The following is a 114,001-nucleotide window of genomic DNA, read 5'->3' as shown; positions in this document are numbered from 1 at the left end:
CGACGCGCAGCCGTTCCTCGACCTGCTCTCATCAACCTACGGTTACAACCAGCGTTGGTTCATTCAAGAACGCTTGCCGGCAAGCCCGCTGCGTCACCCGTAATTTAGGGTTGCCCACAGGCGTTGCCAAGTTTTCAACAATAGAAAATCCCCGACCAATTGGCCGGGGATTTTCTATTGCATGAGCAAAATTAGTGAGTGCTCGGAGCCTGCTCAACTTCTGAGCGGTCGCCTGACCATAGGGTGTGGAAGGTTCCATCCATGTCGACTCGCTTGTAGGTGTGTGCACCGAAGAAGTCGCGCTGACCCTGAACCAAGGCTGCTGACAATCGAGGTGAACGAAGACCGTCGTAGTAAGAAAGAGACGAAGCAAATGCAGGAATTGGAATACCTGCAAGAGAAGCCTTTGAAACCACGGTGCGCCACGATGAAACTGACTCGGCAACTGCCTGCTTGAAGTATGGGTCGAAGATTAGCGACTGTAGGTCTGCGTTCTTGCCATAAGCCTCAGCAATGCGGTTCAAGAACTGGGCACGGATAATGCAACCGCCGCGCCAGATCTTTGAAACTGCACCTAGGTCGATGTTCCAGTTGTATTCCTTTGCACCGGCGCGGATTGCGTCGAAGCCCTGTGCGTAAGCAACCAGCTTCGAAGCGTAAAGCGCACGGCGAACGTCTTCAACGAATGCAGCCTTGTCAGCGACGGTCCAAGCGGTAGCGTCAGCTGGCAGGCCGTCAACAGCTGCGCGCTGTGCTGCCTGTGATGAAAGTGAACGAGCGAATACAGCCTCTGCGATGCCTGAAACCGGGGTTCCAAGGTTTAGCGCGGTCTGAACGGTCCAAACGCCGGTGCCCTTTGAGCCAGCCTGGTCAAGAATTACGTCAACCAGTGGCTTGCCAGTCTTGGCGTCTACCTGCTTTAGAACTTCAGCGGTGATTTCGATCAGGAATGACTCAAGGTCGCCCTTGTTCCACTCGGTGAAGATTTCAGCAATCTCAGCTGGGCTGTATGCGCCAGCCTGGCGAAGAATGTCATATGCCTCGGCGATTAGCTGCATGTCGGCGTATTCAATGCCGTTGTGGATCATCTTTACGAAGTGACCCGCACCGTCGGTGCCAACGTGGGTAACGCAAGGCTCACCTTCGGCAACAGCCGCGATTGAAGCAAGGATAGGGCCAAGAGTCTTATAAGCCTCTGCTGAACCACCAGGCATGATTGAAGGGCCCTTTAGTGCACCCTCCTCACCACCTGAGATGCCGGCGCCAACAAAGTTGATTCCCTTTGCAGAAACATCTTTTTCGCGACGAAGAGTGTCGGTGAACAAGGCGTTACCACCGTCAACGATGATGTCGCCTGGCTCGAAGCGCTCAACCAACTGTGAAATAACAGCGTCGGTGCCCTTGCCAGCCTGAACCATGATGATTGCAGTGCGTGGCTTGGCTAGTGAAGCCACAAAGTCATCGATGGTCTCAGAAGCGATGAAGCCAGCCTCTGGGTGCTCGTTGATTAGAAGTTCAGTGCGCTCGAAAGAGCGGTTGTAGACGGCAACGGTGTTGCCCTCACGGCTGGCAAGGTTGCGAGCCAAGTTTGAACCCATAACTGCGAGTCCAACGACTCCGATGTTTGCCTTTGCGGTCATAATTCTGTTCCTAATGGTTGATTTTGCGCGCTCGATGGCACGCCGAAAAATAGAGCGAACCTACCTCAACAATATCAAAGAATGCCGGCAGATTCTCGAGCCTTGTCGGCATATCTCTTGACATGCCAAGAGTGGGTCATTACGTGAGCAACTGAGGCCGCTTGGCCACAGGCTCGGGCAGCAAATTTTGCCGACTCAGATGTTGTTTCGCGAGCAGCGGCGTGGGCGGCAAAAGCTGCATCTCGAACTTTGCCAACTTCAAGCTCGCCGCGCATCCAGAGTTTGAGTGCATCCAAGGCTTTTCTCGGACGATCATCATCGGGTTCTGCGCGTTCAAATACCTTCAGAACCGATTGGGCCTCAAAAAGAGATTCCTCGGCAGCGAGCAGGTGTTCAGCATCCATGATTATTTTTGGGTCTTTCGGTGAACAATTTCGATCAAGATTGTGGCCACCGAGCCAACGATGGCGGTAGGCAGAAGTTGGTCGAGGTTTAGCGGGGCAAACCCGAAGAAATCCATGACAAATGGAATTGTGAATACTGCAACAAAAATCAACAGGGCGCCGATAAAAATCAGCAAGCGCCAGCCGCGCATAGGTCGGGCAAGTGCGGCAAGTACAGCTAGGCCGGCTATCGACAAAAGTAGTGCTGTTGAAGTTTGCGACTGAGCTTGATTCCACGCAGTGGAAGTGCGCGAGTAAACATCGAGGCCAATTACCGCTAGGGCAACGATGAGTCCAGACGGAATGCAGAACCAGAGTGAGCGCTTTAAAAAGCCCGGGGTGTAACGCTGATTGGTGCTTAGCAGTGCCAGCGCGAATGATGGAAGGCCGATTGTGAAGCCGTCAACAGCAGAGAGCTGCCGAGGAAGGAACGGAAAGGGGCTAAGCATGATTCCAACGGCAATTGCCAAAGCCATAGCCCAAACCGTTTTGGTTAGGAAAAGCCGCGAAACTCGCTCGACGTTCGCGATTACTTTGCGACCTTCAGATACCAATCCGGGAATCGATGCAAATTTGCTATCTAACAAAATCAAATTCGATACCGCTTTGGTAGCTGCAGAACCGGTTCCCATTGCGATTCCCAGGTCGGCATCTTTTAATGCCAGGGCATCGTTGACACCGTCACCCATCATGGCAACCGAGTGGCCGGCGCTTTGAAGGGCGTGAACCATCTCGCGTTTTTGGTCGGGTGTAACTCTGCCGAAAACCAAATGTGAATCAAGAATGGCAGCTAGCTCGGCTTGGTTGGTTGGCAACTCGCGTGCGTCAAAACCATCACCCTCAAAAACCAAACCAGCTTCTCGTGCCACAGCAGCAACCGTTTTTGGGTTGTCGCCAGAAATAACTCGCACCCCAACTTGTTGGGCGGCAAAGTAGGCCAAGGTTTCGTGCGCATCACTGCGAATTTTCTCTTTGAAAGTAATGATGGCCGTCGGAGTGCGATGTGCAGGAATGGCCTCTTCTGTTGGGATCTCGCTACTAGAGATGAGTAGCAGTGTTCGCTTGCCTGCTTCAGCCTCGGCTGCTGCCAATTTCAATGCAGTAGCGTGACTGGGGTCGTTGGCATCTAGAACAAATTCGGGCGCACCCAAGATCCACGATTTATTCTCGGCAAAGGTGAAAGAACTCCACTTTCGTTCCGATGAGAACGGCACCGAAGCAACCTCGTGCAGTGACTGATCTGCCACAAAATGGTCAGCCAAGGCTCTCGAAGTTGAGTTGGCGTCAGGGTGTGCGCCAAAGAAGGCGAGGGCACTCTGCCAAACTTCTGAGATTGATGAATCAAGCGCTTTAGCTTGGTCAAATACGATTTCGCCCTCGGTGAGGGTTCCGGTCTTGTCAAAGCAGACCACATCGACCCGAGCCAAACCCTCAACTGCCGGCAGTTCTTGAAGCAACACGTTTTGCTTGCTCAGCCTCAATGCCGAAACCATAAAACTGATGCTGGTGATCAACACCAATCCCTGCGGAATCATGCTGATGATGCTGGCAGTTGCTCGAACAGTTGCTTCGAGCCATTGGCCGCTCGCGATGGCTGCATCCCAGCCGCCAACTGACTGAAGCTGGCCGTTGAGAGTGATTGCCATTATTGGCACCAGGGCCCAACTGATCCACTTGATGACTTTGTTTAGAGCGTTTCTAAGTTCAGATTTGACCAGTGAGAATCGGCGGGCTTCAAGGGTCAGTCGGCTCGAGTAAGTATCGGCTCCAACACTGGTCGCAACGGCAAGTGCTCGCCCTGCAATTACCACCGAACCAGAAAGCAGAGAGTCACCGACATTTTTAGCGACCGGTTCTGCCTCACCAGTCAGAAGTGATTCATCGATTTCAAGATTTTCGGCCTCCACGAGGGTGGCATCCGTGGCAATTTGATCACCGGCTCTGAGTTCTAAGAGATCATCTAAAACCACGTCGTCGATGTGCAATTGAACAATTTCACCATCGCGGCGAACTCGAGCGAACGGTTGGTTAAGAATCGCCAGACGGTCGAGAGTCTTCTTTGATTTGAATTCTTGAATAACCCCGATGAGCACATTTGAGATCACGGCAAAACCGAAAAGAGCGTCTTTCCACTGACCTAAGAACAACAGAACCAAGAATGCTCCGCCAACAATTGCGTTGAACAGCGTGAGCAAGTTGGCTCGCAAAATGCTGAGAACACTTCGGCTTGATTCATTTTGCTGGCGATTGGTTTGGCCAGCGTTTATTCGCGCTTGAACCTCAGCTTGGCTAAGGCCTAGAGGAATGCTCGACATGTAATAAGGCTAGTTGCTCGGCGTAAAAGAAAACTGGCCACCCAAAAGGATGGCCAGCTCCCAGATGCTTACTTAGTCGCCGGGCCGAACTGGTTTTCGCCAGGCTGGCTGTCGGTTACGTACTGCACCAAAAGGATGATTCCACCAATAATCGGAACCAACATGAACAGCAACCAGGTGCCTGGCTTGCCCACATCGTGCAGGCGACGCACGGCAATTGCTAGCGATGGAAGCAAAATTGCGATGGTCCAGATTGTGTAAAGCGGCCCGTAGGTCATGTGTTCAAAGTCAGTGCCGATGGCAGACAAAGGAATGCTCACCAAGACTACGAATAGTGTTGCGAACCAGTACTCGCTACGACGTGCGCGACCGTTGAAGTTTGCGTAGTTCTTAAAGAACGATTTGATTGCGTCTCCGAAAGACATAATTTTCCCCCCGTATTTGAGATGTGACCAATTTGGCCAATTTGACTCTAACAATCGAAAGCGAACTTTTGGTGCAGATTATGCCTCGGTGCTTTGCAAAGCTCGGGAATGCCAGAATTAGAAAGTTGTTATAACTGACAACCCCTCTTATTTTGAAAGTTCTTAATGTCTGAACTGCTCTACCGCCTTGGCCAATTCTCTGCTCGTCGCGCCTGGGTGGTTATTGCATCCTGGTTCATCATTTTGGGCTTAAGCGTTGGTGCGGCGCTTACCGCTGGCGGAACTTTTTCATCTGCCATGACCATTGACGGAACTCCTGCGCAGCAAACAATCGACAAGCTGCAAAAGTCGTTCCCGTCAGCTAGCCGCGGCATGGGGCAGGTCATTTTTCATAAAACCGACGGAACCAAATTTACGGCGGCTGAACTCACTCTTATCGCTGATGCCCTAAACGAGGCAAAGTCACTGCCTGGCGTGAGCGATGTGCTGAATCCGTTCACGACTCAAGATATGCTCGATGAAAAACGTGAGCAGGCGGCAACTGCGCCAGCCGAAATTCAAAAGGCTAGAGCAGATATTGCCAAGGGTGAAGCTGACCTGATTTCTGGTCAGGCAAAACTTGACGACGGCGCTAAGCAAATTAGCCAGGGCTGGGCAGAACTAAACGATGCAAAGGCTCAGATCAAGTCTGCAAAGGCTGAACTCGCTGATGGTCAAACTGCCTTGGATGAAGGCGCTGCGCAATTAGCAGCTGCCGAAGAAAACGAACCTCAGCTGTTGGCTGCTCAGCCATATGCCGAACAAGCTTTGGCTAGCGCAATTTTGTTTGGCGATTCAACCGCAATCGCCCAGGCGCAGTCAGCGTTAGATCAGATCAACTCGGGGCTGGCCGCCATTGCAGCCGCGCGTGCCGAACTAGCCGCTGGCCAAGCTCGTCTAGACGCTGGTTGGGCTGAGGTTCGCGCTGGTGAAAGCAAAATTGAGTCGGGCCGATTGGCGCTCATCGCTGCAGAAGCCGAGCTTGAGGCTGGTCAAGACAGACTTAATGCTGGCGCATCCAAGCTAGCTGATGGCAAAGAAAAGCTTGCCGCTGCTGAAAAACTGCTCGAACCAGCAAATCAGCTGATTGCGGCTACCAGCGAATTCAGAGTGGTTTCGACAGATGGTCAAACCGCCATTGCAACCGTGCTGTTTGACAAGCCGATGTCTGAAGTCGACCCAGCGCAGCGAACAGCAGTTGTAAACGCCTTGCTGGCGGTTCAAACAGAGTCACTTGCCGCCGAAGTTTCTCAAGAGATGCTTCGCTCAATCGACGGCCTGCTTGGTGTCGGCGAAGTAGTTGGTCTAGTGATTGCTGCAGTTGTCTTGTTCATTATGTTGGGCACACTGGTTGGTTCTGGCTTGCCAGTGCTATCAGCCCTTATGGGAGTTGGAATTTCAGCGACCATCACGTTAGCTCTTGCGGCAGTAGTTGAATTCACCTCAACCACACCACTGCTCGGCGTGATGCTTGGTCTGGCAGTTGGCATTGACTATTCGCTATTCATCTTGAACCGTCACCGCCGGCAGTTGAAGCTAGGTATGAAACTGAGCGACTCAATTGCCCTGGCAAATGGAACCTCAGGAAACTCGGTCACATTCGCTGGTTTGACCGTGATTATTGCCCTTGCCGCGCTGAATCTAACCGGAATCGGTTTCTTGGGTCTAATGGGAACCATGGGAGCCATGGCGATCGCAATCTCGGTAATCATGGCGGTCACTTTCACCCCGGCGCTGATGGCAAAACTCGGTATGCGTTTGCTCAACAAGCGTGAGCGCAAGGCACTTGCATCCATGGATGAACACGTCGAGCCTGAGCGAATCAGCACCAAGCCGGTGTTCGCAACACGACACCCTTGGGTAACGGTCTTGGCAACTATTGCGCTGCTTGGCATCATTGCGATTCCAACCGCAAGCTTGCGACTTGGTTTGCCAGATGGTTCTTCAGAGCCACTAGATTCTGCTGGCTATAAGTCATACATGTTGACCAAGAACGCTTTTGGTGAAGGTGTAAACGGCAGCCTAATTGTGGTGGTTCAGCGTGAAACCGCCATCGCTGAATCTGAGGAATTGAATTTTCAGGCAGCTGCCGCGACAGAAATTATGAAGGTAGAGAATGTCGTTGCCGCGGTTCCTTCAGGATTCTCTGATGACCGAACCATGGCGCTTTTTCAGGTGATTCCGGCTGAGGGTCCGAACGCAGTCTCGACCCCCGAAGTTGTTTATGACGTTCGCGATTTGAACGCAAAGTTTGAATCTGAGTTGAACTCGACTATCGAGGTAACCGGCATTGCCGCGGTAAATATCGATGTGTCTCAGAAACTGGGCGAGGCATTGCCGCTTTATCTCGGTACCGTTCTTGGGCTCTCGTTGCTGTTGATGATTCTGGTGTTCAGGTCGATTGCTGTGCCTGTTATCGCGACTGTCGGTTTTCTGCTGACCGTTTTTGCGACACTCGGCGCGACCGTTGCGGTGTTCCAGTGGGGTTGGCTATCAGCGCTCTTTGACATCCATGATCCAGCACCGATTTTGAGCTTCTTGCCGACAATCCTGATTGGTATTTTGTTTGGCTTAGCAATGGACTACCAGCTGTTCCTTGCCTCGGGTATGCGAGAGGCATTCGTTCATGGCAAGTCGGCCAAGGATGCAATAAATCACGGCATTCACCTGAGTCGAGCCGTAGTCGTTGCTGCTGCAATCATCATGGTTGCGGTATTCGGAGGCTTCATCTTTAGCCACACCACCATGATTCGACCAATGGGCTTTGGTCTTGCAGCCGGTGTGCTCGTTGATGCATTCGTGGTTCGCCTCATGTTGGTGCCTGCGGTGTTGACTTTGCTCGGCGATAAGGCGTGGTGGCTGCCAAAGTGGCTTGACCGATTGCTGCCCGATGTTGATGTCGAAGGAGCGAAGCTAGAGCGCTCGCACGGTCACTAAACTCTCTTTCGAGGGGTTACTAAATGACTGTTAAGAATTCACGATTTCAACCGCGATCTATTTTTCTCGGATTCGCACTGAGTGAGGGCGTTACCTGGGCGCTCTTGATTTCAGGTTTGATCATCAAAGCAACTATCGGTGCGCCACAGCAGCTTTTGACAGTTGTCGGCGGAATCCATGGAGCAGTCTTTCTCGGCTACGCGGTCACAGCATCGGTGGTTGGCGTGAATCAACGCTGGGGTATTTTGCGCACTGTCACTGCCGTGGCGTTGGCTATTGTTCCTTTTGCAACCGTGCCGTTCGAGCGTCACCTCGACCGTGATGGTTTCTTGCTTGGATCATGGCGAACCGAGGCAAACGATGACCCACGCGATTCAAACTGGTTTGACCGCTTGTTTCGCTGGTTTATCGCCCGCCCGACAATTTTGATTGGTTCGATGATTTTTGTAGTAATCGCTATTTTTGGTGCACTGCTCTTGATTGGCCCGCCTGGCGGTTGGCCAAAAGCCGAATAATAAAAAGTGCCGAGCGAAATCGCCCGGCACTTTTTATTTGCTTACAGAACTAGTTGGTGCGACGCTTGCGACTGAAGGCGATGAAACCGCCAACTGAGATCAAGAATGCGGCAGCAGCAAATGGCGCTACGTCGAGCTCAACGCCGGTGTCGGCAAGTTCTTCAAGGTCTACGTGACCCTTCACGAGACCATCGGTTGGTCCCCACATCTCAAAGGTCATGGTCGAAGGGTATCCCCAGTCGGCTGCCCACTGTGCGGCGCTAAATGATTCCCAGGTGAGTAGAACGAGCGTGTAGTGGCCTGCTGCAAGGTCGGCTGTGAAGTAAGGCTGGTGGCCTTCCATCCAAGCTCCGCCTGATAGCTGCTCGACAAATTCCTCATTGTCATAGCCCAGTTGATCGTTGAGGTCGTCGTTGCAACCTACAACGCCGGCGTCAGGAGTCGCTGGGTCGAAGTTTGAATAAACCGCCAGGAATCCATCGCTGAGTGGGTGGTAGGCCCCTAGTGGCATATAGACGCCCTCGGGGTCTGCTGAAATACCTCGGAAGGTATAGGTTCCGTCGGTCAAGATGGTGATGTCCATTGTCGAGTACACGTGCTTTGCAGCATTCCCAGACATAAGGCCACACTGCTCGTCGCCACCAAGCCAGTGGTCGCCACTGTCGCCATCTGGGGCGCCAACGGTGAGCTCCTCTGGTGCAGCAGGAATCGTAATTCGGTCTTCAAGCAATAGCTCGCCAGCTGGCACTGATTCTGGTTTTACCGGGAACACGTCGAATTCAAATCCGTTTGCTCCAGTTGAAGACTTCAGGTTGAAGTGATCACCCAAGCTGAAGGTTTCACTGGCGCCGGTTGCGCCGTTTGCGATCGGGTTTAGGTCGTTGTCAAACTCTGTCCAAGTGGCACAGTTGGTTAGGTTTAGCGTCACTGTGTCGCTCGGTGCTGAATAGAACGCAGTGTAGGTATCTTCTAGTTCATCGCAGTCGATGTTGTAGGTGTTGGTTGCAGCATTTGCAGCTAACGGTGTTGCAAGCACGGTGAATGAGATGGCTGCCAACGCGGTAAACGCCGCACGGCGAATGTTGAGCGTCAAGAGACCCCCTGTTGTCTTATTGATTTAGAACAAAAGTCTAGATCGAAAGTGCCAAATGTTCGCAATCGCGAAACAAAATTTCACCGACCAGCCCATCAAATAGCATTGAAGCACCATGCAAACCCTGTCGATAAATTACCCAGCTGACCTACCGGTCAGTGAGCGCAGGGATGAAATCATGGCGGCCATCCGTGATCACCAGGTTGTGATTATTGCTGGAGCCACTGGCTCGGGTAAAACCACGCAGATTCCTAAAATGTGTCTTGAGCTGGGTCGCGAAAGCATCGCCCACACCCAGCCTCGTCGAATTGCTGCAAGGGCTGTGGCCGAGCGCATTGCCGAAGAGCTCAAAGTTGATCTAGGTGGCTTAGTTGGCTACCAGGTTAGATTCACTGACAAGGTGAGCGCTGAAACCAAGGTCAAGGTAATGACCGACGGCATTCTGCTAAATGCGATGCAGCGTAATCGTCAGCTAAGTCAATACGACACAATCATCATCGATGAAGCTCACGAGCGAAGCCTGAATATCGACTTTTTGCTGGGCTACCTGAAGCAACTTTTGCCGAAGCGGCCTGACCTAAAGGTGATTGTTACCTCGGCGACCATCGACCCCGAGTCATTCAGCAAGCACTTCAACGATGCTCCGATTATTGAAGTCTCGGGCCGAACTTTTCCGATTGAAGTTCGCTATCTAGCCACCGATCGCGACTTGAACGACGATTCAGACCCCGATGTTGAAACAACAGCCTCTGACTATATCGACGGGCTTATCCGTGCTCTAAAAGAATTGCAGAACGAGCCCGAGGGTGACACTCTGGTCTTTCTTTCTGGCGAGTCTGAGATCAAGGATGCCCAGGAGGCCATCGAAGGTCGAATCACAGCCGGCACTTTTGCCAAGGGTATGGAGGTTCTGCCGCTCTATGGTCGACTAAGCGCAGCTGACCAGCATCGAGTCTTTGAGAAAAGCAAGATGGTGGGGTTGCGACGCCGAGTGATTCTGGCAACCAACGTTGCTGAGACTAGCCTCACGATTCCCAACATCAAATACGTGATTGATGCTGGAACGGCGCGCATTTCTCGCTATAGCCCCAAAGCCAAAGTGCAGAGGCTTCCGATTGAGGCAATTTCTAAGGCAAGCGCCAATCAACGTGCTGGCCGTGCTGGTCGAACTAGCCCGGGTGTAGTAATTCGCCTTTACTCAGAAGAAGATTTTGAAAGTCGACCAGACTTCACCGACCCAGAAATTTTGCGTACTAACTTGGCCTCGGTGATCTTGCAGGCGGCAAGCCTTGGCCTAGGCGACATTACCGAGTTTCCGTTTCTTCAAGCGCCAGATGCCCGCGGCGTAAAAGACGGGCTGGGGCTTTTGGCCGAGCTCGGTGCAATTAACAGCGCCAAGGATAAATCAGTGCGGCTCACTGCCATCGGAAAGAATCTAGCCCGACTGCCGATGGAACCCAGGTTTGCTCGAATGTTGATTGAGTCTAAAAACCATGGATTGGTTCGCGAAGTTATGGTGATTGTTGCTGGGCTCACCATTCAAGACCCACGCGAGCGACCATTAGAAAAACGCGTTCAGGCCGACGCCGCGCATGCCAGATTCGTTGACCCCTCCAGTGATTTCTTGAGCCTGCTAAACCTATGGAACTACATTGAGCAACAGCAAGCCAAGCTTTCATCCTCGGCATTTAGAAGGCTTTGCAAGGGCGAGTATCTCAACTATTTGCGCATTCGAGAGTGGCAAGACCTGGTTCGCCAGCTCAAATCGATTGCCAAACCGCTAGACCTTCAAGTGGGGTCAGCCAAAATCGACCCAGACGGCATTCACAAGAGTCTGCTGTCTGGCTTGCTAAGTCAGATAGGCCTTCGCCAACTGAGCGAGAAAAAGGGCGCCGACTTGGTCAAGGGCGGTGCGGTAAACAAGTCAGCCAAAACTTCGAATGAATATCTCGGTTCAAACGGCAAAAAGTTTGTGATTTTTCCGGGTTCGAGCCTGGCTAAAAAACCACCGGCAGCAATCATGAGTGCCGAGTTGGTTGAAACCAGTCGACTTTTCGCAAGGATGAATGCGACCATTGATCCGGCCTGGGCCGAGTCGCTCGCCGGAGATTTGTGCAAGCGCAGTTTTAGTGAACCGCACTGGGAAAAATCGCAGGGGTCAGTGGTCGCTTACGAGCGGGTAATGCTTTTTGGAGTACCGATTGTGGTTTCGCGCCGCATGCAGTACTCGCGCATCGACCCCGCGCTCTGCCGCGAACTTTTCATTCGGCATGCTTTGGTACAGGGGGAGTGGGATTCAAAACAGGCCTTCGACCGCGATAATCGCGCCCTAATGAAACAGCTTGAAGCCGAGGCTGACCGTGCCCGAAAGCCTCAGCATTCACCAGATGAAGACGATGCCTTCAGGTTCTATAACTCACGCGTGCCTGCCGAGATTTTTTCAACCCGCAATTTTGAAGGCTGGTGGCGCAAAGCCAAGCACGAAACACCTCAGCTTTTGACCATGACTCGAGAAGATCTGCTTGGCGAGCAGGTGCTGATCGAAAACGAGCACGATCACCCAACTGATTGGCAGCACAACGGCCAACAGTTAAATCTTCAATATCGATTTGATCCGGGTGCCATGGATGATGGCGCCTCGGTTGACGTGCCGTTGCCACTGCTGGCTGCCCTCAGTGCCGACCCATTTGAATGGCTTGTGCCCGGCATGCGCCTCGAGTTGGTGACCGAGCTAATTAGAAGCCTCCCGAAGGTGATTCGAAAGCATGTGGTGCCTGCCGCAGACTGGGCGCAAAAGGCCTTGAATGTTCTGCCGACAGAGCCCAATGGAAATCTTCTGACGGCCTTAGCTAAGGTTCTTCAGCAGTTGAGTGGAACAAAAATCAGCGCTGAAGATTTCGATTTTGCCAAGCTGCCCAATTCACTGCGCATGACCTACCGGGTGCTCGACGCCTCGGGTAAAACTCTTGGCCTCGGTTTAGATCTAGTCGAATTACAAAAGAAATTCCGTGACAGCAATCGCGGTGCCTTGGCAAAGGTGGCCCAGCGTGAACGGTCTTCGGTTGAGCGCGATGGCCTTACATCCTGGGATTTTGATTCGCTTGAACGATCTATCGAGAGTGAGCACGGCGGAAATAAAGTCAGGGCCTTTCCAGCCTTGGTGGCCAACCCGACCAAATCTGGCCAACCTGCCTTGGTTAGCATCCAGCTGTTTTCTACTGAAGCTGAGCAGCGACGGCATCATCGCTTCGGCGTCATCGCGCTCGTCAAAGCCGCAGTAGCAAACCCTGCCAAGTATGTTGAATCTCACCTGTCGCAAAACGAAAAGCTGGCAATCGCTGGTTTGCCATACCCGAGTTTCTCGGCCTTTGTCGACGATGTAATCACAGCAACCGCAGACCAGCAGCTGCAAAAAATTGAGGCGAGCGGGCTGATCTTCAACCGCAAAGATTTTGAGGCGGTTCGAGATGCGGTTTCGGCAGTGATTGTCGAGACTTGCTTCGAGGTTTCAGCAACCGTAACTAAGGTTGCGGTCGCCGCTCGTGATGCAAATAAGGCCATCGGTGAGATTAAGTCTTTTGATTTTCTTTCGGTTCTCTCTGCTGAGAAGGCGCACATTTCTGAGTTGATTACCCCAAACTTTGTGAGTCAGATGGGGCTCGAGAGGTTGCCGAGACTCGAGGTCTATCTGCGAGCTATTCAGCAGCGGCTTGAAAAACTTGTCGAGAACTCAGTTCGCGATAGGTTGTCGGTTGCTGAATATGACCAGGCATTTGGTTTATTTGCCTTTGCTGGTGGGCAATTGCCCCTGCCTGAGGGTGCCGATTCAAAGTTGGTTGCGGCGCGATGGTTGCTCGAAGAGCTTAGGGTTAGCCTGTTCGCTCAATCGCTGGGTGCTGCCGAGGCTGTCTCGGTGCAACGCATTAAAAAAGCCTTAGGCTAGCGGAATAAAGCAATCAAATGAATGGTTTTCAAACCCTATGACCAAGCTCAAAAAGCGACAATCCGCCACCCTCGCGCTGCTATCTGCGCTTGGCCCATTTCAGTTTGATACCTACCTGCCGGCCCTTCCGGCACTCATGATCTTCATGGCTACCAACGATGTGATGGTTCAACTCACCATTACCGCCAGTCTGCTTGGCATGGCAGCCGGTCAGCTTTTTGTCGGGCCCATCACCGACGCAATGGGTCGCCGAAAGCCGCTTTTGGTTGCACTATCGGTCTTCATCGCCTCGGCATTTTCATGCCTAATGTCAACCGACATCTCTTGGATGATTGGCTCTAGATTTATCCTCGGATTCTCAGCCGCCGCCGGCTTTGTAATTGTCAATGCCTACATCCGTGACGTTGCCATTGGTGATGGTGCTGCAAAACTATATTCAACCCAGGCTGCGATCTCGAGTCTTGCTCCGGTTGTTGCACCGCTGGTTGGTGGGCAGTTATTGCTCATTGGCGACTGGCACATTGTCTTTTTGTTCCTGGTCTTCATGGGCGGATTCGTAATGGCATTTGTGCTGCTTTTTTTGCCTGAGACCCTGCCGGTAGAAAACCGAAGTCAACTCAGTTTCAAATCAACCTTTGGATCATGGAAGTTCATTCTTCGCGATTCAAGGTTCGTAGTTTTTGCCTTGGTGGCTGGTCTACTATTCGGCTCAATCGCGGTATTTATCTCAGGTGCGCCGTTTGCGCTTGAAGGCGAACCGTTTCACCTGACCCCAACTCAATACACATTCGCTTTTGCTTCGACCACCATCGTCATGTTTGCCGCTAACTCAATCAACCGTGCCCTGCTGCACAAGTTTGCCGCCATCACACTGCTTCGATATGGCTTGGTGCAGGCATCGTTCACCGCCCTGCTGATGATCGGCGCGATTGTCTTCAGCTATCACTCGCTGGTCTTGACGCTGATTGCATTTGCGCTATCGGTTTCAGTTATGGGCTTCACTCAGGCAAACATCATGGGTCTGGCAATGCAAAAGCATGGTGAGCGCGCGGGTGTTGCGGCTGGCATCATCGGTTTCTCGACCTCGCTATTTGGAGCGCTGGCTGCGCCGCTGACCAGCATGATTTTTGGCTTGGATGTCGTTGGCGTCACCCTGTTTATGTCAATTCTCTTCATCGTCGCCGCATTGCTGGGGTTCTTCGGACTGCGCAAAGAAAAAGCACCCAAGCACTAATCCAAAACGAGGAGTACACTCGCAAGTACTTTCGATAGGGGCAGGCTATGTCAAAGAAAATTCGTTGCGAGGCTGAACAAATCAGCCGTATTCGCGTCTACAACCTGGTGGCCGGTTTGGCTCACCTTGGCCAGGCGATTGCCATGCTAGTCATCATCGCTGCGCTGAATGCTCAAGCAGAGTTTCCGGTCACTGCTGATTACATGGCTGGCCCTCCGGGTTCACCGATTCCACCCGAGCGAGTGGAGCTCTTCACCGTAAACATGGGCTACGGACTGGTTGGATTCTTGGCGCTAAGCGCACTATTTCACTTCGCAGTTTTGACGCCATATTTCGGTCGCCGATACGCTAACGGTTTGAGTCAGAATCACAACTACTTCAGATGGGCTGAGTACTCGCTCAGCGCTTCGATCATGATTTTCTTGATTGCTCAGCTCACCGGCATCACAGATGTAAATGCACTTTTCGCAATCTTTGCCCTCAACGCTGCAATGATTCTTTTCGGTGCGCTGCAGGAGAAATACGAGTCGCCGGGAACCAAACGACTTCTGCCATTCATTTTTGGCTCAATGGTCGGAATCGTGCCATGGATCAGCGTTTTCTTGATGGTGCTTCAACCTAAATCTGAAAACGACCAACAGGTGCCCGGCTTTGTGGTGGGCATCATGGTTTCGATTTTTGTGGCCTTCAACACTTTTGCCGTCAACCAGTGGTTGCAGTATCGCAAAGTCGGAAAGTGGGCGAGCTATCTTCAAGGCGAGCGTTCATACATCACCCTGAGTTTGGTTGCGAAAACCGGTTTGGTTTGGCAAGTCTTCTCAGGAGTGCTTGCGCCGCTTCTAACTAACTAATTGCGAGTTTGATTCGCTCGGCGATTAGCTTTTCAACCGCCGGGGTCATCTTTGCGACCGCATAAGAGGTTGGCCAGAAGTCGCCGTCATCCAAGTTGGCAGTGTCACTGAAACCTAGAGTGCTGTAGCGGGCCTTGAACTTGCCAGCGTCTTGAAAGAAGAAAATGGTTTTTCCTTCGCGAGCGTAGGCCGGCATGCCGTACCAAGTTTTGGCATCTAGTTCTGGTGCAACTTTCTTAACCAAGGCATGGATGCTCTCGGCAATCGCGCGGTCGGCCGGAGCCATTTTTGAAATTTTGTCGACCACTTCAGCTTCGTCAGCTGCACGAAGGTCTTCACCTTTTTGGCGCTTTGCCTCGAGTTTTGCTTCGCGGGCGCGCTCTTTCATGGCCTCTCGCTCTTCAGCAGTGAAGTTAGTTGTCTTTTCAGCCATGGGGTGTCCTTTGCTTTAAGTCTTGTCAAAATCATAATTTGCCAGAGCCCCAGCAGATTGCCGATAGCCTGCTCTAATGAGTGATTTAAATGAAGTCGGCGAACGCGATAACTGGCGTTGCTGGCTGTGCGATGCAGCGGTTGACCCAGACTCTTCGGTGAATTCAGATCTTGGCCCAAGTGTCGACAGCTATGCGGCTGCCAAGGCCAAAAAAGGCTCGCCGGTAGTCGAGCGTTTGGCGCACCGAGCCTGCAACACCATGCGCGGCAAAATTGCTCCGGTCGTGCCTTGGTCTCCTGAACTTTTTGTTGCCGATCCAGCCCCGATTTTCGAGGCCGTGGAGCGCCTTTCGCGCAAAGGTGGCCGCGAAGTTGTAGGGCGCTGCCCAGGCGCTGATGACGCAGAGGCTGCATCCGTGTGGTTGCTAGATAGACTCTCTAGATTTGCCCCGGATGTTCGCTTCAGCACCCAAATTAATCCGGGCGGCGGTCAATATATGTTGGTCTTGAAGGCCGACTGACACAAAGCTTCTACACCCGGGAATAACCCCAAAAGCCGGCAAGTTTGGCTTATAAACCGTCTCAAACGACCAACTTAGGATTCAAATGTCAGAACCAGCAAAGTGCCCGTTTCCGGGAGTATCAGCAAACCAGGCGTCAGGAACCAGTGCCAATAACTGGTGGCCAAATCAGCTAACCGTCGATCCGCTTCTAACTCACTCAGAGAAGAGTGACCCAATGGGTGCCGAGTTCGACTATGCGGCCGAGTTCGAAACTATTGACCTGGCTCAGTTGAAGGCTGAAATTGTTGACTTGATGAAAGAATCCAAGGATTGGTGGCCGGCTGACTATGGCCACTATGGCCCATTCTTCATTCGCATGGCCTGGCACAGCGCCGGCACCTACCGCGTATCTGACGGTCGAGGCGGAGCAGGTCAGGGCCTACAGCGTTTCGCTCCATTGAACAGCTGGCCTGACAACGTAAATCTCGACAAGGCTCGTCGTTTGCTTTGGCCACTCAAGAAAAAGTATGGCAAGAAGATTTCTTGGGCCGACCTCATGATTTTGGCCGGAAACGTCGCTCTTGAAGACATGGGTCTAAAGACCTTTGGCTTTGCTGGTGGTCGCGCCGATGTTTGGGAGCCAGACAACACCTACTGGGGCAGTGAAACCGAATGGCTAGCAAACCAGCGTTACTCGGGCGAGCGTGACCTAGAGAACCCATTGGCCGCAGTTCAGATGGGTTTGATCTATGTAAACCCAGAGGGTCCAGATGGCAATCCAGATATCCTTGCTTCTGCAAAAGACATTCGCGAAACCTTCAAGCGCATGGCGATGAATGACGAAGAAACCGTTGCTCTGATTGCCGGTGGTCACACCTTTGGTAAGGCTCATGGCGCCGCTAACCCTGACGAGCACGTTGGCGCTGAGCCTGAGGGTGCTGCGCTTGAGCAAATGGGGCTCGGATGGGCTAACTCATTCGGCTCGGGTAATGGCGAGAGCACAATTTCTAGCGGTCTAGAAGGTGCTTGGACACCGACCCCAATCAACTGGGACAACTCATATTTCGAAACTCTATTTGGCTACGAATGGGTGCAGAGCAAGAGCCCTGCCGGCGCTATTCAATGGGTTCCGGCTGATGGTCAGGCAAGCGATGCTGTTCCAGACGCACACGATGCAACCAAGAAACATGCGCCGATCATGTTCACTTCTGACTTGGCTTTGCGATTCGACCCAGCTTATGAAGTCATCTCGCGCAAGTTCGCTGAAGACCAGGCTGCCTTTGCAGATGCATTCGCTCGCGCTTGGTTCAAGCTGACCCACCGTGACATGGGCCCTAAAGCTCGCTACCGTGGCTCAGAGGTTCCGGCTGAAGATTTGGTTTGGCAAGACCCAGTTCCGGCAGCAATACTGCCGGCTCTTAGCTCGGCCGACGCCGCCAAGTTGAAGGCAGCGATTCTTGAGTCGGGTTTGACCGTTTCACAGTTGGTATCGACTGCTTGGGCCTCAGCCTCAAGTTTTAGAAACACCGACAAGCGCGGTGGAGCCAATGGCGCACGCATTCGCCTAGAGCCGCAGCGCAGCTGGTTGGTGAACAGCCCTGACCAGTTAGAGGTTGTTCTCAACAAACTTGATGAAATCAGAGCCTCTGCCGATGTAGCTATTTCGACCGCCGACCTAATTGTGTTTGCGGGTTCGGTTGCAGTTGAAAAGGCTGCTGCCAACGCCGGCATCAAGACCTCGGTGCCATTTGTTGGCGGCAGAACTGATGCAACCCAAGAGCAGACTGACATTGAGTCGTTCAACTACCTAAAGCCTCTGGTTGATGTTTTCAGAAACTACGCCAGCAAGGGTCACGGGCCAATCGCTGACCGCTTCGTAGTTGAACGCGCAGCGCTATTGGGGCTTACCCCGGTGGAATTGACCGTCTTGGTTGGCGGTTTGCGCGTATTGGGTGCAAACACCAACGGTTCGAAGGTCGGCGTATTCACCGACAAAGTTGAGACGCTCTCAAACGACTTCTTTGTAAACCTCTTGGATGAAGACCACACTTGGCACGCACAATCTGAGGCAAACGAATTGTTTGATGCTCGTGATCGTGCCACCGGAGCAGTGAAGTTCACCGGCTCTCGCGCCGACCTAGTGTTTGGTTCAAACTCAGTTCTGCGCGCGTTGGCTGAGGTTTATGCCAGCGATGACGCCGGCGAGAAGTTTGTTGCAGACTTCATCGCAGCTTGGGTGAAGGTTATGAACGCAGACCGCTTCGACCTGAACTAGGTCAAACTTCAAAAAATGGAGGTCGCTTTGGCGGCCTCCATTTTTTTGTGAAAGCAATTATTTGCTGATGCGCCCAAAACCGAGTGCATAGAAAAGTGGTAGCACCGAGCCCCCGATTAGCCAGTAACTGAGGGTTTGATCCTGCCCGTTGATGAACAGGCCGCTGCCCATCAGCGTGGCAAAAATCAACCCTGCAGTAAGTCGACGAACACTCGAGTCGAGCACTCGCATCCGTGTTTCAAGTTCTGGGTTTCGAACCACAAGTTCGCCGCGATTTGCTCTGTTTGCTAGGTTGTCGAGAGTCTGCGGAAGCCTCGAGATTGTGGTCGCAAATTTGAGGAGGTCAGCGCCCAAGCGTTTAAGCGTGCTGGCGCCTGCGCCATTAAGCAGGCTGCGCGCAAACGGATCAAGGGCATCCCACATGTTGAAGTTTCGGTTGAGCGCGCTTGTGACTCCCGAAATCAGCGACAGCGCCCGAATCAAGAAGAGAAAATCATTTGGCAGTTGAAACGGCAAAGTGCGAATCAGCTCGCTGAATCTGAGTGCAAACTCTTTGAGTTCACGAGGGTCTGTCTGAATAAGTTCGCCAACAGCGACGCCACCGAACCGTTCGAAAAGTTCAGTAACAGCTTTTTCTAGAATGACTCGGTCGGCCGAAGGTAGCAGCACGCCAAGCTTTTCGCAGGCGTCAACCCAAGCGCGAGCATCTCGCGAAGCCACGGCAAAAAGAAAGCTCTGAAGGTCTGCGCGAAGCTTCTCGCTAACCTGCCCCATCATTCCGAAATCTATGAACGTGAGTGCAAAATCTACCTTCGAATCGGCAGGCTTTGGTGTGACAAAAATATTGCCCGGATGCGGGTCTGCGTGAAAAAAGCCGGTCACAAAGAACTGCTCGAAAGTTACTCTGGCCAGCTCTGCTGCTACGGCATTCGGATCGATTCCCGATTCGATGAGCGCCTCGATGTCTGAAATCTTGATTGAACTCACATCAGTAAGAGTTAGAACTCTGCGGGCGCTTCGTTCCCAAATGATTTCGGGAGTTGAAACTCGCTCGTCGCCAGCGAAATCTGCCGCAAATTGCTCAAGGTTGGCCGCTTCGTGCAGGTAATCAATTTCTTCAAGTGTGGTTGTGGCAAATTCTTCAACCAAAGCCGGGGCGTCTGTTCGTTTTGAAACGAGTTTCACTTTTGAAAGCCAAACTCCGATTTTTCGGAGAGCCCTGAGGTCTACTTCTACAATCTCTTCGATTCCGGGGCGCAGCACTTTGATGATTACAGAACTGTGGCCAAGGTCCTTGGCTAATCCAGGTGAGAGAGTTGCTCGGTATGCCTGACCGAGCGATGCAGCGGCAATTGGGTTCTGGTCGATGGATTCAAAGGCTGTGCTTACCGAAAGCCCAAGTTCCTCTTCAATTTGCTCAACAATTTTTTCAAAAGGCTCAGGTGCGACCTCATCTTGCAAACCGACCAGCTCATCGGTTACCTCTGCGGGTAAAACATCGAGTCGCGCAGATAGAAATTGACCCACCTTGACCATTAGGCCGCCAAGATCTGCAGCCAGCGCGTGAAATTTTCTGGCGAGTTTTTTGAGTCTTCGCCCCCGCCCCCGTGCCCCGAGTTTTGCCAGACCTATTTGAGGCAAGAAAAGCTCAAACCACCAGGTTTGCGCCAGAGCGAGTGAGGCGAATCGAAGAATACTTCGATATCGCGACTTTAGTTGTTTATTGCGTTTTGCAATTTTGTCGCTAGCAGGGCTCAACGCTTTACTTCTCTGCAAGAATCACGTGCAGGCGGTGACGGGCTTCTTCAAGAATCTCGGCGGCTTTCTTCTTCTGGTCTGAAGATGCGGTTTGGGCTATGTCGATGAGAACTGGGCCCAACTTTGATGCGGCAGAAATAAATGATGCATTGCAGGTTAGATCTGCCTTTGCGCCCATTGACTCAGTCTCGGTTGGAGGATTTTCCAGAGCAGCTGCCAGTGCCTTTTTTCCTGCTTTGGTGATTGCATAGGTTTTTCTGTCGCCATCGACCTGGGCCGTAACCAGCTTTGACTCAACAAGTTCATTCAGGGTTGAGTGAATCACGGCAGAACTTGGTGCCCACGAGCCAGCATTTGCAACGCCAATCGCAGCGCTGATCTGCATTGCGTTCTTAGTTTCGTGCTCAACGGTTGATAGTACTGCAGCTTTGATCGCATCTGAGTCTGGGGTTCTAGCGGCGCTTGGGTTTCTAAAGTCGCTGAAGCCACTGCGAACCGCAGCAATCACGTCACTTGCAATCGAGTTGAGATCAAAGTTTTTAGATGAAGTGCTCAATGTGTTCCTCCGATGACGGCCTATGCCTGCAAAGAAGTCAATCGGCAGAGCGGGTAAATCATTCCTAAGTGCCCAACAGCGACACCAACAACTTCAATACAGGTAGCAACAGAGCCTCCCTGAGGATCGCTAGTGGCTTTAGGCTCGAACCACTATGAAGAATGTGACTCTAAATAACGGTGTTGAAATGCCGATTCTAGGCTTTGGAGTTTTTCAAATTGCCGACCAAAAAGAATGTGAAGCCTCGGTTATCTCAGCCATTGAGACAGGTTATCGCTCTATTGACACCGCCGCCTCTTACATGAATGAACAGGCTGTCGGCTCTGCCATCAAGGCTGCTGGTGTTGCCCGAGAAGAACTCTTCATCACCACCAAACTTTGGATTCAAGATGCCAGTGAGCAGGGCGCGCTTCGTGCGTTCGAGAAGTCAATCGAGAAGCTTGGCGTTGACTACCTTGATCTGTACCTGATTCACCAGCCTTTTGGTGACGTTTACGGCGCCTGGCGGGCCATGGAGAAACTTTATAAAGAGGGGCGAATCCGTGCCATCGGGGTTTCAAACTTTTACCCTGACCGCTTGGTCGATTTCATCGTGCACAACGAAATTATTCCGGCTGTCAACCAGATTGAGACCCACCCGTTTTTTCAACGTGCCGATTACCAAATGCTAATGGCCGATCGTGGTGTGCAAATCGAGTCGTGGGCTCCTTTTGCAGAGGGTCGCAACGACCTATTCACCAACGAGCTGTTGACCGGAATTGCTGAAAAGCACGGCAAGTCGGTTGCTCAGGTGGTTTTGCGTTGGTTGGTTCAACGTGATGTCGTGGTTATTCCAAAATCTGTCAGACCCGATCGCATGGCCGAAAACTTAGATGTATTCAACTTTGAGCTAACTCTCGAAGATATGGCTGCAATCACAGCTTTGGACGGAGGCGAAAGCCTATTTTTCGACCACCGCACACCAGAATCAGCCGAGTGGTTGGGCACCCGCACCTTGGAGCTTTAGTTCTTCTACCAAATGTGTTTTTGTTTTCGGCACGTTAGGTTATTCCCATGGGGAAAAAATTTGAAGCGTGGTCAACAATCCGTGAAATTCTTGCGCGAGAAACAGAGTTTCGTCGGAGTGATACAAGCGAATTTGCACAACCTATTGAAGAGCCTTCGTCAGGAAAATTGAAAAACTCGAAAATCGGAAAAATGTATTTTCGAGTGACTTCCAAAATCGATGCACTAAGAATTGGAAAATTCCGATATGGGTGGATCATCAGGAGATCAGCTGGCTTTTTGCTCCTAATTGGCGGTTTTAGTTTGATGAACAACTTTATTGCCACGTTCGGCGAAACCCAGTTTGAGTACGCACTTACTCAGGAACAAAAGGACCAAGGGTACGAATACGTGTGTGTGTCACGAAAGTGCTCAAATACTGAAGACATCGCCTACCGTTTTTTTAATGAAGAAGAGGCAGCACTGGCTCCAAGGTGCGACAACGGAGTGACGTGTTCAGACATCAAGGTGATCCCCCTTAATGAAAGTTGCCCTGCGATAACCGTCAAAATTAACTACTTTGAAACGGACTCTTGGTTTGCAACACCTTCGGATAGCGTCACAAAGAAATTTGAGAATGTTGCCTCAGGTCTTTACTTGCTAGGTCATGAGTATGACTTGCGACTAGAAACGTCGACCACAAAGGCCAATTACGAAAGCATCGAAGATGCTTATTGCACCTACTAGCCTTTAGCCTCGTCGGTATTCATCCAGATCAGGTTCCATAGGTGCCCATCAAGGTCTTCGAAACCCCAGCTGAACATAAATCCGAGGACTTCTGGTTCGTTCACGGCACGTGCGCCAAGTTTGATGGCTTTGCCGGTGATCTCCATAACCTGCTTCTGAGAGTCGCAGCCAAAGCTCAGAATCACTTCGCTTGATTTTGAATCTGCGATTGGTTTGTCGATCAGGCTCAGGTACTTTTTGTGTTCGCCGAGCATCACATAAATTGATTCACTCAACACCATGCAGCAAGTCTGGTCATCTGAGAAATCAGGATTGAATTTGAAACCCAAAGCGGTGAAAAAGTCGATTGACCGGTTCACGTTTTCCACTGGAAGAGTGATGAAGACTGAATTAAACATGCATTCAGTGTAGGCATCGGATGCCCGTCTGCAATTGCTTGGTGCGCAAAATTGAAATGCAAAAGCCCCAACCAGTTTTCTTTACTTGGCAGGGGCTTCGGTCTAGGCGTCAACATTACCGACACCGCTATTTGACCTCGCGGAGAATATGGGATTCGAACCCATGAGGGCTTGCACCCAACACGCTTTCCAAGCGTGCGCCATAGGCCACTAGGCGAATTCTCCTGGATATTGCTTTGTTGCTCGTGGATGAGTTTATCGACACCAGTGGTGGCTTCACTCAGCACGTCGGCAGATTGCGATAACGTCGCAATCCTTGAAACCGCCGCGCTCGGAGTTCTCTAGGCGAATTCTCCTGGATGTTGCTTTATTGCTCGTGGACGAGTTTAGTCGCTCCTCAGAATCCCAGCACATTCAGATGAACTTTCACCAACGAGCCAGCCTTGAGATTATTCTTTTTGCGTACCTCTGCTTTTAGCGGCAAATCAAATAGCCCAGATTTTGAATCTGGAAAAATCGAAGTGCGCCAAACTGTGCTGCCGATGGTGGCCTCTACCTTGAGGGAACCCCATCCATTAGTCAGGCCTTCAGAAATCTCCTTGATTTCATCCGAGAGTTCTTTCGGCACACTCACTAGATAAATGCTCGGATTATTCACCCAGCGGTGCATAGTGCCAGAAAATTCGATGTCCATTTGAGTGAGGTAGGCACAGCATCCGTGGTTATTTTTTGCCAGAACCCGGCAGAGGCTTGGTTGCGCCGCTGATGGCAGCTGTGACCAACATCATCGCCAGTGGAATTCCAAATGCAACATAAATGCCCATTGCTTCACCTAGTGCGCCAAGTGCTGGCCCAATCGTGATGCCAGACAAATAGACGATGCTGATGATCATGTTGATGCGTGCTGAAGCCATCGCAGGCTCATCGCCCATTGCAGCGACCGACATAGGGAACCCGACTGCCATGCCAAGGCCCCACAGCACCAAGCCGAGGTATGGCATGTTGATGATGTCGCCACCCATGAAAACCAGGATGCCCGCTGCGGTGAAAATTGCCGACCAGAGAATAGACAGGTGGCGTCCGATTCGGTCAACCACAACGCCGCCCAGCAGGCGACCCAGCGTGATGACGATCCAGAAAATGCCGAAGGCAAATGCAGCCTCGGCTCCGGTGAAACCGGCTTGCGTAAGTGCAATCGGAACCCAGGTTCCGGCAGAGCCTTCAGCCATGATGAATGAGAAGCCGATAACCGCAATTAGCAGGCTGCGCTTTTCGAACCAAACCTTGATTGAGTTTTCTCGGTTTATTTTCTTGGCAGCGGCTGTGACAACAACGCGCTCGTGCTTCGAGAATGTGAACCCGGCCAAAATCGAAAGAACGCCGATAAACACGCCAACCATCGCAAACGATGCCTCGAGCGAAACTCCGCTATTGATCAACCAGCCCGCCAGCGTTGCACCGAGCAACATACCAACACCAAATGAGCCATGGATGACCGGAAATATTGAGCGCTTGGATGCGTTGTCGACCGCAGAACCCTCGATGTTTCCGACGAAGTCGCTTATTGCCATCGGGAGGCCAACCAGGAACAGCATCGCTGATGACATCAAAACATCACCGGCTGCAACCGCGGGGCCAAGAGCAATAAAAGCTATACCAGCCAGAGAGTAAGTAGCGGCGTTAATGATTCGTGAACCGAACCGATTCACTAGCCAGCTAGAAAAAAGAATGCCAGCCAAGCCACCGGCGGGGTAGAGCATGCTTAGCATGCCCATTTCGGCGGTGTTGAGGTGCAATGCATCTTGAACTTCAGGGCCGCGGCTCACAAAAGTTGAATACAAAAGTGCACGGGTGAAAAAGATTGCAGAGGTACCTGCAAACCACAAGCCAATTCGTCGTTGTTTGGTCATTTGCTAAGGCTAACAAACCCATTCGACCGATTGGTATGCCGGGCTTGATTGGCAATTTACTGGCGGCTATAGAAACGCTAAACTGTTCAAGGACTCCCCGTGCGGCGTCACCTCGGCCAACTCCCCCAGGATCGAAAGATAGCAAGGGTAACTGGGCTCTGATGGGTGTGCGGGGAGTCTTTTTTATTCGAGCAAGTTGTCAGTTAGGAAGGCTAGTCTTAACAAGTGGTTACCGCTCTTTATCGTCGTTATCGACCTGAATCATTCGCCGAACTAATCGGGCAATCTCAGGTGACTGCTCCGCTGATGACCGCTCTAAGAACAGACCGAGTCAATCACGCCTATCTCTTTTCTGGCCCTCGCGGCTGTGGCAAAACCACCTCGGCCCGAATTTTGGCCCGCTGTTTGAACTGTGCTGAAGGCCCGACTGACACGCCATGCGGCAAGTGCCCGAGCTGTGTTGAGCTTTCACGTGATGGTGCCGGATCACTAGATGTTGTCGAAATCGACGCCGCTTCACATAACGGTGTTGACGATGCCCGCGACCTCAGAGAGCGTGCAATTTTTGCACCAGCTCGCGACCGCTTCAAGATTTTCATCCTTGACGAGGCCCATATGGTTACCCCGCAGGGCTTTAACGCTTTGCTCAAGATTGTTGAAGAGCCACCTGCCCACGTTAAGTTCATTTTTGCCACCACTGAACCTGACAAAGTTATTGGCACTATCCGTTCACGCACCCACCACTATCCGTTCCGTTTGGTGCCACCAGCGCAGATGCTTGAATACCTTGAGCAACTATGTGTTTCAGAGGGCGTTGACGTAGCACCGGGTGTTCTTTCGCTGGTTGTTAAATCGGGTGGCGGTTCAGTTCGTGACTCATTGTCATTGCTCGACCAATTGATTGCTGGTTCTGAAGGCGAAGCTGGCGCGAAACCGAAAGTTGAATACGAGCGCGCTGCTGCACTTTTGGGCTTCACCCACTCATCTCTTCTCGACGAAGTTGTTGATGCGTTTGCAGCTAAGAACAGCGCGGATGTCTTCGCGGCCGTTGACAAAGTAATTCAGACCGGTCAAGACCCTCGACGTTTTGTTGAAGACTTGCTCGAGCACCTTCGCGACCTGATTGTGATTCTTTCGGTGGGCGACGGTGCCAAAGCAGTTCTTCGCGGAATCGCTGACGACGAATTCGACAAAATGGGCACTCAGGCTGCACGCTTTGGAATCTCTGAGTTGACTTACGCAGCTGAGACTGTGAACCATGCACTAACCGAAATGTCTGGTGCAACTTCGCCAAAGCTGCACCTAGAACTTATGTGTGCCAAGGTTTTGGTGCCTTCGAGCGACCAAACCGAAGTTGGTTCACTAGCTCGCATTGAACGCCTCGAACGAAGAATCGGAATGGGTGGGGCAGCACCTGCAACAGCCCCGACTGTTCCTGCCAGTTCGCCTGCTGCTGCACCCGTTGCCAATGCACCGGCACCCGCTGCGGCATCCGAAGTGCCAGCGCAGCCAGTTGCCACAGAATCTCCTGCAGCCCAACCAGCTGCTTTTGGTGCTGTGACCACAGCTCAGTTCCGTGACTCATGGCCAAACATTTTGACCAAGGTGAATAAGGCATCTAAAGCAGCCTGGATGGTTGCCTTTGCCCTTACCGTGGTCGACTTCAGCGATGACGTTTTGACTCTCTTGTTCCAGAGCCAAAAAGATCTTGACTCGTTCAAGAACTCAAGCGGAGCAAGCGACACCTTGCGTTCAGCAATCCTCGATGTCTTGGGAGTTCAGGTTAAGTTCCGTGCACAGATTGCAGAGCAGGCCGCTGCACCTGCTCCTGCTGCAGAACCTGCGCCAGTTGTGAAAGAGGCGCCAGTGGTTCGCAAGATTGATCAACTTGCGCCACCAGCAGAAGCCACCGAGCCAGAGTCAGCTGAAGCCCCGGCCGAAGAGCCAGTGAAATCGCGCAATTCTTCGCTGGTTGATGAGTCAGCTCGCTATGGCGAATCGTTATTGCGCGAGATGCTCGGCGCTGAGCCAATCATCGATAAAAACGGCGGCAAATAATGTACGAAGGTGTAGTTCAAGAACTCATCGACGAGCTTGGCCGTTTGCCTGGAGTTGGCCCAAAGTCAGCCCAGCGAATTGCCTTCTATTTACTGCAGGCTGAAGACGACCAGCCACAAAAATTGGCCCAGGTTTTGCTCGAGGTTAAAGAGCGAGTGCGTTTTTGCGAAATTTGTGGCAACGTAACCGAAGAAACTCAGTGCAACATTTGCCGCGATGCTCGCCGAAATCGCACCACCATCTGTGTGGTTGAAGAATCCAAAGATGTGCAGGCAATCGAGCGCACCCGTGAGTTCCGGGGGCTTTATCACGTGCTCGGGGGAGCGATTAGTCCGATTGAAGGTATCGGCCCTGACCAGTTGCGCATCAAAGAATTGATGTCAAGGTTGAGCGACACCGCTATTCAAGAGATCATCATTGCGACCGACCCAAACCTTGAGGGTGAGGCAACGGCAACCTACCTAACTCGAATGCTCAGCCCACTCGGAATCACAATTTCTAGATTGGCTTCAGGTTTGCCAGTTGGCGGCGACCTCGAATATGCAGATGAAGTAACTCTTGGGCGTGCCTTCGAAGGTCGAAGAACCGTCAACTAGTTCGCACAGGCTCAATGAGCTGACGCTCATTTCGGGTAGAAGAACCGTCAGTTAAATTCACCAAACCAATCGCTGATTTTTTCTTTTCAGCGGTCCGCAAGTCCGCTAGAATTGGGACTTCGTGGCGTATTTCGCTTCACTTCACCCCCTAAATTCAGGAGACCAATTTTGGCCCTTATCGTGCAGAAGTTTGGCGGTTCATCTGTTGGAGATGCCGACAAGATTAAGCATGTTGCAGCACGCGTTATTGAAACCCAAAAAGCTGGCAACCAGGTTGTAGTTGTTGTTTCAGCGATGGGTGACACCACCGACGAGCTGCTCGATCTAGCCAATTCGGTTTCAGCCGACCCACACGAGAGCCCACGTGAGCTCGACATGCTGCTTACCTCTGGTGAGCGCATCTCGATGGCCTTGCTGGCAATCGCAATCAACTCGTTGGGTGGCAAATCACAATCTTTCACCGGTTCGCAGGCTGGTATTGCCACCGATGCTGTTCACGGTAACGCCCGCATTGCTGGGGTAACACCAGAGCGCATCCGTGCCTCAGTCGAAGCCGGAAACATCGCTATCGTCGCTGGTTTTCAGGGCTTCAACCCAGAAACTCGCGACATCACCACTCTTGGTCGCGGTGGCTCAGACACCACTGCTGTTGCTCTAGCCGCTGGCCTCAAAGCCGATGTTTGTGAAATTTATTCAGACGTCGATGGCGTTTACACCTCAGACCCACGCGTGGTTAAGGGTGCTAAAAAACTCGATGCAATCGACATCGAATCAATGCTTGAGCTAGCAGCAGCTGGCGCAAAGATCCTCCACATCCGTGCGGTTGAATTTGCTCGTCGTCACAACGTTGACCTTCGAGTTCGCTCAACATTCAGCACCGACCCGGGAACAATCGTTTACTCACAAAAAGCAGGAGAAGCCATGGAAGAGTCAGTCGTATCAGGTGTAGCAATCGACAAGGGCCAGACCAAGATTATGGTTATCGGCATTCCAGATGTTCCAGGCAAGGCAGCAGAGCTTTTCAAGATTGTCGCTGACGCTGGCGCGAACATCGACATGATTGTTCAGAACACTCCGACTGGCTCAGACGTTACCGACGCAGTTAGCGATATCGGTTTCACCCTGCCAAAGTCTGACACCAAGAAGGTCGCAGCAGCACTTGAGGCCGCCAAGGCTGACCTAGGTTTTCGCGTGGTCGAGGTTGACGAAGAAATCGGCAAACTTTCAGTAGTTGGTGCGGGCATGCGCACCCACTCTGGCGTTTCAGCAACCTTGTTCGCTGCTCTGGCCAAGGCTGGAATCAACATCGAGATGATTTCGACTTCTGAGATTCGCATCTCGGTCATCACCAGCGACGACCAGGTTGACGACGCTGCTCGTGCGGTTCACACCGCATTCGGCCTCGACAGCGAAATCGAAGCTGTTGTCTACGCCGGCACTGGCCGCTAATTCACCCAGCTAAATCACAAACTTTCAAACATCCAAGTCAGGAGACCAACATGGCTAAGCCAAATCTCGCTCTCGTAGGTGCAACCGGTGCAGTAGGTACCGTAATGATCGGCATCATCAACAGCCGCCCAAACATTTGGGGCGAAATTCGTTTGATCGCAAGTGCCCGCTCAGCTGGCAAGAAGATCACCGTGCACGGCGAAGAGCTAACCGTTGTTGCTCTTTCTCCTGAGGCTTTCGACGGCATCGACATCGCTATGTTCGACGTGCCTGACGAGGTTTCTGAGGTTTGGGCTCCGATTGCTGCAGAACGCGGCGCGGTTGCAGTCGACAACTCGGGTGCATTCCGCATGGATGCTGACGTGCCATTGGTAGTTCCTGAGGTAAACCCAGAGCAGGCTAAGAACCGCCCTCGCGGAATCATCTCGAACCCAAACTGCACCACTTTGACCATGATGGCTGCGATGGGTGCGCTTCACGAAAAGTGGACCTTGAAAGAACTAGTTGTTTCTAGCTACCAGGCTGTTTCTGGTGCTGGCGCTGCCGGCATCGAAGAGCTTGCTGCTGAGACCGCGATTGTTGGCAAGGATGCAACTCTTGGTACCAACACCGGTGACGTAAAGGCTGCCCTTGCTGCTGCAGGTAACGACCTTTCAAACTCACCGTGGGCTCACCCAATCGCACTAAACGTGATTCCTTTTGCCGGATCACTGAAGGCTGGCGGCCACACCTCAGAAGAGCTAAAGGTTCGCGACGAGTCACGCAAGATTCTAGGCATCAGCGACCTAAAGGTTGCTGCAAGCTGTGTTCGTGTGCCAGTTCAGGTTGCTCACTCGCTAACTGTTCACGCCACCTTTGCAAACCCACTCACCGCAGATGAAGTTCGCGAAGTTCTAAACGCACAGCCAACCGTTGAGGTAGTTGACGACCCAGCCAACCACCAGTACCCAACCCCAGCAATGGTTGTTGGTCAAGACCCAACCTTCGTTGGCCGCATTCGTCAGTCTCTCGACTTTCCGAACAGCGTTGAACTATTTGTGGTTGGCGACAACCTTCGCAAGGGTGCAGCATTGAACACTTATGAAATCGCCGAGCTTGTAGCTCGCGAGTTCTAATAAATTCTTGTTACGCCTCACTGTGTCGAGCCTGCCTAGCGGCTTGCTAGTCGATAATCTGTGAACATGTCACGCATTGCTGCATTGTTTATCGGCCTTGGCCTAGTCCTCTCGGTCGCAGGTTGCGCTGCCCCAGGTGTTGCTCAACCTACTGGTGAACCAACCGGCGCTGTGACGCCAACTCCTAATCAGTCACTCGTGCCTAGCCCGGCTCCCGTTGACGTAATCGCCGTTGACCCAGTCACCTATGACGATGGTTTTGGTGACTATGTGTTCAAGGTCGGCGATGGCCCAACCGCTTGCTCAATCAGCACAATGAGTAACTTTGTTCTGTGTGAGCAGAACGAGGCTGCCGCTGTTTACCAGCCCGTGCCGGTTCCAGATACCTGTGAATACAGCTATGGATATCAGGTTCGTCTATGGGGAGCACAACCAGAGACCGGCGAGATCGCAGAATTTGCATGCTCTGGCGGCCCATATGCAGATGCTGCCAACGCTCAAATTCTTGCCACGGGGCAAAGCATTAGCGTTGCTGGCTTCACCTGTTTTGTTGAAAACATCACCGCCAGATGCGAGAACTCGACCGGCCAGTGGATCGCACTAGGCCCAGAAGTTTGGTCACTAAACAACTAGTGGCGTCAGCATGAAAATCAAGTTTCCGTCGCGTCGAGCTGATGGTCGCCCGAAGGTAAGCATCCGTGTAGTTGTCGGTGCTGGCCTAGTGCTTGCCGGAATAGCAACGGCCGCATGGGGTTATTGGGGAACCTCGGCCCAAGACAACATTCTTGCTGGTGAACAGCAGCAGACCGCACAAACTTATGTTCAGCCATCGGCCACTGCAAAGGCAGAGCAAAAGTTTGTTGACCCAGATGATGCAAACACACTTGCCGATATTTTTGGCCGAATCTACATTCCTCGCATCGATGAAAAGTATGTGCGACTTGTTGCCGAAGGCACCCGCTGGCACCCGGTTTTGAACGAAATCGGAATCGGTCACTACACCAAGACTCAAATGCCAGGCGAGGTTGGCAATTTTGCGGTTGCTGCACACCGTGGTGGCTTCGGTGGCGCGTTTAGAGACATTCACCGCATTAAGGCTGGCGATCACGTTTATGTCGAGACTTCTGAAGCTTGGTATGACTACGAATATCGTCAAACCGTAATCGTAAAACCCGAACAAATCCATGTGATCAATAAGGTTCCGGTAGGCATGGATGGCGCTCACGAGGGCGGCAAATACATGACTTTGACCAGTTGTGAACCTATTTATGTCAACACTGAGCGCATCATCGTTTGGCTCGAGCTTGTTGACACCCGCTCAAAAAACGAGGGTCCGTTCAAAGAGATTAGCTGGGCCAAGTAGCCAGCTGCCTATGTCTTAGGCCGCGACTAGTGTTAGCAGTCTGACTTCAGGCCGACAGGCAAATCGCACCGGAGCAAAAATCGAGTGGCCTAGGCCAGCAACCACATTCAAAATCAGTGACTTGCCGTTGAAAGTCCAGGCGCTCAATCCCTTAGCATTACGTGCCGGTAGGTCGCAGTTCGTGACTATGGCTCCGTATCCTGGGATACAAACCTGCCCGCCATGAGTGTGCCCAGCGAAAAGCAGTTTTACATCCTGGTTGGCCATAGCCTCAATAACTCGCATGTAGGGAGCATGGCTCACCCCAATCAACAGCTGGGCATCAGCAACCTTCTTGCGCTGGTCATCGAGTGCGACCAGGTCGTCGAGTTCGTCATGGGCGTCGTCAACACCCAAGAATCCGAGTTTCACGCCATTGATCGTTAGGGCACCCTCATGGTTGTTGAGGTTCTTCCAGCCAGCGGCCTGAAAAGATCCGACCAGTCTTGCAGTGTCTAGAGCCGGGCCTTCGCTTCTTTCAGATGGCTTGGCCAGGTAACCCAGCGGGTTTCGCAAAACTGGGGCGTAGTAATCATTCGAGCCGTTGACAAAAACACCCGGAACCTCGAGCAGTGGTTTTAGTGCCGATAGCACAGGGGCGATTGCCTTCAAGTGGCCCAGATTGTCGCCAGTATTGACCACGAGGTCTGGCTTTAGGTCACCAAGCGAACGAACGAATCGCTGTTTTCGTTTTTGCCAAGGCGCCATGTGAATATCGCCAATGTGCAATACCCGGATGTCTGGGCTGCCTGCCGGAAGCACTGCGATTGTCTCGCGACGAATCGAATAAAGGTGCCGTTCAATAGCAATGCCCCAGATGGCCGCACAAAGAGCGAGGCCACCTAGGGCAAGCAAAATTTCCATGCGTTTTAGTTATTTGGTGGGCCGAGGCTAATTATCAGCAGAATTGCACCATTCTTTACGGCGGCACTTCCGCCGGCTGGGTTGGTGCCAACAACTAGTCCGGCGGCAATCGTGGTTGAGTGCACAAAGTACTGAGTTTGTGAAGGCTGCGGTTCAGCAACTGAGGCAAATCCGGCAGCCAATAGGGTTGCTCGCGCGCTAGCTACATCCATGCCGGCAACGCGAGGAACAACCGAACGGTCACCCGAGCTCACATAGATCTTGATCTGGCTTCCGCGTGGAACGGTAACGCCAGCCGCAGGGATTGTGCGAACCACGGTTCCAGCAGGTAGAGCCGAACTGATTTGAGCTTCGATGATCTTTGCGTTCAGGTCTGAGGCATTAATCAGCTCTTCAGCAGCAGTTGGGTCTTGGCCCTTGGTGTCAGGAATCACGATTTCTGTAGCAGCAATCATGCTCGCCGGTGGAGACTGAAGAGCCTCGCCTGGGTAGAGCTTGTTGATGGTCTGCATTGTGGTTCGCCAAATGTCGTGACGCACGGTGTTGGCGGCTTTGCCATTTAGGCGAATTGAACTCAACGACTTGTTTCCTGAAACGTTTCCAACCCAGGTAGCGGTTCCAACCTTCGATGAGAAACCAGTCATCCAGGTGTGAACACCTGAGTCAGTGGTTCCGGTTTTACCGGCGAGTGGAGTGCCATCGCCGGTTCCTGAGGCACCACCGGTACCGCCAGAGATTACTCGTTGCATGGCGTAGGTCATACCCGCTGCAACTTCTGGGCTCACTGCCTGCTGGCAGCTGGTGGTCGGAATCTTGAGCTCTGCGCCTGTTGCGCGAACAATCACTTTGTCGATGCCAACTGGTGAGCAATACATGCCCTTGTTGGCGATGCCGGCCATAGCCGCTGCCATTGCAAGGGGGGCAACTTCGTTAACACCGATCACCGATGATGGCACATACTGAAGTTCAGTGCCGTCAGCGCGGTGAACACCGAAGCGCATCGCGGTGTCACGAATGTCACAGAGGTCTAGTTGGCTGGCCATGTCGACGTAGGCGGTGTTTACCGACATAGACGTCGCAGCGACCACGGTGAGGTCTTCTGGCTCTTTCACGATGTTGTTGGGCTTCCAGGTGCCGCCAACGCCACCACAGCGGGCTGAGAAGTCTCCGGGGCCCCATTCCTTCACTCGGCCATCAACGTGGTCAAGCAATTTGTAGCCTGCGGTCAACCAGGTAGCAAGAGTGAAGACCTTGTAAGTCGAACCAGTCTGAAAGCCCGATGAGCCTCCGTAGTCTTTGTCAGTTGCATAGTTGACCGAGGTGTGGCCAATTTCTTCGCTCTGGGTCTGGTCAAAGATTCGGTTCTCGGCCATAGCCAAAATTCGACCGGTACCAGCTTCAACCGAGACGGTCGCTGAACCAATCTTGTTCGGGTTGTCAGAAGGCGCCCACTTCATGGTTGCCTTGTGAGCCGCAGCCTGAGCATCGATGTCTAGGGTGGTGTAGATCTGAAGGCCACCGCGGCGAAGCAAGTTCTCGCGGTCTTCAGGAGTTGAGCCAAATTCTGGGTTGTTTCGAACAGTCCAAACCACATAGTCGCAGAAGAAAGCGGTGGTCTGGTTTGCCTCACAGCCGCTCGGTGTGTGAGTTAGGTTGACGGTAATTGGGGTTGCCTTAGCCTCGTCAGCCTGTTTCTGAGTGATGTAACCCTCAGAGCGCATGTTGTCGATTACGTAGTCACGACGACCCTTAGCGCGCGGAAGGTTGCTTTCTTCATCTGGCTTGTAGTCGTTCGGTGACTTCAGCATGCCGGCCAAAAGTGCAGCCTGTGGAATGTCTAGATCTTTGGCGCTAACACCGAAGTAGTAGTTTGAAGCAGCTTCGATTCCGTTGATCTGGTTACCAAAGAATGAAAGGTTCAAATAACCAGCAAGGATGTCTTTTTTGTTGCTCTCACCCTCGAGGGCAATTGCCATGCGAATTTCGCGAAACTTGCGAATGATTCCTTGGATGCCACCAGATGCGGTTGCATCGGCAATTGCCTGCTTGTCGCCGGCCAGGTTGGCAGCCTCAACCAAAGAGTTCTTCACGTACTGCATGGTGATGGTCGAACCACCAGGGCCGTTTCCGAGGCTTACGGCGCTAGTTGCTGTCGCGCGAAGGAACGAGATCCAGTCGACACCACCGTGCTCAAAAAAACGAGGGTCTTCGGTAGCCACAACAGCGTTGCGGATGTTCACCGACATGTCATCGTAAGGAACCGAGATTCGGTTCTCGTGATAGAAAGTGGCAACCTCAACCGGCTTGCCATCCTTGTTCGCAAAAAGCGTTGAAGCTTGTGAGCCGTTGACAGGCTTGATGTAGGCAGGAAGCCCTTCAAAAATGGCTAGACCGGTGTTGGCGGCGACGCCACCGAGAAGACCAGCGGGGGCCAAAGCTGCTACCGCTAAAACACCGGCTAGAGCTGAAAGGCCGATGAATTTTGCGACACCAGTCTTGAAAGTTTCGGGCTTGTTCTTTGAACCAGACATAAACTCAAGGTTACCTGACAACACCTGAGAGGAACCTGTAAATGTTGAAGTGGGAGTACATTACAACCCCGTTGCTACTGCACAAAGAGACCGCGATTTTGAATACCTGGGGCTCTGAAGGATGGGAGCTCGTGCAGATTATGGACAACAAAATGGGCGGTAACGTAGCCTTTTTCAAGCGTCCAATCAAGGAGTAATCACGATGTCAAAAATTGAAGCCCGTTTGATCGAACTCGGCTACCCGCTGCCAGCTGTGGCAATGCCGGTCGCTGCTTATATCCCTTCGGTTGTCACAGGTAATCTTTGTTTCACCTCAGGCCAGTTGCCGTTCGTTGATGGCAAGCTTCCAGCAAGCGGCAAGGTTGGCGAAACTGCTGGTCTAGTTAGCCCGGCTGATGCCAAAGATTTGGCTCGTCAATGCGCCTTGAACGCGCTCGCAGCATTGAAACTTTCAATTGGCGACCTCGACCGCGTAAAGCGAATCGTCAAGGTTGTTGGTTTCGTAGCATCGGTTCCCGAATTCACTGGTCAGCCAGGCGTAATCAATGGAGCGAGCGAATTCTTGGGCGAGGTGTTTGGCGATGCCGGCATCCACGCTCGATCAGCAGTCGGTGTTCCGGTATTGCCTCTTGATTCAGCAGTTGAGGTTGAGCTCATCGCTGAATTCGAGTGAATTTCAAGCTTTAAAAGCGAACCCCCAGCACAGAGAGAGCGTGCTGGGGGTTCGACATTTATTTTAGGGGCTAGTCGCTAGCTCCACCGGCGATTTTTCCGCTGATGATGTCCATCACCGAAGTGTCAGCCAGGGTTGTTACATCTCCTACCGGGCGGTCTTCTGCAACGTCTCGCAGCAGTCGACGCATGATTTTGCCCGAACGAGTCTTTGGCAATTCGCTAACCACCATGATGGTGCGCGGTCTCGCGATAGGGCCAATTTCTTTGGTTACGTGATCGCGCAAAATCTTGCTCACGTCGGCATCTGAGCCAGCGTTTTCGAGTTGGTTGCGACGAAGAATCACAAAGGCAACTACTGCCTGACCGGTGGTTTCATCCTTGGCGCCAACCACTGCGGCTTCGGCCACGTAGGGGTGCGAGACCAAAGCTGATTCAATTTCAGCGGTCGAGAGTCGGTGGCCAGAAACGTTCATCACATCGTCTACGCGACCAAGAAGCCAAACATTGCCCTCTTCGTCAAATTTTGCGCCGTCACCAGCAAAATAAATGTTCTTGAACTTTGACCAATAGGTCTCTTTGTAGCGGTCAGGGTCGCCCCAGATTCCGCGCAGCATCGAAGGCCAAGGCTCGGTGATGGTCAATAGACCTGGCTCTTCGCGCCCGAGCACATTGCCCCCATCATCCAAGATTTTCATCTCAATGCCCGGCAAAGCGATTTGCGCTGAACCCGGCTTCAGGGTTGTAATTCCAGGTAGCGGCGAAATCATGATTGCGCCAGTCTCGGTTTGCCACCAGGTATCAACAATTGGGGCGTGGCCGCCGCCGATGATGTTGCGGTACCACATCCATGCCTCTGGGTTGATTGGTTCACCAACCGAACCTAGAACTCGGATACTCGACAAATCGTATTCTTTAGGAATTTGACTACCGAGCTTCATGAAACTGCGAATAGCCGTTGGTGCGGTGTAAAGAATCGAAACGCCGTATTTCTGAACGATGCTCCACCAGCGGCCCCAATCAGGGGTCTCGGGGGTTCCTTCGTAAATAACTTGCGATGCACCATTTGCTAGCGGCCCATAGGCAACATAGCTGTGGCCGGTGATCCAGCCGATGTCGGCGGTGCACCAGTAGACGTCGGTGTCTGCATGAAGGTCAAAGACATTCTTGTGAGTGTAGGCAACCTGGGTTAGGTAGCCACCGGTGGTGTGAAGAATGCCCTTCGGTTTGCCGGTGGTGCCCGAGGTGTAAAGAATGAAGAGCGGGTGCTCAGCGTTGAACCCCTGGGCTGCATGGTCGTTGCTTGCCGAAGCTAGCGCGGTGCCCCAGTCAATGTCGCGGCCTTCAACCCAGCCAACTTCTTGGCCGGTTCGTTTGACTACCAAGACATTCTTCACGGATGGGCATTTGCCTCCATCCAGGGCCATGTCAACGGCTGGCTTGAGAGCGCTAGCGCGGCCCTTGCGGTAACCACCATCTGCGGTAATCACCAGAGTGGCTTGGGCGTCTTCGATGCGGGTGTGCAGAGATTCTGCTGAGAAGCCACCAAAAATCACCGAGTGAACAGCACCGATGCGGGCAACTGCCTGCATGGCAACAATTGCTTCAGGGATCATCGGCATGTAAATCGCGACTCGGTCGCCAGGCTTCACTCCGAGGCCAATCAGAACGTTTGCGGCTCGCTTGACCTCATCAGTCAACTCGGCATAGGTGATTTCGCGGTTGTCGCCAGGTTCGCCCTCGAAAAACAGCGCGACTCGGTCGCCGTTGCCTGCTTCGACGTGACGATCAAGGCAGTTGTAAGAAATATTTATTTCACCGTCGTGAAACCAACGTGCGAATGGAGGGTTGGTCCAGTCGAGGGTTTGGGTGAAGGGTTTGTGCCAGTGAAGCTGATTTGCTTGGTCGGCCCAGAAGCCTAGGCGGTCTGCCTTTGCCTGTTCGTAAATCGCTGGTTGTGCAATTGCATTCTTTGAAAATTCAGCGGTTGGTGCAAAGTGGCGGTTCTCTTGGTGCAGTGGTTCAATCCATGAATCGGCAGACATCTTTGTCCTTCGTTTGCGAATAACTTGTCGCAATCTTGCCATAAAAAAATGATTTTCTAGTTTCGGGGAATAAATATTCGTAAAACCGCATTATTATTTCTTTGTTAGCACTTGTTGTTAACCTGCGATACCGATTCCCCCAATCTGGTATCGCCTGGCCCCAGGCTCTCCCCCCAGAGCTTGGGGCCCCCTAATTTAACAGGGCTTTTGAGCCCGAGGTTCTCCACAGATTTGAACCAGCTGAGCACGGATGTTTGTTGCTCGAAGATGCTTTGAGCATGATTTCTAACACTTTGGGAACAAAAATCGCTGGTCTGGTCAGTGAGTCGGGTGTTAGCGATGTATTGATAAATGGCTATTCGCAGGTGTGGGCCCAAATTGGTGATGGCTCACTGCGCCCGCTCGATAGCCCATTTGAATCTGAGGCTGAAATTGCCGAGATCGCTCAGGGTTTGATTTCAGCTGGCGGCCGAAGGCTCGATCAATCGAATCCATTCGCCGATGTCGCGATCGGCGGCTTTAGGGTGCATGTAGCGCTGGCATCTGGGTGTTCGCGAAAAACCTACATTTCGATCCGCAGTCACAATGGCCGCCTCTTTGGTTTGGCTCAGCTCGCAGGGTTGGGCATGTTTGACCAACTGGGTTGTCACGATGCTGCGCTGAGTTTTTTGCAGGGCGTGGTTCGCCGGCGTGAAAATTTCTTGATATCTGGGCCAACGGGCGGCGGCAAAACTTCGCTGCTGAGGGCAATGCTGGCAGAGTGCTCGAGTGACCGAGTCATAGCTGTCGAAGACGTTGCCGAGTTGGCAATTGAATCGCCTACTTTTGTTGCATTGCAAACCCGTGAACCAAATATTGAGGGCAAGGGTGAAATCGGGCTAGGGCGACTGGTTCGCGAGGCGCTGCGAATGCGCCCTGATCGACTTGCTGTTGGCGAGATTCGAGGGGCCGAGCTGATGGTGATTCTTCAGGCATTGAATACTGGGCATCGAGGGGCCGGGGCAACCATCCATGCAAATTCAATCGAGTCAACGGTTACACGGCTAGAGATGATTGCCTTCGCCGAAGGTATGTCCGCACAGCAATTGGCCAATGCGGCCAGTGCCGCGTTCAACTGGGTTCTTTATGTAGAAGGTAAGAAACTTGTCGCTGTCGGGCGGCTTTGTCTGTCTGGTTCCGGCCTCCAAGTGCAACCGGTGTCAATTGATTAGCGGCCTTATACAGTCAGAAACGCATGATGCCAAGCCTGATTTGGTTGAGTTGCTAATGCAACTTTCTGGCCTGTTATCAGCTGGAATCTCGTCGCAAAATGCCATGGGTTACCTTCAGGCAAAGTTTGATGAACTAACCGCAGAGCAATCGGCCAAGTTTTATGGAGTCTGGAATCTGGCAAACCGGCTTGGCGGTTCAGTGCTGTCAGCAATCGAGCGACAGATTCAGATTCTCAAGCAGGCGAACTTGCACCAGCGCGAGATTGAGCTGGCACTTTCTGCCCCAAGAGCTACGGCCAAGCTTGTAATGGGTCTACCCGTTCTAGCGCTATTGCTTGCGCAGTTTTCAGGCTTAAGCCCGCTGCCATCAATATTTCAATCGCCCATTGGCTTCATAGCATTCGCACTCGGGATTGCACTCATGCTTATCGGCCGCATCTGGTCTGATTCCATGGTCAACAAAGCGCAGCCCAACAAAAGTGACCCTGCTGCAGGTTTCGACGAACTTGTAATTGCTTTGGATGCCGGCCTAAACACCAATCAGGCAATAACCGAAGTCGGATTCGATCGATCTCAGATTGCTGAAGTGCTCAATATTTCAGTGGCTACTGGCGCTTCGCTGGCCAGTCTCCTGGTTTCTGAGGCGACAAGGTTGCGCCAAGCCAACTGGCATGAAGATTCGACCAAGATCAGCAAATTGTCAGTGAATCTCATGATTCCTCTAGGGCTCACCAGTCTGCCGGCATTCGTGCTGATTGCCTTGGTGCCGGTAGCCATCGGGTTGATGGCTAATTAGCCCACTAAAAACAGAGATAAATAAAGGAGCACAGGTGAATAGTGTCAAAAGTATGAAATTGGGTGGAAAGCTGCGTAATTGGTTCGCAGACGAAACCGGAGCGGCGACCGCAGAATATGCGATTGCAACCATGGCCGCTGTTGGTTTTGCAGGACTACTGGTGGTAATTATGCGCAGCGATGAGGTTCGAACAATCCTGTTTGATCTGGTTAGAAGCGCACTAAGCTTCGCTAATCCAAATGATGCGCCAGCAGGCTAGTCAAAACAACGAACTTGGTTCGATAACCGCTGAGTTTGCACTGACATTGCCAGCGATAGCCCTGGTGCTGTCAATCACGTTGGGTGCAACTTCTCTGCAGTTGCAGCGGTTAGAACTAATTTCGCTGGCTGCAAGCACATCAAGGGCTCTGGCGCGCGGCGAGAAGGTCGAATTCGTAGAGACGCTGAAAAGCCAATTTGGTTCGGGGTTCGATATCGCTTCGGATGTTTCAGAAGACCTAATTTGTGCCAAGGCATCGAAGACAGCAACCCTGGGTTCGTTGCCGGGGTTCAGCTTTGTTCTGGCTGAGAGAGAGTGCTCGAGAAAGCCTGGTCTATGAAGGCTGAATCTGGCTCAGGAACAATTCTCGCCATTGCGCTCATGACAGCTTCACTCGGTGTGTTCGCGCTGACACAATCGATTGTTCTCGCCGAAATAGAGCATCATCGACTGAATGTGCGAGTCGAGGCAATTGCGCTCGCCGCAGCAGATTCACTTCGAGGGTTGACTACTGGATATCCGTGTGAAGTTGCGGGCAAGATGGCTAAACGCTTCGAGATAAGCCTCGATAAGTGCCGAGTTGAGGCCTTTGAAGTTGAGGTTGAGTCTCATAAAGAGGTGCTGGGCATCCGGCTTATTTCGAAAGCTCGGGCAGGTGCTAGCGCTCTATAGAAACTTGCGCATCTTTACTGACTCAGATCCATAGCCCTCGACCGGGCCGTAAAGAGTCTCGAAACCACGTGACTCCCAGAAAGGCTTGGCGTCTTGCACGGCTACCAGGGTGAGGCTTTGAGCATCCATGGCCTCAGCTTTTTCAAAAAGATGCTGAACGATGTGTGAGCCAATGCCTCGTCCGCGGTGCGAAGAATCAACTGAAACATCGTGAACATAAAGTGTGTCAATGATTGGAGAGTGATCGGCAAGATCAAAATTTAGCGGGATGTTCTCAGAAGCACCCCAAGGAAAAGCCAAGGCGTAGCCAACCAACTTGCCATCTTCATAAGCACCGATAGAAGTGCCGGGTGAGTACTCAATTTTCGAAAGGATAGTTTCTTCAGACTCTTGGTAGCGAGGCTCGTAGGCGGATTCTTGAATGCGAAGAATTTCGCTCATCGCCTCTGCTTCAAGCGGCTTGAAAACTATGGTCATTAGCCCTTTGTCAATCGTTTGTATTCTTTGCGGTACTCACCGCGGTGTGCAATTGGGTACCAGTCTGGGTGAAGCTTCAGAAACTCTCGAACAGCCGGGCGCTCTGAAGTCTCCATCGCAAAGTAGATCCAAGACTCAAGCATATCTTTAGGTAGAAGGTCGCGCTGTTGACAGGTGTTGTCAATCACGTTCATCGCGATGTCGATGATGGCGTGAACTTTGGCGCCTTCTTCGGTGGTGGCCTTTGGCAGCTTTTTGTCTCCATATAGGTATGGTCTGGCAAAGTGGTTTTCAATCAAAAGCTTGTCGACACCCACCTGCATGGCAACGATGGCTTGGTATGACTGCGATTTCATTGAACGGCTCAGAGCACGACTCTGCCAAATAAGAAAGCCGATTGTAATTGCGGTCAATACTGCACCGAATGCCTGGGATACTTGCGAAATTTGTCCCCAGTCGATGTCTGGCGCATCCGCCGAGTTTGCCGTTGCGGTTTGAACGATGTTGATAGTTGAATAAAACATTTCTAGCCCCCTAATGCTTGATAAGTTCCACCTTACTCAGCCATCATCCATGCACAAATAACATTTTCGAATATGGCTAAACTTGGCGACTGTCGTATTGTCGAGTTTGCAGTATTGATTTTCACCTTTATAAAGAGGAGCACCCTTTGGCAGGTAGCCGCAAGTTAGTAATCGTTGAGTCGCCAGCAAAAGCGAAGACGATTTCTAAATTTCTGGGCAACGACTACGAGGTCTTGGCCTCGGTTGGTCACATCCGTGACTTGGTTGACCCAAAGAACTTGCCTGCCGAAAAAAAGAAGGGTTCGCTGGCTAAATTTTCAATCGACATTGAAAACGACTTTGAGCCGTACTACGCGATTTCACCTGGTAAAAACAAAACTGTCACAGATTTGAAAAAGGCCCTGGTGGGCGCTGAGGAGCTCTATCTCGCTACCGATGAGGACCGCGAGGGTGAGGCCATCGCATGGCATCTTCTGCAGGTTTTGAAGCCAAAGGTTCCGGTCAAGCGCATGGTGTTCCACGAGATCACCAAAGATGCAATTCAAGGGGCGCTTGAACACACTCGCGCTGTTGATGACAACCTGGTTCAGGCACAAGAGACTCGTCGAGTTGTCGACCGACTTTATGGCTATGAGGTTTCGCCAGTTCTTTGGCGCAAGATCAACCGCGGTCTAAGTGCTGGTCGTGTGCAGTCGCCGGCGATGCGCTTGGTTGTTGAGCGCGAGCGTGAGCGAATGGCATTTGTCTCGGCTTCTTATTGCGACGTTGAGGCGTTGCTCGACCCACAAGCTTCTGGTGAACCACAGTTCACTGCCAAACTTCAGAGCATCGGCGGCAAGCGAATCGCCACCGGTCAGAGCTTCAACGACTTGGGTCAACTAACTGCCGATGTAATTTTGCTGGGCCAGGCTGAGGCAGATGAGCTCGCAGTGGCCGTCAGGTCATCCGAGGCAAAAATCACTGTCACATCGGTTGAATCAAAGCCAAGCACTCGTCGCCCGGCAGCGCCATTCACGACCTCAACGCTGCAGCAAGAGGCCTCTCGCAAATTGCGCATGTCGGCAAAACAGACCATGGATACAGCCCAGGGTCTCTACCAAGACGGTCACATTACTTATATGCGTACCGACTCGCCAACACTTTCGACTCAGGCCATCAATGCTGCTCGGGCCCAGGCGAAAGAAATGTTTGGTGCAAATTTTGTTCCCGAAAAGCCACGCGTTTATCAGGGTAAATCAAAGAACGCTCAAGAAGCCCACGAAGCGATTCGCCCCTCTGGTGAGACCTTCAAGCACCCGTCAGAGTTAGCCCGAGTGCTTAGCGGTCGCGCGCTAGATCTTTATGACCTCATCTGGAAGCGCACTGTTGCCTCGCAGATGGAAGACGCAAAGGTTTCTACCACCACCGCAAAAATCGCTGTAACTCCCGGTGTAAATGGCAAAGATGCTGAATTCACAGCATCAGGCACCGTAGTGACCTTCCGCGGATTCATGGCTGCCTACGAAGAAAGCCACGATGAATCACGCAACACCGATGAGTCAGACGAGCGTGAATCGAAGCTACCTAACCTGACAGTTGGTCAAGTTTTGAAGGCCGTCGAGGTAACGGCAAAAGATCACCAGACCAGCCCACCGCCTCGCTACACCGAGGCATCACTGGTCAAGGCTCTAGAAGAAGATGGCATCGGCCGCCCTTCGACCTACGCCGCCATCATGTCGACCATCATCAACAAGGGCTATGTTTCAAAACGCGGCCAAGCGTTGGTTCCAGAATGGATCGCCTTCACCGTCACCAGGTTTCTTGAAGAAAACTTCGGCAACCTTATTGACTATGCCTTCACCGCTCAGATGGAGGAAGACCTTGACCGCATTGCCTCTGGCGAACTAGACCGCAGCACCTGGCTCAAGAAGTTCTACTTTGGCGGCGAAGGCACAGAGGGCTTGCGCCCAACAGTAGAGAACCTGGGTGACAGCGATCCTCGTGCGATCAACTCGATTGCCATCGGCGAAGGCATCACCCTGCGCACCGGTAAATATGGCCCATACATCGAGGTAATGGGTTCACCAGACGACGAGGGCGCCGACGAAAATGGCCGCCGCATTGTCAACATTCCCGAAGGCCTGGCTCCCGATGAATTGACTCCGGTCAAGGCTCAAGAGTTGATTGATGCACCGGTTATTACCGACCGCGTGATGGGCGTTGACCCTTCAACCGGCTTCAATATCTTGTTCAAGGATGGCCGTTACGGCCCATATGTCACCTTGGATGACGAACACGCCGCGAAGCCAAAGACAGCTTCACTGTTTAAATCGATGAGCCCTGAGACCTTGACTCTTGAAGACGCAATTTCGTTGCTATCTTTACCTCGAGTTATTGGCGTCGACCCAGAAACCGGCGTTGATATCACCGCTCAAAACGGCAAGTTCGGCCCTTACTTGAGCAAAGCGAAAGACTCTCGTTCGCTAACCAGCGAAGACCAGCTATTCAGCCTTGATCTGGCAGGTGCGCTAGAGATTTTTGCCCAGCCAAAATATGGAGGCCGTCGCACTGCAGCGACCCCACTAAAGGAATTCGGCGAAGACCCTGCTTCAGGCTTGCCGGTGGTCGCAAAGACTGGTCAGTTCGGTCTTTATGTAACCGATGGTGCCGTGAACGCCACAGTTCCTAAAGATGAAAATCTTGAAGAGATGTCAGCCGACCAGGCGTTTGAGCTTTTGGCTATTCGACGTGAAAAGTTGGGCCTTGAGCCGGGCGAAGCGCCTGCGAAAGCTGGAAAGCCAAAGAAGAAGATCGCCAGCAAGACCAAAGTTGTCAAAGCCGGAACTCGAAAGAAGAAGTAATGGCTGGGCTGTTCATTTCGTTTGAGGGAATCGACGGGGTTGGAAAATCTACCCAAGCCGATTTGCTCGAACAGTATCTGGTTGAAAAGGGTCGCAACGTTCAGCGCACCTTAGAGCCGGGCGGAACTGATTTAGGCCAAGAGATTCGCCACATGCTGCTGCACCGAAAGGGTGAAGTTTCAGCCCGAGCAGAGGCACTTTTATATGCAGCCGATCGAGCCCAGCACGTGGCTACCAAAGTTAGACCTGCTCTTGAAGCGGGCACCGATGTAATTACCGACCGTTACTTAGATTCATCGGTTGCCTATCAAGGCGCTGGTCGCGAATTGGCCGCTGATGAAATTCGAAGAATCTCGCTGTTTGCGGTTGAAGGCTTGTTGCCAGATCTAACGGTTTTGCTTGACCTCGATGCCGCTTCTGCGCGAGCACGAAGAAAAACTACAGGTGTGGCACCAGATCGACTCGAAAGAGAAAAGGTCGAATTTTTTGAAGCGGTTCGCCAAGGGTTTTTAGCACTTGCATCTGCCGAGCCAGAACGGTTCTTTGTCGTAGATGCTAGCCAAACTGTTGAACAGATGCAGGCGCAAATTCGCGCTCGCATCGAATCACTGTTGGGTTGACCATGACAAATCTTGAGACGTTCGCGCCGGTTTGGGCAGACCTGCTTGGTCAACCCGAGGCTGTTAGCCAGTTATCCATGGCTGTTGCGCACAAAGAAGCTGGCGTTCATCACGCATGGCTAATGACCGGCCCACCTGGCTCGGGTCGCTCGAATCTGGCTCACGCTTTTGCGACAGCGTTGCTGTGCTCTGAAAACGGCTGCGGAACCTGCAAGAGCTGCACAATGGCCGCCGCTGGCAGTCACCCAGACATCTCGGTTCTCTCAACTGAGCGTGTGCAAATTTCAATTGAAGAAGTTCGTGAGTTAGTCGCTAACTCGCAATTTGGTGGCAGCCTGGGCAAATTGCGAATCATGATCATTGAAGACGCAGACCGCATGCAAGAGCGTTCTTCAAACGTTCTCTTGAAGGCCCTAGAAGAGCCGCCAGCCGGAACCATCTGGTTGCTGTGTGCTCCATCAGAGGCTGACATGCTGCCGACCATTCGCTCGCGAGTTCGCCGCGTGGGGCTGAAGGTGCCTGCCACTGAAGAAGTGGCCCGTTTACTAATGCAGCGAGATGGCATTGACGAGAAGCTTGCCCTTCAGGTGGCCGCCGAATCACAGAGCCACATCGGAATGGCTAGACGACTTGCCACTAGCCCAGAAGCTCGCAGCCGACGCACCGAAACTTTGAAAATCGCACTAAACATCACCGGCGTTGGTTCAGCGATTTCAGCAGCAGAACGCTGGTTAGATATCGCCAAGAAAGATGCCGAGGCGCTATCAACCGAACGCGATGAAGAAGAAAAGGCTGCCATGATGCGTTCGCTCGGTCTTCAGCCGGGCGATGCAATTCCGAATAATCTCAAGGCTGACCTGCGCACCTTGGATGAAGGTCAAAAGCGCCGTGCCACTCGAAGCGTGCGAGACGGGCTAGACCGCATTCTGGTTGATTTGCTTGCCCTGTTCCGTGACATTTTGACTGTGCAATTGCAGGCAAATAGTCCACTCGTAAACGCCGAACAAGCCGCAGCAATCGCAGACATCGCATCCAACAGCACTCCGGCCGAAACTCTTGCCAAGCTCGATGCAATCGCCAAATCCCGTCACCGAATCGCGGCCAACGTTCGTGATCTCATGGTTCTAGAATCGCTGGCTGTGCAATTGCGTCGAAAGGCCAAATAGTGCCCCTCAAGTATTTTCGGTCAGTCGCTACGGTTGCAGCGACCCTAGTTCTCGCTATGGTTTTCAGTTCTTGTGCGCAGCCAGACCCAAAGGTTTCGCCATCGGTTGCTGAGTCTGTCTCAGCTGAACTCGCGCCCTTTTATGAGCAAGAAGTCACCTGGAAATCATGTGGTGGCACCAAGACCTATTGCGGCACGATTGAGGTTCCGGCCGACTGGAATAATCCTGGTGAAAGTTCATTCAAGTTGGCAGTGGCCTACCACCAAGCCGACAAGGTGAAGCCACTGGGCTCAGTTATTTTCAATCCGGGCGGCCCGGGTGCTTCGGGTTATTCGTGGATCACCGATTCGATTGATCAACTTGGCACAGATCAGTTGCGCGCAAATTTCAACATCGTTGGCTTTGACCCAAGAGGGGTTGGCCTCAGCGAACCACACGTGACTTGCCTCGGTGCGAAAGCCACCGATGGGCTGCTTTACGGAGACACCGGATTCGAACTTGGTTCAGCGCAAGACATAGCTGCAACTCGAGCACAAACCAAAGTGTTCAGTGATGCCTGTCTAGAGAACACGGGGCCGGGGCTAGGGTTGCTCGACACCGTTTCTGCTGCCCACGACATGGATGTGATCCGTGCAGTTTTTGGTGATTCACAAATGAATTACCTCGGTTTTTCTTATGGCACATTCTTGGGCACGACCTATGCCGAGCTCTACCCCGAAAAAGTTGGCCGCATGGTTCTCGACGGCGCCATCAACCCGAACATTAGTGAGTCAGATTCAAGCCTGAATCAACTTGTGGGTTTTGACCAGGCTTTTAGAAACTTTGTCAATGACTGTGTCACAAGCGCCGACTGCCCTTTCAAGGGCACCTCAAGCCAGGCAGTCAAAGAGGTAAAGACACTCCTCAAAAAAGTTGAAAGCAACCCGGTGAATACCGACACTGGTCGCGAATTAACAATTTGGGGTTTGATCACAGGCATGATCATGCCGCTCTACAGCGAGGATTACTGGCCTTATCTGAGCCAGGCCTTCAGCGAATTGAAGCAAGGTGACGGCAGCACTTTCATGCTGCTTGCCGATGTTTATAACGACCGCTTAGATAACGGCACCTATGCCTCAAACACCATGGAAGCCCACCGGGCTATTTCATGCCTTGATGGCCGAGAGTCGGCTGATGAATCAGCAATGGCAGCTCAGAACAAAAGGGCGCTGTCTGCTAGTGCCGTTTTCGGAAGGTACTGGCAATTCGGCGGCCTTGGGTGTGAGCAATGGCCTTTCCCGGTAGCAAAACGCCCAGCAAACTATGACGCCGCAGGCTCGGCCCCCATTTTGGTAATCGGCACCACCGGCGACCCGGCAACCCCATATGAAGAAGCGGTTTCGCTGGCCAACGAGATTTTAGAAAATGGTCACTTAGTTACCTATAACGGCGAGGGGCACACTGCCTATGGGCGCAGCAATCAGTGCATAGCTGACGCTGTTGACAATTACTTCATCAAAAATGTTGTGCCAAGCGAAGATCCGAATTGCTGAAATATAACGAATTGATTACCTCCCAAAAAGTGCTAAAAAACTTTTCCAATTTTGGATAGGCTCACGGTAAGAGTGCCCCAGCACCCTGCAGTTCGGCAACGTCGCCGAACTGGACTTTTTGAACATGGGAGTTCAATTGAGTTCAACAGAGAACGAAAGGGTATGGGCCGAAACGCAGGCCAGCCCTGAATTCCAAGAACTGAAGCGAAAGTTTAGAGGGTTTGCTTTTCCTCTGACCGCGGCTTTCTTGGTTTGGTATTTCCTCTACGTAATCCTGACCGCATTCGCTCGTGAATGGGTCGCCCAGCCGGTTATCGGCAACATCAACATCGCCTTTGTTTTGGGTACTTTGCAGTTCGTCTCTACATTCCTGATCATGTGGCTTTATGAGCGTCACTCATCCAAGAATCTTGACGGCCGTTCAGAAGCCCTTCGCGACAAGGTTGACAGGGAGTTGGCTAAGTAATGAATTCAACAACACTGAGCGCAATTCTGTTTGTCGCCTTCGTAGCATTTACTTTGGTGCTGGTCTTTAGAGCCGGCCGCAGCAACAAAAAGTCTTCAGACTTTTATGACGGTGGCGGCAGCTTCTCTGGTTTTCAGAATGGCCTTGCAATCGCCGGTGACTACATGTCGGCAGCATCGTTCTTGGGTATCGCCGGAACCATCGCGCTTTTTGGCTATGACGGCTTTCTATACTCCATCGGTTTCTTGGTCGCTTGGTTGGTTGCGCTGCTTCTAGTAGCTGAACCGCTTCGCAACTCGGGCCGATTCACCATGGGTGACGTGCTTGCGTTCCGCATGAAGCAGCGACCAGTTCGTGGTGCCGCTGCAACCTCCACCCTGGTAGTTTCAATCTTCTACCTGATGGCACAGATGGTTGGTGCAGGTGCGCTGGTTTCACTATTGCTAGGCATCAGCGACCCAGCAGCTAAAAACTGGATCATCGGTGGCGTTGGTATCTTGATGATCATCTACGTAACCGTGGGTGGCATGAAGGGCACAACCTACGTGCAGATCGTCAAAGCATTCTTGCTGATGATCGGTGCCATTCTGCTTACCGTGATGGTGCTTTGGAAGTTTGGTTTCAACATTTCAGACCTACTTGGTGCCGCACGCGATTCATCGGGCAAAGAGCACTTCTTAGAGCCAGGTTTGAAGTTTGGTAAAGACATAGTTGATGCCACTACCGGTGCAATTGACCCTGTGAAGACCCTGATCAGCAAGCTTGACCTAATCTCACTGGGTATGGCTCTGGTTCTTGGAACCGCAGGTTTGCCACACATCTTGATTCGCTTCTACACCGTGCCAACTGCCAAGGCTGCTCGAAAGTCAGTGAACTGGGCAATCGGTAACATCGGTGCTTTCTACCTAATGACCATCGCTCTAGGTTTTGGTGCAGCTGCTTTGGTTAGCCGAACCACATTGTTCCGTGGATACAAGGTTGATGCCGATGGTTGTCTAATGGATGCCAAGGGTGTTGCAATTGCCGACGGCGACGTAGCTTGTACGACTCTTGACCACGTCAAGGATCTATCTGCAGGCGCCAAGGCGTTGCTGGTTCCGGTTGACCCATCAGGAAACGTTGCTGCACCTCAGTTGGCACAGTTCCTTGGTGGTGGCGAGGGCACAACCGGTGGAGCAGTCATGCTTGCAGTAATCGGTGCAATCGCGTTCGCGACCATCCTTGCTGTTGTTGCTGGTCTAACCTTGGCTAGCTCTTCATCGTTCGCACACGACTTGTATGCAAACGTGATCAAGCGTGGAACCGCCTCACCTGAGCAAGAAGTTCGTGTTGCCAAGATTTCAGCAATTGTTATTGGTGGCATCTCGATCGTGCTTGCGATTGGTGCACAGGGACTCAACGTAGCGTTCTTGGTTGCCATCGCGTTTGCGATTGCAGCTTCGGGCAACCTACCAGCAGTGCTCTACTCGCTGTTCTGGAAGAAGTTCAACACCCGCGGTGCCGTCTGGTCTATCTATGGTGGTCTAGCTTCAGCAGTTACGCTGCTGATCTTCTCTCCAAACGTTTCGGGTCTGGCTACCAGCCTTATTCCTTACGTCGAGGGTGGAGTTCGCTTTGACTTCTTCCCATTGGCTAACCCTGGTTTGGTGTCGATTCCACTCGGATTCCTATTCGGATTCCTCGGAACCATCACCTCGAACGAACGCAACACTGCAAAATATGCAGAGCTTGAGGTTCGATCAATGACCGGCGCTGCTATTGGCAAGGCTGTTCAGCACTAGTTTCAAAGCAGAAAGCCCTCGGCCGATTGGTCGGGGGCTTTCTGCTTGCTGGTTAGTCTTAACGCATGCCCAATAATGCACTCCAAGAGGCGCTTTCAAAGCGTTTTCGTCGCTTGCTCTCAGGTGACCCAGATGGAGTTCCGCCTTGGCTCGATGTAATTGCAGCCGGAGACGAACCCGGGCTCTACTTGCCTACCGATGCCCCATGGATTGTTCATGCTGACTTCGGAACGCTGGTCGGCGGCATCCGTGCTTTGTTGATGCAGGCACTTCATCCGGGCTCGCTAACGGGAGTGGCCAATCACTCTAGATATGAACAAGATGCACTTGGCCGCCTTGCTGGAACCATTCGCTGGCTCACAGTCACCACCTTTGGTTCGCATAATGCGGTTGCCGGTGAATCATCTCGAGTCAACCGACTTCACGAGCGGGTCAAGGGCGAATACCTAACTGGTCAGGGCGAAGCCAGGGCTTATCGCGCAGCTGACCCAGACCTTTTGCTTTGGGTGCACATTGCATTCACCGAATCGTTTCTAACCTGTCATCAGATGTATGCCTGGCGTGAAATTCCTGCCGGCCAAGCGCCCACTGGTGCCGACAACTACATCGCCCAGTGGGCAAAGTCAGTGATTCCTCTTGGTCTAGATACAGCACCCATGAATGCCCAAGAACTCAATGCGGCAATTGAAAAATTCAACTCAGATGGCCTGCTTCGCGCTGACGAAACCACTTTGAATGTTGTCAAGTTCATCAAGAATCCGCCACTCCCTGCGGCGGCCAAGCTGGTTTACAGACTGTTGTTTGACGCTGCTGTGCTGTCGCTGCCTGCGGAATTTAGATCGATGCTCGGCCTCAAGGCAAAACCCCGCTGGTTGATTCAGCCGACCACCAGGGGAGTGCTTCGATTCATTCGCCTTGCCATTGGCCCAGAAAGCCCTATTGAAGATGGCGCGATTGCCAGGCTTGAACGCATCGGCATTCTTGCCCAGCGGTAAGATTTTCTAGTTGCCAATTCGGCAACGTGCCGCCTTAGCTCAGTTGGTAGAGCAGCTCCCTCGTAAAGAGCAGGTCTGGGGTTCAATTCCCCAAGGTGGCTCTCGTTCCGGCTCGACGGCTTGCGAAAACTATTTTCCGTTGATTCGAATCTTAGATTTGCGCAGTTCAGCTCGCCCCACAAGGCCAGCCCAAATCAATCCGCCGGTAACCACAAAACCGGCAATGACGCCAAGCCAAGCTAAGCCAGTAGCCGCGGCCACTGTTCCCAGAATTGATCCAACCGTGGTCGAGGTCAACTGAATGTAGAAGAACTGGGCAAGCGCACGCACCGCATGAGTGGTTCGGTCTGATGCCTTCTCGATGCGCTCGAGAATTTCTTGATTGGTCTGGTCACTCATGATGGCTCCTTTGTTAGAACCATATTGCCCTTGCCCGTCAACAAACCCAAGCACCCCGACACGGATGAATTACAGTTAACCAGTCAGATAACAGGTGGGGTATGGCCAAGAAATCCAAGGTAGTTCAGCAAAAGCGAGGTCTTCACCCCGCTCAGTTGATCAGTTTGGGCTATCTGGCAGCCGTGATTGTCGGAACCATTCTGCTGTTGCTCCCTGTCTCTAAAAAAGGTGAAGGCGGCGCAACCTTTATCGATGCCCTCTTCACAACAGTCTCAGCAGTCTGCGTTACCGGATTGTCTACAGTCGATGTTGCCAATTACTGGACCCCTCTCGGGCACCTGGTCATCCTTGGCTTGATTGCCATCGGTGGTTTCGGAATCATGACCTTTGCAACTTTGGTTGGGGTTTTGTTTGCCGACAAAATCAGTCTGCGCAGCCGGTTGAACACAGCATCTGAAGCTCGTCTCGGTGGGCTAAGCAACGTTAGAAGCGTGCTTCGAAAAATCTTTACCGTTGTTTTCTTGGTGGAATCTTCGGTTGCCCTGTTTATCGCGGTTCACCTCATGCTCGCCAAGGGTTACTCGATTGGCGATGCGCTTTGGCACGGGTTCTTTCACGCCATTTCGGCATTCAACAACGCGGGCTTTGCGCTGTATTCAGACAACTTGATTTCATTCGACGACGACCCATTTGTGTTGATGCCAATCAACTTGGCCATCATCCTGGGTGGTTTGGGTTTTCCGGTCATTTTTGAAATTGGCCGCCGTATCGTTTCTGCCATCAAAGAGCGCGAGTTTCGCTACGTGCACTTTGCCCACCACTGGTCTTTGCACACCAGAATTGTGGTTTGGGCGACAGCCGTACTAATTTTCGGCGGCTGGGTATATCTCGGTGCAATCGAGTGGAATAACCCTGGCACCTTGGGCCCGATGAGCTTTGGCGAAAAACTGCTCAACTCATTCACACTTTCGATCATGCCTCGAACCGCTGGCTTCAATTCCGTTGATATGGCTGCGCTCCACCCAAGCTCGCTTTTGGGCATGGATGTAATGATGTTCATTGGTGCCGGAAGCGCCGGAACCGGTGGTGGCATTAAAGTCACAACCGCAGCTGTTCTGATTTTTATTGTTTGGGCAGAAATTCGCGGTGAAACAGCAGTCAACGTTGGCCAACGTCGCTTGCCGCGCTCAATTCAACGTGAAGCACTGACCATCATTAGCCTCGCGTTCACCGCAGTTATCGTGGCCACCATCATCATTCGTCTAATTACCGACTTCACACTTGACCAGGTTATTTTCGAAGTTATCTCGGCCTTCGCAACCGTTGGCTTGAGCACAGGAATCACCGCAGCGCTGGGTGTTCCATCTCAGGTAATCCTCATTATTTTGATGTTCCTAGGCAGAATTGGACCGATGGCGATTGCAATCGCTTTGGCCAAAAAGCAATCCACCAAGCATTACGAATACGCTCAAGAAAGGCCGATCATTGGCTAAGAAACTGAACCTTCGCAATCCAAACAAAGCTTCAAACATCGCAGTTATTGGTTTGGGCCGATTTGGCACATCCTTGGCGCTGGAATTGGTGAAATCAGGCTGCGAAGTCTTGGGAATCGATTCTGACGATCGCTTGGTGCAGGCCTCAGCCGCTGGCCTAACACACGTGGTGAAGGCTGATTCGACTAACGAAGAGACGCTGCGCGAGCTTGGCATTGATGAATTCGATGCAGCTGTGGTTGCCATCGGCAGCGATCTCGAGGCAAGCATTTTGACTGCTTCGCTATTGCTGCAGTTGGGTGTCAAGCAGGTGTGGGTAAAAGCCACATCGAGTGCCCACGGCCGAATTCTTGAGCAGCTCGGCGTTCACCACGTGGTGTTCCCCGAGGCCGACATGGGCCGACGGGTTGCGCACATGGTTGCCGGTGAGTCTCTCGACTACATCGAGATTGCACCTGAATTTGTCATGGTGAAAATCTCGGCACCAACATCATTTGATGGTCAGACCTTGGCCAAACTTGAGCTTCGCAAACGCTACGGTGTCACCGTTGTTGCAACCGGTCATGGTGATCAAGACTTCAAAAACGCGACGCCTGAGACAATCATTCACAAGGGTGACCACTTGTTGCTAGCCGGGCCTACCGACATGATTCGAGCTTTCGGCCAACTAAGTTAGTTGTTTGAATAACGCATGATGCGAGTGGGCACGAGAGCCCACAAAATTGCAGCCATGTCGATAAATTCTTGGATGACTGCAGCTTCGGTAGCACCAATAAAACCAAAGGCTGCACCAAACATGCTGAGCATCGCGAGGCTCATTCCAATGCCGGCTGCTTGAAGCGCTCGGGCTCTGGTTCCCTTAGCAATCGAAATCGCGATGGCCAGGTGTTTGATTGAATCTTCGACAATCACCACATCGGCAGCCTCGCTGGCCGCGGTTGCCCCTCGAGCTCCCATAGCAACGCCAACAGTTGCCGCAGCCAGTGCCGGAGCATCGTTTATTCCGTCGCCAACTGCAATCACTGTTCCCTTGGCTGAACGCATTTCATCCGTGAGAATCTGAAGTTTTTGCTCTGGCTTGCAATCGGCAAAAACCTGATCGACACCAACCTCGAGCCCAACGCTGTCTGCTGTTCTTTTGCGATCACCTGAAACGAGCAGCACTCGCCTCACTCCGAGTTCGCGCAGAGCACGCACCATGCCCTTTGCTTCATCGCGCAACGGGTCATCTAGGCCAATCACGCCGGCCAAAGATCCATCGATGGTTATAGCAACCAGCAAAGCGCTGTCTAGGTGTGCCCACTCGGGTAGTTCACCTTCGGGCTGCCCAACCTTGACTTGTCTTTCGCCCACCAGGCCACTGAGCCCGACACCGTGGTTTTCTACAACTTCGGTAGCTTGCTTCAACACCAGCCCTCGGCGCTTGGCTTCAGTCACCAATGCGTTGGCCACCACGTGCGGGCTTGACTGGTCGAGAGAGGCAGCCAGCATCAACACGCGGTCAGGGTCTGCAACCGGCTCATACGCCATCTTAGAAATCTGTGGCCCACCGTGGGTAAGTGTTCCGGTTTTATCAAGCAGAACAGTTTCGGTTCTGGCTAATGCCTCGAGTGCAGCACCGCCCTTCACGATTGCGCCATTCGCTGCTGCTCTAGACATGCCGGCGATGATGGCAACCGGTACCGCCAAAATTAGAGGGCACGGAGTCGCTGCCACGATTACGGCAACCGCGGTTGAAACCTGCCCAGAAATCATCCAAGCGGCAAGCGCCAGGAGTATGGCGAAAGGCACAAACCTGACTGCCCATTTGTTTGCCAGGCGAACGCCGTGTGCTGAAGAAGCCTGCGCCTGTTCAACCAACCGAATCAAGTTCGCATAGGTCGAGTTCTCTGCCGTGCAACTCGCCGAAATCTCAACCTGGTTATCTGAATTTAGAACGCCCGATTGAACCATTTCGCCGGGTGCAATAAACACGGGGATAGGCTCACCAGTTAGGGCTGATTGGTCAAAGCTCCCGCTGGTGAGCATTGTTCCATCGATAGGAACTACCTCTCCAGACCGAACCAAAAGTCGATCGCCAATCGCAACCTGATTGAGTGCAACATCGCGAATCTGACCATCCGAGTCAATTAGATGAGCAAATTGGGGTGCCCGCTTCAGCAAAGCTTCGAGCTGCTTGCGCGCCCGACCTTCGGCCCAGCGCTCAAGTGCACGGCCGGTCGCCAACATTACGGTGATTACGCTGGCGGCCAACCATTCGTTGGTGAGTGCTGTGGCTGTAATAGAAATGAGTGCCAACACATCGCTGCCAAATTCGCCGTTTTTGAGCGCACGAATCAGCAAAAGTATTGATAGACCCAACCCGATCGCAGCGCCAACGGCATAGGAAAAAACAGATGCGGCTTCTTGTTTTTGAGCGGCCAAAATCAAACCAGCAACCAGGCTCAAAATTGAAATGCCCAGAAGCAGGTAGTTATTGCGAAATGCCTTGCTCATGTTCTTAGTTTGCCACTGATGCCAGAAAGCGACCTAGACTCAAAATATGGTCAATCCAACGATTCAATTTCTTGGTGCCGCAGGCACTGTAACTGGCAGCCGATTTCTATTGGAGTGCGGAGACACTCGCGTCATGGTCGACGCAGGTTTGTTCCAGGGGCTCAAAGAGTTGCGACTCAAAAACTGGAACCCACTGCCAATCGACCCTTCGACACTGAGTGCGGTTGTGTTGACCCACGCCCACCTCGATCACTGCGGCTACATTCCCAAGTTGGTCAAAGATGGCTTCAGAGGCAAGATTCACCTCACTAACTACACTGCAAAATTGGCCGAGGTAGTTCTACTCGACTCGGCAAGAATTCAGACCGAAGACGCCAAGTATGCGGCAAAAGAGGGTTATTCAAAACACAACCCACCAAAGGCGCTTTATGAAGAGCCAGATGCCATCAAGGCGGTTGCGCAGTTCAAGACCGAAAAATTCCACGCTCGAGTTCAAATTGCCGAGCAGACCTTTGTCACTTTTTATCCTTCGGGGCACATCCTTGGCGCAGCGTTCGTTGAAGTTGAATTCTTTGGCAAGCGAATTCTTTTCACCGGAGACATGGGTCGTGAGGAACACCCGCTTTTGGTTAGCCCAGACCGCGTCCCAGCTGGCAAGTTTGATGCAATCGTCACCGAGTCGACCTATGGCGATCGCGAACACACTCCGGTAACCACCAACTTTGAACAGTCGATCAACCAAACCATCGACCGTGGAGGTTCGATTCTTATTCCGGCATTCGCCGTTGACCGCACCGAAATTATCTTGGTGCAACTTCGTGAACTCATGGATGCAGGCAAGATTCGCCGAGTGCCGGTTTATGCCGATTCACCGATGGCACTCAAGGCCTTGGCTTTCTACCGTCAAGCAATTGACGAAGATTCACCAGAGATTCGCGATGAGATCGTTGCTGCCTGGCGCGGCCGCGACCCATTCGATTCGGGAACGCTGGTTGAGTTGCCAACCGTAGAAGATTCAAAAACCATCAATAACCCTGATTCACCATGCATCATTATTTCGGCTTCTGGTATGGCAACCGGTGGCCGTGTAGTTCACCACCTTCGCAACATGTTGCCAAACCCGATTCACACCGTAATCATGGTCGGTTACCAGGCCATTGGCACTCGCGGGCGTCGATTGGTTGAGGGCGAAGAAGAAGTCAAGATGCACGGCGTGATGGTGCCCGTGAAAGCACAAATTGAGCAAATTCAATCTTTCTCAGTGCATGCAGATGCCGACGAACTGATTGCTTGGATGAAGAGCACCTCTGAGGCTCCGGGGCAGGTTTTGGTTGTTCACGGTGAAGCAGGAGCTGCCGAGACCTTCAGCGACCGCATCAAGTCTCAGCTTGGCTGGCGTTCACATGCGCCACGCGACGGCGAAACAGTGGAGCTTTAATACAAGGTTTCGCTAGCCTTGAATTGATGTCCAAAATCAAACGGCTATCTGCCTACTTTCTTTCGGCCGCGCTAGTTGTGACGCTAACGGGGCAAGCTGGTAGCGCCCAAGCAATTACTGATTGCAGTGCAGCTGCTCAGATGGCATCACCGCACCTCGGTTACCTATATGCCTACGCCGTTGATGTTGAGTCGGGCAAGGTTTTGATCAACGAAAAGGGCACTCAGGCAACACCTTCGGCATCTGTGCTTAAGGTGCTCACAGTAGCTGCGGCGCTTGAAAACATCCCAGAAAATTACACCGCAACCACTCGCGTTTTTACGTTGCCGGGCCAGCCTGGAACCATCGTGCTCAAGGGCGGGGGAGACCACACGCTCAGCCAGGTATCGCGTGATGGCTTCACCACTTATGTTCGTGCGCCTCAACTTTCGACGCTCGCTAGCCGCGTTTATGCCCGCTGGACTTCAGAAAGCCAAATTACAAAAATCATCTTGGATGACTCGTTTTTCAGTGGACCCACATACAACAGCGCTTGGAAGGCATCTGACCGAACCAACGGTTACATCTCTCACATCACCGGCCTTCAGCTTGATGGCGACCGAGCAAACCCAGATCTAACCAGCACCCACTACAGCGGCTACCGAAGCACAAATCCGGTTCTTAAGACTGGTGAGAAGTTTCGCGAGCAGCTAGCCGGGCTGGCTGTCGGTGCTCAACTTGTGGTTGGCAAGACGCCCAAAAATGCTGTCGAACTGACTAGCATTTCGAGCCAACCGATCGAAACTTGGATGGATCACGCCATCACCGTTTCGGATAACACCGAGACTGAATTTATTGCTCGTCACGCTGCTATAGCCGCGGGATTGAAGCCAACCTTCGCTTCAATCGAGCCGATGGTGAAGACCATGCTCGCCGACTTAAAAATCGATTCGCGAAAGCTGGTAATGAAAGACGGTTCTGGCCTGGCTCAAGCCGATCGGGTGACCCCGAAGATGATTACTCAACTGATGCGTGCGGTTGCACTGGGTGACCCTGAACTTGCACCGCTCGAGAGCTACCTGCCGGTAGCCGGTGTCTCAGGAGGTTTGGCCGGCCGTTTCACGGGCCGTAACGCTGCAGCTCGCGGTTCGGTTAAGGGCAAAACCGGCTTTATTCCAGGTTTGTATAGCCTGGCGGGAATCATCGACGCCAAAGATGGTAGTCGAATTGCCTACGCGATTTTTGCGCGCAGTCATGTTTCAAAAAAGGTTGATGGCCAAACACGAAACGCAATCGACACCCTGGCATCGCGCTTCTATTTCTGTGGCGCGAAACTCACCGAATAACTTCAGCGACTAGTTCTTAGCCTTTTTGCGCTTGACCATCACGGCCACTAGTCCGGCCGCGAGTGCGATGGCAGGGCCAATAATTAGAACCGCCAGGGCTGGTCCGAAGTCAGGCTCTGAATCAGGAATGCCGGGCTTAGGTGCTTCGGTAGGAGTGATTCCGCCATTGGCACAGGGTGCAGCACTCAGGTCTTCGGCTACATAGCCGTCAGTATTTTCGACCTTGAATGAATAGTTGCCACTCACTGGGTGGCCGTCGATTGAAACCGTTCGCCAAGTCACTTGATATTCACCGGGCTGATCAACCGAGATTTGCGCGCCCAGAGTTAGGGTAGTTGGCGCCAAGCAGGCAATTGCGACCGCCGAACCGTCAGGTGCCGTTACAGCCATTTCGTGCCCACTCGAATCATCAAGAAGCAAAAGCTCCTCAGTGAAGGTTGCCTTAATGTCGATGATTCCAGCAGAAACGGTAGATCCGGCCTCAGGCGAATACTCGATTTCGTCATTGTGCGCAGATGCCAGGGTTGTGGCTCCGAAAACGGCAAGGAGAGTGAGCAAGAAACTAGCGATTACGCGGGCAAAACGGTTCATACTAGAAGTCTACTTAATTGAGATTTGGAGCTTTTGTGTCAGAAAACCAGGGTCGCGCATCGTTGTTGAAGTCTGTCGGCATCGGGGTTGGGTCGGCTGTTGCGGTTTTGGCTTTGATTATTGGTGGCACAGCACTGACTGGCTCGAACAACCCTGAACCAAGCAATTCGCCCCAGGCATCGGCTAGCGAATCTGCTTCACCCTCTGCCAGCGCGTCTCCACTCAAGTCATGTTCGGTTGCAGACCTTGCGGCCGACCCGCGTCTAGCCAGCCTTTCGGCTTATGTTTTGAACACCGGCACCAATGAGGTGCTGTTTGATCGCCAAGGTGACCTGCCAAAGTCAACCGCCTCGGTTATGAAAGCTGTTACTGCAACCGTGGCACTGTCAACCCTTGGCCCAAACTATCGAGTCGACACCCGGGTTTATTCAGACCCAGCAAAGCCAGGTGTGGTTTACCTAGTCGGTGGCGGCGACCCAACTCTTTCGCGCCTGAGTGCTGCGCAGCAATCGGTTTACAAAAATGCACCGAAGTTGGCCTCACTGGCCATTGCGGTGAATGCAAAGTTGTCGAATGCGGCAATCACCAAAATCATCGTGGTTGACGATTTGTTTGCTGGCCCAAATTGGGATTCAACCTGGGAAGACAGCGAACGCAAAGAGGGCTACATGTCGCAGGTTTCTGCACTGCAGACCGATGGTGACCGCAAAGACCCTAAGAGTGAAACCTCATGGCGCAGCCAGCGCCCGGCGCTAAACACAGGCGGATATTTCAAGACCGCGCTTGGCTCAACGGCAACAGCCGCGCGAGTGAGTGCCGGAACCCTGCCATCAAATGCGGTTGAACTGGCCAAAGTAACCAGCGCACCAATCAGTTCGTGGATCACGCACATGCTCCAGGTCTCAGACAACACCCAGGCCGAAGCCCTCGCGCGTTTGGTGTCACTCGACCTTGGCTTTGACGGCTCCGGTGCTTCAATCGATGCGGCCTTCAAAAAAGCCTTAGCGGCGCTCGAATTCGACACGACCGGCATGTACTTCAGAGACGGTTCAGGCCTCAGCGGCGACAACGCGGTTTCACCAATTTTTATGGCCAAACTCATGCAGATGTTGAACACAGCCACCGGCGACTTGGCTGGCGTCAAAGCTGGGATGCCAGTTGCTGGTGAGTCTGGCTCATTGGCGGCAAGATTTAGCGGTGAAAATGTAGATGCTCGCGGTCACGTGATTGCTAAAACCGGATGGATCAAAAAGGGATACACGCTGTCTGGAATCATCAATGCCAAAGACGGTTCGACTCTAACCTTTGCCGTCTATGCACTTGGATCGGTTAAACCTGACGCCAAAGATGCCATCGATAATCTCGTGACCGGCTTCTATCGCTGCGGCAACGAGCTGTCTAACGAGTAGCTAGACCTCGCGAATCGCGCCCGGGGCGGCTGACACAGCAAAGATGTCTGGCTTGGCATAACCCAATGCCTCAAACTCGGCCAAAATCGAAAGCGTAACCTCACTGATTTTGCCAATCGGGGTCAGTGCGATTGCCGCACCACCGAAACCGCCGCCAGTCATTCTTGCGCCAATAGCGCCGTGGCGAATCGCAGTTTCAACCGCGGTGTCGAGTTCATCCACCGAAATTTCGAAATCATCCCTCATTGACTCGTGAGATGCATGCATCAGCTGACCGATTGCTGTTGGCCCAGCCTCGCGAAGAGTTCGAATCGTGTCTAGAACGCGCTGGTTTTCAGTAACCACATGGCGAACTCGGCGAAAAGTTACTTCATCCAAGATTTCTTTGGCCTTTTCAAGGTCTTCGATAGAAAGATCGCGCAGGCTAGTCACGCCCATTTCAGTCGCGCCGGTCTCGCACGCTGCCCTGCGGGCTGCGTAACCGCCATCAACCAATCGGTGCGCAACTTTGGTATCAATAATCAGAAGTTCGAGGTCAGCGCTTGAGAATCCCAACTCAATCGGTGTTGCCTCAAGGCTTCGGCAATCCAAGAAAACACCGTGGTCAATCTCGCCCAATAGCGAAGCTGATTGATCCATGATTCCGGTTGGTGCTCCGACGATTTCGTTTTCGCCAAGCTGACCGGCTCGAGCCAATTTGCGGCGGTCGAGGCCTGCGCCCCAAAGTTCGTTCAAACCCAGTGCAACGGCACACTCAATGGCTGCTGAAGATGAGAGCCCGGCGCCAACTGGAACATCAGATTCGATGAAGCAGTCAAAGCCCGATGGTGAAACTTCGGCCAACTGTTGAATCGCCCAGGCAACTCCAAACGGGTAAGCGGCCCACTCGTTCTTGGCATCGCTACTGATGTTGGCGATGTCTACCTGGTGAATGTCATCAGAAAAGCTCGAAGCAACACGAACGGTTGAGTCTTCTCTAAGCGCCAGAGCGGCGAAGGTGCGTCGATTGATTGCAAACGGAAAAACATAACCTTCGTTGTAATCAGTGTGCTCGCCAATGAGGTTTACTCGGCCGGGAGCCGACCAGACGCCGGTGGCTTCGTAACCAAATAGGTCGCTGAAGCCAGCCTGGGTTTTGGCAACTAGCTCGTGAATCACTTGAGTGCGCCTCGGATTAGCTCGGCGGTAACCTCAGGCGGAAAGTCTGCGATGAAGGCCCCCATTGCGCTCTCTGAACCAGCTAGGTATTTCAACTTGTCTTCGGCACGGCGGGGTGAGGTGATCTGAAGTTGAAGGCGAATATGCTCGCCGCCCTCAACCATAGGCGCCTGGTGCCAAGCCGAGATGTATGGAGTAGGGGTTGAGTAGATGTGATCTAGTGCACCCAGAAGGCGTGAATACATGACCGCTAGTTCGTCGCGCTCTTCGTCAGTCAGGTCGGTGAAGTCGTTCACGTGGCGGTGAGGAAGAAGGTGAATTTCAACCGGCCAGCGACCAGCAAATGGCACGTATGAAGTGAAGTGCTCACCCTTGATAAGCACGCGCTCGCTCTTTTGTTCAAAGGCCAGAGTGTCGGCAAACAGGTTCGGACCATAAGCCTTAATCGAGTCAAGAACTTTCTTGGTGCGCGGGGTTAGGTAAGGGTATGAATAAATCTGCCCGTGAGGGTGGTGCAGGGTCACGCCAATTTCTTGCCCGCGGTTCTCAAAAGGAAACACCTGGCGAACACCCGGAAGAGACTTTAGGTGTGCGGTGCGGTCTGTCCAAGCTTCGATAACGGTGCGAACGCGCGAAACCGGCATTTCACTAAGAGAGCCGAGGTGAGTCGGGCTAAAAACCACAACTTCGCAGCGACCAACCGACTTGCGTTTGCTGCCAAGTTCTAGGTTGGCAACAACTGAATAATTTTCGTCATCGACTTCTAGTAGATCAGGGCCAAACGAAGGGCTCTTGTTCTCGAACACGGCCACATCAAAGATGTCTGGAACCTCTGAAAGATTCTCATCAGTCGCTGGGCACAGCGGGCACTGATTGGCCGGTGGCAAGAAGGCACGATTGTGGCGAGCTGCGGCCACCGAGATCCACTCACCGGTTAGTGAGTCAAGTCGCATTTCGGCAACGTTGGGGCGCGGTGCTGGTTCGCGGTGATCGGGCTTGCGCTCGCTAGGCAGGGCTGAACCTGCGTCATCAAAATAGAACAGGTCTCGACCATCTGAGAGCTTGGCAGCTATTTTTCTTGAACTAGTCATAACCCTTAACCTTGGATGCTTCTAGTGCGCGGATATTAGGCAAGTTTATATGTTCAACAACAGTTAGATTTAGTTCACCTTCTGTTCACCTTGTGTTCCTAAGGTAAACAATGTATTCAGGGAACGTTCCCTGAATATTCCATTCCCGGTCACTAACCAGAAAGTATCCCGTGGATCCAATCCTGATTGTTGCGCTAGTTGTTTCACTAGCCCTCTTCTTTGACTTCACCAACGGTTTTCATGACACCGCTAACTCGAGCGCTACTGCGATCGCAACTGGCGCCTTGTCTCCTCGCACCGCAGTAATCATCGCTGCTTTGATGAACCTAGTTGGTGCGTTCCTTTCAACCGCAGTAGCCAAGGCAATTTCTGTCTCGCTAATCAACGAGGGTGTTGTAATTCCGCCTGAGATGGTATTCGCAGGTCTAACCGGTGCGATTCTTTGGAACCTAACCACCTGGTTGCTAGGTCTTCCGTCGTCATCTTCACACGCACTATTCGGTGGCCTTGTTGGTTCAGCTTTGGTTTTTGCCGGCTTTGCAGCAGTGAACTTCCCGAAGATCATCGAGAAGGTAGCGCTTCCTGCGGTATTCGCTCCGTTGATCGCTGGTTTGGCCGCATTCTTGGCTACCCGCATCGCATACCTGGTAACTGCACGCAGCCAGAAGCAGCGCAAAGAAACCGGCATCAGCACCGGTCGCAATGGCTTCAAGGTAGGCCAGATTTTCACCTCATCGCTAGTAGCGCTTTCACACGGTACTAACGACGCACAGAAGACCATGGGTGTAATCACCCTGGTACTTGTTGCAGCTGGTCTACAGTCAACCGGTGACCACGTTGAGTGGTGGGTAATCATCGCAGCTGCTCTAGCAATTGCGCTTGGCACATATTCAGGTGGCTGGAGAATCATCAAGACTATGGGTTCAGGCCTAGCCGAGATCAAGCCTGCTCAGGGCTTTGCCGCTGAGGTTTCTACCGGTTCAGCAATTCTTGCTTCTTCTTACCTTGGTTTCGCTCTTTCAACCACACAGGTTGCATCGGGTGGTGTTATGGGTGCTGGTCTTGGTCGCAAGGGCGGTCAGGTTCGCTGGGGTAAGGCCGGTCAGGTTGTAACCGGTTGGTTGCTTACCCTTCCTGCTGCTGCAGCAGTTGGAGCACTTTCAGCACTTCTGGTGAAGAGTGGCCCAATTGGAATTTTCGTTGACCTAGTTTTGACACTTGCTGTTGCAATCGCAATCTTCCAGATTGCTCGCCGCAACCGCATTAGCCACACCAACGTTCTAAGCGAAGTTGAGGGTGCTTCAGAAGTTGTTGCATCACCTCGCCAGGTTCGTGCAGCTGCCGCTAAGGCAGAAAAGGCAGCCAAGAAAGCTGCTGCTAAAGGAAAGGTAACCAAGTAAATGATCGACTGGAACGCACTCCTACTAGTAGCTGCCGTGGCCATCGGTGCAGCTACCTCTGTATCGCTGGCTTTCGCTCTTGGAATTCGCTTCTTGACCAACGCGAAGCACATCCAAGAAAACACCAAGAAGAAAGAAGGCGCTAAGCCTCTAGAGATCTTGAACCGTGTTGCAGCTTATGCATTGTTCACCATTGCAAGCTCAGCCATTCTTTATGGAATCTATCTGATCGTTCCTTACTTTCACCTAGACAAGTAAGTCGATGTTGAAAGCCCCCGGTTGTGTGCCGGGGGTTTTCTCATAGGCGGGTCATTCACCTGGTGAACGAAAAATTAACCTGATAACTGCAAATTATTCGCCATCAATTTCTAGAGTTTGGCAAAATCAAAATATGACTATTTCAAACACCACTTCAAAACCAGCTGCACGCACTGCTGCCAAGCCGGCTGCCGCACGCGCTCCACGCGCAACCGCTGCCCGCACAACCGCGGCACGCGCTGCTGCTGCGCCAGCCGTCGCAACTACACCAGACTTCACCAAGCGCTACAAGATGATCACAGGCATTGACGATTCAGAGTTCTGCTCAAGAGTCTCACTGCACCTAGACAACGGTTATGAACTTTATGGTTCGCCTACTTCAACCTTCAATGGCAAAAATGTCATCGTCGGTCAGGCTGTTGTTCTAAAGAAGCTGCCTGCAAAGGCCAAGGGCAAGTCAAAGACTTCAAAGGGCAAGAAGAAGTAATTCTTCTTGTTTCAACAAGAAGAGGCCTCGGTATTCCGGGGTCTTTTCTTTTAACCCGCGACTTAAGATTGAAGTATGTCTGATCAACTGCCTAACTGCCCAAAATGTAATTGCGAATACACCTATGAGATGGGTTCGCTATTAGTTTGCCCAGAGTGTGCTCACGAATGGCAGGCTGCTGAAGACGAGTCAACCGCTGAAGTTGAAAAGGTCATCAAAGATTCAGTTGGCAACATCCTTGCTGATGGTGACACCGTTACCATCGCTAAAGATCTAAAGGTCAAGGGCAGCTCAACCGCAATCAAAGTGGGCACCAAAGTGCGAAACATTCGTTTGGTGAACGGCGCCGATGGCCACGACATCGATGCCAAGGTTGACGGATTCGGGCCGATGATGCTCAAATCAAGTGTGGTCAAGAAGGTTCTGTAACCATGAAATCGCATGGCACTATTCGCTGGGCATTGGCGCTGTCGCTAACGCTACTGATTGGTGCTGGTTTCAGTCTTCAGCTTTCAAACGACTCTACGGTCAAAGCTCAGGCAAGTGAGTCGCAGTCAATTTCACCGTCTGCCTCCAACTCGCCGAGCGCTTCTTCAAGCACCTCAACCTCGTCGCCATCGCCGAGCGCCAGCTCAACGGTGATTTCAGACCCAGTTTTGAAGGTAATTCGAGATCACCAAAAAGCCACCGGCTGTCATTTCAATTCGGCAAAAACCGCGGCGCTAAGTGTGGGCACTTGCAAGATCATGCTCGTTGGCGACTCAATCGGCAACAACCTCGGCTATGGAATGCTCGGGCAGCTAAACACCTCGGGTGGCCTCAAATTCTCACTCAAAGCAAAGGCCTCAACCGGGTTGTCGAACTCTTGGTTCTATAACTGGCCTAACAACCTGAGTACATTTTTGAAAGCCGAAAAGCCAAACCTGGTGATTGTTCTCATTGGTGCCAACGACCGTCAGAACATGAAGGTTGGTACACGCGTGTTGACCTACCCAACCGCAGCCTGGCAGTCGGCATACAAAGCGCAAGTTACTAAAATGACAAAACTTGCCACGGATGCGGGGGCCTATGTGCTCTGGGTGGGCATGCCAATTTCGAAACCCTATAACTACAACCAAGGCATGAAAGTTATCAATGCCCAGTTCAGGGCTGTGGTGCCAACTATGACTGGTGCAACCTTCGTTCCGCTCTGGACTCTCACTGCTGACTTAGCAGGCGTCTATCGCCAGTATGCGTCAGTAAACGGAGTTCGAACCAAGATTCGCGGTGAAGATGGCATTCACTTTACGGCTGATGGTCAATCGGTAATCGGAACCTACATCATCGACAAAGTTGCTTCGGTTTATCACGTGACGCTGCGGTCAACCCACAGGCACGAGTTGCGCTAAAGATTTAGCCAGAGACTCTCGGCAGCGAGCGTTGCATCCCAGATAAGAACCAAACACACAGCAGCGAAAAGCAACGTTGCCCAACCATCTTGATTCAATAGGCGCGATTTGCGGATCGGGTTTTCAAGCAGATGGTGAGAAAGAATCGCTGAGCCGAATGCTCCGGCAAATTGCAACGGCAGTACCCACCATCCCGTTGGCGGGTCTGGCATCAGAGTCGGCAGGTAAAGCCAGCCAAAGTGCCAAAGGTAAAGCGAATATGAAATCTCGCCCAAGTAGGCGAGTGGTCTAAAGCCAAGCCATAGGTTTGGCCCTGATATTTTCTCTGCGGTGCCAGCCCAAATAATTGCAGCGGTGGCAAAAGCTGGCAACGCGGCTAAATAGCCAGGATACGCAGTGCTCGCATCGAACAGCACAGCAACGGCGGAAATCGTTGCCAAGCCCAAAACTGCAGTGACATTTCGCAGCCAAGTTCGAGCATGATTCATACGAAGCGGAACCAAGGCGACAAGACCGCCCAGAGCAAGCTCCCAAATTCGAGTCAGCGGGGAGTAATAGGCGGTTACTGAATCACTAAGTGTCATGGTGATCGACCAGAAGCCTGATAGCGCCAACGAAACCAGCAAAAGTGATGCCAGCACCGGTCTGCTGGCGCGAGCTGGAGTCAATCGCCAGATAACAAAAACCATCAGCGGGTAAACGAGATAAACCTGATTTTCAATTGCTAGGTACCAGTAGTGGGTCAAAAGCGACTTATCCAGCCCGGCAATGAAGTAATTTGCACCGGTGTCGATGAGCCTGAAGTTTGTCGCAAAGAACGCAGCCCATTTTGCATCGGTGAATAGGTCGCTATTGAATGCTGGGCCCAAAAAAAGAACAGCTGCAAAAACCGTCGCAATAATTACGGCTGTCGAAGACGGCAGAATTCTCAATACGCGCTTGACATAAAAATTTCGCAGGTTGAATTTGAGTGCCTTTGTGTCTTTTCGCAGCATGCTGGCGGTAACGACGTATCCGCTAATTACAAAAAACACTTCGACGCCAACATAACCACCCGGCAATGGTGCGAAACCAGCATGCAGAGCAATCACCAGCAAAATGGCCAAACCGCGAAGACCTTGGATGTCCATCCGCAGTTGTTTTGCAGTCTCGGTCAACGCTGGCCTTTCATCCGTGTTTTCAATAACTGGTGAGCGTGTCTCGATACTGAGAATACCTTGGTGTTAGCCTCGGGGTAGATGGCCGCTTTGGCTCTCTATTGAGGAGAATCAAATGGCTGAGAAATCACAGCAGAAGAATGTCAAAAAAGTTGCTGCAAAGTCGCTCAAAGAAAAGCGCCTAGACAAGCAAACCAAGGCTGCAAACAAAAAATCTGACTAACTTAAAAGAATCCCCTCCTTGGAGGGGATTCTTCTTTACTTAGTGTTTACTGCGTCTTTTCGGTGACGACAGGATTGCTCCGGCGATCATCATAAGGACAGCAAATGCGTACAGAGCGCTGGACTGAACTTCGGCACCTGTTTCTGCCAAAGATTCTTCTTCAATAATCGGAGCCCACTCGGCGTAAAGCGTCATTCCGGTAGAAAGCATAACTCGGTCGCCTGGCTCAAAGTGAGTACCCTTGCCATCTGGCTGACTGTTCCAGCCTGTGAAAACGTACCCGCCTTTAATTAGTCCAGCCACATTTCCAGGTACTGTGATCGACCCGTCGGCATTGATTTGCGGAGGTACTCCGCCGCTGTTTGAACCATTGCCAGAGAAATCGATAACAGGCAGTGTTGGCGGGGATACAACAATTGTCCATTTGGCGTAGAGGGTGATGTCTGCGCTGAGCGTGTAGCTGGCACCTGCTGTGTAGTTGGTTCCGGTTCCGTCGGCTTGCGTGTTCCAGCCTGCGAAGGTGAAGCCTAGTTTGGCTAGTGGGGAGCTGTTGGTGGCTAGGCTCACTGATCCGTTGCCGGTTGTGTCGCTTGGTGCGGTTCCGCTGGTTGCTCCGTTGCCGTCATAGGTGATTGTGTAGCTGGCCACAACAGGTGCGCTGACGAGGTATGAAATCGTCACTGGTGGTGCGGCCGCGTAGGTTGTCCCTCCCGATGCCCCACCTGCTTGGGTAGCTCGAATCTGACAGGTTCCTGGGCCGACCACCGTAATAGTGGTGCCGCTAATTGTGCAAACAGCCGGTGAGAATGAGGTCAATGTAACTGTTAGCCCAGAAGTGGCTGTTGGCGTCGTTGGGACTGTGAACGAGCTGCCTGACCAAGATTGGTCGCCAGGATTCACAAATGTGATTGTTTGCGATGCATCAGTTGTGATGTAAAAAGTTTGGGTCACGTTCGTCGCAGCACCGTAATTGGCGTTGCCTGGCTGGCTGGCCACGATCGTACAGGCGCCGGTTGCAATCGGGTCAATATCTAGTCCGCTCACCACGCACACACTTGGAGTTAGTGATGTGAGAACAACTGTTAGCCCCGAGTCTGCTGCTGCATTCGATGCAAAATTTGGTGCGGTTGGAGTTTTGTTGCCAGGGTTAGTAAAAGTAATTATCTGACCGTTTGGAGCGCCAAGAAGATTGACGGTGTTTGCTGCAGTCGAATAAAGGGTACCGTCTGAGACTTTGTAGGTGAAGCTGGAGCCAGAACCGGAATACCTGAGATATCCAAGTTCAATGTTTGCAACGGATACGGTGAGCCCGACGGTTGCATTCACCCATGCAGTCCCATTGAAGTACTGCAATGTGCCGGTTGATGGCAGGGTTTCGACCTTGATGTTTGTAAACGCGTTTCCATCTGGGTCAGAGTAAGGGAAATTTGCCAAACTCAGAATTGCCGGCACGGTCAGGTCGTAATAGCGGGTGGTGTCTTGTGAAGTGGGTGGGCTATTGTTTGGGTTTGATACGGCAGAACGCGCCCCACAGGCGCTGCCGGTTGCGGTTGCGCAAAGGCCCTTGAAAGACACTCCGTAAAAGCCACCCTGGGCCACTTCGTTTCCGAACACCGCAGTGTAACTACTCATCTGGTCAAACTTGACCTCAACAGCAGAAAATGGATCGTTTGAGCTTGATACAGCAGCATTGGTGCGGGTTTGAACAAAGCGGACCAGACCATTAGCAAGAGCCCCACCGGTGTGGTTTGTTGTATAGGCCGTCAACTTCGTGTCGGTTGAGAAGACATATGACTGAAAACCGTTGAATTCTGTAAATTGGCGCCCAGGACTGTCGAGGTCAATTGAGGTTACTGATACGTTTTTCAGCACTGCAACAGAACCATCGGCATGGTCGTAAAAATCAAACTTAAAGGATGTAAATCCGCCCGCAACTGAAGTTGTGTTGTTGATTTGAAAGTATTTTTCGTTGGCTGATGCGCTACCTGGTGAGTCATAAACATCGACTGAGGAGTTTTGAAGGGCGACTGTAGTGACACGAGCATCAATTTGGACTCCGCCAACGGTTGCAACATTGGTATAGGTAGCAGTGCCGTTCAAAGCTGTCGGGGTTGAAGTCGCAGTACGTTTGCTTGAACTGAAGTCAAGTTCGACACCGCTCACATCTACTACGGTCGCGGCCTTTGCGCTCGGAACAAATGCTAATGCTCCTACCAGCCCAAAGGTTAGAGCCAGAGCCATTGACAAAATTGACTTCAAGCTTCCAGATTTGAATTTCGCAGTAAATCGACTTCGCATGACGTGCCTCATAATCGAATTAAATGTTCGCATAGGCGAACAACTTTGCAATATTATCTTGGCTTGCATTCGCTTATGCGAAGGAAATTGGGTTAACCCAACGCAATTCCTCCGATTAATTCAAAGTTCAGAATTGCATTTAGAAGGCCGTGCTTGGTAGATCGCGTTCGTCATTTTCAATTGCTTGGACAATTCGCTGTGCGACAATCTGAGCGTCTAGCCCAGAACCAAAGTTGGGTGCTGAGCCAAAAATAGCTCTTGATGCAAGACCTGTTTCTGTGTGGCCAGGCCTTGCATCAATCCATCGGATGCCCTGCTTTCTAAGTTCTTTCGAGGCGGCCTGGGCAAAACCCTTTAGGGCAATTTTGCTCGCGCTGTAAGCGCTCATGCCTGCCATTGGTGACTCAGCGATAACGCCACTAATCGAGACTACGAATGGCTCGCCACCATTTGCGGCCGAAGTTTTCAGCCCACCGATGAGTTTTTGAAACAACTCAACTTGGCCGGTGGTGTTTACTCTCAAGAGCCGATCAAAGACTGAACCTGGCATCTCTTCGATAGAGCCGAACGCAACTAATCCGCTGGCAAAAATAATGCCATCAATGGTTGTGTGCTGATTTAGTAAATAGTTAGTCAGAGCCTCGATTGACGGCGAGCTCTCTAGGTCCAGAAGCAGGCGTTCGGTCAGGTTTGGCGCCAAGCCCTGCGAACTTTCTGGGCTTCGTGCTGTTCCAATCACTACAGCCCCCTTGGCAAGCAGCTGATTTGCAAGCAGGTGGCCAAGGGTGCCGTTAGCTCCGACTACAAGAAACGTCTTTGAAGCGATATTCATTAATATTCCTCAATCAAGATTTGCGTTTGCAATAAGTATGCGCCTCGATGAACAGACAGTGAACAAGGACATATTTGCATCTTTGTTTATGCCAAAATTAGGGTTAGGAAACCACTTAGGAGTCATTTTGCCAGCACTTTTGAAGCGCTCGATAGCAGAGTTTTTCGGCACGGCGCTATTGGTTTGTGTGGTGGTTGGTTCTGGAATCATGGGCACAAGCCTTTCGGGTGACGAGGGAATCGCCCTGGTTATCAACGCGCTGTCGACAGCGTTCGCCCTGGCCTTGCTCATCTTCGTGGTCGGCCCAATCAGCGGCGCCCACTTCAACCCGGTTGTAACTCTGGTTGAGGCTTTTAGTCGCAACATCAAAGATATTGATTTGCTGGCGTACATTCCAGCTCAAATTTTTGGCGCGGTGGCTGGTTCGATTACTGCAAATGCAATGTTCAATCAAACTGCGATTCAGATTTCAACTCAAAATCGTGCAAATTCAGGCGCCCTCATCGGCGAGGTAATTGCGACTGCCGGTTTGATCGCACTGATTGGCATTCTTAGCAAACGTGGTCAGGGTACTGTCATTCCCGTCGCTGTCGCCGGTTGGATTGGTTCGGCCTACTTCTTCACATCTTCAACCTCGTTTGCCAACCCAGCTGTGACCATTGGTCGAGTCTTCACCGACACGTTTGCAGGAATCGAGCCTGGTTCAGTTTTGCCCTTCGTGGCTGCCCAATTGGTTGGCGCAGCTCTGGGGTTTGCGATCGCTAAAGGAGTTTCAAATGACTAGTCAGAAGCCACGAGTTCTATTCGTTTGTGTTCACAACGCCGGCAAGTCACAGATGTCTGCGGCCCTGATGCGAGCTAAAGTCTCAGGGGCCGTCGAAGTTCTGTCTGGCGGCACTGACCCAGGTTCGTCTCTGAACCACGAGGCTCAGCTCGCTCTGGCTGAAATCGGCGTCACCATGGGTGATGAGTTTCCAAAGGCAATCACGGATGATGTCTTTATGTCAGTTGACCGAATTGTGATTCTCGGCAACGAGGCAAAGCTTTCGCCGCGTGAAGGCATGGCAGGAACAATCGAAACTTGGCTCACCCCAGAGCCCGGCTCAGAAGTTGGCGACAAACTTGCCCAAACCAAAATCATTCGAGACGACATTGCTCGTCGCGTAGATCAGCTGTTCGTAGAACTAACTTCAAACTAAGCAGGAGAAATAATGTCTGACAAAAAAGCCACTGTACTTTTCGTTTGCGTTCACAACGCGGGCCGCTCACAAATGGCTGCTGGTTACCTGCAGCACCTAGCCGGCGACCGAGTTCAGGTGCTGTCTGCAGGAACCGAGCCGAAGAATGAAATCAACCCATCTGCAATCGCGGCAATGGCCGAAGAGGGCATCGACATCGCAAACAACACTCCAAAGGTGTTGACCGATTCAGCTGTCAAAGAGTCTGATTACGTCATCACCATGGGTTGCGGCGACACCTGCCCATTCTTTCCAGGCAAAACCTACCTCGACTGGCCTCTCAATGACCCAGCTGGCAAGGGTGTAGAATACGTTCGACCTATTCGCGACGAGATTCGCGCAAAGGTAGAGGCCTTAATTTCGGAGATTGACGCAAAGTTCTAGCATTCATCGCTAACTAGGCATAGTCGCGCAGGTATTCAGAAACATCCTGAATCACCCGCTCATCGATTGAGTGGGCGAGACCCGGGTAGGTTGGCGTGAGTGCAGAAGTGCACCGCGCTAGCCAAGCTTCGGTTCTAATCACGGTGTCTGTCGCAATAACTTGATCGCTCAGGCCTCGGCAATAAATGACTCTTGGTTTGGTGGCTTCGAGTTCGGCATCTCCCGGCTGAACCGCGTCGAGGGTGAACCCGGCCAGAATTACAGTTGCCAATATTCGGTTTGGTCGAGTGCGCAACAGCTGGGTTGCCATTAGTCCGCCCTGCGAGAATCCAATCAAAACCAATGGTGTTTCAGCTGGAATATTCGCGTCAATCCAACTCCACAATCTTGCGGTGGCTGGTTCAATGTCTTCTACTCGAGGGTTTCCTGGAGTAATAATCGGTGCCCAGGCATACCCGCCATACTGAGAATCTAATGGGGCTCTAAGCGACACCCAGGCAAAATTACCCGGCAAATAATTCATCAATCCGACAAGATCGTTTTCGTTTGAGCCGTATCCGTGCATGAGAACTACCAGAGGGCTGGTAGGCGCTAGGTTTTCAGGTCGGCCGTCCACGAAGTGGGTAATAGCTTGATTCATGCTCGCAAGTTTATGCCCAGCTAGATTCACGAAGCTCTGGGTTAAAACAAAAACCCCACCGCAATGGTGAGGTTTTCATTTTCTTGTAGGCCCCGTCGGGATCGAACCGACGACCCACGGATTAAAAGTCCGTTGCTCTAACCAACTGAGCTAGAGGCCCATGTGCCCGAAGGCAACGCATCCAAGTCTAACAAGCGAACCGGCTCAAAATGCCAGATAACTGCGGTCTAATAGAACTAAGGCCACCAAGAGAGAAGCTAATGACAAAAAATCACCAACGAATTCTCGCCCTTGCAGCAATTCTTGGCCCGATTCAATCTGTTGCTGGCTGGGTGATTGCTGGGTCGCTTTGGTCGGGCTATGACCCAATCAAAAAGACCATCAGCGATCTGGCAGCTGACGATTCGCCGGTGCAACTTATTCAAAGCGGTTTCTTTCTTGTCGGCGCGACGCTCACACTAGTGGTGGCAATCTTCGCCAAATGGTTGGCCCTGCCAGGTCGTTTGATAATTTTTGCGGCCGGCATCGCCACCTATGGCCTGACCTTCTTCACCACCCCATCGCAAGACGGGCACTCAGACCTTCATCGCCTTTTCGCGATCATTTCGTTCGTGCTTTATTCAGCCTGGCCACTTTTTTCAACACGGATGTCTCCTTCGGCACCCTGGGTCTTGCGACCAGCTGCCACCATCGGAGTCACGGTGCTTCTGACTGTGGTTTCAGTTTGGTTCTTGCTTACCTGGACTGACCCAAATTCATCCACGGTGGGTTTAGCTGAGAGGGTGATTGTTGTTCTGCAAAGTTGGTACATGGCATTTGTAATTTGGGTTTGCCTGCATCACGAGCGTAAGCGCACAAAGTCTTAGCTGAGCAAATTGCTAATGAACTAGCGGGTCCAGCAGAACCGGTGGTTCATCCTTGTTCTTGGTTGGCCATTCAACCACGAGCATCGCTGCAATCATCAACAGGCCGCCAACAATGGTTTTGAGGCTTAGTTCTTCTTGCCCTACCATTACGGCGATGATTGCTGTCCAAGCAACCTCGCCGGTTAGCAAAATTGCTACGCGAGAGGCGTCCATAATCGATTGCGCCCAGGTTTGAACTAAGAAGGCAATGGCGGTGGCAAAAACCGCGGTGAATAGAACAGCAAACCAGCCGAAGCTATCTGCAGGTGCCTGATAACCGTCGGTGATTAATGCACCAACTCCGCTAAACCCAGCCACCGTCAGCAGCTGCAGAACGGTTAGTGCATAAACATCTTTGCCAGGGCTCAATTTGCTTAGGCCAACAATGTGGGCCGCAAACAACGCCGCACACAGAATCACCCAGGTTTCGCCGAGTCCGATGGCTAAACCATTGATAGAAATCAGACCTAGCGCGATGGTTGCGAGTATTACACCCCACACCAAGCGCTTGCCCACCTTCACCTTATAGAGCACCCAGCTAAAGATCGGAACAAGAACTACGTAAAGACCGGTTATGAATCCGGTAATCGCGGCGGTGGAAAGCTCTAGGCCAATGGTTTGAGTGAAATAACCGCCCGCGAGAATTGCGCCCAAGAAGATGCCGTGTTTGACCGTTGTTTTGTCAAATGAACGAAGTGCCTTTGGTCGAAACGCAAGCATAAGCAGGCCGGCAATCAAAAATCTGGTTGCCAAAAAGTCATAAAAAGGCTGGTCAGCAATGGCGTCCTTCATAAGAACAAACGCCGCACCCCAAGAAACCGCAACGCTTACAAGCGCTATCGCAGCCCAGGATGTTTTCTTCATCCTGCCAGTCTAAGTGAGGGTACTAGCGGCGAGGCCCCTGCGCAGCGTTCTTAACCATCGATGGAAACACCAGCCCGTGCATAGGCCAAACGGCCCACCAATACAGGTGCCCGAGAAGTCCTCGGGGAGCATAGATTGCCACTTGGGTGATAATCGAACCACCGGTTTCGACGTCTTCTTCGACGCCAAATTCTAGCCAGGCTAGCCCAGGCATTTTCATCTCAGCGCGCAGTCTTAGCAAGCGGTTCTCTTCGAGCTCCTCAACTCGCCAAAAATCGAGCGCATCGCCAACCTGCAGCTTGTGTGGATCCCGGCGCCCGCGCCGAAGCCCCACACCGCCAAACATTCGATCGATAAGGCCGCGCAGCTCCCAAGCCCAGGTAGCGGTTGAGTAACCGTTTTCGCCGCCAATTGCCTCAACCCGTTGCCAAACCTGCTCAACGGTGTCGGGGCTGTGTCGAATTCGCACGTCTTTATAGAGTGTTCCGCCCGCCCAGTTTGGGTCAGTAGGCAATGGTTCAGACGGTGTGCCCGGCACCGATGCGTTTGTCCACCGAGTTTCAACTCGAGCATCTTTAATCTTGGTTAGGGCAAGTTGCACAGCTCGCTTGAATGGTGTCAGGCCGCCATCCGGGTCGGCAATTAGACCACGGATTCGATCGTCGCTAGCGACAACCTCGTTCTTTAGGCTTTCGACCAGCCTTTTGGCCAGTGTGTAGGGCACGGGTGTAACTAAGCCAACCCACCCCGATGAGAGTCTTGGTGTTAGCACTGGCACTGGGATGATAATCCGGCGACGAAGCCCAGCTGCTTCAGCGTATTGCTGCATCATTTCTTTGTAGGTAAAGACCTCGGGGCCACCGATATCGAATACACCAGAAATTGATTTGTCGAGTGCTGCAGCACCCACCAAATATCGCAGAACATCACGCACGGCGATCGGCTGAATTCGAACATTCACCCATTTAGGAACCGTCATGATCGGCAATCGCTCAGTGAGGTATCGAAGCATTTCGAAAGATGCCGAGCCAGAGCCAATCACTACTCCAGCTCGAAGTTCAATGGTTGGTACTGAGCAATTTCGTAATATTTCACCAGTGTCGGCCCGGGCCTGAAGATGTGGTGACATTGTCTCGGTTGGGGCGATGATGCCGCCCAAATAGACCATTCGCTTGATGCCCGCCGCTTTGGCGACTTTTCCGAACAGCTCAGCCATGGATCGCTCTTGGTCTTCAAAATTATCCTTGGCCATCAATGCGTGAAGCATGTAATAGGCAACATCGGCACCAGCCATGGCTTTACTGAGAGCAACCTCATCCTGTGCGTCGCCCTCAAAAACCTCAACCTGATTTATCCACGGATGATTCTTAAGCCGGCTTGAGTTTCTCGCCAGAACACGCACGCGGTAGCCGTGAGCTAGCAGTTCGACAATTAGGCGCCCACCGATGTAGCCAGTTGCGCCGGTCACTAGGCACAGCGCAGGTTTACCTTTCTCATCCTTGAGAAGTGGTAAACCTTGACTAAGCAATTGGCTCATGGCTTTACCTTAGTCGCGAATTGGTTAGGCAACTGGGTCAGCTGTGTAACGTTCTATCGCTACAACCTGACGCTTTTTACCTAGCTCATTCTTGGTCAAGTGAACTACAAGAAATTCGGCTGGCTTTAAATCTTTAGCTGAACCAATTAATTCGCTCTGAACTGCATCGCCGAATTCTCCTATAGCTTGCAAAATTGTTGGCATTGCAGGGCGGTGAGAGCAGATTAGGCTTGCGCGACCATCAGTAACTATGTCTTTAACCACGTTTCTGGTGCGCTTTGGTCCCTTGTTATTACCCTGCTCGCTCAGTTGCGAGCGTTCGATGATCTTCAAGTTTCTTGAGTGAGCATAAGGTGCAACAGTGTTCTCGCATCGAACCCAAGGGCTGGTCACCACGCGCTTGATGCCGAAAGCAGCCAGTGCCGGAACCAGTGCCTTTGCTTGAGCTACTCCAGCAGCGAGTAGTGGTCTGTGTCCGTCGTCGTGTGGTTGCCCACCAAACCAATCTGTGCGTGCCGTTGCTTTTGCATGGCGAAGCACAATCACCGGTTTTGTGTGAAGGTGGCCTTTTTTGCGATTGGCGAGAAGTGCATCGAGAACTTCTCGGTCAAATTCATAGGTGAGCAGCTTCAGGGCTTCTTCTGGTGTGCGCCATTCAACACTTGCAACCTCTTCAGAAGGCTCGAACGTCGACTTTGCAAGAGCGGCGTCACTAACGCGAGCTGACCAGTAGTGCACTTCTTTTGGTGTGCCTGAAGGAATTTTGTAATTCACAATTTTGAGGCGTGGACCCAATTTGATACTTAGGCCAGTCTCTTCTTTGATTTCACGAACGGCTGTTTCGAGAAGGCTTTCGCCCGGGTCAACTTTGCCTTTGGGCCAGCTCCAGTCGTTGTGACGTGAGCGGTGAATCAGGGCAACCGTGAGTTCACCCTTAACTTCTCGCCAAAGAAGCGCGCCAGCTGCATAAATCGTCACTAGATGCGTGACTTTCGCTTGCTGAATACTTCGCTCATCACCTGATCTTGTACATCAATTAGCGCGGTACCTTCGGCCGAAACTTGGTGGCGGGCCCAGGTGCCATCTGAGGCAAGGTGCCAAGAACTCGAACGCTCGTCCATACACAAATCAAAGAAGGCATTTAATTCACGGATGTGGTCTGGCTGTGAAATGCGAACCAAAGCTTCAACGCGGCGGTCGAGGTTTCGATGCATCATGTCGGCCGAACCGATAAACACTGCCGGGTCGCCACCGCCGTTAAAGGCAAAGATTCGAGAGTGCTCGAGATAACGACCGAGAACCGAGCGCACCTTGATGTTTTCGCTCAACCCAGGTACTCCTGGCTTTAGGGCACACATTCCGCGAACCACGATCTCAATTTTTACGCCAGCGCAAGACGCTCGATAAAGCGAGTCGATGATCTGCTCGTCAACTAGTGAGTTCACCTTGATGCGAATTCGTGAATCTTTTCCAGCCGCGTGAAATGCCACTTCGCGTTCGATGCGCTCAACCAAACCCTCGCGAACGCCGTTTGGTGAAACCAAGAGTGACTTGAATTCAGCCTCGGGAGCATAACCAGATAGCTGGTTGAACAGCTTGGTTAGGTCTTCGCCAACTGCATCGCGTGAGGTGAGTAGGCCATAGTCCTCGTAATAGCGAGCTGTCTTTGGGTTGTAGTTTCCGGTTCCAACGTGGCAATAGCGCTTTAGTTGGTTGCCTTCTTGGCGAATTACAAGGGCAAGCTTGCAGTGGGTCTTTAGACCGACGATGCCATAAACAACGTGCACACCAGCTTGCTCAAGTTTGCGGGCCCAGGCGATGTTGTTTTGCTCGTCGAAGCGAGCCTTGATTTCAACTAGCGCCAAAACCTGCTTGCCGGCTTCTGCCGCAGCAATTAGGGCATCGACAATTGGTGAGTCACCTGAGGTGCGATACAAAGTCTGCTTGATCGCCAAGACCTTTGGGTCAGCTGCTGCCTGCTCAACAAATGCCTGAACCGAGGTTGAGAATGATTCGTAGGGGTGGTGAAGCAAGACATCGCGTTGGCGAAGCACCGAAAAGATGCTTACATCTTTGTCTTCAACCGGCTGCAAGAAACGGTTGGTAATCACGTGGTGCTGCGGGTAGTGAAGCTCTGGTCGCTTCAACGACGCAATCTCAAAAAGACCGGTCAGGTCAAGCGGAGAAGGTAGGTGATAAACATCTTCATCAGAGATGTCGAGTTCTCGAATTAGAAGTTCTAGAACCTGTGGATTGATGTCGTTGGCAACCTCGAGGCGAACCGGCGGGCCAAATCGGCGACGCAGCAATTCTTTTTCTAGCGCGAGCAAAAGGTTTTCGCCCTCGTCTTCGTCAACCTCAAGGTCTTCGTTGCGGGTAACTCTAAAGGTGTGCTGCTGCAACACCTCCATGCCCGGGAACAACTGCCCCAAGAATTCACCAATCACGTCTTCAAGAGGCACGAATCTGGCATCTGCCACACCCTTGTTACCTGGGATGCGCACAAAGCGCGGAAGCAGCGGCGGAACCTTGACGCGAGCAAAGTGCTCTTTGCCGGTTTCGATGTTGCGAACCACAACAGCCAGGTTCAGCGAAAGACCTGAGATGTATGGAAAAGGGTGGGCTGGGTCAACAGCTAGGGGAGTCAGAACCGGAAAAATCTGGTTCTGAAAGTATTCGTGCAGTGCAGTTTTCTCTTCAGCTTCTAGGGCCGACCAACGAACAATTCTGATCCCTTGGTCTTTCATTGCTGGCTTGATTACATCAATAAATAGGCCTGCGTGACGCTCCTGCAAACGGTGCGCCTCGGCGCTAATTTTGCTGAGCACATCTTGAGGTGAAAGGCCAGAGCTTGAAGTTACTGCTAGGCCGGTGGCAATACGTCGCTTGAGACCAGCAACTCGAACCATGAAGAATTCATCAAGGTTTGAGGCGAAAATTGCCAGAAAGTTGACTCGCTCAAGCAAGTAGAGATTCGGGTCTTCGGCAAGTTCTAAAACTCGCTGATTAAAGGCAAGCCAGCTCAGCTCGCGGTCAAGGTAGCGGTCGGCATCAAACTCGGTGCCAAAATTTGGCAAAGAGATAGCCATAGTTTCTTCAGAAGACATACTTGCAATCTTGCCACGCATGGGTGACGCGGGAGTAAAAACTTATTGAACAGTTGAGCTGAGGGCGTCTACATCATCAGCGTTATTAAAGCGGTAACCAACGTTTCGAACGGTGCCAATCAGTGCCTCGAGGTCGCCTAGTTTGGCACGTAGGCGGCGAATGTGAACGTCTACTGTTCTTGTGCCGCCAAAATAGTCATAACCCCAAACTTCACTCAAAAGTTGCTCGCGCGTGAAAACTCGACCAGGGTGCTGAGCCAAGAAGCGCAACAATTCGAACTCTTTATAGGTGAGGTCGAGCGGGCGCCCGTGCACCTTTGCCGAATAATTGGCCTCGTCGATTACTACTCCCGATGCGTGAATCTTGTCATCTTGCTCGGCTGCACGTTGACGGCCAACGGCAAGACGAATTCGAGCATCGATTTCACCTGGGCCTGCGCCTTCAAGAATGATGTCGTCAGCACCCCACTCGTTTGAGATAGCGGCTAGGCCGCCCTCAGAAACTACCAGGATGAGTGGCGCACTTGTGCCGGTGGTGACCAAAATTTTTGCGAGTGATTTTGCTTGGGCTAGATCGCGACGGGCATCCAAGAAAATTAGGTCGTGACCGGGGGCGTTTACGAGGTTTGCAGGTTCTGCCGGAATTTGGCGAACGCGGTGACTTAGAAACCCGAGCGCAGGAAGAACTTCGGTGTCAGCTGATGCTGACAAAACCAAAAGTTGAGCCATGTCTCTCTCCATTTCCCGTAACTAAGTCTAGCCCCGATTAACTGTCGGGTTAAGGCATGATTAAGCTGTGAAATCAACTTGGATGGAAATCATTGCGATATGGATTGGTGTGGCTGCACTGACTCTGATTTCTGTTCTGCTTTCTGAACCAGGCAACCCTCAGGTAGAGGCCTGGTTTGGCGCTATCCTTGCCGGTTCGATTGCAACCGTTTCTTTGATTCAGCTTTTCAAATCTCAGGTTGAGGGGTTTGTTCGTCGCCTGGTGTATGTAGGCGGCGGAAGCTACTTGATTCTTGCAACTGCAACTTTGTATATCTGGCTGAGAGGTTAGACTTTTACCATGATTCTTGCTCTAGAAATCTTCTTCACCGGACTATTGGTTCTGGCTTCACTTGCGATTGGCGCTGTATCAGTGCTAGTTCTTTACAAGCTGTTCAAGGGTCAGAAATAGTTGTTCGTTTTTCCTGAGGGGCTCCCACTCGAGCTCACTCCTTTTGCCTTTCTAGTTGGCAAATGGGAGGGCACCGGCGTCATCAGTTATCGAGTTAACGAGGATGACGAAGCACCTGTCGAATACGAGTTCAAACAGCGCGTTGAGTTTGCCCACGACGGTTCAAACGCGCTCACCTACGTTTCTTCAGCAGAACTTATCGACGAAGCCGGAACAATCTTGCCTAGCGAGCTTGGCTACTGGCGCATTTCGCGCCCTGCAGAGAGCGCCGACCACGGGCCAGGCTTCATCATTGGCCAGGGTGAAAAGAGCCTCAAGTCTCACGAAGATCTAGAGACGCTCCGCAATAAAGAGGGTGGCTTCGACATCATGGTTTCGATGCTGCACCCAGGCGGCATGGCAGAACTTTATAACGGCAAAATCAAGGGTGCGCGAGTAGATCTAGCATCTGCACACGGTGTTGCATTCGAAGGCGCAAAAACCTACCGCCACTCAACACGCCTTTATGGCTTGGTTGAGAACGCTTTGCTCTGGGTTTGGGAGATCGCGCTTCCGGGTGCTGACCTAAAGCCTCACGCTTCAGCTCGCCTCGAAAAAGTCGAATAATTCATGACTGACTCAGCGTTGCATTTCTCAAACCCGCTGATCGAACAGCGAAATTTGGCCAACGGAACTGCCGTGGTGAATCTTGGCGCTCGCGGAATAATTACTGTTTCAGGTGTCGACCGACTTGACTGGCTGCACTCACTTCTCAGCCAAAATCTCAAAAATCTGAATCCCGGGCAAGCGGCTGAGGCTCTTTTGCTTGACCCGCATGGGCACATCGAACAGGCCATTCACTTTCTTGACGATGGCGAAGCATCCTGGTTGATTGTTGAAGCCGAGAGCCGTGAACCGCTGCTAGCTTGGCTGCGCAAAATGGTCTTTCGCATGAAGGTTGAAATTCAAGATCGCTCAGATGACTTCGTCGTGATTGGCCGTCTTGGTGAAGGTCTCGCCAAGGCAGCAAAGTCAAATGGCCTCTCGTTGATTTGGAATGACCCTTGGCCTGGTGTTGTCACTGGTGGCGTTCGATACTCGAGAGCCTGGCCTGCAAAATGGCCTTGGTCTGAATCGCTGGTTCTTAGTGAAGAACTCGCCGCGGCGACCGAAGGTTTTGAATCAGCCGGAACCATGGCCTATGACGCTTTGAGAATTGCTGCACACCGACCTCGCCAAAAGTCTGAGGTAGACGAGAAATCACTTCCGCACGAGCTCGACTGGATGTCAACAGCAGTTCACATGTCAAAGGGTTGTTATCGCGGCCAAGAGACAGTAGCCAAAGTGCACAATCTTGGTCACCCACCGCGTCGCCTAACTTTTCTTCACTTGGATGGTTCAGAGCATTCGCTACCCGAGGCTGGCGACGAGATTTTTGTTGCGGGTGTTGAGGGCGCTATTGCCAAGGGCAAAGTCACCCTCGCAGCAAACCACTATGAGATGGGCCCAATCGCGCTCGCCTTGGTTAGTCGTTCGGTTCCAGAAGATGCAGATTTGATTGTGCGCTCTCAGCACGGTGACATCGCCGCCAATCAAGAAGTAATCGTTCCGGCATCTGCGGGTAAGGCGGCAAACCTGCCAAAGCGAAACCTTTTGATGGGCGGCAAGCACTAAATGGCTATTCAAACGCCCAAGATTAACTGGACTTTTCGTGCTTCGATTCAGCGAGTGCGAGAATCGCTTCCTCCGATTTTGCAGATTGTAATTGCAGCCAGTGTTGCGTTCTCGGTGGCCTACTACCTGCTGGGTCACCAACACCCAATCTTTGCGGTCACTGTTACCATCGCGTCACTTGGATTCACTCGTGATGCACGAATTCGACGAGTAACAGAAACTGCCTTCGGCATGACTGCGGGCATCGCGCTTAGTGAAGTCATGCTCAACACCATTGGCCAAGGTGTTTGGCAGATGGGCCTTGTTCTGTTGATTGCCCTAACCACCGCAAGATTTCTTTCGGGCACTGCGGCCTTTTCGCTGACGGTTGGCATCCAGGCAATGTTGGTATACATCATGCCGGCGCCAGACGGCGGGGTGTTCATCCGCAGTTTTGATGCTCTTATCGGTGGCGCTGTTGCTCTGATTTTCACCGCATTCATTCCACGCGACCCAATCGGCATGGCTTCGCGAGATGCAGACAAACTCTTTGCAGTTTTCTTGGATGCAGTTGATGCACTCAAAATTGCGGTACGCAGCTTGGACGTAAAGGTCGTCGACGCAGCGTTGGTTCGCGTTCGAGCATCACAGCCATTGGTTGATAACTGGCGCATGTCGCTAGACAGTGCAATTTCGGTTTCTCGAATTTCTCCATTTTTGCGTCGTCATCGCAAAGAGCTTTCTAGCCAGGTTCGTTTGATGCGCGGCATGGATCTAGCAACTCGCAATCTGCGCGTTGTGGTTCGTCGAGTTGATTTCTTGATTCGAGATGGCCAGTCTCGCCCTTATCTGGCTGACCTATTCGAGCAAATCGCCGCTGCAACAGCTTTGCTGGCTAAGGGTCTTGAAAGCACCGATGCACTCAAAGATGCTCGCGAGCAATTTGTGGTGATCACGCATCAACTCGACCCAAAGAAATTCGGCATCGCAGATGATGTTCGAGAGGCAAGCGTTTTGCTATTACTTCGACCGTTGCTAATTGACCTACTGTGCGCCAGCGGAATGACCGAAGAGCAAGCGCGCAACGAACTGCCTGAAATTTAGCCTCAGATTAGTCGGGCGCAACTGCCGACCACTGGACCGAAATTTCGCCCAAGCGCCAACGTTTTTTGTCGCCGATAAGCGGCCAACCGGCCTCAGCAATATGCCGGCACGCGGCAACCCAACGTTGTGAGGCACCAAAAGCTCCAAGGCCAGCGTTGGTCTGCCAGGCCAAATCAAGAGCCTTCAAGAAATCGTGAATTTTCTCGCCCGGCAAATTATGGTGAATCAAAGCCTTCGGAAGGCGTTCGGCAACCTTGCTCGGTAAATCTAATTCGTTGAGTCGAAGTGAAACCGTGAGGCTTAGTGGGTGGTGTCTGTCTAGGGTCACCCAACTTGCGAGTCGACCAATTTCATCGCAGGTTCCTTCAATTAGAAGCCCTTGTGGTGAAAGCCGAGCCTGCATGGTCGACCAAGCTGCAGCAACCTCGCTCTCGTCATATTGACGCAAAACATTGAACGCGCGAATGATGTCGGCATGTGTGGCAAGGCCGCTAGGCAGTGGCACTTCAAAACCGCCATGTGTGAAGTGCAGGTGATCGTTAGCCACGGCTAACCCCCGATCGACGCGCTCACGATCAATCTCGATTCCAATTACGTGAACATCCGAGTTGATTTTTGAAAGTCGCTCTCGAAGCTCAACCGCAGTGGTTGGGCTGGCACCAAAACCTAAGTCGACAACAATCGGTGATTCGAGGCGGCGAAGAAGTGGCTGGGCTGCGATAAACCGGTCGATGCGACGAAGTCGGTTGGGGTTGGTTGTGCCCCTGGTGATTGTGCCGAACGGCTTTTTGATTGCCACGGATACCAACCTACCTGAACGCTAAACTTGGCATTATGACTGCGAAATACACATTGATTCTTCTTCGTCACGGAAACAGTGACTGGAACCAAAAAAACCTATTCACCGGTTGGGTAGATGTTGACCTCAGCGACCAGGGTCGCGAAGAGGCAAAGCGCGCTGGCGAATTGCTAGCTGAGTCAGGCCTAAAGCCAGACTTGCTTTACACCTCACGCCTAAAGCGTGCGATCAACACTGCGCACATTGCACTAAACGCTGCTGACCGCAGCTGGATCGACGTTCAGCGTGACTGGCGCCTAAACGAGCGTCACTACGGTGCACTTCAGGGCAAAGACAAGGCTCAGACCTTGGCAGAGTATGGTCCAGAAATGTTCCAGACCTGGCGTCGCAGCTTTGATGTTCCACCACCGCCGATCGATGACAATGACCAGTACTCACAGGCTCACGATGAGCGCTACGCAGATCTTGGTGACAACATTCCAAAGACTGAGTGCCTCAAGGACGTTCTCGAGCGCATGCTGCCATTCTGGCTTTCAGACATTCAGCCTTCGCTAAAGTCTGGCAAGACCGTTTTGGTTACCGCACACGGAAACTCACTTCGCGCCTTGGTAAAGCACCTAGACAACGTGTCTGACGAAGACATCGCTGAATTGAACATTCCAACTGGTATTCCTTTGGTTTACCACCTGGATGAAAACTTCAAGCCAGTGGTTGCTGGTGGCGAGTACCTCGACCCAGAGGCTGCCGCAGCCGGTGCAGCTGCAGTTGCTGCTCAGGGTGCAAAGAAGTAATTGCAACTTAAATAAAAAGAAGGCCTCCCAATTGCGGGAGGCCTTCTTTTTAATTGGCTATTCGCCTTCGTGCCACTCTCCGGTGGTCAAGTATGAAACCTTGCTTGAGATGTCGACAACGTGGTCGGCAAAGCGCTCGTGGTAGCGGCTGGCCAAAGTCACGTCAACGGTGAACATCGCGTTCTCTTTCCAGTCGTCAGCAAGAACAACATCAAAGACGTGACGGTGAAGTTCGTCGATACGTTCATCCTGGGCCTGAATTTCGCGAGCCTGGTCAACATTGGTGTTGCGAAGAAGTTCAGTAACCTTTGACGCTAGTTCGACATCAAGGCGACCCATCTCTTCAAAGGTGCCAACCAGTGATGCAGGGATAGCTGAACCAGGAAAGCGGTAGCGAGCAATGGCTGCAATGTGACCGGCAAGTGCACCCATGCGCTCGAGCGAAGCCGAGATTCTCAATGCAGAAACCAAGATGCGCAGGTCGCGTGCCACCGGTGACTGACGCGACAAAATGCGAATGACAAGCTCGTCTAGGGCGAGTGCCTTGCTCTCATTGCTCTCGGCCATTCCGATCGCGCGCTCGGCAAGCAGTGCGTTAGAAGTAGTGAATGCCTCGGTTGCATCCTTGATGATGTGAGTAACCGATTCGGCAATTTCAACCAATCGACCCTGTACTTCAGCTAGTTCTTTTTGGAACACTTCGCGCATGCTGCTTCTCCTTTTTACAGTTATCTAAAGTGAGGTTGCCAGCAGAAGGTGAACAAACGTAAAACTCCTTGTGAATAGCCATCGAATACCACCCAATAACGCGTTCACTCGCTTAACTCGGTCGACGCCATCGCCTACTCTTAAAACATGATCACCTTCACTGAGTTGTGGACTTCGGCGTTGCTTGCCTTTGTCACCGGTGGAGTAGCCGTTGGTGTAATTGGCTGGACCACTATCAAGACCAACCAGGCTCAGAAAAAATCAAAGGCAATCCCAGATGGCATTGCTAGCGCACTGCACGCATTGGCTTCGGCCGGCCTAGTTCTAGATTTTGATAACCGAATTGTTCGCGCGACTCAAAGTGCATTTGCTTTGGGTTTGGTCAAGGGTCAAACCTTGGTGCATCCAAAGTTGGTTGCCTTGGTCGACAAAGCTCGCGGTGTCAAGAAACCAACCAAAGCGCGCGGTCGCGACTTGCAACTGATCACTGAAATTGGCCAGACCACCCTTTGGGTAAACGCTCGAGCGCTTCACCTCGGTGAGGGCTATGTGTTGTTGCTGGTAGAAGATCGAACCGAATCGCACAACCTTGAAGAAACCCGTCGCGACTTCGTAGCCAACATTTCACACGAGCTCAAGACCCCAATCGGTGCAATCAGCCTGTTGGCTGAAGCAATTCAATCTGCGGTTGATGACCCTGAGCAGGTGGCTCACTTTGCTGCGAGCATGTCAACCGAATCGCAACGCCTGGCCGAACTAGTTCAAGACATCATTCAGCTCTCGCGCGTGCAGTCAACCGAGGTAGCGGGTCAGACTAAGACCGTAAATCTTGTCGATGTCATCGCCGAGGCGGCTGACCGAAACCGAGTTGCCGCCCGCAAAAAGAAGATTGATATTGATGTCATCGCTCCTGACGCACTGACCGTATTCGGTGATGAAGAGCTTCTCAAGACCGCGGTTAAAAACCTCATCGAGAATGCAATCGTCTATTCAGGGGACGAAAGTCTTGTTTCAGTGAAGTTGCGTAAGCACAAGGGTGTAGCTGAAATCTCAGTGAAAGACGCTGGCCCAGGAATTTCAGAAGAAGACCAAGAGCGAATCTTTGAGCGCTTCTATCGCGTTGACCCAAGCCGCTCACGTCAAACCGGTGGAACCGGCCTTGGTTTGAGCATCGTCAAACACATCGCTCAAAAGCACCTGGGCGAGATCACTATCAAATCCAAACTTGGCAAGGGTGCAACATTCACCCTTCGCCTTCCGATGTCAACCACGGCAATTGAAGCAACAGGGAGCAAGAAATGACTCGAGTACTAGTCGTTGAAGACGAACAGTCTCTTCGCGAGCCACTGGTCTACCTGCTAAAAAAAGAAGGCTTCGACGTTATCGAAGCTGATGATGGCACCAAGGCGGTAGAAGCATTCGCCCAGGGCGGTGTTGATTTGATTCTGCTCGACCTAATGCTTCCTGGCATGAGCGGCAATGAAGTTTGCCGCACAATTCGCCAGACATCCCAGGTGCCAATCATCATGTTGACTGCCAAAGACAGCGAGATCGACAAAGTAGTGGGCCTCGAAATTGGCGCAGATGACTACGTGACCAAGCCTTACTCAAGCCGTGAGCTCCTTGCTCGCATGAAGGCCGTGCTTCGCCGTCGCGGTGAGGCCCCGAGCATCGAGTCTCAGGCAGCCGGTGTGCTCGAGGTGGGTGCGGTTCGCATGGATGTTGATCGCCACCAGGTTTTCGTCAACAACGAGAAGATTCAGTTGCCGCTAAAGGAGTTTGAACTTCTTGAGCTGCTGCTAGAAAATGCCAACCGAGTTCTAACCCGCGGCCAGATCATTGATCGAGTTTGGGGCGCGAATTACTTTGGTGACACCAAGACCTTGGATGTTCACATCAAGCGCCTTCGCTCAAAAATTGAAGAAGACCCTGCACGCCCAGTGCACTTGCTCACCGTTCGTGGGTTGGGTTACAAGTACGAGGTTTAGAGCCAAAATCTTAGAAACACAAAAAAGCCCCACCGAAAATCGGCGGGGCTTTTTTGACGGAAAAATTATTCGGTGGCGTCAGCCGCAGCGTCTTCGCCGGCAGATTCGATACCAGCAAGCTCAAGGTCAAAAGCGTTTAGTGCGGCGAATAGGTCGGCGTAATCTGGCTGGTTTGGGTTTAGCGATGGAATGTTGATGGCAACTCCGTTTTCGCCACCCTCAACCAAGAAGATCTGCGAAACAGCGCCAGGTGCAGCACCGAGCTCAGCGAACACTGGTGCTGAGCCGTTGTAACCAAGGTCTAGCTTCTGGCCAGGTAGAAGAACGAATGAAACTTCTTTTTTCTCAGCCAAAACTGCGTCGGTGTACTGAATGGTCACCTTGTGTGACTTGAGGTCGGTGTTTACCAGCGAGCCGAAAATAGCTGAGCCATTTTCGCTTTCTAGGTAAAGAAAGTTGAGAGCCTTGACATTGCCAAGATTTGCCTGTGAACCTTCGCTAGGCGCGTATTCGGTTTTTGAAGCAATTGGGGTCATGAAAGTGCAACCTGCGGTGCCAAGCATCAATGATGCTGAAAGAGCAACTGCTGCAAACTTGCGGATAGACAATTTTCCTCCTGAGAAACGCTGAATAGCCCTTCTAGTTTACTCCTATCTAACGGGGCATCCCTGTGGTAAAATTGTGGTTTCTGAAGGGAATCAGCCACATGAAGTACAAAGTCGGCGAAACTGTCGTTTACCCTCACCACGGAGCAGCTCTAATCGTTGAGGTTGCTGAGCGCACCATCCGTAACGAAAACAAGCTTTACCTACAGTTGAAGGTTGCCCAGGGCGACCTCACCATCTGGGTTCCAGCTGAGAACGTCGACATGGTCGGTGTTCGTGACGTTATCGACAAAAAGGGTGTTCAGACTGTTTACGGCGTTTTGCGCGCTGAGTTCACCGAGGAGCCAACCAACTGGTCGCGTCGATACAAGGCCAACCTTGAGAAGCTTGCTTCAGGCGATGTCGTGAAGGTGTCTGAGGTTGTTCGCGACCTTTGGCGCCGCGACCAAGACCGTGGCCTTTCAGCTGGTGAAAAGCGCATGCTTGCCAAGGCGCGCCAGATTCTAGTTTCAGAGCTTGCTCTTGCTCACAAGACCAACGAAGAAAAAGCGTCGGCCGAGCTAGACACAGTTCTGGCATCTCCAGGAGCTTAATTACAAAATGACCAGTCGCGATCTTGCGGTGGTCGTAGTTGCTGCGGGGTTGGGCACACGACTGGGTGCCGATAAACCTAAAGCCTTTGTAAACCTGGCCGAAAAGCCACTGCTGCAGCACACCCTCGAGAACGTTGCCGAGGTTGTTGCCCTTAGTCAAGTCATCATCGCTGTACCTGCCGGCCACGAAGAGCAGACCGCTCTACTAGCCGATGAAGCGCTGGCAGGCAAAGAAGTTCGATTCGACGTGGTTGTCGGGGGCGAATCTCGTCAGCAGTCAATCGCTAATGCACTAGCAGAGCTTGATGAAACCGCGCAGGTGGTTTTGGTTCACGATGCCGCCCGAGCACTCACTCCATCCCAGTTATTTGAACGAGTCGCAGCAGAAGTTCGCCGATCAGGTGTTGCAGCTTTGCCGGTGATGCGAGTGGTTGACACCATCAAACGCGTCGATGACGAAATTGTGCGCGAGACTATCGACCGCGACAGCCTTCGTGCCGCGCAAACTCCTCAGGGTTTCGTAGCTAAAGATCTGATAGAGGCCTATTCCCTTGCCCAATATGAATACACCGACGATGCTGCACTGGTTCAAGCGCACGGAATTCAGGTCAATGCTGTTGCCGGTGATGCTCGAGCATTCAAAATCACAACTTCTGAAGATTTGGCAGCGGCTGAACTTCGATTCGGTGGTGGCATGCGCACCGGAATCGGCACCGATGTTCACCGATTCACCGAAGACAAATCAAAGCCGCTGTTCCTAGGCACCGTAGTTTGGCCGGGCGAGCGCGGTCTAGATGGGCACAGCGATGGTGATGCAGTAAGTCACGCCATTGTTGACGCGCTGCTTTCAGCTGCCGGGCTCGGAGACATTGGCTCGAACTTTGGCGTAGACCGCCCGGAATTCGCTGGTGCCAATGGCGAGGTGTTTATCCGTGGCGCACTTGAACTGCTCGATTCAAAGGGCTATCAGGTTGAAAACGTTGCAGTGCAAATTATCGGAAACCGGCCTAAGGTTTCGCCGAACCGCGAAAAAGTTGAAGCAACACTTACTGGCCTAATTGGCGCACCGGTAACTCTCGGCGCAACCACCACCGACGGCCTTGGTTTTCTTGGCAACTCAGAGGGCGTAGCTGCAGTGGCTACAGCGCTGATTTCGATCGCAAAGGTAGGCTGACACCGTGACCTTTAGCCTTTTCGATTCGCGCACCCAGAGCCTTCGCGCCTTCGTTCCATTGAACGAGGGGCAGGTCGGAATCTACCTTTGTGGACCAACCGTTCAGGGTCTTCCTCACGTGGGCCACCTTCGATCAGCTCTGGTCTATGACCAACTTCGTCGCTGGTTAGAAGTCAAAGGCTTCGACGTAACCCTCGTGCGCAACGTCACCGACATCGACGACAAAGTGCTTGAAAACGCAGACAATACTGGCGAAGAATGGTGGGCTCTGGCTTACCGTTTCGAAGTCGAGTTCAACAAGGCCTACTCGCTTTTGGCAATCAAGCCGCCAACTTATGAACCGCGAGCAACTGGTGCTATTCCTGAGATGATCGCCCTGATCGAGCGTTTGATTGAGGCAGGTTATGCCTATCGAGCCGAAGATGATTCGGCGAACGTTTATTTTGCGGCCGACAAATGGGCTGATTATGGCGAACTAACCAATCAGCGAATTCACGACATGGATGCTGATGCTGAAGCAGACCTTCGCGGAAAGCGCAGCCCTCACGACTTTGCCCTCTGGAAAGCTCAAAAATTAGGCGAGCCTGAATCAGCAGCTTGGTCAACCCCATTCGGCGAAGGCCGTCCGGGTTGGCACATTGAGTGTTCAGCCATGGCCACAAAATATCTCGGCAGCAACTTCGACATCCATGGCGGCGGTCTTGACCTTAGGTTCCCGCACCACGAAAACGAGCTTGCCCAAAGCCGTGCAGCCGGAGACAAGTTTGCAAACTATTGGCTACACAACGGGCTAGTGAACGTTCAGGGCCAAAAGATGTCAAAGTCACTTGGCAACTCCATCTTTGCCGCCGACCTGCTTGGTCAGGCAAAGCCGGCCGTCGTGCGTTATTACCTTGGCTCAGCCCACTATCGTTCGGTTCTCGATTACCACGATGGCGTTTTGACCGAGGCCGAGACCGCGTTCGGGCGAATTCAAAATTTTGTGTCGCGAGCACAGCGCAGCCTTGGCGATATTCACCTGGGTGCGCAGGTCATCGACTACCTTCCCGAAGCGTTTATTACCGCCATGGATGAAGACCTTGCCATTCCGGCAGCACTGGCTTCACTTCACGACACTGTTCGCGAGGGCAACACCGCCCTAGACTCAAATGATCAGGCTGCGCTTCTAAAGGCTGCCCAGTCGGTTATAGCGATGCTAGATGTTCTTGGCCTTGACCACTCGGATGCAAATTCTGGTGACAACGGAGAATCAAGAGTGCTCGACGCACTCATCCAAGGTTTAATTGCCGAAAGAAATGCAGCTCGTGCTGCAAAAGACTTTGCGCGTTCAGACGCGATTAGAGATCAACTAAAGGCAGCAGGTGTCTCAATTGAAGATGCTGCCGACGGAACCCATTGGAGTGTAATTTAAATGGCTGGAAAACCAGGTCGCCCAGGCGCCGCTAAGGGCAAAAAGGGTATGCGCGTTGGTACCGGAGGTCACGGAAAGCAGGCTCTAGAGGGCCGCGGACCAACACCAAAGGCCGAAGATCGCCCGTATCACAAGGCATACAAGGCCAAGGCTGCAGCTGAAAAGCACCGTGCAGCAACTGGCGCAACCCCGATTCGTCGCGGCGAGTTTCTAGCTCCTGCTGCACGCACCGCAGGTTCTGCCGGAGCCGCTGCGCGCAGCGGCCAGCGAGTTGCCAAGGCTGCCGACGCATCTGAGGTGCTGTCAGGTCGCAACTCTGTTGTCGAGGCGTTGCGCTCAAAGGTTCCTGCAACCGCACTATTCATCGCCGCTCGTATTGAGATGGACGACCGAGTCAAAGAATCTATCAAGATTGCCGGCTCACGCGGTATCGCGGTGAATGAAATCACTCGCCCTGAGATGGACCGCATGACCGGCTTCGACTCAGTTCACCAGGGCATCGCGCTTCAGGTGCCGCCATACAAGTACCAGCACCCAATGGAGCTTCTCGACCTAGTACTTTCACGCGGCCAGAAGCCTCTTTTTGTTGCCTTGGATGGAATCACTGACCCTCGCAACCTTGGTGCCATCATTCGTTCGGTCGCCGCTTTTGGTGGCCAGGGAGTCATCTTGCCTCAGCGCCGTTCAACCGGTGTTACCGCCTCAGCTTGGAAGACCTCGGCTGGTGCCGCGGCTCGCGTGCCAGTTGCTTTGGCTGCAAACCTGAACAGCACTTTGAAAGAGTTCAAGAAGCGCGGTGTGTTTGTTGTCGGTCTAGACGGAGACGGCGACATGAGCTTGCCCAACTTTGACCTAGCCACCGAGCCAGTGCTTCTAGTGGTTGGTTCTGAAGGCAAGGGTCTTTCGCGCCTAGTTACCGAGAACTGTGATGCAGTGCTGTCGATTCCTATCGCCCGCGACACTGAGTCGCTGAACGCGGGTATTGCAGCGTCGGTGACCCTGTATGAAATCTCAAAGCGTCGAGCAGCTCTAAAGCGATAAGCGCCTAAAAAGGAATCCCCTGAACCGAAAGGCTCAGGGGATTCCTTCTTAAGGTCTAGACCAGATCTCTCCAGTCAACTTCTTCATCATCTTCAGCAACCACGATGGTTCCGCGAGGAATGGCATCTGGCAAAGTGATTAACTCGGTTGAAGTGCCAAGATACGACTCTTCTTCACGTCGATAACGCAATACGTTTTCTACATAACTAGAGACTGCATCCTGAAGCGGAACATCCTTGGATTCTTTTTCAGACATGTACCAGCGGTGTTCAAGAACCTGGTGATAAATTTCAGCTGGTTCAAGCTTGCCGGCAAGTTCTTTTGGAATCGAAGTGATGACCGGCTCAAAGGCGTTGCTCAACCACTCGTGGGCAAGCACCTCTTCGTCGGCACCTGGTCGCGGGTGATCAATGCGGTATTGGTCAAGGTCGTTGAGTAGGCGACGAGCCTGGTTCTCTTCAACATCTAGGCCAGTTAGGCGAATCAATCTGCGTTGGTGGTGGCCGGCGTCGACAACCTTTGGCTGAATTTTGACAGTCGAGCCTTCGCTATCAGTCTTGATAGCCAGTTCTTCGATGTCAAAGCCCAGTTCATTCAGCTTTGAAACACGACGGTTGATCTTCCAGCGGTCATCTGACTTGAAGGTCTCAACACCGGTCAAGGCCTCCCACAGCTCGCGATACTTGGCGACGATGCGTTCGCTGGTGGCCAACGCATCAACTCCAGGCGCTGCGTGACCACTGGCGATCAGATCCATCAATTCGCCGGCAATGTTGATGCGGGCAATTTCTAGATCGTTCTCGCGTTGACCGTTTGAAAGACCAGAGTCATACAGGTGGCCAGTTTCGGCATCTACCAAATAAGCGGCGAATGCACCGGCATCGCGACGGAACAGGGTATTTGAAAGCGATACATCGCCCCAGAAGAAACCGGCAATGTGCAGGCGAACCAGCAACAGGGCCAAGGCGTCAACTAATCGGGTTGCGGTGTCAGGTCTTAGACCCTGTGACCACATGGCGCGATAAGGCAATGAAAACTTCAAGTGGCGTGTAATCAAAACGGATAGCAGTGGCTCGCCATCCGTGGTTTCACGATTGTTGATGATTGCGAATGGCTCAACGCAAGGTACGTCAAGCTTGAGCAGCAATTTCAACATGTCGTATTCGCGCTTAGCGAGCTCGGGGAGCGTCTCTTTGATAGCGATTACGTGGTCGTTTAGATGGGCGAAACGAACAGTGTGGCGGCTCAAACCCTTAGGTAAAGCTGCGATGTTCTCTTTCGGCCAGTCCTCCAATGGCAAATGCCACGGTAGATCCAGCATTGCTGGTTCTACCGTGGCAGCCGTGATGTCTAGTGAACTCACTTATTAGTTAAGGCGCTCGCCAGTTTCAACGTCGAAGATGTGAACGATGCCGCCGTCAGCCTTCAAGAAGACCTTGTCGCCAGCGTGTGGGTGAACACGACCGTCAACACGTGCAACAACGTCTGCTTCTGCACCGTCGATTGAGGTGTGACCGTATAGGTAGCCATCTGCACCAAGTTCTTCAACAACGTCAACCTCGACGGCAATGCCCTCTGACTTGGTAACGGTGATGTTCTCTGGGCGGATACCAACGGTGACCAACTTAGCCTTGGTCTTCGCTAGTACAGACTTTTCAACCTTTAGAACGGTGGTGCCGAACTGCACGCCACCCTCAACGATTGGAAGCTGTAGAAGGTTCATGGCTGGTGAGCCGATGAAGCCTGCAACGAAAACGTTTGCTGGCTCGTCGTATAGTTCCTGAGGAGTAGCAACCTGCTGCAGGATGCCGTCTTTCATAACTGCAACGCGGTCACCCATGGTCATAGCTTCAACCTGGTCGTGGGTCACGTAAACAGTGGTTACGCCCAGGCGACGCTGAAGCGACGCAATCTGGGTGCGGGTCTGAACGCGTAGCTTCGCGTCAAGGTTTGAAAGAGGCTCATCCATAAGAAATACCTGAGGCTTGCGAACAATCGCACGACCCATGGCAACGCGCTGACGCTGACCACCAGAAAGGGCCTTTGGCTTGCGGCTTAGGTATGGCTCTAGGTCAAGAAGCTTTGCAGCCTCTAGAACGCGCTCTGCACGCTCTTCTTTGCTAACGCCAGCGATCTTTAGAGCGAAGCCCATGTTCTCGGCAACGGTCATGTGTGGGTACAAAGCGTAGTTCTGGAAAACCATCGCAATGTCGCGGTCTTTTGGTGGGGTCTGAGTTACGTCGCGGTCACCGATGCGGATTGCACCTGAGTTGACGTCTTCTAGACCAGCCAGCATGCGCAATGAGGTTGACTTTCCGCAACCTGATGGGCCAACAAGAACCAAGAACTCGCCGTCGGCGATAGAGAGGTTCAGCTTGTCAACTGCTGGGCGGGTGCCACCTGGGTATAGGCGGGTGGCGTTATCGAATGTTACTGATGCCATTTTTTCTTATTCCTTCACCGGCAGGTACGTGCCGGACGATCCGTAGTGATAGAAACATCAACAGCGACGCTGCTGATGAACTTCATTATGGCATCAGAGGGGCCTGCGGTTAGACTTGAAAGCCTGACTGTCACCATATTGTGACTAACTGATTGAGGACTCAATGACACCGAACCAGAACAGACCAACTCGCAGCGAGCAGCGCGAACAGGCCCGTGCAAAGGCCCGTGAGCTTCGTGAGCAGCACAAGAAGAACGAAAAGCGCAAGCGCAACATCTTGTTTGCCGGCGGTGGTGCTGCAATTATTGCCGCAATCGCAATCGTTTCAATGGTTGTTGTGCAGGGCGCAAACCAGGTGCAGCTAACCCCAAAGAACATGTCTTTTAACGACGGAATCAAGATCGGCCTCGAGGCTAAGGCTTTCACCGAAACCCAGACACCAGCCCCAGACGCAGATGTTCCAAACATCGTCATGTATGTCGACTACCAGTGCCCAATTTGTCGTGACTTTGAGAACCCAAACGCATCTCAGATTGAGAGCTGGGTCAAGTCAGGCTCAGTAACCCTAGAAATTCACCCGGTATCGTTCCTAGACAGCCGTGCTTCTTTGAACCAATACTCAAGCCGTGCCGGCAACGCTGCTATCTGTGTTGCTGAATATTCACCAAACAGCTTCTTGGCCTATAACAACCTGTTGTTTGCGAACCAGCCAGATGAAGGCACCGCCGGCCCAGACAACGCTGAACTTGCTGACCGCGCCAAAGAGGCAGGGGTTTCAAACCTGGAGCAGATCACCAGCTGCATCAACAACAAGAGCTTCGGCAGCTGGGTTGAAAGTGCCACCACTCGCATTCTGAACGAGATGGTTCCTGGAACCGAGATCAAGATGGGCGGCACTCCAACCATCGTTGTGAATGGCAAGCAGTATGCGTTTGCAACAGCTGAAGAGCTAGCCAGCCCGGCTCGCTTCGCTCAGTTTGTGCAAGAAGCTTCAGCTAACTAAGCAAAAATCTTCCAGACCTTATAGGCTGGACAGGTTGCCTTCGGGCAACTGGCCGACTTGGCGCAATTGGTAGCGCACCTCACTTGTAATGAGGTGGTTAGGGGTTCGAGTCCCCTAGTCGGCTCAAAAGAAAAAGGACTCCCAAATGGGGGTCCTTTTTTCATAAAGTCATTAAACGCTCTTGAAAGTTACGCTGACCGAGTTGATGCAGTATCGATCGCCGGTCGGGGTTTGCGGTGCATCTTCAAATACGTGGCCTAGGTGGCTTCCGCAGTTTGAGCATCGAACTTCGGTGCGAACCATGCCAACGCTTCGATCCTCAAGTAGTTCGACCGCGTCACCGGCTTTTGGTTCATAAAAACTTGGCCAGCCACAGTGAGAATCAAATTTGCTTTCACTGGTGAAAAGTTCAGCCCCACATCCTCGGCAAGAAAACGTACCAACGCGTTTTTCTTCAAGAAGTTCGCCCGTATAAGCGCGCTCGGTTCCGGCTTCTCGCAGAACGTGATATTCAAAATCGGTCAGTTCTTCGCGCCACTGTTCATCAGATTTCTCAACTGGATAGTTCATGCCCCAACCTACTTCGCCTAAAATTGAAACTGCACTTCTTAGTGCCTCAAAGATAAGCAGGATTCATGGCTAAAAAGTTCCCACTCGACGAATTTGATGCAGCATCAGTTCACGGTGGTCGCCATCGCGCTCGTCGCACTGGCAAAGATCGAGCCTTGGAATGGGTAAAGATTTTTGGTGCCGGAATTTTGGTAGCAGGAGCTGCCTGGGGTGTTTTGAAATTTGCTGACGCATCTAGCGTTTTTGAAGGCGTCATTACAAATGCATCGCCAAGCCCAACAGCAACCGAAGACGCTCGCCCGGGTGTTGCCGTAGTCGATGGCTCAGGCAAAACTGACGATACCAAGATTGCCGCTGGTCAATTATTCGCTGCAGACCTTGAATCTGCTGGTTTCAACGTGCTCAACTGGAGCGCGCTTGAAGATGCTGACGGAAAACCAATCACCATCGAAACTTCAACAATTGTTATCACCGACGAACTTTTCAGGGCAGAAGCCGAAGAAATGGCCAAACTGCTCGGCTCGCCTCTGGTGACTGTTTCAGATCAATTTGCCGGCCCGATCACCATCGTTTTGGGTACCGAATACGAAATTCCGGTAACTGAATAGTTATAACCGTTCGATAAACACTTGGCTTTTTGCCTAGATTTCTCTAGGTGATTACATTTTGCAAGGCTAGTGTTGTAAGTGGTCGTAGCAGTACACGTAGCACCAGCTCTTTTCTATGCGACTCGCTCTGAGAAATTATTTCAGACGTCGTTATGTAACAGGAGTAAAAAACAAATGGCACAAGGTACCGTAAAGTGGTTCAACGCTGAAAAGGGCTTCGGCTTCATCACCCAGGATGGCGGAGCAGACGTATTCGTACACTTCTCAGCAATCCAGTCAGATGGCTACAAGGAGCTAAAAGAGAACCAGCGCGTTGAGTTCGAAGTAAAGAACGGCGACAAGGGCCCACAGGCTGACGCAGTTCACGTAATCGGCTAAGACCCTTAGATCTTTTACAAAATCACCCTCCCTTCGGGGAGGGTGATTTTTTTATCCCAGGATGTTCGCCAATAGCGGTTAACCCTGTTTGCACTCTAGGGGTGAGAGTGCCAAAATAGTCATTAGCACTCAAACGTACCGAGTGCTAAATACTTACAGGAGATTGAACCTAAAATGGCAAAAATCATTCACTTCAATGAAGAGGCCCGTCGCGGTATGGAGCGCGGTCTTAACATCCTTGCTGACACCGTCAAGGTAACCCTTGGCCCTCGTGGTCGCAACGTAGTTCTAGAAAAGAAGTGGGGCGCCCCGACCATCACTAACGATGGTGTTTCGATTGCTAAAGAGATCGAGCTAGACGACCCATTCGAGCGCATTGGTGCAGAACTGGTTAAAGAAGTTGCCAAGAAGACTGACGACGTAGCCGGCGACGGAACCACCACCGCAACCGTACTTGCTCAGGCATTGGTTCGCGAAGGTCTTCGCAACGTTGCTGCCGGTGCTGACCCAATCAGCCTGAAGCGCGGCATCGAGAAGGCTGTTGCAGCTGTAACCGTAGAACTAATTGCAAACGCAAAGCCAGTCGAGACCAAAGAGCAGATCGCGGCAACCGCGTCTATCTCTGCAGGCGACACCCAGATTGGTGAGCTAATCGCTGAGGCAATCGACAAGGTTGGTCGCGAAGGCGTAGTAACCGTTGAAGAGTCAAACACCTTCGGCATTGAGCTAGAGCTAACCGAAGGTATGCGCTTCGACAAGGGCTACATCTCGGCTTACATGGTTACCGACCCAGAGCGTCAAGAAGCAGTTCTTGAAGATGCCTATGTTTTGATTGCAAACTCAAAGATCTCAAGCATCAAAGACCTTCTACCAATCGTTGACAAGGTTATTCAGGCCAACAAGCCGCTTTTGATCATTGCTGAAGACATCGAGGGTGAGGCACTCGCTACCCTGATCGTCAACAAGATCCGTGGCATCTTCAAGTCAGTCGCTGTTAAGGCACCTGGCTTTGGTGACCGCCGCAAGGCAATGCTTCAGGACATCGCAATCTTGACTGGTGGTCAGGTTATCTCTGAAGAGGTTGGCCTAAAGCTAGATGCAACCACCCTTGACCTACTTGGTCGTGCGCGCAAGGTTGTTATCACCAAGGATGAAACCACCATCGTTGAAGGTGCTGGCGACCAGGACATGATCGCTGGTCGTGTTGAGCAGATCCGTCGCGAAATCGACAACTCTGACAGCGACTATGACCGCGAGAAGCTGCAGGAGCGTCTAGCCAAGCTTGCCGGCGGTGTAGCAGTAATCAAGGCTGGTGCAGCTACCGAGGTTGAGCTTAAAGAGCGCAAGCACCGCATCGAAGATGCAGTTCGCAACGCCAAGGCTGCTGTTGAAGAAGGCATCGTCGCCGGTGGTGGCGTTGCATTGCTTCAGGCTGGCAAGACTGCATTCGAGAAGCTAGAGCTAACCGGAGACGAAGCTACTGGTGCAAACATTGTTCGTGTTGCTATCTCAGCTCCGCTAAAGCAGATCGCAATCAACGCTGGCCTAGAACCTGGTGTTGTAGCAGAGCGCGTTGCAGGCCTACCTTCAGGTGAGGGTCTAAACGCAGCTACTGGCGAATATGTTGACATGCTAAAGGCTGGCATCAATGACCCAGTGAAGGTGACTCGTTCAGCACTGCAGAACGCAGCTTCGATTGCTGGTTTGTTCTTGACTACCGAAGCTGTTGTTGCAGAGAAGCCAGAGCCTGCTGCTCCGGCTGCTGCACCACAGGGCGGCATGGACTTCTAAGTCGATTCATAAAAAACGGGCAGCCTTTCGGGGCTGCCCGTTTTTTATGTCTTGCCGAAGGCTGGTGCATAATTGAATTAGTTGCGTTCGCAACTATATTCGAAAGGCATCATGCAGATTCTGGATAAGTTTCTAAAGCTTCGCTCCTTTGTAAACCAGGTTGAGTCACGCCTCGATAGCGGTTTGGTCTACGGTGTGAGTTTCAACGAATTTGTGATCATGAGGGCCTTAGTAGCGGCCGATTCTGAAGGCATGCGCAGAAGCGACCTTGCGGCGACCGTTGGTCTTAGTGTCTCTGGCCTCACGAGAGCGCTACAGCCGCTCGAAAAGCTTGGCTACGTTGAGCGCCGCGATGCACTGGTTGACGCGCGTGAGCGTCGCGTGGCACTTTCTAAAACCGCTGCCGCGCTTTACTCGGACATTGAAGCCAACGTGCTCAGCCGCCTAGCTGACCGCGCTGATGAAATTACAAAAATAACCGCTGATTAGCGAGTTCAATTTCGCTGTATTGACTTGCCGCCATCGCAAGTGCCTGGCCAATATCACTTAGTTGATTCTCGACTTGACTGGCAGTCACTCGCCATCGACTGGCTAGCTCTTGAAAACTGTTTGCGGCAAGGCCTGTCCATGAGGATTGCAGCGCGTTTAGTTGGCCCAACAGCGCAGTGGCCTCTTGGTTGAGTATTTGAATGCTGTTTTGAACGGCACTGTTGGCAACCAGAACCTGGTCGCTATCTACGGTGAATTGAGTCATGGAGTCAGTGTGCCGAAAGCATGCGTGATTTGGGCTTGATCTGGCAAATCTGTGAATAACTAGGCCGGAAGCGACACTCGGAACGTAGCGCCGCCGCCTTCGGTTTCGATTGCAACGATGTTGCCGCCATGGCGCTTGACGATGCTCGAAACAATCGCCAAACCAAGGCCCGAGCCACCAGTTTCGCTATTGCGTGAGTTGTCGACGCGATAGAAGCGCTCAAAAACTTTGTCTCGCAACTGCTCAGGAATTCCTTCGCCGTGATCGCGAACATCGACAATTACAAACTTTTTGCCGTCAACTTTTGCGCTGTCGTCTAACACGATTTCAATTGAGCCGTCTGCCGGTGAAAAACGCGAAGCATTGGCCAACAGATTTGTGAAAACCTGACGAATTGCATTGGCGTCAACGTTTGCCATAAGCGATTCATCGGCAGCAAAGTCTTCACCCGAAGCATGAATCACACGGATGCTCTGCCCTGCTGCTGCAACGCTTGCATCCATGGCGCTGTCGTGGGCTAGCGATACCAAGTTGGTCGGGGTCTTTGTTGGGGCTGCGCCTTCATCCATGCGCGTAAGGGTCAAGAGACTCTCGACGAGGCCGGTCATTCGCACCGCTTCGCTCTCAATTCGACCCATTGCCTCGGCAATTTGTTCAGGCTTTTTCAGCGCACCCATTCGGTAAAGTTCGGCATAACCTCGAACAGAAACTAGGGGAGTGCGAAGCTCGTGGCTGGCATCAGAAACGAAACGACGCATTTGATCTAGGGTTGCGTTGCGATTTTGCATGGCACCGTCAATGCCATTGAGCATGCTGTTAAGTGCACGATTTAGACGCGCAATTTCAGTGTTGCCCGGTCGCTCAATGAGCCGCTGGGATGTATCGCCGGCGCTCACCAGCTTGGCGGTGCGCTCAACCTCATTCAGCGGTCTAAGTGCAGAAGAAATTGTGAACCAAATGCTGAATCCACTGAAGAAGAGCAACAGCAGCCCAAAGCCTAAGCCGATAGAGCCATACATGGTTAGCAATGCACCGTTGGCATTGGTCGGCAGCGCCACAATCAGAGAGCCGGGTCTTGTGGTTAGCGGAACAGCAACCATTCGCCAGCCCTCGCCGCGAACTTCTTCGGCAATCTTTCCGTTGCTGTCAACCTCGAATGGAACACCGCCACTGGCTGCGACAACAGCCGATGTGAAGCCTGTTAGGTTAGGCACTTCGTCTTGATCGCTGGCGCTAGAAACCAAACCAATGATCAACTTGCCCTCAGCGCTCACATAACCGATGTAGAAATCACTCGGCAGGCTCGGCAGGGTCAGTTCACCATTGGCAAGGTGCGCTTCGATTAGCATCGGGTCTTCATGATTCAATACCTCAGCTGTGGATGTCAAAAGCGTGTCAGTGTTCGCCAACAGGTAGGTACGAATCAGTGAGATTGTGCCCATACTCGAAACCATCAAAAGCAGGCCGATGAGAGCTACTGAGAGTGCGGTCAACTTAGAGCGCAGAGAAATGCGCTCCCAAATGCTGCCGAACTTTTCTGACACTACTTGCCGTTCTTGACTGACTTATACATGTAACCAACGCCGCGCTTGGTTTGAATTAGCGGCTCGGAGGTTAGTGGGTCAAGTTTCTTTCGAAGATAAGAAACATAAGACTCTACGATTCCCATTTCACCGTTGAAGTCATACTCCCACACGTGATCGAGAATCTGGGCCTTGGTCAAAACGCGGTTTGGGTTTGACATCAAAAAGCGCAATAGTTTGTATTCGGTAGGGCTCAGGTCAACCGCGCTGTCATTGACGAAGACCTCGTGCGCATCTTGGTTGATTCGAATCTCGCCAACTTCGAGCACTGACTCTTCGACCTCAGCCGCTTTGGTACGACGAAGAATTGCGTTAATACGCGCAACAATTTCATCCAAGCTAAATGGCTTGGTCATGTAGTCATCGCCACCAACGGTTAGGCCGGTGATTTTGTCTTCAGTTTCGTCGCGGGCGGTCAAGAACAAAACCGGAGCATTGATGCCCATCGAGCGAATTTTCTTGGTTACGCTAAAGCCGTTCATGTCAGGCAGCATTACGTCAAGCAAGATGATGTCGGGGTTGCCTTTTTCAGCGGCGTTGACCGCATCGGCACCGTTGGCTACAGCGTGAACGCTAAACCCGGCAAAGCGAAGGCTGGTTGAAAGAAGATCACGGATGTTTGGCTCGTCGTCGACGATAAGTACCTTGATGTTTTCCATACTGAGAGTTTCACAGGTTTATCTGGGAGATTCCTGTGAGTCTGCTGGATGCTTAGAGCTCGAAAGAGTCCATAATTTCGTAGCTATAACCTTGTTCGGCTAAGAATCTTTGGCGGTTTTGAGCGAAGTCTTGATCAATGGTGTCGCGGGCAATCAGGGTGTAGAAGTTGGCCGCGCGACCATCAGCCTTTGGGCGCAAAAGGCGACCGAGGCGTTGGGCTTCTTCTTGACGGCTTCCGTAGGAACCTGAAATTTGAATCGCGACAGATGCTTCGGGCAGGTCAATTGAGAAGTTGGCAACCTTCGAAACTACAAGAGTGGTGATTCGACCATTTCTGAAATCATCGAAAAGTCGCTCGCGGTCTGCAATCGGAGTTTCACCGGTGATTTCGTCAACTTTTAGAGCCGCAGAAACTTCGTGAATTTGATCTAGATATTGCCCAATAATCAGAGTCGGCTCACCTTGGTGCCTAGCCATCAACTGCTTGATTACCGGAATTTTGCTCGAAGAAGTAGCCGCGATCCGATAGCGATCCTCTTGATTTGATACTGCATAATTCAGGCGCTCTTCGTCAGGTAGGTCGATTCGAACTTCAAAACAAGCCGCCGGAGCGATGTATCCCTGCGCCTCGATTTCTTTCCAAGGTGCATCGAATCGTTTTGGCCCAATCAGTGAGAAAACCTCACCCTCTTTGCCATCTTCGCGAACCAAGGTCGCAGTTAGGCCCAGACGCCTTCTCGCCTGCAAATCGGCAGTCATCTTGAAAATCGGTGCTGGCAGCAAGTGCACTTCGTCATAAACGATTAGGCCCCAGTCGTTGGCATTCAAAAGTGCCAGGTGAGCGTATTCACTCTTTCGCTTGGTGGTCAAAATCTGGTAGGTCGCAATTGTGACCGGCTTGATTTCTTTCAAAGAACCTGAGTACTCGCCAATTTCATCCTCGGTGAGTGTGGTTCGGCGAATCAATTCTGACTTCCACTGACGAGCCGAAACCGTGTTGGTTACCAGGATGAGCGTGTTGGTCTTGGCCACGGCCATAGCTGCGGCACCGACGATGGTCTTACCGGCACCACATGGCAGAACAACGACACCAGAGCCGCCATCCCAGAATTTCTCGACTGCCTGGTTTTGGTAGTCACGCACTTTCCACTCACTGGATTGCTGCATTGCAATTTCGTGCGGGGTGCCCTCGGTATAGCCAGCAAAGTCTTCAGCAGGCCAGCCAAGTTTCAAAAGCTCTTGCTTTACCTGGCCACGTGCCCAGGGTTGAATCTTGAAGGCCTCGTTTGAAATTGGGCCATCTAGAAGTTCAGAAATTTTTCGGTGTCGACTCGCTTCGAGCAAAATGGCGCGGTCGGTCGAAAACAATTCGAGTTCGCCATCTGCACCCCGCTGAATAACCAGTCGACCATACCTAGACATGGTTTCGGTGATGTCGGCACGCACAGAACTTGGCACCGCAAACTTGGCATATTTGTCGAGCACACCAAGTACAAAATCAGAATCGTGACCGGCCGCACGAGCGTTCCAAAGCCCTAGACGAGTGATTCGGTAGGTGTGAATGTGCTCGGGCGCACGCTCGAGCTCGGCGAAAATCGCAAGGTCATGACGGGCATCAGCAGCCTGCGGGTGGTCAACCTCAAGCAGAGCAGTCTTGTCGCTTTGAACGATCAGTGGCCCAGTAGTCATCCTTCTAGCCTATTGAATAACTACTCGGATGATGTTGGCTACCGGAAGAGTTCGCTCAATGTCTGCCTTACGGTCTTTGGCGCGAAGGCGGCCGTTGGCAATGCCGATTGGTTCGAGAGTGAAATCAATCTCATCTCCGGCAGCAGATTTCACGGTCACCAGTACCTTGCCCTTGTTTTTAATGGCGAGTTCAATTTGACGAGTTAGGTCATCGCCATCGGGTGAATCGCCTACCTTTGCATCTTGCTCGCGCAATCTAGCAATGTCTTCACGCACTGATTTAGTGGCGCTAACGCCGTCAGCCTGGGCATTAACCTGGTGCGGTGAGATGACCTCGCCTGAGGCATCTATTCGCACCGCTGGCAAACCGATTTCACGCAGCCCAAAATAGACCACCTCGGGTTCAAACCTTGAAACCAAGTCACCGTTTGGCAACGCCTGGATAGCAAAGGGTTTGAGTCGAGAATCGTTCATGATTGACGCAAGTTGCACCACGTCACTCGACCTAATGACTGAGCGAGCGCTGTCGGTGCCAGCTGAAACCGTGAGTTTTTTGAAGCGATTCGCAGCCTCGCGAATTAGGTAGTCAACCGGCTGAGGGAGTTTAGTTCCTGACATTTCGGCGAGCAGTTCGCGAATCTGGTTTTCATCCATGCCGGTTTCAAGACCGTGACTCAGGCTGAGCGCTGAAAGGCGATAGGTAGACGCCACACCAATTTGCTCGGTGCTAACAAAGCGCCGAAGTTGAATCTCGAGGCTGGTTGGCAGCGGGCCGGGAGCAATGATAGAAAGATCGGCTTGCACAATGATGCGATTTTGATTTGCGGGCAGGTGCTGAGTAGCTAACTCAGAAGCTGCTTGGTGTTCACAAACCAGTACCTTGCTGCACCACGAGCTCATCCAGCCGTTTGCAGAAAGGCCCAGCATGGCCGCAAACTTGCTCAACTTGGTTATTTTCGATGACACCGAGTTGTCGGCAAAAGGATAAACGGCCGGTAATTTTTCGCTAAGCGAAATCGGCAGAGTGAGGTTCGAGATAGTCGCGTTTAGTTCTCGCGCAGAGGTGTCGCCAAGCATTTGCCGCCAGACCAAGCAAAGGTGCAAATAGCGTTCGGCCGGGCTCCAGGTGAGCCAAGCATCAGATTGTGGTGTCAGCTGCCAGCGACCGTCTGCGAGGGTGATCAAGTTTGCAAACCTGGATAAGTCGTAAATCTCGCGGGCATAATCGTTGTTCTTGCGCAGGTGATTCGCCAGGCGCTTGAGGTCGGGTAGTCCAACGTTGCGCTTGCCAACCTCGCGCACATAGCGCAGCTCAAGATCAAAAATCAGCTCATTAATTGCTTGCACAGTTTCAAAAATTTCGAGACCAGCATCTCGGTCTACCGTGACCTGATCGGTCGAAGTCTGTTCAGTTACCGAGGTTAAATTTTCACGGATTGCAGGGAACTGCTTAAAGGCTTCGCGAGTGGATTCAAAAGGCTTGAACTCGCTGTCGACCAACATCAATTTGGTCAGTTCGGTTGCAGCTTCGGTTTGTTCCGTAGAACCTGCGACTAGGTTTTCGAGTGCGCGGGCCTGACTAAACGGCAGCCCAGAAATCGCGGCTGAAATTGAGTTTGGCTTTGTTAGTGCCTCGGCTATGTCAAAGAAGTCAACCGCTCCTGAAGCATTAATCATGCGCTCAGTTAAAAGCGTTTCAAGTTGGTCATCGGTGAGCTTGCGCAATGATGCTGCGACTTGCAATAACTCACTCATGATGCCCCCGCAATCGCAAAACTAGTTGCTGCGGTTTTCGCGACTGCGACGTCGAATGTTGAAGACCAACAGCAAAATGATGCAGAGCGCTCCTGCTGCCAAGCCGAACTGCGGGTAGAAAACCATTAGTGGCAGCAGGTTGGTGGCGCCAACGGTTGGGGTTGCTGCGCTTGACGCGGCCATAATCAAGGTGATGATCATTACCAAGACCGAGGTTCCAATCAATCCAGCTGCCATGTAGGCAAGGATGGTTTCGATTCTCGGAGCAGGTGATTCTTTGGGTGCTGAAGTTTGTTTAGCCATCCTTCTAGGATACCCGTGGGAATCCCAGGATAACTCGGCTAAAATAAGGGTTTGGATTTACGAAAGAGGTTTCCATGCCAACCGGCAAAGTCAAGTTCTTCGACGAAGAAAAAGGTTTTGGTTTCATCGCATCTGACGAGGGTGCCGAAGTCTTCCTTCACGCAAGCGCGCTGCCTGCAGGCACTACCTCAATTCGCCCTGGTAGCCGAATCGAATTCAGTGTTGCCGAGGGTAAGCGTGGAGCCCAAGCGCTTTCAGTGCGTGTGCTAGACGCACCGCCAAGCCTCGCCAAGATGGGCCGCAAGCCGGCCGACGAAATGGCAGTAATTGTTGAAGACCTGATTCGTCTTCTTGACCACCTTGGTGGTGGCCTAAAGCACGGCAAGTACCCAGAGTCATCAAACGGCAAGAAGATTGCCGCTCTGCTTCGCAAATTGGCAGAAGAGCTGGATGCCTAATAACACTGACCTAACCAACCTCGCTTTTGCGCGCGAAGCTGCTGTTGCCGCTGCGCCTAAAAAAACCGTTGGTGATTTTGTCGAAGTAATTGACGAAGGCGACAACACCCTTACCTTTCTTTTTGAATCGAAACAAAAGGGTTATGTCGGCTGGCGTTGGTCAGTCACTATTTTTCAGGGTGACTCAGCGCCGACTGTTTCTGAAGTTTTGTTGATGCCAGGCTCTGAATCGCTGGTTGCTCCAAAGTGGATTCCATGGTCGGAGCGTCTTGCCGACTATAAGGCTCTTCAACTCGAACTTGAAGCTCAGGCTGCACTCGATGCTGCCGAAGCTGATGAAGATGAAGACTCAGATGATGAGCTCGATGAAGATGACGTTGCTGATGAAGTTGGCGCAGATCTGGCGGTTGAAGGCTCTGAAACTGAACCCGAAGAAGATTCACTTGACGAAGCTCAGTCTGGTGAAACTACTCAAGCTGAACCTGAAAGTGCAGAACTAGCGGCGACGAACCTTGAAGAAGGCGAAGATTCCGAGAGCAATGCCAAAAAGGCACGTAGAAAGCCACCAAGATTTTTCGGCCGCCGCAAGCGCGGGCGCAAAGACGAGGCATAAAGCCAAAGCAACAACCCACAAAACCAGCCCGACGGCAATTGCTAGTCGGGCATTGGTTTTAACCGGGGCCGGGTCTGGCTTTCGCTCAGAGTCTTTGACGTAAAGGCGCATTTGTTTAGGCTAGCTCGCCAACCACAAAATCGATTGCCTGAGTAAGTTTTTGCACGTCTGCCAGCTCAGTAGCGGTGAAGGTCGCTACACGAAGCTGGTTGCGGCCCAGCTTGCGATAAGGCTCAACATCGACGATTCCGTTTGCTCGCAACACCTTGGCGATGGCTGCAGCGTCGATCGAGTCATTGAAGTCGATGGTTACAACAACCTGTGAGCGGTGTTCAGGGTTGCTCACGAATGGGGTGGCAAACTCTGATGCATCTGCCCAGTTGTAAAGGTGTGCCGATGCTGCCTTGGTTCGAGCGTCTGCCCAAGATAGGCCGCCATTTTCGTTCATCCAGTTGATTTGCTCACCTAGCAAGAACAGGGTTGAAATCGCTGGGGTGTTAAGAGTTTGGTTGAGTCGTGAGTTGTCAATCGCAGTCTTAACGCTCAAGAACTCTGGGATGTAGCGATCGCTCGCAGCAATTTTCTCAGCGCGTTCGATTGCCGCTGGTGACATGAGTGCAAACCAAAGGCCGCCATCAGAGGCAAAGTTTTTCTGAGGTGCAAAGTAGTAGACATCGGTTTCGGTTGCATCAAAGTCAATGCCTCCGGCTGCTGAAGTGGCATCCGTGAACATAAGAGCACCCTGGTCGGCACCGGTAACGCGGCGAACCGGAGTGACTACACCGGTAGAGGTCTCGTTCTGCGCATAAGCATAAGAATCAACTCCGGCTTCAGCCTGAAGTTCTAGGCGTGAACCTGGGGTTCCGTTGATTACGGTCGGCTTGTCTAGCCAAGGATTAGTAAGTGCTGATGCAAACTTGCTGCCAAATTCACCGTGAACCAAGTTCAGAGCCTTCTTCTCTACAAGCGAGAAAGCAGCGGCATCCCAGAATGCAGTTGAACCACCATTACCGAGAACAATTTCGTAGCCCTCAGGGTTGTGAAAAAGATCCATCAAGCCCTCTTGCACGCGCTTGACAAGGTTCTTTACCGGTGCTTGGCGGTGCGAGGTTCCCATAAGTTTTGCGCCTTCTGAAGCAAATGCGGCGATCTGTTCGTGACGAAGGCGAGAAGGGCCGCAACCAAAGCGACCGTCAAGTGGCAAAAACTCAGTAGGAATGTTGATTTCAGACATGGCTCAAGTTTACTTTGCTGTGGCCGAGCCTCGGTGAGCTAGGGCACACCAAAGGGTAATCTTGTGATTAATCAATCGAGGGGAGTAAAGACAGATGAGTCACGATCTAATCGACACGACCGAAATGTACCTGCGCACGATCCTCGAGCTTGAAGAAGAGGGTCAAATTCCACTGCGAGCTCGAATCGCAGAACGCCTCGACCAGTCAGGGCCAACTGTTTCTCAGACTGTTGCTCGAATGGAGCGCGATGGTTTGCTAGTGGTTTCAGGCGACCGACACCTCGAGCTGACGAACCGTGGTCGTGAACAGGCAATTTCTGTCATGCGAAAGCATCGACTCGCCGAGCGCCTTCTGGCTGACATCCTTGGCCTTGAATGGGAATTTGTTCACGAAGAGGCTTGCCGCTGGGAACACGTAATCAGTGAGCGCGTCGAGCGAAAAATTATTGAACTAATTAGCACCCCGGATGTTTCGCCTTACGGAAACCCGATTCCGGGGCTCGAAGGGCTTGGCAAGAAAACTAACCCGAGTTTTGGCGAAGGTGTGGTTTCAGTTGCCGATGTACCTCGCGCATTTGCGGGGCAAAACTCATTTATTCTGCGCCGCATCGGCGAGCCTCTGCAGGTTGACGTGTCGCTACTGACCCAACTTCAGACGCTGCAAATTGTGCCTGGTCAACGCATTTCGATTGACCACCGCCCAGGCGTGGTTTTTGTGAGCAACCACCAACTCGAAGATGGTCTCGAGATCGCTGAAGACCTTGCCCGACACCTGTTCGTTGAGGGTTAAGTAACCCCCGCTTGCCTAACTCTCTGGGTGATTTCTCAGGAAACAGTTGGTAAACTGTAAAAGTTGCGTTCCATAAACCTGGAACTCAATCGGACTCGGATGGTTTCCTTTGCCTGCAATCCAAGTCTTTAGAACGAATAGTTTCGCTGCAGGATTCACCTCGTGAATGAGACTCGGAGGTTTAGTTTTGGCCAATAAAGCCGCAGGCAAGCACCGCGCCGACGTTGAAATCAACGTCTTGGAATCGTTTGAACTACGTTCTCGTCGTTCAGTTCGCGAAGCCGAGAAGGCTCGCCAGTCACGCCGTACACGCCGCCTTGCAAAAAAGCAGGCGAAGCTCGATCGCGAATATTTTGCCAAACAACAACAGACTTCAACCCCAACTTCCAATGGGTTCACCGTGCCATCCGTGGTTCGCAAAGTTCGCTTTTATCAGCGACGCCCAGTTCGCAACGTAATCACCATGTCGGTTGCCTCAGGTCTTTTTGCAACCTTCGCGTTGCCGGCTTACGCATATGACCCAGACGTGGCAGCGATGTCGCGCTTCACCACAACCGATGCACAAGCTTTGGCTTCAGGTGAAGGCACCCAGAACCTAACGGTTGCAGCTGTGAACGTGGTTAAGTACAGCCGCGGAAACTACAAGTCTGCCGATGCCGCAGAGATTGCTCGTCAAGAGACTCTAAACAGCTATAGAACGTATAACGGCCCAACCGCCTCTGACTATTTGGCTAACCCGCCTTACAGTCGCCTTGATGGTGCAACCATTCTTAAGGTCGCACAAAAGTATGTCGGCACCCCTTATGTGTTTGGTGGCGAAACCCCTCGTGGTTTTGACTGCTCTGGTTACGTAGCATTCGTGTTCGCACAATTTGGTGTTGCGCTGCCTCACTCGGTACATGGCCAGGCTCGATTGGGAATTCCGATCAAGGCAGAAGACGCCTTGCCTGGTGACCTAGTGATCATGAGCGACCACAGCCACGACGGCATTTATGCCGGTAACGGTCAGTTCTATCACGCACCGCGCCCGGGTGACTCGGTAAAGCTTGCACCGATTTACACCAGCAATGTTTATTACATTCGCCTAGCTACCAATTAATTTCTTCACCAAACCTTTACCAAAACACTGCATTAATTGCATTCATGTTTCGCGCGCGCGGGCGTAACCTGACAATAAGTTCGAAGAGTTAAGAACCAAACGAAAACCCAGAAGCCGTCTGGGATTATTCGAAAGGGTTTCATGCACACTTTGGTTTTAAATGCTGGTTATGAGCCACTAGCTGTGGTGTCTTTCAAACGAGCGCTGATGCTGGTTTTGAATGACAAAGCCGTGATTCTGGCTGGGGCAAGCAACAAGACTGTTCACAGTGCCAGCAAAGTTTTTGATCTGCCATCGGTCATTTTGTTGTCGCGCTACGTTCGCGTGCCGAGCAACCGGAACATCCCAGTTTCTCGAAGAGGCGTTTTGAGGCGTGACGGTCACCAATGCGCATATTGTGGAAGACCCGCAAACACCATCGATCATGTGCAACCAAAATCTCGGGGTGGTCGCGACTCTTGGGAGAACCTGGTTGCCTGTTGCTTGAAATGCAACAACAAAAAGAGCGACAAAACCCTGAGTGAAATTGGTTGGTCTTTGGGCTTTACGCCACGGATGCCCTCGGGCGGGGGTTGGACAGTTCGCGGAGCAGAGCGGGTTGAACCCGAATGGAACGCCTACCTCGAAATGCTCGCTGCCTGATATTTAGTGGCCCCGAAAACGACGTCAGTCGTTTGAGCCTGTGCGTTGAACCTGAGATTTAGTGGCCCCGATAGGAATCGAACCTACGACACAAGGTTTAGGAAACCTCTGCTCTATCCACTGAGCTACGGAGCCGGAAACCCCAAATATACCTGAGAGTTCAAACTGAGGGTTTTCTGAGCATTCGGGCAAGCCTAAACCTTGTTTTGAAGCCTAAAAGTTAGGCTCGTTTCATGACTAATAACGAAGGTTCAAGCGGGCAAGTCAACCGCACCAGCTGGCAGAGCTGGGAAGAAGAATTGAAGGCAATCGGCGTGACTAATCCGCTGATGACTTTCGAGACCAATACCTTCGGTCAGATCGACCTAGAGCGCAGCCATCCGGGTGGTTTTTCTCAGTTTGTCACCGGAAGACAAACCCTGCTTTCAAACCTAGTTCGCGACCCGCTGGCTTTTTCGAGAGCGCTTTCTGCTGCTCGCCGAATCAAAGCTAAAGCTGATCGCATAAGCAGCAACTTTGGCCTTGACACGCTCTATTTGGTCGGCGGCTTGGCGAATTTTGAGGCCGATGGTTTTGACCTGAACGTGCCAATTTTGATGTGGCCTCTCGATTTGCTCAAAAAAGGCGAAGACTACGAACTGTCGCTGGCTGGTCCTCCGCAGGTGAACCCTATTTTGGTTGAATCGCTAGAAGTTGCCTATGGCATAAACCTCAACCAATCAGAATTGCTCGCTCGTCAGAACGAAAGCTCTGACCTGGTGCCTCTAACCGTTTTGAATTATCTGGCGAACCTAACCGCAGATAAAGCAAACCTAGACCTGAAGCGCATTCTGGTGATTGGAAACTTCACCGCAGTTTCTCAGACCCTGCTGAGAGATTTGACCCACACCAGCAACGGTTTGCTCGATGCTCTTACCGGTGAGCCAACCGATGGTCTTGGCGAAATCGACATTCCCGAACTAAATCTTGTAGTCGATGCCGATGCAACTCAGATGCGCGTGGTGGCCAGAGCACTAGCTGGCCAAAGTTTTGCAGTAGAAACTCTGCCGGGTTGCGGTTACACGCAAACAGTTGTCAACGTGCTTGCGGCCTTGGCTGAAAATGGCAAACGCACCCTCGTGGTGGCTCCAAGACGTCAGACGCTCAATGAATTAGCCGATCGGCTGTCGGCTGTTGGCTTAGGCGGTCTCGGAATTCGTGCCGATTCAACCTGGGTCGACATCATCGCTGCGATTTCTAGAAATGAAAAAGCCTCAGCTGTTGATGCTGAAGCTGCTCGCGCAAAGCGAATCGCGGCCGAGGACTCGCTAGACGAGTATTTCAAGACACTGAACGATGTTGATGAGGTTCTAGGAGTTTCGCTAGCTCGAGTACTGCGAGAGCTTTCAAGACTGAGCGGTTTGCCGCACGCCCCTCTAACCAGTGCGCGAATCGAAGAACAATACTTGCTGCAACACCTCGATAAATCGGCTGCAATCGACCTGCTCACTGAGGCTTTTGAACTTGGTGAGTTTAAGTTCGGACCACAGGACACAGCATGGTTCCAAGCTAAATTCTCGAATCCGGCTGAAGTTGAACAGGCCGTTGAGCTCGCGAAACACCTGCGTGACGAGGCTTATCCGAAGCTTGCAAACCAGTTAGCCGAGTTCACCGAAAAAGTGAATTTCAAAGCTGCAAATAGTGTCGACGAGTGGTCCAAGTACCTCAGATTGTTTGTTGGCATTCGAGAGACTCTAGATAGATTTTTGCCTGCCGTTTTCGATCGACCTATTACTGAATTGGTTGCTGCAACTGCCCCAAGAAAAGGCGTAGATAAGAGCGAACGTTCGCAAATGTCTGGCGGTAACCGCAGGCGTCTTAAGAAACTCGCCAAGGAATATCTGCGAACCGGCATGCATGTTGCCGACATGCACGTTGCTCTCAAAGCCATTCAAGAGCAACGCGAACTTTGGCTTGAATTCTCAACCATGCCGACCGCACCACAGGTGCCAACTGGCATTCACGACGCGCAAATCGCTCTCCAAGCGTTCGTGGCAGATCTTGAAAAACTTCAAAGCCACATGGATGATGCCCCTGGCCAGCAGTCATTAACAGAAATGACTCTTTTTGAGCTTCAGCAGAAGTTGACTTCACTCGCTGAAGACACCGACGCCCTCGAGAAGCTGGGGGAGCGTTCGATGGTTTCAGGTCGCCTTGCTGCCGTTGGGCTTGGTCCGTTGAGCCGAGATCTAGCCAGACTTCACACTTCACGCGAACACCTTGCGGCAGAACTTGATCAAGCTTGGTGGCAATCAGCACTTGAGGTGCTGATTACTCGCGATAATTCGATTCTGAATTTCTCATCTGAGCAGCTTGCTCAAAATGAAGAAAATTTCAAAATTGCCTTCGATGAGCAAATCGAGGTAGGGGCACGGATTGTCGCTCAAGCCCTCAGCAAAAGATGGAATGAGGCGCTAGCCGCCAATAAGAGCGAAGCAACAGCCCTAAAGCAATTGCTGAAATCTGGTGCAACTAACTTTGCGTTGACACAGGCGGCAGCGCCGAAGATTTGGCCGGCACTTGCACCTGCGCTTCTGCTTTCGCCGTATGAGTTGCCAGCGTTTATTGGCAAGGAACAAGCCTTTGACGCAGTGCTGGTTCTAGATGCCGCTGGCTCGACCATCGCTGAAAACCTTGGGGCAATTTCGCGATCAAAACAAATTATTGCCTTTGGTGACGATGCGATTGCCGCGCCGGTTGGATTCGAAATCGAGTGCCGAGCCATTCCGCTGGGCCGCGAATTATCAGTTGCATCGGTATTTGCAGAGGCGCGCAGAATCTTCGGTTCTGAGGTTTTGCGACGCAGTTATCGAACCACAGGTCAATCGCTTGGTGAGCTCATTAATCGCGAGTTCTATCAAAATCGAATTCAATACGCTCCATCTGCCGCCGAGTATTTTGGCGAGCGAAATTTCATTCTTGATCAGGTCACCGAGGGCAACCGCGCGAAAACCACAATCGAGGGTGCAACTGAGAGCCTTGATGCTGAATTGGCTCGAACAGTAGACCTGGTTTATAACCACGCACTTTGGCACCCTGATCAGTCACTTCTGGTTTCAAGCGCATCTACCGTTCACGCTGAACGAATTCGTGCAGCTGTGATTGCCGGCTTGCGTGACAAGCCAAACCTTGCAGAATTCTTTGATTCTCATGGTCGCGAGAAATTTGAAGTAGCTCCACTAGCTGACCTTGGTCATCGAATCGCCGATCGAGTAATTTTCTCGCTTGGATACGGTCGAACTTCGCACGGAGCCGTGCTTTCAAGCTTCGGTCAAATGAGCGATGTCGATGGTCGACGCTACTTGGCCAACCTGCTGGTCAGTGCACGAAAGCAAATCACAGTTGTCAGCTGCTTTGGCCCAGACGAAGTGCCAAC

General features: G+C 52.1%; 108 protein-coding genes, 5 tRNA genes, 1 other RNA gene and 2 pseudogenes (2 of these 116 cut by a window edge). 69 read left to right on the top strand and 47 right to left on the bottom strand.

Annotation, left to right across the window (positions count from 1 at the left end; genetic code table 11):
* On the top strand, positions 1-103 hold the final stretch of the coding sequence (locus Q0L26_RS07045; RefSeq protein ID WP_296649220.1) for a saccharopine dehydrogenase C-terminal domain-containing protein. 1,184 nt of this gene lie to the left of the window's left edge; only the last 103 of its 1,287 coding nucleotides appear in the window; its start codon lies beyond the left edge, outside the window; its stop codon occupies positions 101-103.
* Positions 104-191: 88 nt separating this feature from the next.
* Here the strand turns inward: Q0L26_RS07045 and gndA are convergent, their stop codons facing one another.
* The 4 genes from gndA to Q0L26_RS07025 all read right to left on the bottom strand — a co-directional run bounded on the left by gndA (position 192) and on the right by Q0L26_RS07025 (position 4,823).
* Entirely contained in the window at positions 192-1,640 is a 1,449-nt protein-coding gene (gene gndA, locus Q0L26_RS07040) for an NADP-dependent phosphogluconate dehydrogenase (RefSeq protein WP_296649217.1), read from the bottom strand.
* A gap of 74 nt (positions 1,641-1,714) precedes the next feature.
* Positions 1,715-2,044 carry a putative immunity protein gene (locus Q0L26_RS07035; protein ID WP_296649215.1) on the bottom strand — a complete coding sequence of 110 codons (330 nt, stop codon included), beginning with the start codon at positions 2,042-2,044 and terminating at the stop codon, positions 1,715-1,717.
* Between the two features lie 2 nt (positions 2,045-2,046).
* On the bottom strand, positions 2,047-4,398 hold the full coding sequence (locus Q0L26_RS07030; protein ID WP_296649212.1) for a cation-translocating P-type ATPase: 2,352 nt from the start codon (positions 4,396-4,398) through the stop codon (positions 2,047-2,049).
* A gap of 68 nt (positions 4,399-4,466) precedes the next feature.
* Positions 4,467-4,823: a DUF805 domain-containing protein gene (locus tag Q0L26_RS07025; RefSeq protein ID WP_296649210.1), complete on the bottom strand. Its 357-nt coding sequence runs from the start codon at positions 4,821-4,823 to the stop codon at positions 4,467-4,469.
* Between the two features lie 165 nt (positions 4,824-4,988).
* On the opposite strand from Q0L26_RS07025, the gene Q0L26_RS07020 reads away from it, so the two are divergent.
* Together Q0L26_RS07020 and Q0L26_RS07015 are read left to right on the top strand one after the other, a co-directional pair.
* Positions 4,989-7,799, top strand: coding sequence for an MMPL family transporter (locus Q0L26_RS07020; protein ID WP_296649207.1), 2,811 nt, complete (start codon positions 4,989-4,991; stop codon positions 7,797-7,799).
* Positions 7,800-7,822: 23 nt separating this feature from the next.
* Positions 7,823-8,314: a DUF3817 domain-containing protein gene (locus tag Q0L26_RS07015; RefSeq protein ID WP_296649205.1), complete on the top strand. Its 492-nt coding sequence runs from the start codon at positions 7,823-7,825 to the stop codon at positions 8,312-8,314.
* 49 nt (positions 8,315-8,363) lie between these two features.
* Here the strand turns inward: Q0L26_RS07015 and Q0L26_RS07010 are convergent, their stop codons facing one another.
* Complete coding sequence (locus tag Q0L26_RS07010) at positions 8,364-9,407, bottom strand: hypothetical protein (protein WP_296649203.1); 1,044 nt, start codon at positions 9,405-9,407, stop codon at positions 8,364-8,366.
* A 115-nt stretch (positions 9,408-9,522) separates the two neighbouring features.
* Here Q0L26_RS07010 and hrpA point away from each other — a divergent pair, with 115 nt between their 5' ends.
* The 3 genes from hrpA to heR are packed head-to-tail and all read left to right on the top strand — an operon-like array spanning position 9,523 to position 15,435.
* Positions 9,523-13,350: an ATP-dependent RNA helicase HrpA gene (hrpA, locus tag Q0L26_RS07005; RefSeq protein ID WP_296649200.1), complete on the top strand. Its 3,828-nt coding sequence runs from the start codon at positions 9,523-9,525 to the stop codon at positions 13,348-13,350.
* Between the two features lie 37 nt (positions 13,351-13,387).
* Entirely contained in the window at positions 13,388-14,584 is a 1,197-nt protein-coding gene (locus tag Q0L26_RS07000) for a multidrug effflux MFS transporter (protein WP_296649198.1), read from the top strand.
* 47 nt (positions 14,585-14,631) lie between these two features.
* A complete protein-coding gene (gene heR, locus Q0L26_RS06995) occupies positions 14,632-15,435 on the top strand; it encodes a heliorhodopsin HeR (protein ID WP_296649195.1) in 804 nt (267 codons plus the stop codon).
* Here the strand turns inward: heR and Q0L26_RS06990 are convergent.
* Positions 15,428-15,868, bottom strand: a complete 441-nt coding sequence (locus Q0L26_RS06990; protein WP_296649194.1) for an iron chaperone — start codon at positions 15,866-15,868, stop codon at positions 15,428-15,430. The genes heR and Q0L26_RS06990 overlap by 8 nt on opposite strands.
* A gap of 76 nt (positions 15,869-15,944) precedes the next feature.
* Between Q0L26_RS06990 and Q0L26_RS06985 the strand changes: the two genes are divergently transcribed.
* Both Q0L26_RS06985 and katG read left to right on the top strand, forming a co-directional pair.
* On the top strand, positions 15,945-16,388 hold the full coding sequence (locus tag Q0L26_RS06985) for a hypothetical protein (RefSeq protein ID WP_296649191.1): 444 nt from the start codon (positions 15,945-15,947) through the stop codon (positions 16,386-16,388).
* A gap of 85 nt (positions 16,389-16,473) precedes the next feature.
* Positions 16,474-18,645 carry a catalase/peroxidase HPI gene (katG, locus tag Q0L26_RS06980; protein WP_296649189.1) on the top strand — a complete coding sequence of 724 codons (2,172 nt, stop codon included), beginning with the start codon at positions 16,474-16,476 and terminating at the stop codon, positions 18,643-18,645.
* A gap of 57 nt (positions 18,646-18,702) precedes the next feature.
* Here katG and Q0L26_RS06975 read toward each other — a convergent pair whose 3' ends face one another.
* Both Q0L26_RS06975 and Q0L26_RS06970 read right to left on the bottom strand, forming a co-directional pair.
* A complete protein-coding gene (locus tag Q0L26_RS06975) occupies positions 18,703-20,403 on the bottom strand; it encodes an AarF/UbiB family protein (RefSeq protein ID WP_296649187.1) in 1,701 nt (566 codons plus the stop codon).
* A 4-nt stretch (positions 20,404-20,407) separates the two neighbouring features.
* Positions 20,408-20,959, bottom strand: coding sequence for a helix-turn-helix transcriptional regulator (locus Q0L26_RS06970; protein ID WP_296649185.1), 552 nt, complete (start codon positions 20,957-20,959; stop codon positions 20,408-20,410).
* Between the two features lie 154 nt (positions 20,960-21,113).
* Here Q0L26_RS06970 and Q0L26_RS06965 point away from each other — a divergent pair, with 154 nt between their 5' ends.
* Both Q0L26_RS06965 and Q0L26_RS06960 read left to right on the top strand, forming a co-directional pair.
* Positions 21,114-21,965: an aldo/keto reductase gene (locus Q0L26_RS06965; protein ID WP_296649183.1), complete on the top strand. Its 852-nt coding sequence runs from the start codon at positions 21,114-21,116 to the stop codon at positions 21,963-21,965.
* A gap of 47 nt (positions 21,966-22,012) precedes the next feature.
* Complete coding sequence (locus Q0L26_RS06960) at positions 22,013-22,690, top strand: hypothetical protein (protein ID WP_296649182.1); 678 nt, start codon at positions 22,013-22,015, stop codon at positions 22,688-22,690.
* On the opposite strand, the gene Q0L26_RS06955 is transcribed toward Q0L26_RS06960, so the two are convergent.
* The 4 genes from Q0L26_RS06955 to Q0L26_RS06940 all read right to left on the bottom strand — a co-directional run bounded on the left by Q0L26_RS06955 (position 22,687) and on the right by Q0L26_RS06940 (position 24,998).
* Positions 22,687-23,088: a glyoxalase gene (locus Q0L26_RS06955; protein WP_296649180.1), complete on the bottom strand. Its 402-nt coding sequence runs from the start codon at positions 23,086-23,088 to the stop codon at positions 22,687-22,689. The genes Q0L26_RS06960 and Q0L26_RS06955 overlap by 4 nt on opposite strands.
* Before the next feature lie 140 nt (positions 23,089-23,228).
* Positions 23,229-23,313: transfer RNA gene (locus Q0L26_RS06950), tRNA-Ser, on the bottom strand.
* Positions 23,314-23,485: 172 nt separating this feature from the next.
* Complete coding sequence (locus tag Q0L26_RS06945; RefSeq protein ID WP_296649176.1) at positions 23,486-23,782, bottom strand: DUF1905 domain-containing protein; 297 nt, start codon at positions 23,780-23,782, stop codon at positions 23,486-23,488.
* A gap of 28 nt (positions 23,783-23,810) precedes the next feature.
* Positions 23,811-24,998: an MFS transporter gene (locus Q0L26_RS06940; RefSeq protein ID WP_296649174.1), complete on the bottom strand. Its 1,188-nt coding sequence runs from the start codon at positions 24,996-24,998 to the stop codon at positions 23,811-23,813.
* 88 nt (positions 24,999-25,086) lie between these two features.
* Between Q0L26_RS06940 and ffs the strand changes: the two genes are divergently transcribed.
* From ffs to Q0L26_RS06905, 7 genes and pseudogenes are all read left to right on the top strand, one after another.
* An RNA gene (ffs, locus tag Q0L26_RS06935) (signal recognition particle sRNA small type) lies at positions 25,087-25,183 on the top strand.
* Positions 25,184-25,223: 40 nt separating this feature from the next.
* Positions 25,224-26,798 (top strand): annotated as a pseudogene (locus Q0L26_RS06930) (DNA polymerase III subunit gamma and tau); the annotation flags it as partial.
* Between the two features lie 257 nt (positions 26,799-27,055).
* Positions 27,056-27,652, top strand: a complete 597-nt coding sequence (recR, locus tag Q0L26_RS06925) for a recombination mediator RecR (RefSeq protein WP_296649170.1) — start codon at positions 27,056-27,058, stop codon at positions 27,650-27,652.
* 168 nt (positions 27,653-27,820) lie between these two features.
* A complete protein-coding gene (locus Q0L26_RS06920) occupies positions 27,821-29,101 on the top strand; it encodes an aspartate kinase (protein WP_296649167.1) in 1,281 nt (426 codons plus the stop codon).
* A gap of 50 nt (positions 29,102-29,151) precedes the next feature.
* Positions 29,152-30,216 (top strand): aspartate-semialdehyde dehydrogenase, encoded by a 1,065-nt coding sequence (locus Q0L26_RS06915; RefSeq protein ID WP_296649166.1) that lies wholly within the window; start codon positions 29,152-29,154, stop codon positions 30,214-30,216.
* Between the two features lie 66 nt (positions 30,217-30,282).
* Positions 30,283-30,849, top strand: a complete 567-nt coding sequence (locus Q0L26_RS06910) for a hypothetical protein (RefSeq protein WP_296649164.1) — start codon at positions 30,283-30,285, stop codon at positions 30,847-30,849.
* A gap of 10 nt (positions 30,850-30,859) precedes the next feature.
* Positions 30,860-31,579 carry a class E sortase gene (locus Q0L26_RS06905; protein WP_296649161.1) on the top strand — a complete coding sequence of 240 codons (720 nt, stop codon included), beginning with the start codon at positions 30,860-30,862 and terminating at the stop codon, positions 31,577-31,579.
* A gap of 15 nt (positions 31,580-31,594) precedes the next feature.
* Here the strand turns inward: Q0L26_RS06905 and Q0L26_RS06900 are convergent, their stop codons facing one another.
* Positions 31,595-32,482: a metallophosphoesterase gene (locus Q0L26_RS06900; protein ID WP_296649159.1), complete on the bottom strand. Its 888-nt coding sequence runs from the start codon at positions 32,480-32,482 to the stop codon at positions 31,595-31,597.
* Positions 32,483-32,487: 5 nt separating this feature from the next.
* On the bottom strand, positions 32,488-35,013 hold the full coding sequence (locus Q0L26_RS06895; protein ID WP_296649156.1) for a transglycosylase domain-containing protein: 2,526 nt from the start codon (positions 35,011-35,013) through the stop codon (positions 32,488-32,490).
* Positions 35,014-35,054: 41 nt separating this feature from the next.
* On the opposite strand from Q0L26_RS06895, the gene Q0L26_RS06890 reads away from it, so the two are divergent.
* Both Q0L26_RS06890 and Q0L26_RS06885 read left to right on the top strand, forming a co-directional pair.
* Positions 35,055-35,210 (top strand): DUF4177 domain-containing protein, encoded by a 156-nt coding sequence (locus Q0L26_RS06890; RefSeq protein WP_296649154.1) that lies wholly within the window; start codon positions 35,055-35,057, stop codon positions 35,208-35,210.
* Between the two features lie 5 nt (positions 35,211-35,215).
* On the top strand, positions 35,216-35,686 hold the full coding sequence (locus Q0L26_RS06885) for a RidA family protein (protein WP_296649151.1): 471 nt from the start codon (positions 35,216-35,218) through the stop codon (positions 35,684-35,686).
* Positions 35,687-35,756: 70 nt separating this feature from the next.
* Here Q0L26_RS06885 and acs read toward each other — a convergent pair whose 3' ends face one another.
* A complete protein-coding gene (gene acs / locus Q0L26_RS06880; protein ID WP_296649149.1) occupies positions 35,757-37,730 on the bottom strand; it encodes an acetate--CoA ligase in 1,974 nt (657 codons plus the stop codon).
* Positions 37,731-38,008: 278 nt separating this feature from the next.
* Here acs and Q0L26_RS06875 point away from each other — a divergent pair, with 278 nt between their 5' ends.
* The 5 genes from Q0L26_RS06875 to Q0L26_RS06855 are packed head-to-tail and all read left to right on the top strand — an operon-like array spanning position 38,009 to position 40,668.
* Entirely contained in the window at positions 38,009-38,941 is a 933-nt protein-coding gene (locus tag Q0L26_RS06875) for an ATPase, T2SS/T4P/T4SS family (protein ID WP_296649147.1), read from the top strand.
* Positions 38,942-38,996: 55 nt separating this feature from the next.
* On the top strand, positions 38,997-39,737 hold the full coding sequence (locus Q0L26_RS06870) for a hypothetical protein (protein WP_296649146.1): 741 nt from the start codon (positions 38,997-38,999) through the stop codon (positions 39,735-39,737).
* A 52-nt stretch (positions 39,738-39,789) separates the two neighbouring features.
* Positions 39,790-39,996 (top strand): DUF4244 domain-containing protein, encoded by a 207-nt coding sequence (locus Q0L26_RS06865; protein WP_296649144.1) that lies wholly within the window; start codon positions 39,790-39,792, stop codon positions 39,994-39,996.
* Positions 39,977-40,336, top strand: a complete 360-nt coding sequence (locus Q0L26_RS06860; protein WP_296649142.1) for a hypothetical protein — start codon at positions 39,977-39,979, stop codon at positions 40,334-40,336. The genes Q0L26_RS06865 and Q0L26_RS06860 overlap by 20 nt, the downstream gene beginning before the upstream one ends.
* On the top strand, positions 40,333-40,668 hold the full coding sequence (locus Q0L26_RS06855; protein WP_296649139.1) for an Rv3654c family TadE-like protein: 336 nt from the start codon (positions 40,333-40,335) through the stop codon (positions 40,666-40,668). Before Q0L26_RS06860 ends, Q0L26_RS06855 begins: the two co-directional genes overlap by 4 nt.
* Here Q0L26_RS06855 and Q0L26_RS06850 read toward each other — a convergent pair.
* Positions 40,663-41,145, bottom strand: a complete 483-nt coding sequence (locus Q0L26_RS06850) for a GNAT family N-acetyltransferase (protein ID WP_296649137.1) — start codon at positions 41,143-41,145, stop codon at positions 40,663-40,665. The two genes, Q0L26_RS06855 and Q0L26_RS06850, sit on opposite strands and share 6 nt — an antisense overlap.
* Complete coding sequence (locus tag Q0L26_RS06845) at positions 41,145-41,669, bottom strand: hypothetical protein (protein WP_296649134.1); 525 nt, start codon at positions 41,667-41,669, stop codon at positions 41,145-41,147. Before Q0L26_RS06845 ends, Q0L26_RS06850 begins: the two co-directional genes overlap by 1 nt.
* A gap of 146 nt (positions 41,670-41,815) precedes the next feature.
* Between Q0L26_RS06845 and topA the strand changes: the two genes are divergently transcribed.
* The 8 genes from topA to Q0L26_RS06805 all read left to right on the top strand — a co-directional run bounded on the left by topA (position 41,816) and on the right by Q0L26_RS06805 (position 51,170).
* Positions 41,816-44,509, top strand: coding sequence for a type I DNA topoisomerase (gene topA / locus Q0L26_RS06840; protein WP_296649132.1), 2,694 nt, complete (start codon positions 41,816-41,818; stop codon positions 44,507-44,509).
* Positions 44,509-45,129, top strand: coding sequence for a dTMP kinase (gene tmk, locus Q0L26_RS06835; RefSeq protein WP_296649129.1), 621 nt, complete (start codon positions 44,509-44,511; stop codon positions 45,127-45,129). Before topA ends, tmk begins: the two co-directional genes overlap by 1 nt.
* A 2-nt stretch (positions 45,130-45,131) precedes the next feature.
* Entirely contained in the window at positions 45,132-46,295 is a 1,164-nt protein-coding gene (locus Q0L26_RS06830; protein ID WP_296649128.1) for a DNA polymerase III subunit delta', read from the top strand.
* A 56-nt stretch (positions 46,296-46,351) separates the two neighbouring features.
* A complete protein-coding gene (locus Q0L26_RS06825) occupies positions 46,352-47,827 on the top strand; it encodes an alpha/beta hydrolase (protein WP_296649125.1) in 1,476 nt (491 codons plus the stop codon).
* A 124-nt stretch (positions 47,828-47,951) separates the two neighbouring features.
* Positions 47,952-48,293 (top strand): DUF485 domain-containing protein, encoded by a 342-nt coding sequence (locus tag Q0L26_RS06820; RefSeq protein WP_296649122.1) that lies wholly within the window; start codon positions 47,952-47,954, stop codon positions 48,291-48,293.
* Entirely contained in the window at positions 48,293-50,074 is a 1,782-nt protein-coding gene (locus tag Q0L26_RS06815) for a cation acetate symporter (RefSeq protein ID WP_296649120.1), read from the top strand. The genes Q0L26_RS06820 and Q0L26_RS06815 overlap by 1 nt, the downstream gene beginning before the upstream one ends.
* 65 nt (positions 50,075-50,139) lie before the next feature.
* Complete coding sequence (locus Q0L26_RS06810) at positions 50,140-51,069, top strand: oxygenase MpaB family protein (protein ID WP_296649117.1); 930 nt, start codon at positions 50,140-50,142, stop codon at positions 51,067-51,069.
* A 28-nt stretch (positions 51,070-51,097) separates the two neighbouring features.
* Positions 51,098-51,170: transfer RNA gene (locus Q0L26_RS06805), tRNA-Thr, on the top strand.
* A gap of 28 nt (positions 51,171-51,198) precedes the next feature.
* Here Q0L26_RS06805 and Q0L26_RS06800 read toward each other — a convergent pair.
* A complete protein-coding gene (locus tag Q0L26_RS06800) occupies positions 51,199-51,468 on the bottom strand; it encodes a hypothetical protein (protein WP_296649114.1) in 270 nt (89 codons plus the stop codon).
* A 101-nt stretch (positions 51,469-51,569) separates the two neighbouring features.
* Here Q0L26_RS06800 and Q0L26_RS06795 point away from each other — a divergent pair, with 101 nt between their 5' ends.
* Both Q0L26_RS06795 and Q0L26_RS06790 read left to right on the top strand, forming a co-directional pair.
* A complete protein-coding gene (locus tag Q0L26_RS06795; protein ID WP_296649108.1) occupies positions 51,570-52,961 on the top strand; it encodes a potassium transporter TrkG in 1,392 nt (463 codons plus the stop codon).
* Entirely contained in the window at positions 52,954-53,637 is a 684-nt protein-coding gene (locus Q0L26_RS06790; RefSeq protein ID WP_296649105.1) for a TrkA family potassium uptake protein, read from the top strand. The genes Q0L26_RS06795 and Q0L26_RS06790 overlap by 8 nt, the downstream gene beginning before the upstream one ends.
* Here Q0L26_RS06790 and Q0L26_RS06785 read toward each other — a convergent pair.
* Positions 53,634-55,457: a heavy metal translocating P-type ATPase gene (locus Q0L26_RS06785; protein ID WP_296649102.1), complete on the bottom strand. Its 1,824-nt coding sequence runs from the start codon at positions 55,455-55,457 to the stop codon at positions 53,634-53,636. The two genes, Q0L26_RS06790 and Q0L26_RS06785, sit on opposite strands and share 4 nt — an antisense overlap.
* A gap of 46 nt (positions 55,458-55,503) precedes the next feature.
* Here Q0L26_RS06785 and Q0L26_RS06780 point away from each other — a divergent pair, with 46 nt between their 5' ends.
* On the top strand, positions 55,504-56,895 hold the full coding sequence (locus Q0L26_RS06780; RefSeq protein ID WP_296649100.1) for an MBL fold metallo-hydrolase: 1,392 nt from the start codon (positions 55,504-55,506) through the stop codon (positions 56,893-56,895).
* Positions 56,896-56,921: 26 nt separating this feature from the next.
* On the top strand, positions 56,922-58,220 hold the full coding sequence (locus Q0L26_RS06775) for a D-alanyl-D-alanine carboxypeptidase (protein WP_296649097.1): 1,299 nt from the start codon (positions 56,922-56,924) through the stop codon (positions 58,218-58,220).
* Between the two features lie 9 nt (positions 58,221-58,229).
* Here Q0L26_RS06775 and Q0L26_RS06770 read toward each other — a convergent pair whose 3' ends face one another.
* Entirely contained in the window at positions 58,230-58,811 is a 582-nt protein-coding gene (locus tag Q0L26_RS06770; protein ID WP_296649095.1) for a copper resistance CopC family protein, read from the bottom strand.
* Between the two features lie 35 nt (positions 58,812-58,846).
* Here Q0L26_RS06770 and Q0L26_RS06765 point away from each other — a divergent pair, with 35 nt between their 5' ends.
* Positions 58,847-60,220, top strand: coding sequence for a D-alanyl-D-alanine carboxypeptidase (locus tag Q0L26_RS06765; RefSeq protein WP_296649091.1), 1,374 nt, complete (start codon positions 58,847-58,849; stop codon positions 60,218-60,220).
* Here the strand turns inward: Q0L26_RS06765 and galK are convergent, their stop codons facing one another.
* Positions 60,221-61,378, bottom strand: coding sequence for a galactokinase (gene galK / locus Q0L26_RS06760; RefSeq protein WP_296649088.1), 1,158 nt, complete (start codon positions 61,376-61,378; stop codon positions 60,221-60,223).
* Positions 61,375-62,469 (bottom strand): galactose-1-phosphate uridylyltransferase, encoded by a 1,095-nt coding sequence (galT, locus tag Q0L26_RS06755; protein ID WP_296649087.1) that lies wholly within the window; start codon positions 62,467-62,469, stop codon positions 61,375-61,377. The genes galK and galT overlap by 4 nt, the downstream gene beginning before the upstream one ends.
* A gap of 170 nt (positions 62,470-62,639) precedes the next feature.
* Here galT and Q0L26_RS06750 point away from each other — a divergent pair, with 170 nt between their 5' ends.
* From Q0L26_RS06750 to Q0L26_RS06730, 5 genes are all read left to right on the top strand, one after another.
* Positions 62,640-63,869, top strand: coding sequence for an inorganic phosphate transporter (locus Q0L26_RS06750; RefSeq protein WP_296649085.1), 1,230 nt, complete (start codon positions 62,640-62,642; stop codon positions 63,867-63,869).
* A complete protein-coding gene (locus Q0L26_RS06745; RefSeq protein ID WP_296649082.1) occupies positions 63,870-64,127 on the top strand; it encodes a hypothetical protein in 258 nt (85 codons plus the stop codon).
* Between the two features lie 133 nt (positions 64,128-64,260).
* On the top strand, positions 64,261-64,614 hold the full coding sequence (locus tag Q0L26_RS06740; RefSeq protein ID WP_296649080.1) for a DUF1737 domain-containing protein: 354 nt from the start codon (positions 64,261-64,263) through the stop codon (positions 64,612-64,614).
* 75 nt (positions 64,615-64,689) lie between these two features.
* Complete coding sequence (locus Q0L26_RS06735; RefSeq protein WP_296649077.1) at positions 64,690-65,043, top strand: zinc ribbon domain-containing protein YjdM; 354 nt, start codon at positions 64,690-64,692, stop codon at positions 65,041-65,043.
* A 2-nt stretch (positions 65,044-65,045) separates the two neighbouring features.
* Complete coding sequence (locus tag Q0L26_RS06730; RefSeq protein WP_296649075.1) at positions 65,046-66,002, top strand: DUF459 domain-containing protein; 957 nt, start codon at positions 65,046-65,048, stop codon at positions 66,000-66,002.
* Here Q0L26_RS06730 and Q0L26_RS06725 read toward each other — a convergent pair.
* From Q0L26_RS06725 to Q0L26_RS06715, 3 genes are all read right to left on the bottom strand, one after another.
* A complete protein-coding gene (locus Q0L26_RS06725) occupies positions 65,999-67,159 on the bottom strand; it encodes an acyltransferase (protein ID WP_296649073.1) in 1,161 nt (386 codons plus the stop codon). The genes Q0L26_RS06730 and Q0L26_RS06725 overlap by 4 nt on opposite strands.
* A 262-nt stretch (positions 67,160-67,421) precedes the next feature.
* Positions 67,422-69,641 (bottom strand): InlB B-repeat-containing protein, encoded by a 2,220-nt coding sequence (locus Q0L26_RS06720; RefSeq protein WP_296649071.1) that lies wholly within the window; start codon positions 69,639-69,641, stop codon positions 67,422-67,424.
* Positions 69,642-69,819: 178 nt separating this feature from the next.
* The gene (locus tag Q0L26_RS06715; RefSeq protein WP_296649069.1) at positions 69,820-70,512 is read right to left on the bottom strand and encodes an SDR family NAD(P)-dependent oxidoreductase; all 693 of its coding nucleotides are present in this window, start codon (positions 70,510-70,512) and stop codon (positions 69,820-69,822) included.
* 127 nt (positions 70,513-70,639) lie between these two features.
* Here Q0L26_RS06715 and Q0L26_RS06710 point away from each other — a divergent pair, with 127 nt between their 5' ends.
* The 3 genes from Q0L26_RS06710 to Q0L26_RS06700 are packed head-to-tail and all read left to right on the top strand — an operon-like array spanning position 70,640 to position 72,134.
* Complete coding sequence (locus tag Q0L26_RS06710) at positions 70,640-71,296, top strand: MIP/aquaporin family protein (RefSeq protein ID WP_296649068.1); 657 nt, start codon at positions 70,640-70,642, stop codon at positions 71,294-71,296.
* Positions 71,289-71,711: a low molecular weight phosphatase family protein gene (locus Q0L26_RS06705; RefSeq protein WP_296649065.1), complete on the top strand. Its 423-nt coding sequence runs from the start codon at positions 71,289-71,291 to the stop codon at positions 71,709-71,711. The genes Q0L26_RS06710 and Q0L26_RS06705 overlap by 8 nt, the downstream gene beginning before the upstream one ends.
* 12 nt (positions 71,712-71,723) lie before the next feature.
* Positions 71,724-72,134 carry an arsenate reductase ArsC gene (locus tag Q0L26_RS06700; RefSeq protein ID WP_296649063.1) on the top strand — a complete coding sequence of 137 codons (411 nt, stop codon included), beginning with the start codon at positions 71,724-71,726 and terminating at the stop codon, positions 72,132-72,134.
* Positions 72,135-72,147: 13 nt separating this feature from the next.
* Here Q0L26_RS06700 and Q0L26_RS06695 read toward each other — a convergent pair whose 3' ends face one another.
* Positions 72,148-72,774: a phospholipase gene (locus tag Q0L26_RS06695; protein WP_296649060.1), complete on the bottom strand. Its 627-nt coding sequence runs from the start codon at positions 72,772-72,774 to the stop codon at positions 72,148-72,150.
* An 86-nt stretch (positions 72,775-72,860) separates the two neighbouring features.
* A tRNA-Lys gene (locus Q0L26_RS06690) sits at positions 72,861-72,934 on the bottom strand.
* Positions 72,935-73,034: 100 nt separating this feature from the next.
* On the opposite strand from Q0L26_RS06690, the gene Q0L26_RS06685 reads away from it, so the two are divergent.
* On the top strand, positions 73,035-73,640 hold the full coding sequence (locus tag Q0L26_RS06685) for a DUF998 domain-containing protein (RefSeq protein ID WP_296649058.1): 606 nt from the start codon (positions 73,035-73,037) through the stop codon (positions 73,638-73,640).
* Positions 73,641-73,652: 12 nt separating this feature from the next.
* On the opposite strand, the gene Q0L26_RS06680 is transcribed toward Q0L26_RS06685, so the two are convergent.
* The 5 genes from Q0L26_RS06680 to Q0L26_RS06660 are packed head-to-tail and all read right to left on the bottom strand — an operon-like array spanning position 73,653 to position 79,916.
* Entirely contained in the window at positions 73,653-74,543 is an 891-nt protein-coding gene (locus Q0L26_RS06680; RefSeq protein ID WP_296649055.1) for a DMT family transporter, read from the bottom strand.
* A 22-nt stretch (positions 74,544-74,565) separates the two neighbouring features.
* Positions 74,566-76,080 carry an SDR family oxidoreductase gene (locus Q0L26_RS06675; RefSeq protein ID WP_296649053.1) on the bottom strand — a complete coding sequence of 505 codons (1,515 nt, stop codon included), beginning with the start codon at positions 76,078-76,080 and terminating at the stop codon, positions 74,566-74,568.
* 24 nt (positions 76,081-76,104) lie between these two features.
* Positions 76,105-77,058: an NUDIX hydrolase gene (locus Q0L26_RS06670; protein ID WP_296649050.1), complete on the bottom strand. Its 954-nt coding sequence runs from the start codon at positions 77,056-77,058 to the stop codon at positions 76,105-76,107.
* A complete protein-coding gene (locus Q0L26_RS06665; RefSeq protein ID WP_296649268.1) occupies positions 77,058-79,169 on the bottom strand; it encodes an RNA degradosome polyphosphate kinase in 2,112 nt (703 codons plus the stop codon). The genes Q0L26_RS06670 and Q0L26_RS06665 overlap by 1 nt, the downstream gene beginning before the upstream one ends.
* Before the next feature lie 60 nt (positions 79,170-79,229).
* The gene (locus Q0L26_RS06660; protein ID WP_296649048.1) at positions 79,230-79,916 is read right to left on the bottom strand and encodes a response regulator transcription factor; all 687 of its coding nucleotides are present in this window, start codon (positions 79,914-79,916) and stop codon (positions 79,230-79,232) included.
* 82 nt (positions 79,917-79,998) lie between these two features.
* On the opposite strand from Q0L26_RS06660, the gene Q0L26_RS06655 reads away from it, so the two are divergent.
* From Q0L26_RS06655 to Q0L26_RS06640, 4 genes are all read left to right on the top strand, one after another.
* Positions 79,999-80,247, top strand: a complete 249-nt coding sequence (locus Q0L26_RS06655; protein WP_296649046.1) for a hypothetical protein — start codon at positions 79,999-80,001, stop codon at positions 80,245-80,247.
* A 120-nt stretch (positions 80,248-80,367) separates the two neighbouring features.
* Complete coding sequence (locus Q0L26_RS06650) at positions 80,368-80,973, top strand: FABP family protein (RefSeq protein WP_296649045.1); 606 nt, start codon at positions 80,368-80,370, stop codon at positions 80,971-80,973.
* Between the two features lie 3 nt (positions 80,974-80,976).
* On the top strand, positions 80,977-82,020 hold the full coding sequence (locus Q0L26_RS06645; RefSeq protein ID WP_296649042.1) for a folate-binding protein: 1,044 nt from the start codon (positions 80,977-80,979) through the stop codon (positions 82,018-82,020).
* Positions 82,021-83,103: an FUSC family protein gene (locus Q0L26_RS06640; protein WP_296649040.1), complete on the top strand. Its 1,083-nt coding sequence runs from the start codon at positions 82,021-82,023 to the stop codon at positions 83,101-83,103.
* 7 nt (positions 83,104-83,110) lie between these two features.
* On the opposite strand, the gene Q0L26_RS06635 is transcribed toward Q0L26_RS06640, so the two are convergent.
* Positions 83,111-83,896 (bottom strand): class I SAM-dependent methyltransferase, encoded by a 786-nt coding sequence (locus Q0L26_RS06635; RefSeq protein ID WP_296649265.1) that lies wholly within the window; start codon positions 83,894-83,896, stop codon positions 83,111-83,113.
* A 41-nt stretch (positions 83,897-83,937) separates the two neighbouring features.
* Here Q0L26_RS06635 and Q0L26_RS06630 point away from each other — a divergent pair, with 41 nt between their 5' ends.
* Positions 83,938-84,693: a phosphoglyceromutase gene (locus Q0L26_RS06630; RefSeq protein ID WP_296649037.1), complete on the top strand. Its 756-nt coding sequence runs from the start codon at positions 83,938-83,940 to the stop codon at positions 84,691-84,693.
* A gap of 57 nt (positions 84,694-84,750) precedes the next feature.
* Here Q0L26_RS06630 and phoU read toward each other — a convergent pair whose 3' ends face one another.
* Complete coding sequence (gene phoU / locus Q0L26_RS06625; protein ID WP_296649030.1) at positions 84,751-85,401, bottom strand: phosphate signaling complex protein PhoU; 651 nt, start codon at positions 85,399-85,401, stop codon at positions 84,751-84,753.
* A gap of 147 nt (positions 85,402-85,548) precedes the next feature.
* Between phoU and Q0L26_RS06620 the strand changes: the two genes are divergently transcribed.
* Together Q0L26_RS06620 and Q0L26_RS06615 are read left to right on the top strand one after the other, a co-directional pair.
* Positions 85,549-86,703 carry an ATP-binding protein gene (locus Q0L26_RS06620; protein ID WP_296649027.1) on the top strand — a complete coding sequence of 385 codons (1,155 nt, stop codon included), beginning with the start codon at positions 85,549-85,551 and terminating at the stop codon, positions 86,701-86,703.
* Positions 86,700-87,389, top strand: a complete 690-nt coding sequence (locus tag Q0L26_RS06615; protein ID WP_296649025.1) for a response regulator transcription factor — start codon at positions 86,700-86,702, stop codon at positions 87,387-87,389. Before Q0L26_RS06620 ends, Q0L26_RS06615 begins: the two co-directional genes overlap by 4 nt.
* Positions 87,390-87,454: 65 nt before the next feature.
* Here Q0L26_RS06615 and Q0L26_RS06610 read toward each other — a convergent pair whose 3' ends face one another.
* Positions 87,455-87,997, bottom strand: coding sequence for a hypothetical protein (locus Q0L26_RS06610; RefSeq protein WP_296649022.1), 543 nt, complete (start codon positions 87,995-87,997; stop codon positions 87,455-87,457).
* Between the two features lie 98 nt (positions 87,998-88,095).
* Between Q0L26_RS06610 and Q0L26_RS06605 the strand changes: the two genes are divergently transcribed.
* Genes Q0L26_RS06605 through rlmB form a run of 4 tightly spaced genes read left to right on the top strand, consistent with a single transcriptional unit; the run spans position 88,096 to position 92,213 of the window.
* A complete protein-coding gene (locus Q0L26_RS06605) occupies positions 88,096-88,587 on the top strand; it encodes a CarD family transcriptional regulator (RefSeq protein WP_296649020.1) in 492 nt (163 codons plus the stop codon).
* A gap of 7 nt (positions 88,588-88,594) precedes the next feature.
* Positions 88,595-89,761, top strand: a complete 1,167-nt coding sequence (gene ispD / locus Q0L26_RS06600; protein ID WP_296649017.1) for a 2-C-methyl-D-erythritol 4-phosphate cytidylyltransferase — start codon at positions 88,595-88,597, stop codon at positions 89,759-89,761.
* Positions 89,762-89,765: 4 nt separating this feature from the next.
* Positions 89,766-91,172 (top strand): cysteine--tRNA ligase, encoded by a 1,407-nt coding sequence (gene cysS / locus Q0L26_RS06595; protein ID WP_296649016.1) that lies wholly within the window; start codon positions 89,766-89,768, stop codon positions 91,170-91,172.
* Positions 91,173-92,213 carry a 23S rRNA (guanosine(2251)-2'-O)-methyltransferase RlmB gene (gene rlmB, locus Q0L26_RS06590; protein ID WP_296649012.1) on the top strand — a complete coding sequence of 347 codons (1,041 nt, stop codon included), beginning with the start codon at positions 91,173-91,175 and terminating at the stop codon, positions 92,211-92,213.
* Positions 92,214-92,268: 55 nt separating this feature from the next.
* Here the strand turns inward: rlmB and Q0L26_RS06585 are convergent, their stop codons facing one another.
* Entirely contained in the window at positions 92,269-93,534 is a 1,266-nt protein-coding gene (locus tag Q0L26_RS06585; RefSeq protein ID WP_296649264.1) for a DUF4032 domain-containing protein, read from the bottom strand.
* A gap of 45 nt (positions 93,535-93,579) precedes the next feature.
* A complete protein-coding gene (gene ugpC / locus Q0L26_RS06580) occupies positions 93,580-94,656 on the bottom strand; it encodes a sn-glycerol-3-phosphate ABC transporter ATP-binding protein UgpC (RefSeq protein ID WP_296649010.1) in 1,077 nt (358 codons plus the stop codon).
* Between the two features lie 163 nt (positions 94,657-94,819).
* Here ugpC and Q0L26_RS06575 point away from each other — a divergent pair, with 163 nt between their 5' ends.
* Both Q0L26_RS06575 and Q0L26_RS06570 read left to right on the top strand, forming a co-directional pair.
* Entirely contained in the window at positions 94,820-95,659 is an 840-nt protein-coding gene (locus Q0L26_RS06575) for a thioredoxin domain-containing protein (protein WP_296649008.1), read from the top strand.
* A 51-nt stretch (positions 95,660-95,710) separates the two neighbouring features.
* Positions 95,711-95,783: transfer RNA gene (locus Q0L26_RS06570), tRNA-Thr, on the top strand.
* A gap of 47 nt (positions 95,784-95,830) precedes the next feature.
* Here the strand turns inward: Q0L26_RS06570 and msrB are convergent.
* Complete coding sequence (gene msrB, locus Q0L26_RS06565; protein ID WP_296649005.1) at positions 95,831-96,229, bottom strand: peptide-methionine (R)-S-oxide reductase MsrB; 399 nt, start codon at positions 96,227-96,229, stop codon at positions 95,831-95,833.
* 65 nt (positions 96,230-96,294) lie between these two features.
* On the opposite strand from msrB, the gene Q0L26_RS06560 reads away from it, so the two are divergent.
* The 4 genes from Q0L26_RS06560 to Q0L26_RS06545 all read left to right on the top strand — a co-directional run bounded on the left by Q0L26_RS06560 (position 96,295) and on the right by Q0L26_RS06545 (position 99,495).
* Complete coding sequence (locus Q0L26_RS06560) at positions 96,295-96,837, top strand: LytR C-terminal domain-containing protein (protein ID WP_296649002.1); 543 nt, start codon at positions 96,295-96,297, stop codon at positions 96,835-96,837.
* Positions 96,838-97,011: 174 nt separating this feature from the next.
* A complete protein-coding gene (locus tag Q0L26_RS06555) occupies positions 97,012-97,215 on the top strand; it encodes a cold-shock protein (protein ID WP_296649000.1) in 204 nt (67 codons plus the stop codon).
* A gap of 174 nt (positions 97,216-97,389) precedes the next feature.
* Positions 97,390-99,006 carry a chaperonin GroEL gene (gene groL, locus Q0L26_RS06550; protein WP_296648998.1) on the top strand — a complete coding sequence of 539 codons (1,617 nt, stop codon included), beginning with the start codon at positions 97,390-97,392 and terminating at the stop codon, positions 99,004-99,006.
* Positions 99,007-99,087: 81 nt separating this feature from the next.
* Positions 99,088-99,495: a MarR family transcriptional regulator gene (locus Q0L26_RS06545; RefSeq protein ID WP_296648995.1), complete on the top strand. Its 408-nt coding sequence runs from the start codon at positions 99,088-99,090 to the stop codon at positions 99,493-99,495.
* Here the strand turns inward: Q0L26_RS06545 and Q0L26_RS06540 are convergent.
* From Q0L26_RS06540 to Q0L26_RS06515, 6 genes are read right to left on the bottom strand one after another with little or no spacing between them, the layout of a single operon-like run.
* Entirely contained in the window at positions 99,473-99,760 is a 288-nt protein-coding gene (locus Q0L26_RS06540) for a WXG100 family type VII secretion target (RefSeq protein ID WP_296648993.1), read from the bottom strand. The two genes, Q0L26_RS06545 and Q0L26_RS06540, sit on opposite strands and share 23 nt — an antisense overlap.
* A 59-nt stretch (positions 99,761-99,819) precedes the next feature.
* A complete protein-coding gene (locus tag Q0L26_RS06535; protein ID WP_296648991.1) occupies positions 99,820-101,304 on the bottom strand; it encodes a HAMP domain-containing sensor histidine kinase in 1,485 nt (494 codons plus the stop codon).
* Entirely contained in the window at positions 101,304-102,002 is a 699-nt protein-coding gene (locus Q0L26_RS06530) for a response regulator transcription factor (protein WP_296648986.1), read from the bottom strand. Before Q0L26_RS06530 ends, Q0L26_RS06535 begins: the two co-directional genes overlap by 1 nt.
* A 52-nt stretch (positions 102,003-102,054) precedes the next feature.
* Positions 102,055-103,692 carry a DNA repair helicase XPB gene (locus tag Q0L26_RS06525; RefSeq protein ID WP_296648984.1) on the bottom strand — a complete coding sequence of 546 codons (1,638 nt, stop codon included), beginning with the start codon at positions 103,690-103,692 and terminating at the stop codon, positions 102,055-102,057.
* Between the two features lie 9 nt (positions 103,693-103,701).
* Positions 103,702-105,447 carry a helicase-associated domain-containing protein gene (locus Q0L26_RS06520; protein WP_296648981.1) on the bottom strand — a complete coding sequence of 582 codons (1,746 nt, stop codon included), beginning with the start codon at positions 105,445-105,447 and terminating at the stop codon, positions 103,702-103,704.
* Between the two features lie 21 nt (positions 105,448-105,468).
* On the bottom strand, positions 105,469-105,750 hold the full coding sequence (locus Q0L26_RS06515) for a hypothetical protein (protein ID WP_296648979.1): 282 nt from the start codon (positions 105,748-105,750) through the stop codon (positions 105,469-105,471).
* Between the two features lie 74 nt (positions 105,751-105,824).
* On the opposite strand from Q0L26_RS06515, the gene Q0L26_RS06510 reads away from it, so the two are divergent.
* On the top strand, positions 105,825-106,208 hold the full coding sequence (locus Q0L26_RS06510) for a cold-shock protein (RefSeq protein ID WP_296648976.1): 384 nt from the start codon (positions 105,825-105,827) through the stop codon (positions 106,206-106,208).
* Positions 106,201-106,593: pseudogene (locus Q0L26_RS06505) on the top strand (DUF3027 domain-containing protein); the annotation flags it as partial. The gene Q0L26_RS06510 and the pseudogene Q0L26_RS06505, both read left to right, overlap by 8 nt.
* Positions 106,594-106,704: 111 nt before the next feature.
* Here the strand turns inward: Q0L26_RS06505 and Q0L26_RS06500 are convergent.
* Positions 106,705-106,932 (bottom strand): DUF2530 domain-containing protein, encoded by a 228-nt coding sequence (locus Q0L26_RS06500; protein ID WP_296648974.1) that lies wholly within the window; start codon positions 106,930-106,932, stop codon positions 106,705-106,707.
* Positions 106,933-106,936: 4 nt separating this feature from the next.
* A complete protein-coding gene (serC, locus tag Q0L26_RS06495; protein ID WP_296648969.1) occupies positions 106,937-108,055 on the bottom strand; it encodes a phosphoserine transaminase in 1,119 nt (372 codons plus the stop codon).
* A 94-nt stretch (positions 108,056-108,149) separates the two neighbouring features.
* Between serC and Q0L26_RS06490 the strand changes: the two genes are divergently transcribed.
* From Q0L26_RS06490 to Q0L26_RS06480, 3 genes are all read left to right on the top strand, one after another.
* Positions 108,150-108,845: a metal-dependent transcriptional regulator gene (locus Q0L26_RS06490; RefSeq protein ID WP_296648967.1), complete on the top strand. Its 696-nt coding sequence runs from the start codon at positions 108,150-108,152 to the stop codon at positions 108,843-108,845.
* Positions 108,846-109,011: 166 nt separating this feature from the next.
* Positions 109,012-109,944, top strand: a complete 933-nt coding sequence (locus Q0L26_RS06485; RefSeq protein WP_296648964.1) for a C40 family peptidase — start codon at positions 109,012-109,014, stop codon at positions 109,942-109,944.
* Positions 109,945-110,085: 141 nt separating this feature from the next.
* Positions 110,086-110,586, top strand: a complete 501-nt coding sequence (locus Q0L26_RS06480; RefSeq protein WP_296648962.1) for an HNH endonuclease — start codon at positions 110,086-110,088, stop codon at positions 110,584-110,586.
* A gap of 62 nt (positions 110,587-110,648) precedes the next feature.
* Here the strand turns inward: Q0L26_RS06480 and Q0L26_RS06475 are convergent.
* Positions 110,649-110,721 (bottom strand) — tRNA-Arg (locus tag Q0L26_RS06475).
* A 98-nt stretch (positions 110,722-110,819) separates the two neighbouring features.
* On the opposite strand from Q0L26_RS06475, the gene Q0L26_RS06470 reads away from it, so the two are divergent.
* Positions 110,820-114,001 carry the 5' portion of a hypothetical protein gene (locus Q0L26_RS06470; RefSeq protein ID WP_296648959.1) on the top strand. Its footprint extends 499 nt past the window's final position, so 3,182 of the gene's 3,681 nt are visible here — the first part of the coding sequence; its start codon is at positions 110,820-110,822; the stop codon falls past the right edge of the window.

The organism is Rhodoluna sp., assembly GCF_024641065.1.
Taxonomy (GTDB): domain Bacteria; phylum Actinomycetota; class Actinomycetes; order Actinomycetales; family Microbacteriaceae; genus Rhodoluna.
The sequence above is the reverse complement of the archived record's forward strand: the minus strand, read 5'-3'. Positions and strand labels throughout refer to the sequence as shown.

Bases quoted from the DNA above. Each gene is read 5' to 3' on its own strand.
- Q0L26_RS06620 (WP_296649027.1), top strand. From the start codon at position 85,549: ATGATCACCTTCACTGAGTTGTGGACTTCGGCGTTGCTTGCCTTTGTC.
- Q0L26_RS06845 (WP_296649134.1), bottom strand. From the start codon at position 41,669: ATGTTTTATTCAACTATCAACATCGTTCAAACCGCAACGGCAAACTCG.
- Q0L26_RS06520 (WP_296648981.1), bottom strand. From the start codon at position 105,447: ATGAGTGAGTTATTGCAAGTCGCAGCATCATTGCGCAAGCTCACCGAT.
- Q0L26_RS06895 (WP_296649156.1), bottom strand. From the start codon at position 35,013: ATGTCTGGTTCAAAGAACAAGCCCGAAACTTTCAAGACTGGTGTCGCA.
- Q0L26_RS06645 (WP_296649042.1), top strand. From the start codon at position 80,977: ATGACTGACTCAGCGTTGCATTTCTCAAACCCGCTGATCGAACAGCGA.
- Q0L26_RS06900 (WP_296649159.1), bottom strand. From the start codon at position 32,482: ATGGAAATTTTGCTTGCCCTAGGTGGCCTCGCTCTTTGTGCGGCCATC.
- Q0L26_RS06910 (WP_296649164.1), top strand. From the start codon at position 30,283: ATGTCACGCATTGCTGCATTGTTTATCGGCCTTGGCCTAGTCCTCTCG.
- serC (WP_296648969.1), bottom strand. From the start codon at position 108,055: ATGTCTGAAATCAACATTCCTACTGAGTTTTTGCCACTTGACGGTCGC.
- Q0L26_RS06855 (WP_296649139.1), top strand. From the start codon at position 40,333: ATGAAGGCTGAATCTGGCTCAGGAACAATTCTCGCCATTGCGCTCATG.
- Q0L26_RS07015 (WP_296649205.1), top strand. From the start codon at position 7,823: ATGACTGTTAAGAATTCACGATTTCAACCGCGATCTATTTTTCTCGGA.
- Q0L26_RS06810 (WP_296649117.1), top strand. From the start codon at position 50,140: ATGCCCAATAATGCACTCCAAGAGGCGCTTTCAAAGCGTTTTCGTCGC.
- Q0L26_RS06800 (WP_296649114.1), bottom strand. From the start codon at position 51,468: ATGAGTGACCAGACCAATCAAGAAATTCTCGAGCGCATCGAGAAGGCA.
- Q0L26_RS06815 (WP_296649120.1), top strand. From the start codon at position 48,293: ATGAATTCAACAACACTGAGCGCAATTCTGTTTGTCGCCTTCGTAGCA.
- groL (WP_296648998.1), top strand. From the start codon at position 97,390: ATGGCAAAAATCATTCACTTCAATGAAGAGGCCCGTCGCGGTATGGAG.
- katG (WP_296649189.1), top strand. From the start codon at position 16,474: ATGTCAGAACCAGCAAAGTGCCCGTTTCCGGGAGTATCAGCAAACCAG.
- Q0L26_RS07020 (WP_296649207.1), top strand. From the start codon at position 4,989: ATGTCTGAACTGCTCTACCGCCTTGGCCAATTCTCTGCTCGTCGCGCC.
- Q0L26_RS06865 (WP_296649144.1), top strand. From the start codon at position 39,790: ATGAAATTGGGTGGAAAGCTGCGTAATTGGTTCGCAGACGAAACCGGA.
- Q0L26_RS06630 (WP_296649037.1), top strand. From the start codon at position 83,938: ATGACTGCGAAATACACATTGATTCTTCTTCGTCACGGAAACAGTGAC.
- Q0L26_RS06915 (WP_296649166.1), top strand. From the start codon at position 29,152: ATGGCTAAGCCAAATCTCGCTCTCGTAGGTGCAACCGGTGCAGTAGGT.
- Q0L26_RS06795 (WP_296649108.1), top strand. From the start codon at position 51,570: ATGGCCAAGAAATCCAAGGTAGTTCAGCAAAAGCGAGGTCTTCACCCC.
- recR (WP_296649170.1), top strand. From the start codon at position 27,056: ATGTACGAAGGTGTAGTTCAAGAACTCATCGACGAGCTTGGCCGTTTG.
- Q0L26_RS06780 (WP_296649100.1), top strand. From the start codon at position 55,504: ATGGTCAATCCAACGATTCAATTTCTTGGTGCCGCAGGCACTGTAACT.
- Q0L26_RS06960 (WP_296649182.1), top strand. From the start codon at position 22,013: ATGGGGAAAAAATTTGAAGCGTGGTCAACAATCCGTGAAATTCTTGCG.
- Q0L26_RS06640 (WP_296649040.1), top strand. From the start codon at position 82,021: ATGGCTATTCAAACGCCCAAGATTAACTGGACTTTTCGTGCTTCGATT.
- Q0L26_RS06510 (WP_296648976.1), top strand. From the start codon at position 105,825: ATGCCAACCGGCAAAGTCAAGTTCTTCGACGAAGAAAAAGGTTTTGGT.
- phoU (WP_296649030.1), bottom strand. From the start codon at position 85,401: ATGCGCGAAGTGTTCCAAAAAGAACTAGCTGAAGTACAGGGTCGATTG.
- Q0L26_RS06965 (WP_296649183.1), top strand. From the start codon at position 21,114: ATGAAGAATGTGACTCTAAATAACGGTGTTGAAATGCCGATTCTAGGC.
- rlmB (WP_296649012.1), top strand. From the start codon at position 91,173: ATGGCTGGAAAACCAGGTCGCCCAGGCGCCGCTAAGGGCAAAAAGGGT.
- ispD (WP_296649017.1), top strand. From the start codon at position 88,595: ATGACCAGTCGCGATCTTGCGGTGGTCGTAGTTGCTGCGGGGTTGGGC.
- Q0L26_RS06665 (WP_296649268.1), bottom strand. From the start codon at position 79,169: ATGGCTATCTCTTTGCCAAATTTTGGCACCGAGTTTGATGCCGACCGC.
- Q0L26_RS06515 (WP_296648979.1), bottom strand. From the start codon at position 105,750: ATGGCTAAACAAACTTCAGCACCCAAAGAATCACCTGCTCCGAGAATC.
- Q0L26_RS06945 (WP_296649176.1), bottom strand. From the start codon at position 23,782: ATGGACATCGAATTTTCTGGCACTATGCACCGCTGGGTGAATAATCCG.
- Q0L26_RS06615 (WP_296649025.1), top strand. From the start codon at position 86,700: ATGACTCGAGTACTAGTCGTTGAAGACGAACAGTCTCTTCGCGAGCCA.
- Q0L26_RS06575 (WP_296649008.1), top strand. From the start codon at position 94,820: ATGACACCGAACCAGAACAGACCAACTCGCAGCGAGCAGCGCGAACAG.
- Q0L26_RS06660 (WP_296649048.1), bottom strand. From the start codon at position 79,916: ATGGCTCAACTTTTGGTTTTGTCAGCATCAGCTGACACCGAAGTTCTT.
- Q0L26_RS06680 (WP_296649055.1), bottom strand. From the start codon at position 74,543: ATGAAGAAAACATCCTGGGCTGCGATAGCGCTTGTAAGCGTTGCGGTT.
- Q0L26_RS06775 (WP_296649097.1), top strand. From the start codon at position 56,922: ATGTCCAAAATCAAACGGCTATCTGCCTACTTTCTTTCGGCCGCGCTA.
- Q0L26_RS06985 (WP_296649191.1), top strand. From the start codon at position 15,945: ATGAGTGATTTAAATGAAGTCGGCGAACGCGATAACTGGCGTTGCTGG.
- Q0L26_RS06740 (WP_296649080.1), top strand. From the start codon at position 64,261: ATGACTATTTCAAACACCACTTCAAAACCAGCTGCACGCACTGCTGCC.
- hrpA (WP_296649200.1), top strand. From the start codon at position 9,523: ATGCAAACCCTGTCGATAAATTACCCAGCTGACCTACCGGTCAGTGAG.
- Q0L26_RS06875 (WP_296649147.1), top strand. From the start codon at position 38,009: ATGATTTCTAACACTTTGGGAACAAAAATCGCTGGTCTGGTCAGTGAG.
- Q0L26_RS06785 (WP_296649102.1), bottom strand. From the start codon at position 55,457: ATGAGCAAGGCATTTCGCAATAACTACCTGCTTCTGGGCATTTCAATT.
- tmk (WP_296649129.1), top strand. From the start codon at position 44,509: ATGGCTGGGCTGTTCATTTCGTTTGAGGGAATCGACGGGGTTGGAAAA.
- Q0L26_RS06820 (WP_296649122.1), top strand. From the start codon at position 47,952: ATGGGAGTTCAATTGAGTTCAACAGAGAACGAAAGGGTATGGGCCGAA.
- Q0L26_RS06685 (WP_296649058.1), top strand. From the start codon at position 73,035: ATGACAAAAAATCACCAACGAATTCTCGCCCTTGCAGCAATTCTTGGC.
- Q0L26_RS06675 (WP_296649053.1), bottom strand. From the start codon at position 76,080: ATGAGCCAATTGCTTAGTCAAGGTTTACCACTTCTCAAGGATGAGAAA.
- ugpC (WP_296649010.1), bottom strand. From the start codon at position 94,656: ATGGCATCAGTAACATTCGATAACGCCACCCGCCTATACCCAGGTGGC.
- Q0L26_RS06555 (WP_296649000.1), top strand. From the start codon at position 97,012: ATGGCACAAGGTACCGTAAAGTGGTTCAACGCTGAAAAGGGCTTCGGC.
- Q0L26_RS06480 (WP_296648962.1), top strand. From the start codon at position 110,086: ATGCACACTTTGGTTTTAAATGCTGGTTATGAGCCACTAGCTGTGGTG.
- Q0L26_RS06860 (WP_296649142.1), top strand. From the start codon at position 39,977: ATGATGCGCCAGCAGGCTAGTCAAAACAACGAACTTGGTTCGATAACC.
- Q0L26_RS06540 (WP_296648993.1), bottom strand. From the start codon at position 99,760: ATGACTCAATTCACCGTAGATAGCGACCAGGTTCTGGTTGCCAACAGT.
- Q0L26_RS06705 (WP_296649065.1), top strand. From the start codon at position 71,289: ATGACTAGTCAGAAGCCACGAGTTCTATTCGTTTGTGTTCACAACGCC.
- Q0L26_RS06560 (WP_296649002.1), top strand. From the start codon at position 96,295: ATGGCTAAAAAGTTCCCACTCGACGAATTTGATGCAGCATCAGTTCAC.
- Q0L26_RS06730 (WP_296649075.1), top strand. From the start codon at position 65,046: ATGAAATCGCATGGCACTATTCGCTGGGCATTGGCGCTGTCGCTAACG.
- Q0L26_RS06530 (WP_296648986.1), bottom strand. From the start codon at position 102,002: ATGGAAAACATCAAGGTACTTATCGTCGACGACGAGCCAAACATCCGT.
- Q0L26_RS06850 (WP_296649137.1), bottom strand. From the start codon at position 41,145: ATGACCATAGTTTTCAAGCCGCTTGAAGCAGAGGCGATGAGCGAAATT.
- msrB (WP_296649005.1), bottom strand. From the start codon at position 96,229: ATGAACTATCCAGTTGAGAAATCTGATGAACAGTGGCGCGAAGAACTG.
- Q0L26_RS07035 (WP_296649215.1), bottom strand. From the start codon at position 2,044: ATGGATGCTGAACACCTGCTCGCTGCCGAGGAATCTCTTTTTGAGGCC.
- Q0L26_RS06700 (WP_296649063.1), top strand. From the start codon at position 71,724: ATGTCTGACAAAAAAGCCACTGTACTTTTCGTTTGCGTTCACAACGCG.
- galT (WP_296649087.1), bottom strand. From the start codon at position 62,469: ATGACTAGTTCAAGAAAAATAGCTGCCAAGCTCTCAGATGGTCGAGAC.
- Q0L26_RS06485 (WP_296648964.1), top strand. From the start codon at position 109,012: ATGAGACTCGGAGGTTTAGTTTTGGCCAATAAAGCCGCAGGCAAGCAC.
- Q0L26_RS07030 (WP_296649212.1), bottom strand. From the start codon at position 4,398: ATGTCGAGCATTCCTCTAGGCCTTAGCCAAGCTGAGGTTCAAGCGCGA.
- Q0L26_RS07000 (WP_296649198.1), top strand. From the start codon at position 13,388: ATGACCAAGCTCAAAAAGCGACAATCCGCCACCCTCGCGCTGCTATCT.
- Q0L26_RS06585 (WP_296649264.1), bottom strand. From the start codon at position 93,534: ATGCTGGATCTACCGTGGCATTTGCCATTGGAGGACTGGCCGAAAGAG.
- Q0L26_RS07025 (WP_296649210.1), bottom strand. From the start codon at position 4,823: ATGTCTTTCGGAGACGCAATCAAATCGTTCTTTAAGAACTACGCAAAC.
- Q0L26_RS06770 (WP_296649095.1), bottom strand. From the start codon at position 58,811: ATGAACCGTTTTGCCCGCGTAATCGCTAGTTTCTTGCTCACTCTCCTT.
- gndA (WP_296649217.1), bottom strand. From the start codon at position 1,640: ATGACCGCAAAGGCAAACATCGGAGTCGTTGGACTCGCAGTTATGGGT.
- Q0L26_RS06490 (WP_296648967.1), top strand. From the start codon at position 108,150: ATGAGTCACGATCTAATCGACACGACCGAAATGTACCTGCGCACGATC.
- Q0L26_RS06830 (WP_296649128.1), top strand. From the start codon at position 45,132: ATGACAAATCTTGAGACGTTCGCGCCGGTTTGGGCAGACCTGCTTGGT.
- Q0L26_RS06955 (WP_296649180.1), bottom strand. From the start codon at position 23,088: ATGTTTAATTCAGTCTTCATCACTCTTCCAGTGGAAAACGTGAACCGG.
- Q0L26_RS06735 (WP_296649077.1), top strand. From the start codon at position 64,690: ATGTCTGATCAACTGCCTAACTGCCCAAAATGTAATTGCGAATACACC.
- Q0L26_RS06500 (WP_296648974.1), bottom strand. From the start codon at position 106,932: ATGCGCCTTTACGTCAAAGACTCTGAGCGAAAGCCAGACCCGGCCCCG.
- Q0L26_RS06990 (WP_296649194.1), bottom strand. From the start codon at position 15,868: ATGGCTGAAAAGACAACTAACTTCACTGCTGAAGAGCGAGAGGCCATG.
- Q0L26_RS06745 (WP_296649082.1), top strand. From the start codon at position 63,870: ATGATCGACTGGAACGCACTCCTACTAGTAGCTGCCGTGGCCATCGGT.
- Q0L26_RS06940 (WP_296649174.1), bottom strand. From the start codon at position 24,998: ATGACCAAACAACGACGAATTGGCTTGTGGTTTGCAGGTACCTCTGCA.
- Q0L26_RS06885 (WP_296649151.1), top strand. From the start codon at position 35,216: ATGTCAAAAATTGAAGCCCGTTTGATCGAACTCGGCTACCCGCTGCCA.
- Q0L26_RS06695 (WP_296649060.1), bottom strand. From the start codon at position 72,774: ATGAATCAAGCTATTACCCACTTCGTGGACGGCCGACCTGAAAACCTA.
- heR (WP_296649195.1), top strand. From the start codon at position 14,632: ATGTCAAAGAAAATTCGTTGCGAGGCTGAACAAATCAGCCGTATTCGC.
- Q0L26_RS06825 (WP_296649125.1), top strand. From the start codon at position 46,352: ATGGTTTTCAGTTCTTGTGCGCAGCCAGACCCAAAGGTTTCGCCATCG.
- Q0L26_RS06905 (WP_296649161.1), top strand. From the start codon at position 30,860: ATGAAAATCAAGTTTCCGTCGCGTCGAGCTGATGGTCGCCCGAAGGTA.
- Q0L26_RS06525 (WP_296648984.1), bottom strand. From the start codon at position 103,692: ATGACTACTGGGCCACTGATCGTTCAAAGCGACAAGACTGCTCTGCTT.
- acs (WP_296649149.1), bottom strand. From the start codon at position 37,730: ATGTCTGCCGATTCATGGATTGAACCACTGCACCAAGAGAACCGCCAC.
- Q0L26_RS06715 (WP_296649069.1), bottom strand. From the start codon at position 70,512: ATGAATATCGCTTCAAAGACGTTTCTTGTAGTCGGAGCTAACGGCACC.
- Q0L26_RS06655 (WP_296649046.1), top strand. From the start codon at position 79,999: ATGGAAATCATTGCGATATGGATTGGTGTGGCTGCACTGACTCTGATT.
- Q0L26_RS06870 (WP_296649146.1), top strand. From the start codon at position 38,997: ATGCAACTTTCTGGCCTGTTATCAGCTGGAATCTCGTCGCAAAATGCC.
- Q0L26_RS06605 (WP_296649020.1), top strand. From the start codon at position 88,096: ATGAAGTACAAAGTCGGCGAAACTGTCGTTTACCCTCACCACGGAGCA.
- Q0L26_RS06890 (WP_296649154.1), top strand. From the start codon at position 35,055: ATGTTGAAGTGGGAGTACATTACAACCCCGTTGCTACTGCACAAAGAG.